The sequence below is a fragment of the Pedobacter sp. PLR genome (assembly GCF_026239675.1).
GTDB lineage: Bacteria > Bacteroidota > Bacteroidia > Sphingobacteriales > Sphingobacteriaceae > Pedobacter.
In genome coordinates, this window is sequence record NZ_JAPIVQ010000009.1 from 57,672 (window position 1) to 173,014 (window position 115,343).

Below are 115,343 nucleotides of genomic sequence, written 5' to 3' on the forward strand. Positions count from 1 at the left end.
AGATAACCTTCAAAACACAAACCCCTGTTAATTTTAAGATTAACAGGGGTTTTGTATTAAAACAACAAAGACTTAGATTTCTCTAAGTCTTTCTGTGATCCCGCTGGGATTCGAACCCAGGACCACTACATTAAAAGTGTAATGCTCTACCAGCTGAGCTACGGAATCAAAGCTTTTTTAGCTTTACTCTAAGCGTTTCCGTTTAAAGTGATGCAAATATAGGATTAGGATGCATATACTGCAAATTAATATCCCATAAATCCTATACTGTACTGATTTTAAGCGAGATTATTTATTTCCGACACAATTTAAGCCCTTTTTTTAAGGTTAGAACCAGCTGTTAATCTCCGGTTCATTCAGTTCTCCTCAAAAATTCGTTTCGCCTGATCGGACTGAAACAAACAGGGCTGTCAATACTATCCTATCGCTGCACAAATATTTTGACAAAGCATTTCCATTAACCTGCTAAAAAACACGTCATGGAAAGCTTTTAACTTAGAATGTCCTCAAAATTTCAAGACGGTTTTCCCGGCAGGTGTACGAGTTTATCTTTTAGAACCTGGTATTCTCTTTCCAGGTACCGGAACGCTTTGGTGGCGATGACTCCCTCCGCATAGTCCATTCTTTTCTTCTCGTAATCCACAGCAACCTGATCAAAACGGGCTTTAATAGCAAAATACTTTGCTTTTTCTGCTATTTCAAGCGGGCTATCCGGAGCACCATTCAGATTCCCTGCATAAGCACTGTCAGAGATTAATTTCTCATTGGAAGATTTAAAGCAGACATATACTTCCATTTGCGCTCCCATCATCCATTCTTTGTCAAGCGGGAGAAAACAGCTTCCATCAGCCCTTTTCGCGGCATTCAGATAGGTACTTGCGCATTTTTTTGTTGGGTGACTGACCAGTACCATCAGGATATCATCAATAGCACCATTTTCTACGATACCGGAATCCCAGCTTAAATTGAGCCCATCTGTACTTTTGCTGACTTTCAGATCCGCTGCCATTTCCAGTGTTCCTTGACTAAGGATCACTTTGGCATAATCGACCTTAATGTTGGGATACTCGCCCGTTAAAGCCTGTTTCTTGTTATAGGAAGTCGCCAGATTGTGTGGATTTTTAAGCGTTCCTTCTGATTCCTGCTTAAAACTGACATTGATAAAATCCTTCATCGGTTTCAGCAGTTCCATCGTTACCGACATCTCCTGGCGATTGGCTTTTTGTTTCAGGCTGGGTTTACCAGGTTTACCGGCACTGCGGCATATCAATTGTCCTCTGGACATGTAAAACACCACATTCCCTATTTTCCCCGTAGGGTGCCCAAAAGGGCCCACTTTGCATGTTGCCATGATATTAATTGGTTAATTCGTCTGAATTGACTAGAACCAAGATACTTACAAACAACAGCATATCCTACAAATCCCCTATAATGATACTAAACTATTTAGTAATCTGTTCGTAACCTAAACCAGCCTCAGCACAGGGTTTTCAGGCAATTTCAGCAAACAAGGCCCTACCAGCTAACAGCCAAAACCCCGGTAAAAATCACAATTCTGAAACCTTATGCTAACGCACATACTCCCTTTACAGAGTAGCCATTTCCTTCATAGTGAAGCTCAGTACTTCTGATAAATATTAAAACACTTTTAGCTGTAAAATATGTTTATCGATAAGCCGGAATCATTTATATTCAGTCAACCTTTTAAATAAACCAAATGAAGTACATTTTTACCTTTATCCTTCTGGGATGCAACCTGATCTATACTGCTGCGCAATCGCAGCAGTATTTGGGATCAAAAACACCCTACAAACCTCTTCAGGAGACTTACACCAGAGTGCCGGCCGGGTATAAACCGGTCTTTCTAAATCACCTGGGTCGTCATGGTGCCAGAAACTTAACTAAAGATGTCGCTAAATCTTTAGCATGGAATCTGATTTTTAAAGCTGACAGCGCTCAGGCTTTAAATCAACGTGGACAACAGCTAAAAGCTGCATTGGTGCTGCTACAGAAAGTAGAGCTCAGGCATCTGGAGTCCATTTCTGAAATCGGGAAACAGGAATTAAAGGAAATCGCAGAACGGATCTACGGCACAGAGCCCTTATTTTTTGCTCCGAACCAGACCATATTGCTGAGTACCACCAGCAAGGAAAGAACAAAACAGAGTGCTGTAGCATTTTTGGATGGCCTCTCAACAGCCACACACGGAAAAATGGCTACTATAAAATGGAACGAAAAGGATGATGTCAATCTCAGGTTTTTTGACTTATCCAGGCCCTATTTATCATTTAAAGCAACAGGTCCATGGCATTCCAGCTATGATCAACTTGCTAAAGCACTTAATCTGGAAGCAATATCTACCCGTATTTTCCATACTTTCTTTAGTGTAGACTACACTAAACGTATCGACTCCAAAGACAAAATCCGCTTTGTAGACGATCTGTATGGCTTTTACACCATCATCCCCGCCATTCATCAGGAGATCATGGAAAATGGGCTCAGCGATAAGGACATCGATCTAAAGACCTTTTTTAAATCCGAAGACTTAGCCGTATTATGCCGGTTAAATGATGCCGATAACTTTCTGAAAAAAGGACCAGGCAGAAATAACAATGGGATTCAGGTGAGCGTTGCAGCCCCTTTATTAGCCGATTTCATTAAGTCTACAGACGCTTTTATCAAATCAAGACCTTACAGGTCGGTACTTCGCTTTGCTCATGCCGAAACAGTTGCCCCTTTTGCAGCCATACTGAACTTAAATGGTGCTTCTACTGCCACAAAAGACATCCTCAGTTTTGACCGCATATGGAAAGCAAAAAACATCATTCCATTCAGCGCAAACATCCAGATGTTGCTTTATCAAAAGCCCGGGAATAATGGCTATCTGATCAAGTTCCTGTTAAATGAAAAGGAAACAGGTATCAGAGGATTAAGCACAAAAACCTTCCCTTACTACCCCTATAAAGAAGTACGTGCGTTTTATTTGAAAAAACTAAAGGCTCTCGGATTGGATTTAAACAGTAATATGGAAGAATACCTGAATCATATTAAATAAATTAACACCTATATTTGATTTCATATTCTAAAACATTTTTAACAAAACACACATGAAAAGATACCTTTTTATACTCTTTTTATTTACCTCCTTTTCAGGATACACACAAACCCTGACCAATTACAAATATGTAGTGGTTCCGGAAAAATTTCCTTTCCTTAAAACGGCGAACCTTTACGGATTAAATGACCTTGCTAAATTTCTTGTCGAACAAAAAGGATTCACACCCTATTTTGACAATGCGGAATTGCCGGCAGAAATTGCAAACAACAAATGTAAAGCGCTAAATCTGGAGGTATTAGAAAGAAAAACCATGTTTACCACTAATCTTACCGTGATATTAAAGGATTGTCAGGGCAATATTCTATTTAAAAGTAAGGAAGGTAAAAGCAGAGAAAAAGAGTATAAAGCCTCTTATAATTTTGCATTAAGAGATGCCTTTACTTCATTGGATACGCTGAATTTTGTGGCCGGCACTACCCCAACTACGATACAAAACCCTCAGCAAACACCTGTAGCCATCGCTCCTGTGAAATCTGAGGTTATTGCTGTTGCCGGTACTTTATATGCACAACCTATCGCTAATGGCTTTCAATTAATCAATACAGAACCTAAAGTGATACTGACCTTATTAACCACTTCTGTACAAGATTATTTCATCGCGAACAACGCAACTGCTCATGGCATTGTTTTCAAAAAAGCTGGAGAATGGCACTTTGAATACTATCAGGGCGATAAACTGGTCACTGAGAAACTACTGATTAAATTTTAATATAACTCAAAAAACCAGCTTTTCATAAGAAATAGTTGGTTTTTCACCTCTACACCCATATTTCTTGCAAAATATAGAGTGTTTACTCTATATTGACAGATTATAGAGTAAACGTTCTATAATTAGTATTTATAGAGTGTTTACTCTATATTTTGCAATTATAGAACAAACACTCTATATTTATAGTTTAATTAAGCCTAACTATGAAAACGCAAGCTGTCATCACCGGAGACATTATCAACTTCACCAAGCTACCTGCAACCAAAAGAAAACAGCTGATTAAGGATACAGACAAGCTACTAAAGACCTGGAGTAAAGCGCAAAAAAATGCAGAAATATTCAGGGGTGATAGTTATCAGGTGCTATTCGAAGAGGTACAGGAGGCCATTACCAAAAGCATACAACTTGTCTGCTGGTTTAAAAAACACTCCGATGAGGTCGCTAAAGTCTATTTAAGCACCCGCATTTCTGTAGGAATTGGTGAAGTCTCTTATCATGGTAAAAATGTTTTAAATTCTGACGGAGAAGCATTTCATCTTTCCGGAAGGAACTTTGACACCATGAAAGATGAAGAATTTCTATCTATTCATACAAACGACGAATTAAAGAATGATGGCATTAAAATAATACTTAACTTCGTAAATAAATATATAGAAAAGTGGACAAAAGGACAGTCTGAGGTAATTTATTTGCTTCTTGAAGGTAAAACACAGCAAGAGATCGCAATGCTCCTCTCGCTCTCTCAGCCCTCAGTCAACAGCAGGCTCAAATCTGCAGGCTGGAAAGAATTTGAACCCTCAATAAAATATATTGCAGACTTAGTAACACAGGAATAATGGAGATAAATTTACTACTCAGATTGATCTTTGCACATTTGCTAACCGATTTTGTGTTTCAACCCAAAAGCTGGGTGACCGATCGGGAGCAAAAGCATGGAAAATCCACTAAGCTTTACCTACACGTATTTATAACCACCATTGTTGCTTATATACTCTCCGGATTATATACCAACTGGTTGATTCCGGTAGTGATTTTCGCCTCTCATTTACTCATTGATTACCTCAAATCAAAGTCGGATAAAGACCGGTTCAGTTATTTTATAATCGACCAAATGGCACACCTGCTGGTCATTCTCCTTCTTTGGCTGTTCATTGAAAACAAATGGACCGCTGTCCAGGCGGCTATAGAACTGCTTAACGGGAGTCCAAAATTCTGGATTGTAGCAGGGGGATACTTATTTGTGACCTTGCCTTTAGGCATCATCATCGGAAAAGCAACCCAAAAATGGCGGGATCAAATCAGCCTGGAGAAAGCGCGGTCAAACTCAGCCTTAGCCGCTTCAGCGCAAGATATCCCTGAAACTGAAAATATAGAAGATCAAACAGAATCAACAATTCAAATCATCAGAAGTACCGAAGAACAGGAACTCGGACTTGCCAATGCTGGTAAATGGATCGGGATTTGCGAAAGGATATTGATCCTTACTTTTGTGATCATGGGTCAGTATACGGCTATTGGCTTCCTGATGACGGCAAAATCCATCCTAAGATTTAGTGAAAAAGAGAACAATACCCAGCTAAAAACAGAATATGTTTTGGTAGGAACGCTGGTTAGTTTTGCCTCCTCCGCAATGATTGGGGTACTCATTCACCTGGCAATAACATAATTTTATCCTCCAAAAGGCAACTAAACCACAGCAAACAACGTTTTTTACTTACTTTTACACAAAAAATTGAGTAATTATGTCTTTTACAGCCTTAGGTTTGTCACCTGCTTTATTAAAAGCACTTGCAGATCAGAATTTCACAGCGCCCACTCCTATTCAACAAACAGCTATTCCAGCTATATTAGATAAAAAAGATGTTTTAGGTATTGCCAAAACCGGTTCAGGAAAAACGGCCAGTTATGTGTTGCCGCTTTTAATGAACTTACAACAAAGTATTGGTGTAAAAAACCGCCATGCAAATGTATTGGTATTGGTGCCGACGCGTGAACTGGCTGAACAGGTAAAAGAAGTATTCAAGACTTTTAGTCCCGCGCTACTTAAGCCTGTTAAAACCTTAGCGGTGTATGGCGGGGTCTCAATTAACCCTCAAATGATGGGGATGCAGGGCGTAAATGTATTGGTGGCTACACCGGGCAGGTTATTGGAATTGGTAGACAACAATGCGGTACACCTGTCTGATATTGAAACCCTGGTATTAGACGAGGCAGATAAGATGCTTAATTTAGGCTTTAAAGAAGAGGTGAACAAAATCTTTGCTTTATTACCGAAAAAGCGCCAAAACTTACTGTTTTCTGCTACGCTAAGTCCTGATATTGAAAACATCAACCAAATCTTGCTACATGATCCTGTGGTGATTAAACTAGAAGCCGGGGAGGATACGTTAGACACGATCAACCAGGTGGCTTATATCGTTTCCGAAGAGAAGAAAGGACCGTTTTTACGTTACCTGATCAATCATCATGAAATGAAACAAGTATTGATATTTACTTCTTCTACACACCAGGCGGATGCTGTGGTAAACAAGCTCCGCAAAAATAACATTGATGCCAAAGCGATCCACAGCAAGAAAAGTCAGGGTTCCAGGACCGAATCATTGTATCTGTTTAAAGCAGGTAAACTGAGAGTATTGGTCGCTACAGATTTAATGGCCAGAGGAATTGACATCAATTTCCTTCCTTTTGTGATCAATTATGAACTGCCAAGATCACCTAAAGATTATGTACACCGTATCGGTAGAACCGGTCGTGCAGAAGCCGCAGGAGATGCAATTTCATTGGTCAGCAAAAATGATTTACACCACTTTGAAGTGATCCAGAAAAAGATGGGTAAAAAGGTAAACTTAATTGACGGCGAAAACATCATCTAATCCTAGATTAAAGAGAAACCCTTGCCATCATACGATGAGCAAGGGTTTCTCTTTATTTAAGCCAGGAAACCTGCTGTTTAGCGTCATGGGCAGCACCGATAATCTCTTTATACAACTCAGGTCTTCTCGCCTGAATATAGCGGTAACCTCCGGCCATTGTCAAGGGCTCCGGATTCAATTCCGCAATCACAAACTCATTGTCTAAAGACCTGCATTCAGTCATCACCTCTCCAAAAGGATCAACAATCATTGAACAACCATTTTTAAGCTGATCATCATCCATCCCGATTGGGTTAGAGAATACGGCATATATGGCATTATCGTAGGCACGGGCAGGCAACCATTTCATCAACCATTCACGGCCTTTCAAACCGTCAAATTCAGCACGTAAAACATCCTGATTACCAACCTTATCCTTCCAAAGATCCGCGTCCACAAAACCTGCACCTGGCCTGGTTGATGGCGTACACATCGTAACATGCGGCATAAAGATAACCTGCGCGCCTAACAGCCGGGTTGCCCTTACGTTTTCAACAATATTATTGTCGTAGCAAATCAGGATGCCACATTTCCAGCCATATAAGTCAAACACAGTAAACTCATTGCCTGGTGTAAGGTGAGGATTGATAAAAGGATGCAGTTTGCGATGCTTAGCGATCAGGCCTGTTTGATCCACACAAACGTAAGCCTTGAACAGGTTGTCGTCTGCATCTTTTTCAAATAAGCCCGCCAGAATAGCTATTTTGTACCTGCCGGCAAGTTCAATTAATTTCTGGACGCTGGGTCCATCAGGAATAAATTCTGCCAGCTCCAACATTTCTGACTTAGAGAGTGGCCTGGCGAAAGTATAACCAGTTATAGAGGACTCATGGAAAGCGATTGCCTCCGCTCCCTTTGCTGCTGCATCCTGAGCCAACTGCTCAATCACAGATAGATTATAGGTTTTATCCCCACTGCGATTTTCAAACTGAGCTGATGCTATTTTGATATTTTTCATTTTTACGGTAGTTTTAATTCAAAAATACAGGCACCCGCTCCCAAAAATTTGTATAAAACCGACAAAAACAAGAAGTAATTGAACATTGCTTAACTGACCGGCATGAGATTGATAGCCAATAGTTGAGCACTCTCTTTGTAATAACCTGGCGTAAGCCCTGTCATTTTCTTGAAATTGTTGTTCAGATGGGCCTGATCGTAATAGCCGGACGCATAAATCAGCTCAGCAATTTTTCCCTGACCGGGTTGTTTTTGAAGGAGTTTTAGTAAATGCTGAAACTTAATTGTATCTGCAAATCTTTTAGGCGAGGTACCTATGTACTCCCGAAAATTCCGTTCCAGTTGTCTTTCTGTTACCGACACTTTTTCCAGGATATCTACTATGGTCAGTATCCCCTGACGCTGATAAATGGTATCCATTGCCATTGCAATCTCAGCACTTAAACCACTTAACCCAATCAGGCGTTTCCATAAGAATTTTTCAATGATACTAATGGTGGTCTCAATTGATAAAGCAGTAAGCACTTGTTCTTCCAGATCACGGGCTTCCTGTCCGAATAAATCTACCAGAGGCAAGGTACAGTCCTTTAACTCATAAGCCGGAATATGGAAATGCGTAAACAAAGAATGAGGCTGTAAAACCACTACAATCATGTTCAGCTCAGCGCTTGCAGCAATTGTATTGTAACGACTGAGCTGCCCGTACACAAAACTCCTCGGTTGCAATTCTGGTATCAAATCCCCTTCCTTCCATTGCAATAACTGGTCTTTCAAATGAAAAACCAAACCTGGATTACCGTCAGAGAACATTCGGTAATACTGCTGTTTGTCAGCCTTCCGGCTCAATACCAGATAGTGTTTAACCAGGCCCTGAAGTGCAGCTTGAGGAGGTATTTGCATATATCTGATAAAGGTATAGATAATAACTGCATTCCGAAAATCCGCATGACCATAAGATCATAGTAACGAAAAACGCCCCAAAAAGTGATGTGCTTTCCGGGGCGTCTTCCTAGAGATCAAGGGTTGTTAGTTCCAGCCTCCACCTAAATCCCTGTAAAAATGAACCACCGCATTCAGTTGTTCCTTCTTAGTTTCAATCAGTTCGAGTTTAGACTCCAATGCGTCTCTTTGCGTCATCAATACCTCAAAATAATTCACTCTGGCGGATTTAAACAAATCATTTGAAACTACGATTGATCTGTTCAGCGCATCTACCTGCTGAGATTTCATACCATAACTCTTTTCCAGATTACTCATTTTTGAAAGCTGGTTAGCAACCTCCAGATAAGCATTTAAAATGCTGCGTTCGTAGTTATACATGGCCTGAAGTTGTCTGGCGTTAGCACTGCTAAACTCCGCTTTGATTGCATTTCTGTTGATCAATGGGCCCGCGATATCTCCTGCAAGGGAATAAAGCAGGGATTCCGGAAACTTCAAAAAGTAGCTTGGTTTAAAGGCCTGCAATCCTATTGCCGCTGAAATATCAAGAGCAGGGTAAAACTCTGCCCGCGCCACTTTAACATCTAGTTTTGCTGCAGAAAGCTCCAATTCCGCTTGTTTAATATCCGGACGATTCGCCAGCAATTGGGAAGGAACCCCGGATTTAACTACCGAAGGAAGCAAATTTAAAAAATCACCTCTATCTCTTTTGATCTCCTGCGGATACCGGCCCAGCAAAAAGTTAATCCTGTTCTCCGTTTCCTTAGTCTTTTGAACCAGGTCGAACTCTAAACTTTTTGAGGTCAACACCTCGGCCTGAAATTTCTGAACAGCCAATTCTGTTGCCCTGGCTGCTTCTTTTTGAACTTTTACAATTTCTAATGCATTCTTCTGCAGTTGAATATTCTGTTTTACAATTTCCAGCTGACTGTCGAGTGCCAGCAATTCATAATAAGAATCTGCAACTTCCGCGATGAGATTGGTCAGGGCAAAATTCCTACCCTCCAGGGAAGACAGGTACCTGCTTAAGGCAGCCTTCTTAGAATTCCGTAATTTCTTCCAGATATCCACCTCCCAATGCGCGTAAGCAGTCAAATTGTAATCCATCAAAGGGTCAGGTACCGCTTTACCCGGAACGATTTCCGTACCAGCATCACCTGCCCCCTGACTCGTATATCTGCCTACCTTCTCTACCCCGGTTGCAGCACGAAAGCCAACAGTTGGCAATAGTGATCCTTTTTTAATACGGATATCATTCCTTGCAATTTCAATTTCCTGCAAAGTGATTTTCAGCTCCTGGTTGTTTTTCAGGGCAGTATCGATCAGATTGATCAGGTTTTGATCCTTAAAAAAAGTCCGCCATGGCATAGCAGCGATACTGCTGCTATCCGCTGGAATACCGTCTTTATCATTTCCAAAAGACTCCGGAACAGCCGTACTTGCCGTATTCGTTGTCAGCGAGGGTACCTTGCAGCTTGAAACTGCAAGGCAAATGCTCAATGCAAGCGTGCATTGAGCTAACTTAAATTTATACATTATGATCAATTTCTTCGGTTAATGGATTTTCTTCTTCATTTTTAACAAGCTTGTGTTTTTCAGCTATGCGGCCGAATATATAATACAAGCCAGGGATGATCAAAACACCGCAAATAGTTCCTAAAAGCATACCGCCGGCAGCAGCAGAGCCAATGGTCCTGTTGCCGATTTTACCCGGCCCGTTGGCAAAAACCAATGGAATCAAACCTGCAATAAAGGCAAACGAAGTCATCAGAATCGGGCGAAACCGGACTGCTGCACCTTCCATTGCCGCTTGAAGTACTGTTGAACCGGCACGGTGTTTCTGCACCGCAAACTCTACAATCAGCACCGCATTCTTGCCCAATAAACCAATCAGCATCACGAAAGCCACCTGCGCGTAAATATTATTCTCTAATCCGCATATTTTCAGCAACAAGAAAGCGCCAAAAATCCCGCATGGTAGCGAAAGAATTACCGTTAAGGGCAAAATGAAACTCTCATACTGTGCCGCAAGGATCAGGTAAACAAAGCCCAGGCAGATCAGAAAGATGTAAATAGCTTCATTGCCCCGAGATACCTCATCTTTTGAAATACCAGCCCAGTCAATACTAAAGCCTCTTGGTAAAGTCTTTTCTGCCACCTCATTGATCACATTAATCGCTGCACCACTGCTATAGCCGGCGGCCGCAGAACCACTGATCTCAGCCGCATTGTACATATTGTGTCTTGTGATTTCGGACAAACCGTAAACCTTTTCCATTCTCATAAAAGCCGAAAATGGCACCATCTCCTCGCGGTTATTTTTCACATACAGTTTCAGGATATCTTCCGGCAATGCCCTATACTGAGGCAATGCCTGCACCATCACCTTGTACTGACGGTCATATTTGATAAAATTGGTTTCGTAATTACTCCCCACCAATGTCGAAAGCGTGTTCATTGCATTCTCAATCGTTACCCCTTTTTGTTGAGCGATGTCATTGTCGACCCGCAACATATACTGAGGGAATGCCGCACTGTAAAAGGTAAATACCGACGATAATTCGGAACGTTTGCTCAACTCTTTCACAAAATTCTTACTTACCGTCTCCATCTTTTTAAAGTCGCCAGAACCGGCCTTATCCAGCAAGCGCAGTTCAAAACCACCGGCGGCACCATATCCAGGCACTGCTGGCGGCTGAAAGAATTCAATTGTAGCCCCGGAAATCCCCTCAGATTTCTCCTCCAGTTCTTTCATGATCTCTTCCACACCGTGTTTGCGTTCGTCCCAGCTTTTCAGGTTGATCAAACAAGTTCCGGAATTGGCACTGGTTCCTTCGGTCAGGATTTCATAGCCTGCCAGGGCTGAGACAGACTGTACACCTTCTACACCCTCTGCGATTTTCTGCAACTTTTCTGCGATCTCATTGGTACGCTCTAATGAAGAACCCGGAGGCGTTTGGATAATAGCATAAAACATTCCCTGATCCTCATTAGGGATAAAACCGGAAGGAAGACTGTTGTTTAATACATATGTTCCGGCACAGAAAGCGATTAAAACCCCAAAGGTAATTACCCTGCGGTTCACAATCGCGCCCAGCACTTTTTGATACTTTCCGGAGAGTTTATCGAAACCATTGTTAAATCCTGCCAGAACCTTATCGAGCGCATTTTGCTTCTTCTGTTTTCCATGATGATTCTTCAACAGGATGGCACAAAGTGCCGGAGTCAGCGTTAATGCCACGATGCCGGATAGAATAATTGCAGTGGCCATGGTGATAGAAAACTGGCGGTAGAAAATTCCCACCGGCCCGGACATGAAAGCAACAGGGATAAATACGGCGGCCATCAGAAAGGTGATCGCAATAATGGCCCCACTGATCTCATGCATCACTTTTTTGGTCGCCTTACGGGCGGATATATGATGTTCCTGCATCTTTGCATGGACTGCTTCAATCACCACAATGGCATCATCTACCACCACACCAATTGCCAAAACCAGGGCAAACAACGTGACGAGGTTAATCGTAATCCCGAAAAACTGCATGAACACAAATGTTCCAATCAGCGATACAGGGACGGCTATAGCCGGAATCAGCGTAGAACGCCAGTCTCCAAGAAACAGGAATACAACCAATCCAACCAGAATAAACGCCTCTATCAGCGTATGAATCACTTTTTCAATAGAAGCATCGAGGAATTTTGAAACGTCATAACTGATCTCATAATCCACTCCTTTAGGAAAAGAAGTTTTCTTAATCTCCTCCATTTTAGCCTTAATATCCTTGATTACCTGACTGGCATTGCTACCATAACTCTGCTTCACCGTAATTGCAGCCGATGGTTTGCCGTTCAGATTCGAATAAATATCGTACATCGAACTTCCAAACTCTATATTGGCTACATCTTTCAAACGAAGAATCTCTCCTTTTGGAGTCGACCGCAAAATGATCTCTCCATAGGCTTCTTTCGTGGTAAACCGTCCGGGATATTTCAATACATACTCAAATGATTGTGACCTTTTTCCGGAACTTTCACCGGTTTTTCCTGGTGAAGCTTCTAAACTTTGTTGATTTAAAGCTTCCAAAACCTCATCCGCTGAGATTTTATAGGCCAGCATCCGGTCTGGCTTTAACCAGATGCGCATGGCATATTCCCGGTTACCAAGGATATCCGCCACACCAACACCATCCACCCTTTTCAATTCTGACAGCACATTAATATCCGCGAAATTAAACAGGAATTTCTGATCCATCTTTGGATCCTTGCTGTACAAGTTGATATACATCAGCATATTTGATTCTTCACGGGTGATTTTCACACCTTCCCGAACCACCAGTGGTGGCAGCTTATTGATTACCGAAGCGACACGATTCTGAATATTAACGGAAGCCTGATTAGGATCCGTTCCCAGGTTAAATATCACCTGAATAGTTGCTTCACCATCATTACCGGCATCGGAAGCCATATATTTCATTCCCGGAACGCCATTGATTGCCCTTTCCAGTGGGATAATGACCGATTTAATCATCAGTTCGCCATTTGCTCCGGGATATTCGGCGGTGATATTCACTTTTGGCGGTGAAATAGAAGGGAATTGTGTAACCGGCAGATGGCTCAATGCCAAAGCACCCAGAAACACGATAATGAGCGATATTACTATAGAAAGGACTGGCCTTTGTATAAACTTATTAAACATTTACTTAATTTTAAATGAGGTACCAAACTGGACTGATCTTGTGATTACTCAAAAGGCTATTATTCCGCTTTTAGTCTCAAATGAGAAATAACGGATTTAGGCTCCAGGTATTTGTACCTGATCTTTTCATCATCCTTAACTTTCTGAACGCCTTCCAAAAGGATTTTGTCTGTTTCAGAAATACCAGTTCCCACCACATACAGGTCAGGCATTTCACTTGCAACCGTAATGTTCCTGGAATGGATAACATCATCTTTTCCAACTACAAACACATACATCTTATCCTGGATTTCGTAAGTCGCTTTCTGTGGAATGATGAGTGCATTACGCAGTGGAACTGTCATTTGGATTTTGCCGGTTTCGCCGTTTCTTAACAGCTTGCTGGCATTTGGAAACCTTGCACGGAAGGCGATATTTCCGGTTTCACTGTTAAACTCACTTTCAATCACCTCCACATTTCCCTTATCCTTCAAGACCTCATTGTTTGCCAGTAAAAGGCTAACTTTCTTGTCGCCACGGTCTTTTGTATTCGTTTGATAAGCTAAATATTCCGGTTCTGAAACATTAAAATAGGCAAACACCTGACTGTTGTCTGAAAGGCTGGTCAGGAGTTCCCCCTCATCAATCAGACTTCCTAATTTCTGAGGAATGCGGTCAATTGTTCCATCAAACGGAGCCTTAATCTCGGTAAATGACAAATGGAGTTTTGCCAGGGAAGCTTCGGCTTTAGCGCCATCAAGTTTAGCCTGAGCCATGGCCTGCTCGTTTTTAGAAACTACATTTTTATCAGCCAGAGTTTTTACATTCTGCAATTCTATCTGTGCCGCTTTAACTTCTGCCTGAGCTTTTAGTAGCTCTGCTTCGTAGAATTTAGGCATGATACGAAACAAGAGTTGCCCGGATTTAACCGACTGTCCCTCATCAACATAGATATTTTGAAGGTATCCTTTTTCTTGTGCTCGAATCTCAATATTTCTAACTGAGCGTATTTGAGAAACATATTCTTTGGTAAACGAGGTGTCAGTCTTTAGCGGGCTTGTAATGGTAAACTGACTTTCTTCTTTTTTTTCTTCTTTTTTAGTGGTGCAACTTGTAAGGTTCAACAAGGCAATAGCGCCCGTAAACACGAGTATTTTCTTCATGATTGTAAATGGAAATTAAGCGAATAAACAGCTGAAACCCAATGATTCCAGAGGAAAGAAAAAGACATCAATTGTCTGAGGCAGGATTATAAAATCCCGTCATAAGCTATGAGGTAAACTCAAATGGAGATTACCATCTGAGTTTACACATTTATGAATTGATGTCGTTTATTGCTCAAATTCTCAGTACCCTTTGTCTGATGTAAATAGGAGACGAATTGCCGGAAAATGGCTGAAAGGTTTTATAATGCTGATGAGAATAATCTGCGGCTAAGCGTGGGTAAAATGTAAGATACCAGGTATCCGGGAGGTAATACTGCTGATGTAAGTGCCTGCATGGAACTTCATCACCACCAAAATGCTCCTCATCCAGGTCCAGATCTGCCTCTTCAATTATGGTTACATCCTGACCTCCACCTGTAAAATTCGCCTGTTCGCTTTTTGCGAGCTTCTGACTGGAAGAAAAGTTAGTACGGTTATGATGCGCTCCTGCATGAAGATAATGCCCTCCGCATAACAGGAAGGTAAACAGGGATACGAAAAATACGACTACTCTCATTTTGGTCGCAAAAGTAATCAAAGTATTGAAAGAAAAAAATCATTAACCCCCGTCCATTGTCATCATTCGTATAAAAGAAAAATAAACAAGCTCAAAATCAGTTTCAGCTCTGCCGGTCAAAACATGGAATTTTTATTTCCATATCCTGTTCCACATTGATCTGGTTCAGGAAATAATGGTCATGAGAAATCACGAGTAAAGTGCCTTTATACTCGTTAATTGCCGCAGTTAAAATTTCTATATTTTGCATATCCAGGTTATTTGTTGGTTCGTCCAGAACAATTAAATCAGGACTTTGATTACCAATAGTTAAAGCGCAAAGGATCAGCCTCATTTTCTCTCCGCCACTCAGCCCTGAACAGGGCTTATCCCAGTGTGATTTAGTAAATAAAAACCGATTAAGCCGAAGCTTTATTTCATGTTCCTGTAATGCACCTGAATTGAACTGCTGTGCCTGCTCGTAAACAGTCAGTGCCGGATCAATTAACGAATAATCCTGATCTACATAAATTGCCTGGAATGTTGCCCGTTCTATGGTACCGGATTGAGCCTGTAAGGACCCTAAAATCATTTTGATCAAAGTGGTTTTACCCGATCCGTTTGGCCCTTTAACCGCCAACCGATCCCCGGTCCGGAGTTGAAAACTTAATCCTTCTTTCCAAAGGGGCCAACCATCATAACCAAAATTAATGTCTTTTGCGCTGACCAGTATTTTTCCGGTATGGAGTGCAGAAGCAGCAAGATCCATTTTCATACGGTCTATACCCGGCACATCTTTACGCAATTGACTCAGCTCCTGAGCTATATTATCCAGTTTTTCGGCCTGTACTCCTTTTAAACGCGAAGTACTCTTCTCGGCATTATTTTTCAGGGTATTCATCATAATCGTTGGTATACCTGCCTTTTCCTGTTTCCGTTTCCCTCTTGCATCCAGTTTATGTTGCCGCGCTAAAGCGGAACGTTCCACCTCCTTAGCCTTGCGTAAGGCCTTTTCTTTACTTCTCAAAGTCTGATCAAATGCGGCACTTTCAATAGCACGCTGTGCAGCATAAAACTCGTAATTACCTCCATAAAAACTGATCCCATCCTGCGCTAGCACTGCCACAACATCTAACAGGTTCAACAATTCCCGGTCATGGCTCACTACCATTAAAGTTTGCCGGCTCGATTTAATCTCCTCATAGAGCAGCATTCTACTCTCCCTATCCAGGTGATTGCTGGGCTCATCCATCAAAACAATTTCCGGCTGATGAATACGGATTCCTGCAAGGAACACCTTTGTTTTTTGTCCACCACTTAAGGTGTTCATTTTTTGAGCTAAATCCAGCCCGTTCAGATTCCAGCAGGCAAATGCCTGCTGACAACGCGCTTCAAAATCCCAGTCGTTGTCCAGTATAGCCAGGTTTTCATCCCTTACCTCGCCGGCTAAAATTTCCTGTAATGCCTTTAACTTGTCTTTAAGGTGAAGTACTTCCGCAATGCTCAGCTCATTATAATCGTCCAGAAGCTGTGGCACGTAATAAGGAATAGAAGCCGCTTTGACCGATCCACTTGCAGGCAATAACTGACCTGATAAGATTTTCAATAAGGTAGATTTTCCAACGCCATTATTGCCTGTTAAAGCAATTTTATCATTGGGGTTCAGGCTAAGATTAAGCCCTGAAAACAGCAAATCCCTGTTGGGATGCTGGTAGGTAATATCATGAAGAGTCAACATAAAATCCTTTCTTTTTATTTGAATAGTAAGGAAACCCTTTTACCGGTTTCAATTATTTTCGGGAAAGAAATAAGATCCTACATGCTGTCTTTATTGATTTGATTACAAGTACAAAGGTAATAATTTCATTTAACTCTCACAGATTTTGAATTAACTCCTCCAGGTTTCATAGGTTTGTGAAATCAATCGCCGTACTTATGGAAAACAAAATATCAGCAGCAGATTTAATCATCAATCAGGATGGCAGTGTTTACCATCTAAATTTATTGCCGGAAGACCTTGCGCAAACCGTTATCACCGTAGGAGATCCTGACCGTGTCTCAGAGATATCAAAACATTTCGACCGTATAGAACTTAAAAAGGGAAAACGTGAATTTATTACGCATACCGGCTATCTGGGGCAGAAAAGAATTACCGTGATCTCCACAGGAATAGGAACAGATAATATCGATATCGTGTTTAATGAATTAGATGCGCTGGCTAATATAGACTTTAAAACGAGAACAGTAAAAAAAGACCTGACCTCTTTGGATATCATCCGTATCGGCACCTCGGGCGCCATCCAGCCGGATTTGCCAATGGGAACCATCCTTGCTTCTTCCTATGGCCTTGGACTGGATGCACTGATGCAGTATTATATCCATGAACTTTCTGTAGACGAACGTCCGATTCTGGAAGCCTTTCATACGCATTGTGCACATATTAAAGGAATTCATCCTTACTTAACCGCTGCTGACGACCACTTATTGAACACCATTGGCGCAGACATGGTACAGGGTATCACCATTACCGCTCCCGGTTTTTATGCGCCTCAAGGCCGGCAAGTACGCGCTAAAAATGCCATTCCTAATTTCATTTCTTTACTAAACAGTTTTCAGCATGGAAAACACCGGATCACGAACCTGGAAATGGAAACTGCCGGGATTTATGCACTGGCCAAAGTATTAGGACATAAAGCCCTTTCAGTAAACGCAATACTAGCCAGCAGAGTTAATTTTGAGTTTAGTAAAACACCAGACAAGGTAGTAGATCAGGCCATTCGAATGGTGCTGGATAAACTCGGTTAATCAACAACTTTTACGGCCAATTGAACTAAAGGATTTTAAAGAATTCCAAACAAAACAGGCCTTCCTATGTTCCATTGATAGATCTAGAACGAATAGTTATGTTTGAATTACTAAAAAATAAAGTAGGAATAATAGCTGCAACATCATTGTTAAGTGCGTACGATACAGAAGAATTAGATGCAGGAAAAAGATTTATTGCCATCCTTGCTGGTGCATATATCTTTCAGAAAGGAATCAGAGCAATTTCAAAACATCCTATAGTAGGGATACAGGAGGCCGTATTGGGTGGAATACTATTATATACCGGCACGGTGGGGATTCATAAAAAGATTGTTAAAAAACCAACAGAACTATCTGATATCAGGAAAAATCAGATTCAGGGGAATGACCCAAGATCATCGGTACCTGCTTTTGTTTAGTTTAGTAGGCCGGAGGACCCGGCCGTACAACCTAAAACTTAGATGACGACATCAGCTTTCTGACTGAACCGACGGAAAGGACTTATTGTCTGGTCAGGTATGAATTTCAATAAAATATTTTATATAAAAAAACGGTTCTGCTAAAATGTTTAAAAAACTTTAGCAGAACCGTGATTTCATGAGGCGGTATCTATATTTACAATCAATTAGTTGTTAATTAGAACCTTTGATACTAAACTTATTTTGCTTGTTTTGTCGGTTTCGATGACATGTAGAAAGTTAATTTACCACCTTTCAAAATATCTGAATGTTTAATCAAATTATTACTAATTAAACTCCCGTTTAGCAATACTTTCTGTACATAAATATTCTTGTCACTTTGGTTGATCGCATCTATCGTAAAGGTATTTCCCCCTTCCAAATGAAGTGTTGCAGATTTCACTGCCGGACTTCCCAAAGAATAATCCGCAGATCCCGGAGATACGGGATAAAATCCAAGTGAAGAAAACATATACCAGGCACTCATCTGACCGCAATCATCATTACCACCTAAACCATCAGGCGTAGGTTTGTATTGCATTTTTAAAATTTTTCTTACCCTTTCCTGAGTCTTCCATGGTTGTCCTGCCCAGTTGTATAAGTAAGCAACATGATGCGCCGGCTCATTTCCATGTACATATCCGCCAATAATCCCTTCTCTGGTAATGTCTTCCGTATCTGCAAAAAACTCATCAGGAAGGTGCATATTGAACAAGCTGTCTATCCTTGCTGCAAACTTCTGCTTCCCTCCCATTTTGGCCATCAACGATTCCGGATCATGAGGCACAAAGAAACTGTAGTTCCAGGTATTCCCTTCAATAAAACCCTGCCCGTGAGTACTCAAAACATCAAATTCCTTTTTGAAAGAACCATCTGCCAGTCTTGGGCGCATAAAACCAATACTTGCATCATATACGTTTTTCCAGTTTCCGGAACGTTTCATAAATTCTTCAAATACGGCCTGATTGTTTAGTTTTTTGGCGATCTGCGCAATACACCAATCATCATAAGCATACTCTAAAGTATTCGAAACTGAAGTTCCACTATCTTCAGCAGGAATAAAGCCCATATCAATATATTTTCCTATCCCTTCATAATTGCGGTGATTGGCAGTTGCTATACAAGCGTCTAATGCTTTTTGAGCATCACCATCATATACACCCTTGATAATCGCGTCAGCCACTACAGAAACGCTGTGGTAGCCACTCATACACCAATTTTCATTGGCATAATGCGACCAGATTGGCAGCATTTTTAACGAACTCTGTTCATAATGAGCCATCATAGACTTTACCATGTCATTGTTCCGTGAAGGCTGGATCAGGTTAAAGAAAGGATGTAAGGCACGATAGGTGTCCCATAGAGAAAAAGTGGTATAATTGGTATAACCATTAGCCTGATGTACATTCTGATCTAAACCTTTATACTGTCCGTTTACATCACCATAAGTAGTTGGATTGATAAAAGCATGATACATGGCGGTGTAAAAATTCACCTTATCGTCTTCAGCAGCGGCGATGTTAATTTTGTTGAGCTCCTTATTCCAACCGGCTTGTGCCTGTGCTTTTACCCCATCAAAATCCCAGCCCGGAACTTCTGCAGTCATGTTTTCTAAAGCATTAGCCTGACTTACCGGCGACAGGGCGAATTTCACTTTAACCTGCTCCTGTTCATCGGTATCAAAATCGAAGTGCATCCGGATTCTTTTTCCTGCAATTTCCGGGAAGTTATTGTTCTGGTCAAATTTTCTCCAGAAACCGCCATACACCTGTTTTTTGTCAAAATTCTTCTGTCCATAGCTTTTAAATGGTTTCGAGAAAGTCATGGCGAAATAAACCGTCCTTGTCCTCGCCCATCCGTTGGTTTGACGATAGCCGGTTAACAAGGTGTCGTTCACAACGCGGACATAAGTCCAGACCGTTTTTTCGTCATAATTATAAATCCCCGACATCAAATCCAGGATAATGTACGACTGGTCAGATTTCGGAAAAGTATACCTATGCATACCTACCCTTTTGCTGGCCGTCAATTCTGCCTCAATCTGGTGGTCGTCTAGCTTCACTTTGTAATATCCGGCTTCTGCCTTTTCATTGGCATGAGAAAAAGAAGAGCGAAATCCACTTCCGGGAACGTCCGCAGTGCCCGGGTTCATTTTTAAAACCCCTTGGGTAGGCATCACCAGAAAATCACCCAAATCGGAATGACCGGTGCCGCTAAAATGGGTATGGCTAAATCCAACAATCGATTTGTCTTCATATTTATAACCTGCACAGTACTTGTATACATCGCCGTTATACTTGCCATTCAGCTCGTATGAAAGGGTATCTGTGTCGGGGCTCAGCTGCACCGAGCCGAAAGGAACTGTGGCACCAGGATAAGTGTGGCCCATTTTCTGGGTGCCAATAATCGGTTTTACATACTTTACCAGGTCCTTTTGTGCCTGCGCAGAAAGGGCTGGAAGCAGTATACAAAACAATAATGCTTTTTTCATTTGTTTAAGTTGAGTTTTTTTATAATGCACTAAGGTATAAATATTTGGCAAAAAATCAGCTCTAATAACGTGCTATAACGTTTAATCTAAACTTTATACTTTTATCCTTTTTACAAGCAACTGACGTCATATATGAGAATGTATGGGTAAAAACCGCTATTTTTGCCCCCAGAATAAATTATAATGAGTAAACTCGGTAGAATATTGGTAGCCATGAGTGGCGGAGTAGATAGTTCAGTAGCAGCAGTGATGTTGCACGAACAAGGATATGAAGTAATCGGATTAACCATGAAGACATGGGACTATGCGACCTCAGGTACCAGCGGTAAGGAAACCGGATGTTGCAGTCTGGACAGCATCAATGATGCGCGTACATTGGCCGTAAATTACGGATTTCCACACTACATATTAGACATCAGGGATGAGTTCGGTGACTATGTAATTGATAACTTCGTTGATGAGTATCTTGCAGGTCGTACCCCTAACCCTTGTGTTTTATGTAACACCCACATCAAATGGGAAGCATTATTGAAACGTGCAAATAAACTGGATTGCGAATTTATTGCAACAGGTCACTATGCAAACGTTAGACAGCACGAAAATGGTCGTCATGTAATTTCTAAAGGATTAGACGAGAATAAAGATCAGTCTTATGTGCTTTGGGGTGTTTCTCAGGAAAACCTTGCACGTACTAAATTCCCATTGGGATCATTCGCAAAAGCGGATATCAGACAAATGGCTTTAGATATGGGACAGGAAGAACTGGCTAAGAAAAGCGAAAGTTATGAGATTTGTTTTGTACCGGATAATGATTACCGTGCTTTCTTAAAGCATAAAGTTGGTGATTTAGAAGGTCGCGTGGCAGGTGGTAACTTCATTACCAGTGATGGTATGGTAGTTGGTCAGCATAAAGGCTATCCATTCTACACCATCGGACAGCGTAAAGGTTTAGGTATCGCTTTTGGTGAGCCAATGTTTGTAACGCAAATCCTTCCGGAAAGCAATACCGTCATGTTAGGTAGAGCAGATGAACTGGAACGTCATGAAGCCCTGGTTAGAAATGTGAACCTGATTAAGTATGAGAATATTTTAGAGCCAATGAATGAAGTGGTTACTAAAATCAGATATAAAGATGCAGGAACCCTAAGTACTATTGTACAGGAAAATGATAAAATCAAAGTAGTATTTGATCATGCTGTTTCCGCAATAGCACCGGGTCAGTCCGCAGTATTCTACGAAGGAAACGACCTTCTTGGAGGCGGTTTCCTTTGTTAATTAGCTTATTAACTATCTAATTGATCTGAAATGGTATAAGGTGCAGCAGTTTTTATACGCTTGCCCTTATATCTTTCAAAATAATAATCCAGTCTACCCAGATTAATCCCTGCAAATCCCACCTGATTAATCGTCGTAATCTTTCCATCCAGATTCAATACATCTTCCGGCTGATCCATAAATGTATGGGTATGTCCGCCGATAATTAAATCTATATTTCTGGTGTTTTTAGCCAATAGCTGATCAGAATCTCTATCTGTATTATATTTATAACCTAAATGTGATAAGCAGATCACTAAATCGCATTTTAGCTCATTTTTAAGAAGACTAGCGGTCTGATTTGCTGTTTTCACCGGATCTAAAAACACGGTATCTCCGTAATTTCTATCCCCAACTAATCCTGCTAATTTAATTCCGATACCGAATACACCGATCTTTATGCCTTGTTTCTTAAAAACCTGATACGGCAAAGTCGATTTGTTTAATAAGGTATTAGAGAAATCATAATTGCTACATAAAACCGGGAAATTGGCATGCGGCAATTGCTTGTGAAATCCTTCAAGGCCATTGTCAAAATCATGGTTACCCATCGTTGCAGCATCATAGTTCATTTCAGACATCAGTTTAATTTCCAGTTCTCCGCCATATTTATTGAAATATGGGGTACCCTGAAAAATATCGCCTGCATCAAAAAGCAAGACGTTGTTTTCTGATGCACGTATCGATTTAATCAATGCGGAACGTCTCGCGGTTCCTCCCAGGCCCTGATATTTTGAGCCATCCATAGGAAAAGGCTCTATCCTGCTATGCACATCATTGGTATGCAGAATGGTCAGTTTTACCAGATCTCCTGCGGCAATGGCATCAAAAGCGTTTAAATTTAATGCGGCAGCTGCTGCGGCAATCCCCCCTGTTTTAAGGAAGTTTCTACGGTTAATCTTTAGTAATTCTTCCATCTAATTTTGGATTTATGGTTTTACCAGCAGCCTGGTTTTCTCTAATATAAGTAATGAGTGCATCGCGCATTCTGATGCCCATAATTTTTTTCTCTATCGGGTTTTTGAAACTCTGGACATTGTCGCCGCCTTCCGCTACATAATCAGAAGTTAAGATTTTGTAGTTTTTAGTCGGGTCTAATGGTTTCCCGTTGATCATCACTTCGGTTGGTTTGTCGTTTACGATTTTCATCCTTAACCCGGCAACCGGTTGTCCGCCAGTTTTTGCGATGTATTCCAACAGATTTTGTACATCTGCCGGACTCAGCACGTAAACCATCATTTCATTCTCAAAAGGCATCACTTCAAAAATGTTCGACAACTTAATATCTCCTTTTGGGAGCGCAACGCGAATCCCACCATTGGTAGAAGGCATCGCGAAATCTATCGTCGGATCATATTTTAGTGCTTCGTGGAACAAAGCATCAGAGAAGAAGTTTCTCAGCAGGTTTTCAGCAACAGGCTTATCGTCTTTTTTATCCAGCTTCTCCATTAACACATCAGCATGTCCGATTACCTCGTTCATCTCCTGATCCATCTTAATTTTATAAGGAAGATAGGTTTTAATCACCGCACTATCTACCGGCTGATTACTGTTCATATTATAGTCCGTCCGGTTGCTTTTTACCAGCATATAATGTGAACTACAGGAAAGCATTAAGGGTATCGCACCTAAAATCAGGTATTTTTTGACTGGATGAATGTGTTTCATATTGATTTGAAAGTACAAAGGTAAAATAAAAAAACACTTACAAATGTTCCTGATTTTTCGCTTCTTTGTGAAATATGATACGCTTTACCTCTGTTTTATTTTCGGCCAGCCTTCTCCTCATACTTGCGATATTAAAGCCTGAAGCCGCTTTCAGTCAGGAGAACCAATTGAACAGAATAAAGCTAGACTGGAGCTCTTACACTCATTTGAAAGACTCAAAACGGCCGTATATTGCCTATACCGCACATCAAACTACACATAGATATCGGGCAACTCAGAAAGGAAACCAGCTTTCGTTGAAATTCATGGTGGGCGTCTCCCTCGACAGGAAGCAGTCTATTGTTGACCTCAGTAGATTATCCGCCCTCGATGAGCAGGCTAAAAAATCCTTACTCAATCATGAGCAAGGACATTCAGATCTGGCCGTGATCTACGGCAGGATTCTTTATAAGAATTTATCTAAAGGTGTGTACAGCATCAAAAACTACCAGCAGGAAGTCAAAAAGATCTATGAGACCACCATGAAAGCGCTGGAGAAAATCCACTTCAGATATGATCTGGAAACTGCACATGGCGAAGAACAGGAATTACAGGATAAATGGGATTTGTATTTTAAGAACGAGTTAAAAGGGTAACATTTTGATGAAATAACGGGTTTATAATCCGGTGATAACCGCCAAAACTTGTTAGAATCGTAATAATTCGGTATTCTTGAGGCTACACAACACAAAAGAAACCAAATCATTTCATCCAACCGAAACCATTTTAAATGAACGCTAAAACGTTAAGTCCAGATTTATTAAAAACCAAAGAACACTTTCACCTCCTCGATGGCTTACGGGGAGTAGCCGCAGTAGCCATTGTCATTTTCCATTTCATGGAAGTGGTGTTTGTCCCTGCAAAGAATTTCATCGGTCATGGCTTCCTGGCCGTCGACTTTTTCTTTTGCTTATCCGGATTTGTCATCGGCTACGCTTATGACGACAGGATCGGTAAAATGGGCATTTTACCCTTTTTAAAAACACGACTGATCAGATTACACCCTTTAGTGATCATGGGATCGGTATTGGGCCTGCTGGCATTTCTCTTTGACCCTTTTAATCTACATGCAGAATTGTATAGTGCAGGCAGAATGACGCTCCTATTTTTAAGCTCTGTTTTCCTGATTCCTTATCCGGTAGTATCAGAAAGGTATTTTAATTTATTCAGCCTCAATGCGCCTGCCTGGTCCCTATTTTGGGAATATGTAGCCAACTTTATTTACGCATTAGCCTTATATAAAGCGACACGCAACGTGTTATTGATCTTAACAATTCTGGCAGCAGCAGCCATTTGCTATATCGGTTATACAAGCGGAAACCTGCTTGGCGGCTGGAGTGGAGAGACCTTCTGGCATGGTGCTGTCCGTATCTCCTACTCGTTTTTAGCAGGATTACTGATCTTCCGTTCTAAATGGATCATCAAATCAAACCTTGGTTTTGTAGGGTTAAGCGTATTACTTATACTAGCTTTCATGATGCCGGATAGCAAATGGAACTGGATCACTGAACCATTTGTAGTATTGATTTATTTCCCTCTATTGATCTGTTTGGGCGCTGGAGCTAAACTACAGGAAGGCCTAAAAAAACTATGCATTTTCTCCGGAAACATTTCCTATCCGCTGTACATGACACATTATATGGTACTATGGATTTTTGCTGGCTATTACTTCGCTCATAAACCAGATACCACCCAATTGTTTTTTATCATTACGATAGGCACCGCTTTACTAGTTGGTTTCGCATATATCGTGATGAAGGTTTACGATATTCCTGTTAGAAGGTATTTAATGTCTAAACTGAAAAAAGCATAGTACCCTACTTTTGTTATACAAAAACGTCCTTAAATCCGGTATTTAGCGGAAGGACGTTTTTTTTATGACTGGTAAATCCCCCATATTTATAACTTAGCCAAAATTTCAACGCTATGCCTGAACCAACTGAACCACAGCACTGGCAATCTTTTAAAGCCGGAAATGCGGATGCTTTCGAGTACCTGTATCGCAGTTATGCTGCTGGTTTATACAACTATGGATCGAAATTCAGTAAAGACAAAGACCTGATTAAAGAGTGTATTCAGGATCTTTTTGTCGGCATCTGGACCAGAAGATCTACGCTTGGAAACCCTGATCACCTCAAAAACTACCTTTATAAATCCTTTCGTCACTTACTTTTCAAAAAAGCTTTTCAGTTGCAGAACTTTGAGGTTTATGAAGAAGAAACCGATAATTACTCTTTTCAAGTCAGCTTAAACGTGGAGGAAGCCATTATTGATGGCGAACATCGCAGCAAGGTAACGGAACAGTTAAATCTGGCTATGTCCAAACTTACGGCCCGACAAAGGGAAGCGGTATTTCTAAGGTTTTATGAGCAGCTGAGTTATGAAGAAATCGCAGAAGTGATGGACATTTCAGTAAAAGCGAGCTATAAAATCATGGCCAGAGCCTTGGGATTCCTGAAAGAAAACCTGTCGAAAGACGATTTAATGCTACTCTCTTTACTGCTTCATTTGAAATTATTAAACTGATTACCAGATTGATAACTATTATTTTAAATTTTTATTCATTCTGGTGGGGTAATATGCTTCATTCTCAGCTAATAGGATCAAAAGCAACAATATGAAGAAACAAATTAGCGCATACGAGACCTATACCTTAGCAGAGCTGATCAATGATCAGGACTTCCTGTTATGGGTCTTGCATCCTGATGAAAAGTCAGACCTCCATTGGCAAAATATCGAAAATGACTATCCTCAGCTCAAAGACCCCATCCATCAGGCAAAAGCGATCGTTCTAACTATGCGTTTCGAAAAGGACGATTTAGAAAAAAAAGAACAGGATGAAATCTGGAATACCATCCAGGCGAAAACGACATTACTTACAACACCAGTCCGCAAACTTTGGTATCGCTATGCTGCTGCGGCAGTATTAGCCGGAGCGTTATTGGGAATTGGTATCCTGTATCAGAATAACCAACCTATCGCCATCAAAACGCCTTATGGTCAATTGAAAACGATCACTTTACCCGATGGCTCTTTAGTGACCTTAAACGCAAATTCTAAGATAAAATATGATAAGGACTGGAATAAAAATGAGATCAGAGAAGTCTGGATCGAAGGTGAAGCCTTCTTAAAAGTGAAGCATTTACATACTTCCGGGAAAATAGCAGACCGCGAACGTTTTGTGGTACACACCGGTGATGTCAATGTAGAAGTATTGGGTACTTCCTTTAACGTGAACGACAGACGCGGACGTACGGAAGTAGCCTTGTTGGAAGGTAAAATCAGCCTGGGCTTAAACGGCGCTACCGGCAAACCGCTGATCCTTTCTCCCGGAGATATTGCAGAATTTGACCATGGCAAACTGATTAAAAAACCGATTAATGTAGCGGAATATGCTTCCTGGAAAGATGGAAGGTTGTATTTCAAAGCTGTTCCTTTAGCTAAGATCTTCAATTATGTGGAAGATATTTATGGGTATAAAGTAGTGGTTGATGACCCGGAGATTCTAAAGAAAACTATCTCAGGATCATTGAGCACACAAAACGAACAGGTTTTATTTAAGGCCCTCGGGATGACTTTAAACCTCAATATTACCCCAAATCAAGATACTAAGGAACTAATGATTACAACCAAATAACGCAAAAAATGAGCAACCTAAAAACCAGTCTGATCAGCTTAACCTGCGTCATGATGTTACATCAGTTCGCAACAGCAAGAGAATTCCAAACCACGGAGAAAGAGATAATCACCAAATCCACCCCAAGACAGGCATCAATCCGAGCCACAGCAAAGCAATCACTAACTAAAACAAAAAAACAAGTCACACCCCAACGGATAACAAAACAAGTCCCACCAGAAAAACAACTACTAACCAAAGTTCTGACCGAATTAGCGACGCAACATAAAATCAACTTCTTATATGAAGAAGTTAACCTGAAACAGAAAACAGTCAATTATAGCGTGGCTGATTACAAGGGTAAACCAATTTCTGAGGTGCTAAATAGTTTATTACTCCCCTTAAACCTATCCTGGTATAAGGTAGATGCCCGGAACTATTCCATATTTATCACACCAAAAAAAGCAGAGGCTTCCGGTAAAGGCAAGGAATTCAGTACGAATCTTCCGGATTCCCTGAAAGTGGAAAAAGTAACCGGCTCCGTATTGGATGAGCAAGGCAAACCTTTAGAATATACTACCGTTACTTTATTGATGGCGCTGGATTCTGCTGTTGTGATCAATGCCTTGACAGATTTAACAGGGGTTTTTACTTTTCCTACAGTTAAAACGGGAACGTATAAAATCAAAGTATCTTCGATGGGGCACCAGGCCTATATTACTAAAGCCTTTCAAGTTGGTGGTGGTGCTCCAGCGGTTACCATAGCACCGATTGCGATGAAGGTTTCCGATAAAACTTTAAAAGAAGTACGGGTTACAGCGACTAAACCCATCGTAGAAACTAAAAGTGACCGCTTTATTTTCAATGTAGAAAACAGTGCGATGGCGGTAGGTAATTCCCTGCAAGTGTTAAAATCTGCCCCTTTTGTACGGGTTTCTGCGGATAATGTACTAAGCCTGCAAGGCAAGAAAACCATGGTACTGATCGACAATAAGCCGGTTCCGGACGCCTCATTGGAGAATATCCTGCTCACCATGCCGGCCGGAAACATCCTTAAAGTGGAACTGATCACTCAGCCTTCCGCTAAATACGACGCTTCTTATGGGGCAGTAATCAACATCATTACCAAGAAAACCCAGGTGGAAGGGGTCACCGGAAACTTACGCCTGGATGGTTCTTCCGGGAATTATGCCACCGGTAGTGCCAATGCCGGAGCCACTTACAAACGTAAAAACCTGACCATTTATGCCAATGCCGGTGTAAATAAAGGCGACAATTATTTCAGTATTGAATCGGAAAGGTTTCAGGACCCTACTGATCCCTCCTATTATTTAACCAATAACTGGACCCGTTTATCTCACAATCTGATGTACACTTTCCAGACTAATATGGAGTTACAGCTGGACAAGAACCAAACTGTGGGGCTTTTTGTGGATGTCAGTGATGTGGAATTTAAAGGCCCATGGACCACGACCAACAGCTTTGGCCGAAAAAATGGTGGGATTGATTCTGTGCTGTTTACAGATGGTGCTTTTAATCAGAAAGGAAATTCTCAGACTTATAACCTGAATTACCATCTGCTTTCTGATTCCGGGAAGAATGAGCTGACTGTCCTCGGGACTTATACCCCATGGCAACGAAATCTCCTGCAGTCCTTCCCTTCTGTAATGTACAATGGAGCCGGAGAAGTGATTAAAAATCCGCCCTTTTACCAGACACGGAACAGGGGAAATATTGATGTTTATATTGCCCAGCTAGACTATACCCATCAGTTTAAAAAGCAATGGTCAGTAGAAACCGGCCTCAAGCACCAACAAACCAACTCTAAAACATTGGTGGTTTATGAAGATTTTGAAAACGGAGAATTAGAGGTAGATCCTGCTTTTTCAAATGACAACAAATTGAAGGAATCAATCTCCGGGATGTATGGGATTTTAACCAAAGACTGGGAAAAAGATAAGCTTCAAATGGGATTGAGAGCTGAAATATCCAGTGTGAATTTTGCTGGTAATTTTAAGCGGGATAAAGTTGATTTTTTCCCAACCTTGTTGTATCAGCATACGATCAATAAGGACCTGAATTTTTCCGGATCTTATAAGAGAATCATTAACAGGCCCCGCTATACGGAAATGGTTCCCTACTCGGTGTTTCTGAATCGGTACAACATTGAACAGGGAAACCCGGAACTGAAACCACAATTCGACAATGTCTATACCTTTACCGCAAACATTAAGAAGTTAAATGTATCGGTTAGCTATACCGACACCAAAGGAATGATTGGCTTATTCCCCTCAAAGCAGGATTACAGCACAAAGATCACCTATTTCAAACGCCAGAATCTGAAGAGAGCATCCAACCTGGCGCTTAATGTATTCTTCCCTTACCGGATCAACGAATGGTGGGAAACCATGAATAGTGGCACACCTATCGGGCGTAACAGTGCGGAAGGTATCGTACTGGAGACAAATCACAAGCTTGCCGCTTTCTACTCTGATTTTAGAACCGCTCATATTTTCAAAATCACGAAGGATTTGAAACTACAAATAGATGGTTATTACTGGACAAAATACACCCAGGATTTAGGCAGTTATCAGGGGAATAAAAACATTGATGCCTCCCTGTTATTAAATCTGTGGAAAGGAAACGGACAGTTTAGATTGGGCGGCAGCGAACTGGTCTTTAAAAGAAATGACTATTTGCTGGAACGTGACTATGGAACTTTTAAATCAGCTGAACGCATTCGTACCGATAGCAGACGACTGCTGGTTGGCTTTACTTACAAGTTCGGAAAATCACGTATTGCGAAACCAGATTCAAAATTAGGTAACGCAGAAGCCTTGAGAAGACTGTAAAAACCAACAAAAAGGTTAAAAAAATCACCGGGACAACAATGCCCCTTTCTAAAGCCATCAGCGTAGTTCTGATGGCTTTTTTGTTTTTCATAGCGATTATGGTTACCGCCATGATGATCATCGATCCTGAGCCTCCATTTTATCGGTGCCTGGCGTCATGCGAACAGTTTTTTGTGGTTGTTTATTTATTCTTGATATAAAATCTCTGTCCTTAATTATTCCCACAAAAAAAGAAAGATATGCTTTGCTTGAAACCAGCAAAACACAGCATATTCTACTTTGCTATTGATATTTTCCCAATAAGAGAACAACACCCTTGATTTACGATTAACAAAATCACTTTATCAATTACGAAAAGATTACTAATTATCAGAAATTTACACAAACGTTTGCGCAGATAATCATTTTACTATTGATTTCAGCTGATTTAGCAGGTATTCTCCCAATTCGGCAGCGCCTCTGTCGTAATTGGAGAGTACAACAATGATATATTCGCTATCAGGAAAAATATAGGTCACCGCATTTACGCCTGGTGCACCGCCACCATGTCCCACTACCTGCTTTTCTGTGGAACCCGATAACTGAAAACCATAACCGTAGCTTTTCCCTAGTTCGTCTTTAAACATTTTGTGCTTTGAGGAATCGGTCAATAGCTTACCCGATAACAATGCGACGCCAAATTTATGGAGATCAGCAACCGTCGAATAACCACCCCCTGCCGGAGAACAAGTAGTAAAAGCCGAATTTGAAACGGCCTCATAGGAGCCATCAATTTTAGGGAGATACCCAACAGCCTGCTTCGTTTTAGTTCCTCCATCCGGATTAGCTTCACCAGGTTCTTTTCCTCCAAAAGTTCGCAAGGCAGAGGCCTCCATACCTGCAACCTTGTAAATATTTTCCTGTACATAATCGAAGTAGTTTTGCCCCGATACCTTTTCAATAATTGCACCCAGCAACAGCATTCCTGAATTACTATAAGCCCAGGATGTTCCCGGTTCAAACTCCAGCTTGTTCACTTTGACATAGGGCTTGTAGTCTTCCAATGTTCGAAACTGAGCAACAGGAGCTTCCAGAAATTTCTCAGTAAAAAAGTCGCCAACACCTGCACTATGGTTCAATAAATGGCTTACTTTGATTTGATCAGCGAGTGCTGCTGGCAACCAGGTACTATCCAAAAACTTAGCTACCGGATCATTCAAATTGAGCTTGCCTTGTTCTACCAGTTGCATAATTCCCACTGCGGTAAACATCTTGTTCATCGAGCCAAGATTGAACTTTGTAGTTAAAGTATTCCTGACTCCCTCCTCTTTTATCGCCGATCCAGTGGCAGATTCATATAAAATGCGGTCTCCTTTAGCTAAAAGAACAGCACCGGAAAAAGCGTCTTTTTGAGCTAAACGCTTTAAAGTCTGGTCTAAATCTGCAACAAGAGCTTCCACATTGCTTACTTTTTTAACCGGATCCTGGCTATAAACAACTCTGCTGTTAAACAGCTTTATTTTTCCCTCCTGATCAAGCTTTAAACTAAACTCAAACTCATTATTTAAATCTTCACTGGCATATTGGTATTCTCCAAAAAACGCATTCGCATTAAAATACAGTCGTTTGTGAAATTTAACACCGCCAGTAGCACGCCAGGCATTTTTTGCACGGAATAGAAAATTATCTTGTATGGCAGATTTGAGTGTTGCTGAAAAATTAGCATTCACAAAGTTTGTCAAAGCTATAAGGGAATTGGAGTTAATGGCCGCCACCAGCTGCTCCGCTTTCTGATCTAACATCGCACTAACCTGAGTACTGGTAAGCGCCGGCATTTTCTCTGGAGCATAGCCAGGAATCTTTGTCCATAGCTCCTGCCCTATTTTTAACGTAGAAATCTCATTATTGCTGTTTTTCAAAAAACTGAGACTATAACTACCTTTAGCGTCCGAAAATCTGGTGTCAGATTGTTGATCCAGCAACATTTCCTTACCATCCCAGTCTTTGATCTGTGTCAGTTTATTGCCTGACACCTTCATTTGAAGGTATAATTCTTTAAGCTCAGGATGCTGGTAATATCCATCCGCATTTTTTAGGATCGGAAAGGAAGGTTTTTCCTGGGCAAAAGTCACAGCACAACTGGCAAACGTTAAAGGAAGGAGCAGAAAAAGAGTGTAGAGCGGCTTTTTATAAATCATATCATTATCTATGGAGTTAATTAGCTAACTTCCTATATGAATATAGCAATTAAAACTAATTCAGGTATTGATATTTCTTCATGAGATCTCTGCTTTCGGATATCCCTAACTCCATCGTTTTAAAAGCACTGAGGATGTAGAGCGCGAAAAGCACTAATAGTATAGATACACCCGCATTGGTCGGATTAAATCCAAAAATGACCTCGCTAGCCGCTACATTGCTTTGGAAGAATAGAATAAAAATGAGCAGGGATCCCATAAACAGGAAATACTGACAAGAGACCTTAAAAGACAGGTACTTGTTCAATTTAACAGGAACATACTTCGCAATCAGTACGGCAATGATTCCGATTCCTGTAAGTCCTATAAATGCAGCAAAGCCCCATTCCTTATTAATCAACTGCTGCGACTGATAAACCAACACCACCGCCAACAACAGCAATAAGATATACTTGTAGCTGAAAAACGAAACGAAGGTCTTCCAGAAAAACCTGTTGTACTTCTGCTTAGGCCATCCAGTATAGCGTCTTCAATAGTAGAAAAACCAAAAACCCCAAAGCTGGTATGCCTGCGGATTCGCTTCCATCTTTTCTTCGGTTGCCGAAGCCAGGTGGTCTATGATTTCCAGCTGCACATCCAGATAAACAAAGCCTTTACACTGGACAAATTGCTTGATTTCTGATAATTGCTCCTGACTGATCTCCATATCAAAACGAAGGTTTAAGGTTCAATAGCAACTGTAGATTCTGAATGAAGTCCCTGGTTTCCTGTAGTTTATTAATCACCTCCTTCTCCCCTTCCCTCGATAATGAATAGTATTTAGAGCCCTTGCAGTCCTTAAAAATGTTTTATATTTTACAGTAAATCGAAACTATAATCCAAAACGGAAGTTCTGTATAAAAGGAATTAACATGAAGACACTAGCTCAAATTGCCATACTAGACGATTATCAAAATGTAGCACTGACTTACGGAGATTGGTCGGAAATAGAGGAACTTGCAGAAATCACTGTTTTTAATGATCATCTAACCGAGACTAATGAGATCATCGACAGACTTAAACCCTACCAGATAATCGCTGTGATGCGGGAACGTACACCGATGACGAGGGAAATCCTTTCCCAATTGCCAAACCTGAAACTTATTATTTCCACGGGGCAGCGAAACGCATCTATCGATATAAAGGCTGCTGAAGAGTTGGGAATTACCATTTCTCCAACAAGATATGAATCTAATGGTGCACCGGAACTGACCTGGGCCTTATTACTGGCATTGGCAAAACACCTGGTCCGGGAGTCTGACAATGTCCGCAAAGGCGGCTGGCAAACAGAAATCGGTGTTGATTTGAAGGGAAAAACCATTGGTATTATTGGTCTGGGGAACATTGGCAGTGCTATTGCCCGCTATGCCAGGGCATTTGAAATGGAAGTTATTGCCTGGAGCGAAAACCTGACCGAAGAAAAAGCGCATGCTCAGGGTGCAAAATTGGTGAGCAAGGAAGAGCTGTTTCGGACTGCTGATTTTGTAACGGTACACTTGATTCTCAGTTCAAGAAGCAGGAATATTATTACCGGAAAAGAGCTGGACCTGATGAAGCCAGGCGCATTCTTTATCAATACTTCCAGAGGTCCATTAGTGGATGAAAAGGCATTGATTGCCGTTTTGAAAAAGAAAAAGATCGCTGCTGCGGGGCTGGATGTATATGATCTGGAACCTTTGCCAGCCCAGCACCCCTTTCGGACGTTACCAAATGTCCTCGCCACACCACATATAGGCTATGTTACAGCAGACACTTATCAAATATTTTATGAGGATATCAAAAGAAACATAGAAGAATGGCTGGGGGAATAATCCCCCTACCTCCGTCGTCCCTTAACAGGAATACAGATTGCAATCAGACAAATAATAAGTACGAAACTAAATTCCATTCCGTTTCTTCCAGGTCCTACTACATACCATCCATCAGGGTAATGAACCAGTACAATTCCGATCAGTAAGATTATAACAAACACCGGAACAACATATTTCAGGAATTTTCCAAATAATATCAATATGGAACCAATGATTTCAAAAGCCATCAATGCCCAGGCCACATAAACACCAAAAGGAGCAAATCCCACCTTATTCAGGTAGAACTCCCCAAAGTCATTTACGGTGTGATTAATAACGCCATGTAAACTATGGGATAAAAAAATCGTTGCAATTGCTACACGAATCAGGAATAGTGGATTGAGGCCGTTAATTGTTTTCATCATTAAATATATATGTTTCCAATCAGCGCAACAAATTTAGGCTCCTTTCTGTTTCTCAGCGAGCAAAATGGCAGACAGGCTGGTCATGGAGAAATTTATTACATTAGTATAAATACTTTAGAAAAAACCTTTTAAACCATGAAAATAAAAGCAATTATTACCGGAGCGACTGGCATGGTTGGAGAAGGTGTACTGTTGACCTGCCTGGAACATCCGGATGTAGCACAGGTTTTAGTGATCAACAGAAAGCCGGGAGGCCTGAGTCATCCGAAATTAAAAGAGGTTATTCATAAAGACTTTTTCAACCTGGAAGCATTGGATCCTCAGCTAACCGGCTACAACGCCTGTTTCTTTTGCCTTGGGATTTCTTCGGTTGGAATAAGTAAAGAAGAATACCAGCACATCACCTACGACCTTACTTTAGCCGCAGGGAAACATCTGGTCAGCTTAAATCCGGAAATGACTTTTTGCTATGTTTCCGGTGCCGGTACCGACAGTACGGAGCAAGGAAAAATTGCCTGGGCAAGGGTTAAAGGGGCGACGGAAAACGCTTTGATGCGACTTTTCAAAAACGCTTATATGTTTCGACCGGGCTTTATGAAAGCATCGCCGGGACAGAAAAACGTTAAAAGCTTTTACAAATACATTTCCTGGATATACCCTATTGGCCGAAAATTTTTCCCTGCCGGATTTTGCACCTTAGCAGAAGTCGGACTGGCGATGATCAATTCCGTAAAAAAGGGATATCCAAAGCAAATCTTAGAAGTGAAAGATATCGTCACATTGTCAAAAGAGTAAACCAGAGGCCTAATTTCTAACAGGTATCAATATGGTGACGTTTTTTATTGGAACAGTAATTGCGCGTTATTTTACGAATCAAACACTAGCTTTGCTGAACTCGGGTAAGGCATTATCGGAAACACCTCAAAGGTTTAAATGCAGTTATTAATTTAAGTAAATTGAAGATTAAGCAATTCTACAAAATAAGCATAGTATTATTGGTCCTGAGCGGCTCCGGCTTAGAATACGGGTATGGACAAACGACATCCGTTAAAGATTCCCTGAATAAGGATAGCGTAAAGAACGCTTACGACATCGGTGATTTAATTCACCAGATCTTCCATCCGGGAAAGCCTCAAAAGCCGGCACAGAAAAAATCAGGTATTACGCCTATGCCTAGTATTGCCTACAACCCTAGTATTGGTGCCCAGATTGGCCTTAAAGCTGTCGCAGGAAAGGTACTTGGCCATGAGCCAAATACGCTGATGTCTATTGCGGCCACCTCGGCTTCTATCACCACTAAAGGAATCATTTACTTTTACCTCAGTCATAATATATATACGCCGGGAAACCGCTGGAATTTCCAGGGAAGTCTGGTTGCCGCGAAAACGGTAATTCCGGATTTCGGATTCGGAATAGGTGCAAATGTAACCGGAACACCGGAAGAAATTATCCTGGCTAATCCTGACCGCAAAGGTTATGTGATTCATGGCGAATATTACAATTTCAGAGAAAAGGTGTACAAACAAGTGATGGATCACCTTTTTGTTGGTGCCGGAGTTTCAATTGACATCAGAAGACAACTAGAGGACAGAGACCATCCGGACAACCTCACTCCTTACCATATTTATAGTAAAGCACGCGGATTTAAAACTGACCATTACCTTTCTAACGGTTTTCTATTTAACCTGCAATACACCACACGCGACCATCAGAACCGTGCCTACAAAGGAATGTATGCCGATGCCGGAGTTCGGGTAAACCAAACCTGGATCGGTAGTACGAAAAATGCTGTACAGGTGACTACGGATTTCCGAAAATACTGGAGCCTTTCGTCCAGGAATCCAGAACACGTGATCGCTTTCTGGAACTGGGGATCGTACCTGATCAGTGGAACACTTCCTTACCTGGAACTACCAGGAACCGGGAAAGACCCGGGTTTCAGGAGTGGCAGAGGCTATACTGTAGGATACTTTAAAGGCACGGATTACTTCTATTCGGAAGTAGAATACCGTTTTCCGATTACCAAAAACAAGTTTTTAAGCGGCGTAACCTTCTTTAACATTCAAACGGCAAATGACGATTCCGGAACTAAGTTGTTTCAGAAATGGCAGCCAGCAGGTGGCGCTGGTCTGCGCATCCTCTTTAACAAAGCAACAAGAACCAATTTATGTGTGGATTATGCTTTTGGTAATTACGGCGCTAAAGGATTATTCCTTGGTTTGAATGAAGCTTTTTAAACTCCTTTTGCGATTAAATCTTCAATAATCAGCCCCTCAAAAACAACTCATTATAGTTTGAAAAAGATCTTCTTCCGGTATAAGAAATAGCAAATCCCCCATTCTGCGGCAAAGGTCACCAGTGCAGCGATGACCAAAAACCAGCTGTGAGTTAAACCAATCAAAGGTTCTATCGGACTGAGTAGCATAATCACATAACCATTGAACCAGTTACGCCCTACGATATCGAAAAACAGGTAAATAAAGATGGAGTTCATCCCGAAAACCTGGAAAAAAAGCAATCCTTTCTGGTGTTTTCGGAGGTCAATCCACCAATAGCATAAGGCCACCATCCAACAACAGAACCCCAGAGAGACCAATACGAAGGAGCTAGTGGCAATGGGTTTAATCATTAAAGTTACTTCGAAAAAGTCCAGTGCATAACCTGTTAGATTCAAAGCCAGTCCAAGCGGTAACAACCAGGATAAAGGACTTTTGAATTGCATAAATAATTTCCCTACAATTACGCCGGAAAGCGTATGCACTGCAGTAGGCAACCAATTGATAAAAACATAGTGATTTTCTTTCTGTTGAAACAACAGAAAATCGATGTAACTGCCAATGTTATGGCCATCTGTATACCCCTCCACATATCCTGGAATATACCAGAAACGATACAGAAACTCCGTTACCAGTAAGATGCCAATTGCAGCCAGCACCTGATATTTGATTTTAAAATCAAATAATAGAAAAGCAATGATGCTGGTAAAAGCAAGTTGGGTTAAAATATCAGTGAAGTCCAATGCGTTTAAGGATAGCCAATCCGGGCTATGGATTCTTTTCATAATTCCCCAGAACAACAATAAGGCACTCCGTTTTAAAATCTTCAAAAAGCGATCATTCCAGGACATCCCCTGCGCCTTTTGCCGGGTTAAGGAATAAGTCATGGCGATACCGGCCATAAACATAAAAGCAGGCTGAATCAGATCCCAGAAATGTATTCCACGCCAGTCGTTATGAAAAAACTGGGTCATTACCGAAGCGGCGAAGCTTCCTTTGCGACATAAATGCTGGATATAAACATAGAGTTCAGTACTTTCCAGCGCTAATAAGACCATGATCAGGCCGCGCATAAAATCAAGAGAAAGCAAACGTTTAGAGGGCGAAATTGTACTGTGGTTCATTTTGTTTAAGCCGTTTAAATTTTGAGAATTACAGGATTCAGGAAGTTTAAAGCAAGGAAAAGGGCTGGATATTATCCAGCCCTTTTCAGTTAAAAGCAAATTAAGGTTTATTAAAGGAAGTTACCACAATTGTCCAGGTCTTTTTTGACCCGTCTGCGGCGGTCACTTCATATTGCTGTGGGACGGTCAGATTGGTTGGATCGCCCAATTTAGGCGTACCTGCCAATGGCTTAATCGTAGCGGCAGTAGAGATATCCATATACAACCAGAGGTTATTTTGAACCACTTTTGCACGTTCAGCAGCATTGAAACTACCACTAACCGCAGGCACGGTGATGGCCAGTTTAAGGGTCGCATTCGGTTCATCCAGCGTTTTTACCACATCTAGTTTTTTAATCACCACAACGGGTTGTCCGCCATATTGGTCAGGTCCGTTATAACGGTATTCCACATATACGTTATCTATATTGGTGCCGCCCCATTCCGGATACTCAGGAAGGCCCTTTTTTAAACAAGAAGTTAGCATCGTAGTTGCAAAGACCAGGCTTAGGCATAGCAGTGTTTTTATATATTTGTTCATAATTTTCATTCTATTAAGAAGTTATAAGATTACCAGCCCGGATTTTGCGGACCGAATTTAGGATTCTGATCAATCAGCGTTTGTGTGATTGGGAAAAGGTATCTTCGGCTATTGTCGAACACACGGATATTATTAGAGGAGAAAAACGAGCCTTGAACCACAGAAAATGACTTTCTATCTTTACTGATGTCCATTATTGTTGGCAGTTGTTCCAGCTCAGGAATCTTATCGCCGGAAGGTTTGCCATAGTTGGCATCACCGCCATAACGTCCCCAACGCAATAAGCTCCAGTAGTAATCGTTTTCCAATACCAGATCGATTCTTCTTTCGCGTTTGTAATCTGTCCAGGCTTCCGCGCTGTTTGCAGCCAGGGAAGCTGGTAATTTACCATGAGTTACTCTCGTTTTATTGAAGGTAGTTATCGCATTTGCCAAATCGCCTTTTAGTAAATAGGCTTCTGCAAGGTTTAAATAAACGCGGCCTAATCTGGTCACTACATAGTGATAATCAGTTGGTGTAGAATTAATATATCTCGGCGTAACGTTCTCATACACACCTTTTTTCCAATACAAATTAGAAAGACTCAGGTAATAACCTACCCCGTCAATTTTAATCCAGCGGTCTGCATTTCCTTTTAAACTTGTGGTGATGGTTTCCCCATAAAATTTGGTTGAATCACTGATGATGGAAGCTGCCCATCTGGCATCGCGACCTTTGTTGGTTAACGTCCAGATGCTTTCTGTACTTCCCGGCCTGATCATCCCTCTTTTGATGGAGGTCTCTCCTGCTGCCTTACGGATGGCTGTAGTTGGAATTACCACCGTTTCATCTACTGCTGCAAGGTATTGAGAAGTTTGGTTCCATGGTAATGCTTTTGTCGGATTTGCCTGATCGATGACCAGATAATCATCAGCCATATTTTGCGTTGGACCATGTTGCACCCAGGCTTCAAACACCGTATTTGTAGCTACAAACAATGGACTTCCCTGATTTTGCTTTACACGGTCGTTGTTCATATTCGGAATCATCAGCTGCATCGGGGTGCTTGATAAGGAAGTATTGGTGGCTTTACGATAAATACCAAACACCGTTTCTGAAGAAAGTGGGCTCTCACTGTTAAACATCGCCCCGTAATTCGTTTCTAGTGCATAACCACCTGAAATTACGATCTGCGCATTGGCGATAATCTTATCCAGCAATGGGTTTGAAGGGCTCACATTTGCCGCTGCCGGGTAATTTTCGTAGGCTAGTGCAGACAGGCATACTTCTGTTAAAAATGCAGCAGCAGTATACTTATTGGCTCTACCGGGGATTTTTGTAATTGGCAAATTGGCTACCGCATCTTCCAGATCTTTGATGATCAACTGGTAGGAAGCGGTTGGACTAGCGGTAGCAGGCAGGAAGAAATCATTTTCCGGCGTTAAAACCTGATCAATCCAAACCACGCGTCCGGTACGACGTGCAACACCATAATAGGACATTGCTCTTAAGAACTTGCCTTCTGCAATCAGCGTTTTTTTATCCGAATCAGAAATACCTGTAGATGCTGCCACTTTGCTAATGATCTGATTGCAACGACGAGCTGTAGACCAGTTGTTGAAATTACCCCCCGAGTTACGCTCTAAACGCTCATTAAAAACTGTAGCCGCACCACTGTAGATGTCGTCAAAGCCTAAAGTATTTAAAGTATAGGGATCAGTTTGCGAACCACTCCCATATTCATTCATCAGCCCATAGGTAGAAAAGATGAAGGTTTCTGCATTTGCTTTGTTGTTCCAGACCGTCTCTTCCGGGATTTTATTAAAAGGTTCGGTATTTAAAACGCTTTTCTTGCAGGAGCTGAACAACACGGTACCCACGATTGCCAGGGATACCATTAATTTTATATTTATTTTCATTGAATATTATATTTTATGGGAGATTAAAAACCTATGTTTAAACCAAAGGAGAAGGTTCGTTGAATTGGGTAATTCTCATTGTTCTGGTCTGATTCCGGATCAATAAAGTAGTCCATACTCTTGGAAGAGGTTAGTAAATTGGTTCCGGAGAAAAACAACTTACAGTTTTTTAATGGCGAATTTTTCAATACCGAGTTCTTGAAATCGTAACCAAACTGCAGGTATTTAAGTCGCAGGAACTTTGATTTTAAGACCCAGAAATCACTACCTGCACCATTGTTACCGCCATTTACACCAGCCGAAGAAACCTGACGCGGGAATAAAGCATCCGTATTATCGGCTCTCCAGTAGTCCTGTTGGAAACCATAAATCAAGATCCCCTGAGCGGAAGTTCCCTGAATAATAGGACCTAAATAACGATCACGGTTACCCGAACCCATCACTACAGCACTCAGGAAGAATCCTTTGTAACCAAAATCCATCGTTACACCGTAATTGATCCGTGGTTTAGTATTGCTCCCGATGTTTCTAAAATCTGAGGCATCAATTTTACCATCCCCATTGTTATCCGCATAGATTAAATCACCAGCCACCACATTGACCGAACTGATCCTTCTGGCGCCCATTAACAGGTCTGCATTATTGCCATAGAAACCTAAATTATTATAGCCTGTTTGCAGAAAACCCTGATCGGTACCGGAAATCCTGGTATATGGATTTTTAAGGGCGTTCTCATCTTCGTTGGTAGTGCGTTCCCAAAGTTCATTGAAATAAGTAAAGTTCAAACCTACTTTATAGCTGAAATCTCTTACTTTATCATCCCATGCCAGGCCAAACTCTGCACCTTCTCTGCGTAAAGCGGCTTCTTTAAAGTTAATCGGCGGTAAGCCAATTCCTAAAGTAGCGGAGAATTTCGGGTCTGCGGTCACATAACCAGTGGTGCGTTTGTAGAAATAATCAACAGAAGCAGTTAAACGGCTATTTAAAGAAGCCAGGTCCAGCCCGATATTGCGCTCTCTATCGCTGTACCAGGAGAAGTTTTTGCTGGCGAGAGATCCCGGTTCAGAAGTACCTTGTACAAGATTACCATTTACGGCCCAGGCATTAGCATTGACCGAATAACCCGGCACATAGGCATATAAATTAGTACCATTACTCACCGCAGATCCGCCCAATTGTCCTACCAATCCAAAAGAGCCACGTATTTTCAGGTAATCCAGGATATGTTTCTCTTTCAGGCTATTCATGAAGTTCTCTTCTGAAACGATATAACCACCAGATACTGAATAAAAAGTTCCCCAACGTCGGTCTTTTGGAAAGGCAGAGTTCCCATCGTAACGAATGGTTCCGTCTACAAAGTATTTAGATTTATAGTTGTAGGACAGTCGACCTACATAACCAGCTCTTGCGGTTTCATACTCAGAGCCAGAACCTTCCTGATCCACCGTTGGCCCTGCATTAAACTGATCGTAAATGATCTGATAGTTTCTTCTGCTGGCAAAAAGAGAATTACTAGTCAGTTTTGACTGCTCATAAACCCCGGTAAAATCAATATTATGGTCACCGAAAGCCTTGTTGTAAGTCACAAATCCCTGTAAGTTGAAGTTGGTACCATCACCTCTGGTACCACTTAAAGAAGGTGCTGCACCAGGGATAGCAACCGTACTGTTGAGCAGATAGCTTGGCGCAGAAACACTCCATAATTTACCAATAGAGTTCCACATGTTATAACTACCAGTAGCTTTCAGGTTCAATCCCGGTAAAAATGGAGCGGCGTAATCTAATCCCAGAATACCATTAAAGATGCGGGAAGAGTTTCTATTGTAACCTGATAATGGCGACAATTCTACCACCGGGTTATCTGTTGTACCGGAATATGGTAAACCAAATTCATTCATCGCCAGATCCTTTGATGCTTTTTGCTGAATATGCTGGTAAATACCTGCATAAGTACCCGCAGTACCAGAATATGGAACCACATTATTCTCTACATAGCCATCTAATCCTGTTGTTACCTTTAAATGGATTTTCTCAAATTCACTCACCGTGTTTAAACGGTAGGTATAACGCTCATTGTAATTGTTATCGGTTTTCAGGTTTGTTCCTTGTTTGAAATAGGATCCGGAAGCATAATAGGTTAATGCTTTAGTGCCTGAGGTTACGGAAAGGTCATGACGTTGCTCTAAAGCATGTTTTTTTAAGGTTAATGCCTGCCAATCTGTATTTGGGTATAAAAATGGCTGCGACTGGTCTTTGTACAAGGCCAATATTGCCTCTGAGATCGGCTGTGTTCTGCCTTCAGCTCTATATACTTCATTAATGGAGCTCAGATTCTCAAAAGAACTTAGTTTTTTAGGGAACAAGGTTGGAGAAGAAAAAATCTGGTTGAAGGAATAATTGATGTCTACCTTTCCATCTTTACCCTTTTTTGTAGTCACCATGATGATTCCGTTAGCACCCTGTTGTCCGTATAATGCGGTAGCACCAACATCTTTCAGTACAGAATAGGATTCTATATCATTTGGATTTAGGTTTTCGAAATCATTCTGACTACGCACCTGGTTATCGATGACATATAAAGGTGTTCCTCCACCACGAATGGAAATGCTACTTTTTGCTCCGGGAGATCCGGCAGCACTGGTCACAATCAATCCGGGTACCCTTCCGGCAACCGCATCATTGATGGACTGTACCGGCAATGGCGCCACTTTTTCCATCGACAAGCTACTTACCGCACTGTTAATTTTCCTTTTAGTGGAGGTTCCGTAACCCACCACCACAACATCATCAAGGATGTTTTTCCTTTCCCCCATCACTACATTTATGGTTTTAGTACCAGCAGTTACTACCCTTTCCTGCGTTTGATAGCCTACCAGGGAGAAAATCAAGACTGAACGTTCCGGTACACTTATCGTGTACTTTCCCTGAGCATCTGTTGAGGTTCCCTTTTTTGTGCCTTTTACCAGGATGGTTACCCCCGGCATGACCAGGCCAGCGCTGTCTTTTACCGAACCGCTGATGACCTGGTCATTGATCGAAGCAAAAGGATTGGAAATGACCACGAGACCTGTGTTGGATATGGAAAACTTCAGGTCGGTTTCCCTGAGTATTTGTTTTAAAACATCAGTCACCAAGCCATCCTTAACGGTTAAATTGATGTTTTTTGAAGTTGGAACAAAGTTAGAACTGTAAACAAAGTGATAATGGCTCTGTTTCTCGATGGCTTTCAATACATTTTCAATACTGCTGCTCTTGACATCAATAGAGACTTTTTCTTGTGAAAACACATTCGCAGAAACATTCAGACAGGTGATCAACACGGTAAAAAAAGCGAGTTTCATCAGCATAATGAGTTTGATGAGCGATCCAGGCCAGGACCGCTGTTTGTGGAAGTAATAAATAATCATATTTTTGGTTTTTGGTTTGCAGGTTTTTGACAGCCGATATTGCGTTGGCAACTGTCATTAGAGTAGATCAGAATGTACTCGGGGCGGTGCTTCAACACCGCCCTTTTTTATTCAGAGATCGTCACGGTTCTATCTTTCATTTCATAGTTAAAATATTGTGCTTTTTGTAAGGATCTTAAAACGTCTATAATGTTTTCGTTATTGAAATTGGCGCGGAAGCGGTAGTTTTTAACGGCTTTGGACTTGAATACGATTTCTATATCATACCATCTTTCCAATATGTCTTTCAGCTCGGCAAAAGTCTGATCGTAGATCTCCAGGCGATTGTTCTTCCAGGCGGTTTCTACAATAATAGTATCGTTTCTTTGGGTATAGTGTTGGATTCGAACGGCCGGGGCGAGTTTTAAATACTTGTCTTTGACGTTTTCCGCCAGCTGTTTTCCGGGATTTAGAAACACAGCCTGTTCGCTTGGTTTTAAGGTGATCCGTTTGGAATCAGGACTAGTGCCCCGCATCGCAATTGAGCCACGGACCAGCGTTGCGATCGCCTTAACATCGCCAGGATAGGCTTTTACATTAAAAGCAGTCCCCAATACATCGAGATTGAAGGCTTGGGTGTGCACTTTAAAGGGCTTGGTTTTGGAATGTGCGACATCAAAATACGCTTCACCCTCCAGGTCAACCTCCCTGGTTGTTTCATTAAAATCTTTGGCTAAAATCAATCTGCTTTCCGCATTTAACCATACGATAGAGCCATCCTGAAGTTGGATCTGTTTCTTTTCCCCGGTTCTGGTCTCAAACACAGTGGTATTTAAAGGCTGATTACTAACCCAGCCTTGCTTTTGGAGGTTAAAAAACAAGATTCCAGCTCCGGCAATAAACAGCACAGCGGCCGCAGCCACCCATGGACCAGAAAACAGCCCTCCGTTTTTGCGTGTCGGATGAATTTCCTGATGCAACCTGTGGTAGATTTCATCATGTATCTTTTCTTTATCCCCGGTATCAGCTGTCCATGCTATCCATTGAAAATCATCCCGATAGTTCTCCAGCAGACGGACTTCTTCAGCATTACACTGGCCGCGCAGATATTGCTCATAAAGTGCGATAAACTCTTTTTCAGACATACGTTTATACTTGGTGTTACCTATATAGTGCCATTTTAATTGTTGCACACACCTACTTTTAGGAAAAAAAATAAAATATACATTAGCAAGGTCCCTGTAAAAAATTCATTACTTTTAAAACGGGATTATTATGTATGACAAAACGGATACCTTCTGATCAGGAGTTATGGGGAGAAATTCAGCAGGAAAACAGTAAAGCTTTCGATTTATTGTTTGAAAGGTATTGGGAAAGACTCTACAGTACTTGTTACAGCTACTTGAAAAACGAAGAAGCCTGCAAGGAGATTGTACATAATATTTTTCTTGACATCTGGCAGAAGCGTGAAACCCTGGAAGTGATTTCTTTTAACAACTACCTGACCTCTGCTGCAAGGTATCAGGTATATAAGGTGATCAGGAAAGAAAAGCGTAACCCCATTCAGCTGATCGAAGATTATGACCAGGTGCCTCACCTGGATTGGGTCCGCAATCAGGGCGAAGAAAAAATGCGGCATGAAGAGATAGGAAGAAACCTGGAAGAAGTCTTAAACACGCTTCCTAAGCGATGCAAAGAGATCTTTGTACTCAGCAGAATCAAAAACCTGAGTAATGAGGAGATTGCCGGACAACTGGGGATTTCCAAACGCAGCGTAGAAAACCAACTTACCCAGGCACTCAAGGTATTGAGACTTGCCTTAAAAGGTGCATTGTATACCTTTATATTTCTCCATTTTCAACAAGCACCTACTCAGACAAACAAACTGAAGTACAACCAAATACACAGCAATCCCTTCCAATAAACGTAAATACCTCCTGCGAAGAAATATATTAAAACTATTTATCTATGTGCAATTTCTGCCACTGCACACAAAGCTTATACCGATGCGATGGTTGATGGTCACAAATCTACCCTTGAACTTATGAAAAATCAGCGAAAAATGGTATCGATGCTGATCTGAAATCTTTCGCGGCAAAAACAGAAATTACGGTACAAAAACACCTGGACATGATTCATGACCGTATGAAATAATAATTGCTAAAAATGGAAACTACGTTTCATGGAATGACCTCAAACATTAGCTTGCATGCAATCCATGAAACGTTTTTTTGTCTCAGATTAAAGCAGCATGGCTCCTTAATTAAGGAGTAGAACCTTCTCTTTTTAGAGCTGACACTATGTCCGGTTTTATTTCTTAACACACTAATATTCAGCACTAAAACACAACAAACATAATTATTTAGATTAGAAGGAATTAGTTCCAGAATACATACAATTAAAGCCGTTGACTAGACTTTCTAACAATCAATTTTGGTTTAATATTCACGGTCTTTTTGATCACTGCATCTGAGTTTTCCATCTCCTGGAAATGAAGATTCCCAATGGTCTTCCCCATTTCTACACTAAACTGATCGATTGTAGTGATAGATGGACTGGTGATTTCTGTAAATGGCTCATTAGAATATCCACAGACCCCTAACTCCTCCGGAATACGGATTCCCTTCGCTGTAGCGGCTTCCAACACCCCTAAAGCAGCAAAATCAGAAGTAGAAGCGAAAATCGCGTCCGGTGGAGATACCATTTCCAGTAACTTAACGGTAGCCAGGGCACCCAGTTCTTTGGTCCAGGCATTCGCATACATCAGCTCTTCTAATACCGGAAACCCCTGATCTTTGAGCGCAGCAATATAGCCTTCCTTCCGCTCTCTGAAAATATGAAGTTCCTGAGGGCCTTCTAAAAGCGCAATCCTACGGTACCCCTGTTCAATTAAATGTTTTGTTGCTTCATAGGCAGCTTTATAGTTGTCATTCACCACTTTAAAGGTCTCCAGTTCTTCGACTACCCGGTCAAACTGAATCAGCTGAATGTTACGGTCTAATACCTGCTGAAGGTGATTTGAACTTCCCTGTTCCGCTGCAATGGAAATCACAATCCCACTCACATGCTGATTCACCAGGGCATTAACACCCTCTACTTCACGAGCATGTAGCTCATTCGACTGGCAGATCACCAGGTTGTAGCCCTTTTTAAAAGTCACCTCTTCCAATCCGGCAATGATGTTTGAAAAGAAATACTGATTGATACGGGGAACAACTACGCCAATTGTGGGATTATTGCCTTTTCGCAGATTTGAAGCCATCGCATTCTGTTGATAATTCATCTCAGCAGCAGTTTTAAGCACCAATGCTTTTGTCTCCGCATTAATTTTATCGCTATTACTCAGCGCTCTGGACACGGAAGATGCCGCTAAATTGAGCTTTTGAGCAATATCATATATAGTTGTTCTTTTCTGAGGCTTCATAATGGGGTGAAATTACAAAAATAATTTAGGCAATCGATTGCAATTGCAAAACTTTCCACTAAATTCGTTTCCTGATAACCAAATATTCATTCCATAAAATCCATTAGCACACCACCATATGTTATTACTGGGAATAGACATTGGAACTTCTTCCATTAAAGTGGCCATCGTAGATGCACAAACGCAGCAAATCATTGTTACCGCGCAGTATCCGGAGGAAGAAGCGACCATCCATGCCCCCCATCCGGGATGGGCTGAACAAGATCCGGAGCTTTGGTGGGCACATGCCCAACAAGCTTTTGCGCTTTGCAAAAAGAAAGCTAATTTCCAGCCACTGGACATTGCTGCGATTGGTATTGCCTATCAAATGCATGGGTTAGTGCTTGTCGACAAAGACCAGCAGCTCCTTAGAAACAGCATTATTTGGTGCGATAGCAGAGCGGTAGCTCTTGGTAACGAAGCATATGATCAATTAGGCCATGACTATTGTCTGAGTCATTTCCTAAATTCCCCGGGCAATTTCACTGCTTCAAAGCTGGCCTGGGTGAAAGAAAACGAACCGGAATGCTATGCTAAAATTGATAAAGTGATGCTTCCCGGTGATTTTATCGCTATGAAACTTTGTTCAAGCGTGACCACTAGTATCTCCGCCCTGTCAGAAGGCGTTTTCTGGGACTTTCAATCAGATACTTTGTCGGACGCCTTGATGGCCCATTACGGCTTTGACCGGGAACTCATCCCCGAAATCAAACCCGTATTCTCAGAACACGGTCAGGTAAGTGCCGCCTCTGCACAGTTACTGGGCTTAAAACCTGGTATTCCGGTGAGTTATAAATCCGGAGATCAGCCCAATAATGCACTCTCGCTGAATGTTTTGGAACCCGGAGAAGTTGCTGCCACCGCAGGCACTTCTGGTGTGATCTATGGCGTAAGTGACCAATTAGCTTACGATCCGCAGTCCAGGGTAAACACTTTTGCCCATGTCAACTATACCGAAAGTGAGAAAAGATTAGGTATTCTACTCTGTATCAACGGAACAGGCAGTATGAACCGCTGGGCTAAAAGTCTGCTGGCGCAGGGCAGTTCTTACAACGACATCAATACCGCAGCAAAGAAAATCGCAATTGGTGCAGAGGGATTACGAATATTACCATTTGGAAATGGTGCAGAACGAATGCTCAACAATAAGATTGTAGGTGGTCATTTAGAAAATATTGATTTCAACCTGCACAGTACCCCTCATATCTTCAGGGCGGTACAGGAAGGAATTGCCTTTGCTTTTCGCTATGGACTGGACATTATGCGCGGTAATGGACTTCAACCTAAGGTGATCAGGGCCGGAAAAGCGAATCTTTTTCTCAGTAATCTGTTCCTCGAGGCATTTGTGAACAGCACAGGCGTTCCCGTAGAACTTTATGACAATGATGGTAGTGTTGGCGCTGCTTTAGGTGCCGGTATCGGAGCCGGAACGTATCGTAATTCCGCAGCCGCTTTTAGCAATATCAAGCCGGTTCAACTGGTAGAACCAAACGCTGGTCTCAACTATGAACCGGTATATCAGGACTGGCTACAAATATTAAAGTCAAAGATTAATTAAAAATACATAATATATTAGTTTACAATAACTAAAGACAAAACAAAAACACACAAAACCATCCCTCTAACCAGGGTAAAATCAACCCGTAAAAAATAAAGATTAACCTAATAATAGAACCACAATGACAACAGTAACCACAGGAGAAAAGGAATTTTTTAAAGGAATCGGACAAGTAAAATTCGAAGGATTAAACTCAGACAACCCATTGGCATTTCGCTGGTACGACGAAAATAGAATCATTGCAGGAAAGACGATGAAAGAACACCTGCGTTTTGCCTGCGCCTACTGGCATTCTTTTGTAGCCACAGGCGGAGACCCATTCGGGGAACCAACCATCATCCATCCATGGAATGAAAAAACAGATGCCGTAGAACGCGCAAAAGATAAAATGGATGCAGCTTTTGAGTTCATCACCAAAATGAACCTGCCTTATTACTGCTTTCATGATGTAGATCTGATCGATTACACGAATGATATTCATGAAAATGAAAGACGTTTACAAGCAATTGTAGACTATGCAAAACAAAAACAAGCCGCCAGTGGCGTAAAATTACTTTGGGGAACGGCCAACCTTTTCTCTCATCGCCGTTACATGAATGGTGCCGCTACCAACCCTGATTTCCATGTATTAGCACATGGTGCAGCACAGGTGAAATCGGCTTTAGATGCCACAATAGCCCTTGGCGGCGAAAATTATGTATTCTGGGGAGGTCGTGAAGGCTATATGAGCTTGCTGAACACCAATATGAAACGTGAACAGGAACACATGGCTAAATTCTTGCACTCGGCTAAAGATTACGCCCGAAAACAAGGCTTTAAAGGAACGTTCTTTATTGAACCTAAACCCTGCGAACCTTCTAAACATCAATACGATTATGATTCAGCAACAGTGAGCAATTTCCTTCGCCAATACGGTTTAATGGATGATTTTAAACTGAATATTGAAGTGAACCATGCCACACTTGCCGGTCATACTTTCCAACATGAGCTACAGGTAGCTGCCGACGCAGGTTTACTGGGCTCTATGGATGCCAACAGAGGTGATTATCAGAATGGCTGGGATACCGATCAGTTCCCAAACAACATCAATGAGCTTACAGAAGCGATGTTAATCGTACTTGAAGCCAATGGATTGCAAGGCGGAGGAATCAATTTCGACGCAAAAATCAGAAGAAACTCTACCGATCCTGCGGACCTGTTTCATGCACATATCGGAGGAATGGACACTTTTGCAAGAGCATTAGTTACCGCAGATCAGGTCCTTCAAAACTCGGATTACCTGAAAATCAGAAGCAACCGTTACGCTTCATTTGACCAGGGGGCCGGAAAAGATTTTGAAAATGGTAAACTGAACCTGGAAGACCTGCGCAACTATGCTATTGAAAAAGGAGAACCTAAAACGATAAGCGGCCAACAGGAGCTATTGGAAAACATCATTAACAGATTCATTTAAAACCAAATAACCCAACCCATATGAACTCATTGAGTACGTACGACTATGTCGTTTTTCTGGTTTATTTTCTGATTGTTTCGGTTTATGGCTGGTCGGTTTATAAGAAGAAGCAAGCCCATAAAGAGAATTCAAAAGACTTCTTTCTGGCGAAAGACTCGCTAACCTGGTGGGCAATTGGAGCTTCTCTAATCGCTTCAAATATCTCAGCCGAGCAATTTATCGGAATGAGTGGCTCCGGCTTCACTATGGGCCTTGCAATCGCTACGTATGAATGGATGGCTGCTGCAACCCTCATTATTGTTGCTGTGTTTTTCATTCCGGTGTATCTGAAAAACAAAATTTACACCATGCCTCAATTTCTTGGGCAACGTTACAACAGCACAGTTGCCATGATTATGGCGGTATTCTGGTTGTTGTTATATGTAGTGGTAAACCTGACCTCGATCCTTTACCTGGGTGCATTGGCCATCAACAGCATTTCCGGCATCAATACCACGGCCTGTATGTATGTGCTTGCCGTGTTTGCCATCATCATCACCCTTGGGGGTATGAAAGTAATCGGATACACAGATGTGATTCAGGTTTTCTTTTTAATCTTAGGTGGTCTGGCCACTACTTATCTGGCCCTGGAACTGGTAGCCACTCATTTTGGTACCTCTGGTGTGTTAAACGGACTGGCGATGGTGAAAGAAAAAGCCTCAGATCATTTCCATATGGTTTTCAAACAGGAAAATCCGCATTATATGGATCTACCCGGTTTAACCGTGTTGATTGGTGGAATGTGGATTGTGAATCTGAACTACTGGGGTTGCAATCAATACATCACGCAAAGGGCTTTGGGTGCTGATTTGAAAACCGCCAGATCGGGTTTACTATTCGCCGCTTTCCTGAAATTACTGATGCCGATTATCGTGGTATTGCCAGGTATTGCCGCTTATGTGCTTTACAAGGAAGGTTATGGTAATTTCCATACAGCGATGATGAAAAACGGTGAATTGAACGCGGATTCTGCTTACCCGGTATTGCTCAACCTGCTTCCTGCCGGACTAAAAGGACTTTCATTCGCCGCATTAACCGCAGCAATTGTGGCCTCTCTGGCTGGTAAAGCAAATAGTATTGCCACTATCTTCACACTGGATATCTACAAAAAAGTGATTAGTAAAGACGCCAATGAACATAAACAAGTGGTGGTGGGCAGAATCACGGTCGTGGTAGCGATGTTACTGGCTATTGTTATTGCACCACAATTGGGAATTGACAAAAAAGGTGGCTTCCAGTTTATTCAGGAGTACACCGGCTTCGTTTCGCCTGGTATTTTCGCGATGTTCTTGCTTGGCTTTTTCTGGAAAAGGACCACTTCTAATGCCGCATTGTTCGCTACAATCGGAGGATTTCTATTGTCTGTAGGGTTTAAAGCCCTGCCTAACTTCTGTAATCTGGAAGGATTGAGCAGTTGGGGATTCTCTAAATTAGCCGTACAAAAAGATGGTAGTATGATTTATGAAATTCCTTTTCTGGACAGAATGGGCTTTGTTTTTATCATCTGCGTTATTGCGATGGTCATCATCAGCTTATTTGAAAATAGAAAAGGCGTAAATCCTAAAGGATTAGATGTAGACCGCGGAATGTTTAAAACCAATGCAGGTTTTACCGCAGGAGCACTGATCATTATCGGAATCATCATTGCCCTCTACAGTATTTTCTGGTAGATTTTAAGACGTTCTCCTAACCGGGATATTTCGATAAGACTTTTCTTTTCGGAGTATCCCGGTTTTTTATTTTGTATGATCTTCATCCGGTAAGGCTAGCTGCCGCCATGGAGTTCCTGTTTTTCGAAAACATTATAGTTCGAATCCGTGTTAACCCTTGAACCGGATTCTTTTAAAGGAAAACTGATTTAGATTCTATCTTTCGTTTCTTTTCTAAGATTATCCGTATTTTGGAATAAATCTACTCAATGAATTCTCTATTTACCCCGATGCTTTTATCAACCTTATTTCGCTTTTTTCTGGCGAAATCCTCCACAAAATTAAGACCTGCTGCGCTTGTTTTATTTTTACTCCTATGCTGCAATAATCTTACGCTCTTTGCTCAGGAACAGCAAACGACCTCAGAAGTTGCCAGGCAAAATATGCCAAAAGAAGAAAAGCCAGATGGGCTGATCATAGAAAAAGGGCTAAGATTCAATATTCTTACCTTTTCACTGAGCAGCCGGAACGCCGTAAATGACAATAACCTTTTTGTCAATTATCTTGATCAAAAGAAAAACAGCTGGTCTGTCCGTGCTGATGGAGGTTATATTATAAAAAAGAACCTCGGTGTTGGTTTGGGCTTATCCTACGGACAATCAAAAGACAACAATCTGATTAAGAACAGTGATGGGAACTTAACCAGTAACAAAAGCTTTTCGAATAACTATGGCGTTAGACCTTTCATCAAGAATTTCATCCCTCTGGATCGTAAAAACAGGTTTTACATTGTCAATCAAACTGAAATCCAATTGTTATTCGACCGTTCTATCAAAGAAAGTGTTGTTGATGAAATCCTGACCCGAACCTATACTTCAAAAGATACTTACGGGGTTGGATTAAGACCGGGATTGATGATCTTTATTGTGAAAAACTTCGCATTTGAGACTACTGTCGACATTTTTGGTATCAACACGACTATTGAACGTGGGCATGCTACCGGAAAACCGGATTCCAGGGTAACCACTACGGATATGAACTTTAAAATCAACATCCTGAAAATCGGTTTCGGTTTTTCTACTTATTTCTAATTGGTTTTTCTACTTATTACTAAACGAACATGTTAAATTATAGATCCCTCCTTTTTGTATTTGCCGGAACACTGTTACTGTCTTCAGGATGCGTAAAGGAGACGTATTTTGGAAAATCTGCGTTCAAGAAAATTCTTTATTTCACCGTTTCAAATGAAACTGGTACTACTTCTATTAACCAGGACAGTTTAATTATCCGCCTTAATGTGGATGCGAAGGCTGATCTGACGAAGTTGTTTGCAGATTCGGTCCAGCTTTCCACCTATGCGCAATTGAGTCCGGGTGTTCGCGTTCCTCAGGATTTCAGTAAACCAGTTCGGTATACGGTAATTGCAGAAGATGGCAGTCAGGCGGTTTATACCGTGTTAGTGACTAAACAATCTGCAAATCCACAGCTCAGTAATTCTAATTTCAACGACTGGTATACTCCAAACGGGAAGAACTATAAACAACCTGGATTGGATGCAAACACAGAATGGGCGACTGGAAATGACGGCGTAGTAAGTCTTTCTTCTGCCAATACCACTCCTGTTGAAATTGCTCCGGGTGATCTCGCCGCTAAAATGGTCACCAAAGATCTGGGTGTTTTAGCGCAGTTAACCGGTCAGCGTATGGGTGCTGGAACTTTATTTACTGGCACATTTAAGCTGGATTTAGCTAATCCCTTAAATTCCGCAAAATTTGGTATTGCTTACACCTCAAGACCGAAAAGTTTTACGGTAAGCTATAAATATGCTCCGGGTACGGTTTATAAAAACGGATCAGGTCAGGTTTTGAATAGGCCGGACAGCTGTGATATTTACCTGTTACTGGAAAACAGAAACGGACAAGTAGTTAAAAGAGCTGCTACCGCCTGGTTCAGATCTCCGGATACGGTTAATGACCTGACGAAAATCACCATTCCATTGGTTTATGGCACTTTACCGGCTGGCAGTCCAGGCTATCAGCTTCCTGCTAACGGTTTATTTGCTGATGCTAATGAGGCCATCACACACCTCAGTATTATATTCTCTTCGAGCGCTTCCGGAGCGAAATATGAAGGTGGGGTAAATAGCACATTGGAAGTCGATAACCTGGTGCTGAATTATTAAGTAATTCTAAACACATGCGGGTCGCTAATGAGAAAACCCCTCAATTTCCATAAGGAACCTGAGGGGTTTTCTCATTAATGGTTTGCCTGATCAATTCCCGGCTTTAACAGCAGAAATCATTAAAAATATTGGCCTTTTGTTTTCAGCTTCCATTTCCGGATAAGCGGCTACCGTTTCTTCAGAAGGCTTTGGCTCGGATACCTGTTGAATCACAAATCCCGCAGCAATTAAGGCATTGAAGGTGTTTTCCAGGGTTCTATGATATTTTACCACGGTATGCCCCAAAAAGCTGGTATGTCTGATCCCCTGCTCCTGATACTGGTCTACCGGCCAATGCAGGATCTCTCCTTTTTCATTTCTTATCCAATCCTGTTCGGCTCTTGCGGTAAATATAGGGTGCTCCTGAGAAAAAATAAAGCTTCCTCCGGGTTTGAGACAATAGTTGATCTTTTGAAGGCTGGATTGAAAGTCTTTCACATAGTGAAAAGCCAAAGAGCTGATAACCACATCAAATTCTTCTTTTGAAAAGTCGATATCTTCAATTGCCTGCTGCAGGTATTTAATCTGAAGACCTTCGGATTTCTCTTTCGCTATTTTCAGCATCTTCTCTGAGAGGTCAACACCTACTACCTGATCAGCACCCTGTTCTTTGGCATAAATGCAATGCCAACCGAAGCCGCAGCCCAGGTCAAGCAGATTTTTACCTTTGAAATCGGGCAGCATTTTTTGCAATACATGCCATTCTCCGGCAGCATTTAGTCCCCCAACAGAACGTGGCATTTGTCCGTAATTATCAAAGAAATCAGGATCATCATATTTATTCTCTCTCATTGGTGTTTTTCGTTAATAGTGTTTTCAATTACCAGCCAATCCCATAATCTTCGCCATGATTACTGGAACCACCCCAAAGGCTGCCATGTTTCCAATCGAAATAAATCGCATTAATCGGGCCACTGGTCCGCGCGCCAAAGCTCAATATGTAGCCCATTTTTTGAAGCGCCTCACGTGTAGCAGATGGTGTGTTATTATTGAGTAAGATTTGTCCCGGCTTAGGCATCCGGTCTTCGGTTTTTGTTCCCCCTAAAGATAGCCAAAGTTGGTTGGTATTAATATTTGCCGCTTCGGAGGCTTGTTGTACGTTCATTCCAAACTCTGTTACGTTCAGGAAAAACTGTAACAGATTCTGATCCTGGGTATCTCCGCCCTGTACGGCAGAGGCCAAAAAGGGCTTTCCGTCTTTTAGCGCCATGGAAGGTGATAAAGTAACGCGTGGTCTTTTCCCCGGAGCAACCACATTAAAAGGGTTCAATGTGCTGTCCAACACAAAACTTTGCATCCGCTGACTCATCCCAATCCCTGTTTCACCAGCAATACAAGCCGGAAGCCATCCACCACTTGGCGTAACGGACACGACCCAACCTTCCTTATCTGCGGCTTCGATAGAAGTCGTTCCCAACAACAACCGCTCCTGATAAAGCTCATCCGGAGAAGTATTTAATTTTCCAAGGTCGTGTTTTGGTGCAAAATTCCGTTTAGTAGTATCTAATTCATAGCCTCGTTTTTGCAGGAGCTTTAGGTAAGGATTAGTTTTCCCTTCGTATGGATATGGATTTCCTGGTCCGATGTTCGGGTCATTTTTAACAAATTGAATAAGTTTGGCGCGTTCTTTTGCATAATCCTTACTGAGTAAACCTTTAATCGGCCCAGCTGGCTTTGTAGCAGGATCTCCGTAATAAAAATCACGGTCGGCAAAGGAGAGATTCATCGCCTGATACAGGGTGTGGATGTATTTTGGACTGTTGTAACCCATTGCTTTCAGGTCAAAGTTCTCCAGAATATTTAAAGCCTGTAGCATCACAGGGCCTTGCGTCCATTGTTGCAATTTGTAAACATCGATGCCTTTATAGTTAACCTGTAGCGGTTCCTCTTCCAGCGGTTTCCATTTGGCCAGGTCTTCCATAGTGATTAATCCGCCTTGCTCTTTGGCACCACGAACAAACTCTTTCGCGATATCACCTTTATAAAAACGGTCATACGCCGCCATTAATGCTTCTTTTCTGGTTTTTCCTTGTTTCAACGCTTTACTTTCCGCTTCCACCATTTTCGTTAAAGTGGCCAGGAGGTCTTTTTGGACAAAGATCTCCCCTGCTTCCGGCGCTTCTCTTTTCTCTCCGGGATGCGTTAGAAACACTTTTTTACTATATGGCCATTTATTGATATGTTCTTTACCTTTTTCGATGCTGTTCGCTGCCTGAGCTTCGATCGGATAACCAGCTGCCATTTCCATCGCCGGTGCCAATACTTCTTTTAAGCTTAGTTTCCCAAAATTGACCAGCATATAGATTAAGCCGCCCGGTGTACCGGGTGTTGTTGCAGCCAGAGGTCCATATTCAGGTGGGAAATTATAACCCTTACTTTTAAAGAACTCTACCGTAGCCCCTGTTGGCGCTACACCCATCGCATTAATTGCGATTACTTTTTTCGTCTTCGGATTATAGATCAGCGCTTGCGTTTCCCCTCCCCAGCTCAGCGTATCCCACATGGTGCAGGTAGCTGCCAACATCGCGCAAGCAGCATCAACCGCATTTCCTCCCTTTTGAAAAGTCATTGCGCCAGCTGTAGCGGCTAAAGGTTTACCCGTAATCGCCATCCAATTGCGACCATACAATACCGGTTTTTGGGTTTGTTGCGCCGACACTGGCAATATAGCTACCGCGGAAAGACAGAGGACAGAAAATAAATGTTTCATATAAGTTGGGATCAGGCTTTAAAACTACTTATTTTCAAAAGCTACTCAAAGGACTATATAAATGAAGGTGTCACAATGTGGCTACCTGCATTGAACTAACGCTGCGTTTTCGATCGTTTAATATATGGGCGGCCTATGAGAATGCCATTGATACGCTTAAGTATCCATAGCATCAGCTGTACTTACTTCGGCAAGTCTGTTTTTTCTTTCTTTCGCTTTTCTCAGGAAGCGCAAAAGCAACAAACCAATCATAATGGTAATAAATCCCTGGATCATGACGGTATCCGGTGTACCTATTAATTGAGAAAGACTCCCAACCAGTAAACCTCCTAAAGGCTGCATACCAAAGAAGGCCATCGCGTAAAAGCTAATGACTCTTCCACGCATGGCCGGGTCTACAGTAGTCTGGATAAGTGTATTACTAATGGTAATTTGCGACATCATCCCAAAACCTGATATGGCGGCAAAAACAAGGGCGATGGGGTAAAAAGTGGTATGAGAGAACAACACCAGTCCGACACCAAAAATAAGGGTATTAATGGCCAGGATTTTTCTTAAGTTTCTTCCGGTTTTTAGGGAAGCAAGGAAAATCGCTCCACAGAAGGCGCCCAGTCCGATTACGCTGTCAATCACTCCGAAAGTGGAGGCTGTACCTTTAAAGATATCTTTGGCATAAACCGGAATCAGTGTGCTAAATGGTAAGACCAACAAACTCATCAGTGCCAGCATAATCAGCACAAATGAAATGGAAGGCGTTCTTCTGATATATTGGAAGCCCTCTTTAAGTTCTCCAAATATGTTCTTGGTATGTGGAACGATGTTGAATTTTGGCAACCTCATCATCAATAAAGAACCGATCACCGCGATAAAACTAACAGCATTGAGACCAAAGCATACGTCTTCTCCAAATTTCTCCAGCGCTAAACCGGCAATCCCCGGACCAATCAGTCTGGAAAGGTTAACCATGGAGGAATTTAAGGCAAGAGCATTGGGTAAATCCGACTTATCCTCTACCATTTCATAGACCAATGATTGTCTGGCAGGCACATCAAAAGCGTTGATTAAGCCCAGCAATGCACTCAAAGCAATGATCTCCCAGACAGAATAATCCTTAAAAAAGATTAACATAGTGAGGAGTACCGCCTGGATCATGGAAGCCACCTGCGTGATCAGCAATAATTTATATCTATTGTATCTGTCTGCCGCCACACCGCCAATAAAAGAAAACACAAAAGAAGGAAAGAGACTGGCAAAAAGCGTCAGTCCCAGCATGAAATTAGAATGTGTTTTTTCGTAAATCACCCAGCTAACCGCAGTCTTTTGCATCCATGTCCCAATTAGAGATATAGACTGTCCTGTAAAATACAATCTGTAGTTACGGCTTTTAAACGCATTAAAGGTGCTAATATTCATAATTCTGCAGGGACCGCTGGATCGAAAATGGTCTAATCGGACAAGGTTAAAAGGAGGACAGAAATTGAGCCAAAAACCGATTAGTTAACTGATAAAAAAGAGAGCCCCTTTTGAAGGAATCAAAAGGGGCTCAACTTTTCTATTGTATAATGGATTGTTTTATTCTTTATTCTTCGATTTCTAAGGGCTCATTATCCAATCCGATCACTTTATAGGTGACTTTATTACCGTCTATTAGTTTTTCATAATAAACGCCATCCGGACTTACATAATATGTTGCTCCTTTGATCAGTATTTCTCTGGAATCCTCAGGCAGTTGATCTACAATATCCCCAATCTGAGCAGCAGGATTCACATACACTGTTTTTCCATCGGTATTCAAAACACCATCTTTACCAGCTACTACGTAGACCTGTTTTCCGTCTGCATTTTGAGCAGTTGAATAATAAACACCTTTACTTTCGTAATAGGTCTGTCCATTGATCACTACTTCTTTTGCATCCGTAGGAAGCGTAGGAACTTCTGCACCTACTGGTGGTACAACCACTTTATATTCTTTTTCGTATTGTTTGTAAAACAATCCATCAGAGAAATAAAAACGGTCAGAACCATAGTAAACCGGGTAATAACCAAAAGGCAAGACGTTTATACTTAAGCCAATATACGGCCTGTAATAGTTGTAATAACTATAGTGAGGTCTGTAATATGGCCTGTAATGAGGCCTATAACCTGGTCTGTAATTCGGCCTGTAGTTTGGACGGTAATTACTTCCAGGTCTGTTTGGTCTGTAATTTGGCCTGTAGTTATTATTTGGTTTGTTGCCAACAGATGGCCTGTCAGCTATTGATGGTCTGTTATTTATTGAAGGCCTATCACCTGCTGACGGTCTGTTTCCTGTTGAAGGCGTACCTATAGATGGTCTGTTACCAGTGGAAGGTGTGCCTACTGAAGGCCTGTTGCCTGTAGAAGGTGCGCCAACGGAAGGTCTGGTAGAAGGCCTGTTTATTGATGGTCTGGAACCACCAGTTGAGGGTCTGCTGACTGATGGTCTGCCACCGCCTCCACCACCTGACGGCCGCTCGCCTCTTTGGGCAGAAACATCTGTTGCTGTGATTCCGCTTGTTAATAAAACGGCTCCTGCAACGACGAACGATTTAAACCATGAACTTTTCATATATTTTCAATTTTTAACAGTTGGACTAAATAACCGTAAAAAGGATTATTCCAACTACAAAGAAACGAAAAAGCTGACCTACAAATGATAAAACTGCTTTATTTTTAGTATTTTGAAGCTATCACAACCTTTTATCATAGAACCTCTTAGCCATGCCGATCCTTTGGAAATATTTTAAAGAACAAAAATGGTGGGTGCTTTTAGCGCTTTTCCTTGCGGCGATTGCACAGTTACTAAGTCTTACTGACCCCATTATTTTTGGAAAGATCATAGACGAATATGCCGGAAACCCTGGTAACAAAAGTCAGGATGAATTGGTAAAAGGGGTTTTGTACTGGCTGAGTATTGCAGTAGCAGTTGCGATTGCGGCAAGAGTTGCGAAAGCTTTTCAGGAGTATTATACCCGGCTGGCCGTACAACAGTTTGGGATGCAGATCTTCAATGACGGCATCCGGCAGACCTTACGCCTCTCCTTCCAGGAATTTGAGGAAAGTCATAGCGGCGAAACCTTGTCTATTCTTCAAAAAGTGAAGACCGATACCGAGCGTTTTGTCAATTCTTTCATTAATATTCTCTTTTCTTCATTTGTGGGTATGGGCTTTCTAATTTGGTATTCCATTACCAAGAACTGGATGCTGGTACCGGTATTTGTTGTCGGGATTCTGGTACTGGGCTCGCTCACCGGATTATTGAGTAAGAAAATCAAAATGGTACAGCGTTCTATCAATAGAGAAACCAATAAGATGGCGGGTGTGATTACCGAATCACTTAGAAATATAGAGCTGGTGAAAAGTCTGGGGCTAACCTTTCCTGAAATCCGCAGGTTAAAATTACAGACCAAAAAGATCTACGATCTGGAAATGACGAAAACCAGACGGGTTCGGACACTTTCCTTCTTACAGGGGACCACGCTCAATGTGCTCAAACAATCAATTCTGTTCATTTTGCTCTGGCTGATCTTTCGCAATAAGTTGAGCACCGGTGAGCTGATTACCATGCAATTCATTTCGACTTCTATTTTCGGCCCTTTACAAGATCTTGGCAGTATCATTCTCAGCTATCGGGAAGTTGAAGCTTCCGTTCATAGTTTTGATCAATTGATGCGTAAACCGGTAGAGCGCAAACCGGATTCGCCCAGACAAACTGGCCCTTTGCAAAACCTTTCTTTTGATCAGGTCGTTTTTCGTCATAAAACGGCGCAGACGAATGCGATTGACGACATTTCTTTTCATGTCAATACCGGAGAAACGATTGCCTTTGTTGGCCCTTCCGGATCTGGCAAATCTACGCTGGTTAAACTATTGGTGGGCTTATACAGACCAGTTTCCGGAGCCATCCTGTTTAACAATATCCCCTCAACAGAGATCCGTTACAATGAACTCCGGCGACAAATCGGCTTTGTCACACAGGATACCCAACTTTTTGCGGGTACCATTAAAGAGAACCTTTTGTTTGTCAAAGGAGATGCGACAGAAGAAGAGTTGCTATTGGCGCTGGATAAAGCCTCCTGCACGAACCTCCTGGCAAAATCTGAAAAAGGAATGGATACCTTACTGGGAGAAGGCGGATTGAAACTCTCCGGAGGAGAAAAGCAAAGAATTTCTATTGCACGGGCGTTATTGAGAAACCCAAGGTTACTCATTTTCGACGAGGCCACTTCCGCCCTGGATTCCTTAACCGAGGAAGAGATTACGTCTACCATACGCGACCTTTCCATGAGCAGGGAACGGATTACCGTGGTCATTGCCCATCGCTTGTCGACTATTATGCATGCCGATGTGATCTATGTTCTGGAGAAAGGAAAGATCTCTGAGGCGGGTTCTCATGCCGAACTGCTGGAGCAGAAAGGATTATATTATGCCATGTGGCGACAACAAGTTGGGGAAAGAAAGTGATATTTTTCTATTTTTGTCCATGATACACGCCAATTTACTGCTGATCCTCGCCTTGTTCTTTGCAATGGCACTCCTTTATTTATTAAGTCAACGATGGAAAATCTCCTATCCTATTTTCCTCGTTATCGGAGGATTGGGTATCAGTTTTATCCCTGGAATTCCTGCAATAAGTATTGACCCTGATATTGTATTCCTTATATTTTTGCCGCCACTGTTGTTTGAAGCCGCATGGTATACTTCATGGAACGATTTCTGGAAATGGAAAAGATCCATCTTATTGTTAGGTTTTGGATTGGTGCTGATCACTTCCCTGGCCATCGCTTACTTTTCCGTTAGCATCATTCCCGGCTTTACACTTGCCTTAGGCTTTTTATTAGGAGGCATCATCTCTCCTCCGGATGCAGTAGCAGCCACTTCTGTATTAAAGGGTGTGAATATGCCAAAAAGAGGTTTAACCATGTTAGAAGGTGAAAGTCTGGTCAACGATGCGGCCTCCCTAACCGTATTCAGATTTGCCCTCGCTTCTATCCTGACTGGCCAGTTTGTTTTTCAAAAAGCGGCAACAGACTTTCTTGTGCTGGCCGTAATGGGTGTATTTGTAGGTCTTGCCATCGCGCACGTATTGTATCTTGTGCTGAGGTATTGGGCAAAATCATCGAGCATCACCACTCCAATCACTTTAATCGCACCTTATCTGATGTATATTGTAGCGGAGGAATTCCACTGGTCAGGCGTATTAGCCGTAGTTAGTGGTGGTTTGTTTCTCTCTTTCCGCTCCAACGATTTCCTGAATTATCATACGAGAATACAAACCAAGGAAGTATGGGCAACTGTAGGTTTTCTTTTGAACGGTTTTGTTTTCATTCTGATCGGTTTGGAATTACCGGTAATTGTAGCAGCATTAGATGGCTACTCGATTAAAGAAGCTATCCATTATGGATTGATCATCAGTGGAATTGTGATCGTTGCCAGGATCATTCTGGTCTATGTGGTTACTTACCTACCTAGACTCCTGAGTCCCAAAATCCGCAAATCGGAGAAAAGCCCGGGATTAAAACTTCCATTTATCATTGGTTGGGCAGGAATGCGTGGGGTTGTTTCTTTGGCTTCCGCTTTAGCGATTCCTTTAACTTTAGACAATGGCGAGGCTTTTCCTCATCGAAACCTGATCTTGTTTATCACTTTCATCGTGATTTTGGTGACATTGGTATTTCAGGGGCTTACCCTTCCTATCTTCCTCAGGTTATTAAAAGTGGAGGAGACCGATGATCATGTTCCTTTTGAACAACAAAAAGAAGCAATCAGATTACAGCTGGCAAAAGAATCTGTCACCTTCCTGAACAGTAAGTACAATCAGGAAATGAAAGAATTTGAGACTATTGCGAGAATCAAGGAACAACTGGAACGCAGTATCAATGCGACGGAACAGACTTTGACCGAGCAAAGAGAACAGGTCGCTTCTGTAAGAAAACTATACGGTAAAATCATGCTGGATTTGATCACGATGAGAAGAATTGAGCTGAATAAATTACGCGCAACAAAGCAGTATGATGATGAGGTAATCCGTGACCTGGAAAGCAGCCTGGATTTAGAAGAAGCTCGTTTGTATAAACAGTAAACTCCGGTTTTATAAATATTCAGTAATAAGGGTTGTCTTGTATAAGGATCAACCCTTATTTTGTATCAGGAATTTCCATTTCCAACCTCGTTTTAAGAATGCGCATACTGTTGCCAGTGTTAATCTGGCTGTGTTGACAACAATCCTTCCGCCTGGATTATTGTTTAGACTACGAAGATCTATCAAAAGAAAACACAAAGAACCTGCGAATGGTATTGAAATCCTGGCTTTAGTTTTCGCTTTACAGTGGATAGCAGTACTTATCTATTGGGGAATGATGCCCATGCTTTTATGGAATTAAGCGCATAATAAGTTTGGCAGAAACAGCGTTATCATTCGTGCCAGCTGCCAAAAGGGGGGCTAATTAAGACAAATAGACCTAAAAACAGGGCTTTTTATAGGAAAGCAAACATCAGTTACATTCAAATTGTTTAAATTAATTTCATTTTATCAAGCCGCTAAATTTTAGTTTGACAATCAATGATTTATACGCAATGCGTAGGTTAAAAGCGACATTTATTCGTAACATTTTAGCTACTTTATCTTGAGTTTTACCCGAAAAACAAAGAGTTTGGCATCATTTTTACAGGTTACCAGATGTAAACAATATTCAAAATTATGAAAAAGATATTTTCAGTAGCGGCATTAGCGATTTTATTATCTGCATGTTCAAATAATGCCAAAGAAGAAGCGATGATCAAACAACAAGCGATTGTTGCTGTAAAAGATAGTCTGAGATTGGATAGTTTCAAAAGAGCTGACGCAGTTGAAAAAGAAAGAATTGCTCAGGTAAAAGAGGAAGAAATCAAAACTGCACGTATAAGAGAAGAAAAAAGAACACTTCTTTTAGCTGAGCGTAATGATGCTGCCGAAAGAAGGTCTAATTCTTCGTCATCTTCATCTAATACAGTAGCTACCCCTGCTAAGAAAAAAGGATGGAGCCAGGCTGCTAAAGGTGCCGCAATTGGTGCTGGTGCCGGAGCTATCGGTGGTATTCTGGTAGACAAAAACAATGCTAGAGGTGCCATTATCGGTGGTGTTGTTGGTGCAGGAACCGGATATGTGATTGGTAGAGGTCAGGATAGAAAATCAGGTAGAGTACAGCCTAAAAACTAATACTTAACCATTAAGGATATAAGAATTACCAGGTTGTACTTAGGTAATCTGAAAAAGGAAGGTCGCGTAAGCTCCCTTCCTTTTTTTGTTGGTGTTTAGCTAAACTATAGCGCTAATTCCCGTATCTCATTCTTTAACAGCCGTCCAACTCCGACAAAGCAATTTCAAGAAGCATCAGTTTTTGATCAATTCGCATGGCATCTTCCAACATCCAGGATGCAGAAAGTCCGGACCAGGCAATGATCCATTGTAAAAGTCGTTTAGGATCCAGGTTCGCCGCTTTAGAAACTACCTTTACTTGCTGAGCCAATCGACCCTGTTGAATAGCAATAGTCATTTCAGGATTACAAAACAGATTGGCATAATCAAATCCACGTTCTCCATAAAGCGCTTTCGGATCTATAGCCAGCCAACCTAAATCACCTCCATCTAATATATTTCCATGATGAATATCTCCATGTAAAACCACCTCATCTATTGGATCTTTTAAAAGGAACCTGGCGATCTCAGCACATTGGCTAAAAACTCCACCAAGTTGATCACCGGCAAAAAAAAGAGATTTAAACCATTCTGGTAAAGGAATGAGGGCTAACGTTGGTAAAACTACTGCCTCGTGTAGCTTAGCTACAACCCCACAAATGATCCTGCTGGCTTCATCATCTGCACCATCCAACACCATTTTCCCTAAAGAACGCTGGCCAGATGCTCTTTCCATCAGTAAGGCATCCCTGGAATGTTGTAAAACCCTTACCGCGCCATTCCCAGCCCAATGTACCATCAAAAAGGAAGCCCGACGTTCTTCCTCCGCTATTGGGATTTTGAGCATTGCGGGAATCCCCTCATAAAGTACAGGTTGCAACAAACTGGAATTTGTCGAAAAAGCGTCCCCATCCTCTTGCAAATTCCAGCTTTGCCGATAATAATCAAGCTGAACTTTGCCTGAGGATAATTCATTGCTGTTTCTAGTCATCTTGCGTTGTTCTATTCATGTATTCCCTACCTATGCAGGAAACAATTCTGCTTTGCTCTAATGCTATTGTGTCCGTTAATTTTTCATATTACGACATCTGGCTGCAATAAAACTATTTTTTAGCCAGTGATTTGATCACCGCCATTACATCTTCTTCACCAAAGCCTTCTTGTTGTGCCTGCTGAAAACTATTGAATAAAGGATCAATTAACGGAGCCTCTAAACCTGCTTCTTTAGCCAGTCTAAGATCTTTAACCAGATGTTTCAATGCGAAAGCAGCAGGATATTCCTCATTTAAGATCGATGGTGTTTTAAGTTTTGTGATGCCATTTCCACAGGCGCCTTCATTAATAATGGTCAGCATATCACTTTTGCTAACTCCATTTTTTTCGGCAAAAAGTACCGTTTCTGCAAGTCCCTGTAAGTTTAGTCCCAGCAGATAATTGATGGCCAGTTTAGCAGAACTGCCTACTCCTGCCCCTCCAACATGGATAGACAGCTTTCCTAAAGCTTCAAAAGCAGGTTTTGCTTTTTCGTAGGCTTTGGTAGCTCCACCAACAAGGATGATCAACGTACCATCTTGTGCAGGCTTTACACTGCCGGATACCGGTGCTTCCAGAAAATCTATGCCAGCCTTTTCGCAGGCTTCAGACAAATATCTCGAAGTATCCGGTGAAACCGTACTCATATCAATGATCATTTTACCTTCAGCAGCTTTGGTTAATAAACCTTGATCTCCTTCAAAAACTGCTTTCACTGCCTGGTCATCGGCCAACATCGTAAAGACGATATCGCAGGTTTCCAGTAATGATTGCGGATTTAAAGCATTTGTAGCGCCATTGGCGATCAATTCTTCTTCTTTTTGTTTGGTACGGTTAAAAACGACCACTTCAAACCCAGCCTTTAGTAAATTCTTTACCATTGGGGTGCCCATATTTCCAAGACCTATCCAGCCTAATTTCAATCTATTCATGAGGTATGCTTGCTATAATTCAATGGCCTAAATTAAGCAATTCAGCGATGCTGCCCAACATCATAAGCAAAGACATCTTATTTATCAGCCTGGCCATAAATGATAAAAAGGAATTACAACGATTTTTAAGTAAAACAAAATTCGATTACGCTACCGTTCCAGGGCAGGAAGCGTATATGCGCGATCAGCTTAATGTAGAGGCTTATCCTACCCATTTCCTGATTAACAAAGAAGGAAAGCTAGTATATAGCTCAGAAGAGGTTGAGCAGATCGCGAGGCGATTAGAAAAAGAAATTGCTTTTAGTAATGGATTAAAATAACAAATAGCGCCTTTTCATGTTTAAAGACGCTATTTGTTGTTGAGTTCTATTTTTGATTATAATCAAAATTCACCATCCATTGAATACCAAATTTATCAGTCAGCATTCCAAAATAGGCTCCCCAAAAAGCTTTTTCTAATGGCATCACTACATTCGCTCCCGGAGAAAGCCCGGCAAAAAGACGCTCAGCTTCCGCTTCGCTATCTGCATTGATGCTAATCGAAAAATTATCTCCTACATTGAGCTTCTGACCCATCGCCGGAAGTACATCAGTACCCATCAGGACGTTTCCACTGCCAATCGGAAACGCAATGTGCATGATCTTTTCTTTATCTTCTGCAGACATATTATCTCCGTGAGGAGTGTCTTTAAAACGCTGAATCATCGCAAACTCTCCGCCGAACACAGATTTATAAAAGTTGAATGCTTCTTCCGTATTTCCAAGGAAGTTTAAATAAGGATTAATGGTGGCCATGGTTATGTTTTTAGGGTTTTATTAGTGCTGGTTAAATACAGCACCTAATATATTCAGTTAATTCTACAATTCAAATTTAAACGTTTCAGAGGTTCGCATCGATGCTGTACCGGACAATAACAGGGGGTAATTACGACAAAATTTTTCGTTGCCCCTATTATCAGTAAAATGTAATATCCTGAAAAAAGCTTCTCATTATTAGTCTCTCAGTTTTAAAGTTGTATTTTTGATGCAACTTTAAAAAACCACTATGCTTAGTACAACAGAAATAGGCTTGATCAAGGCCACAGTCCCAATTTTAAGAGAACACGGTTTATTATTAACGCAACATTTTTATAAAAGAATGTTCCAACATAACCCGGAATTAAGGAATACCTTCAACATGGGGAATCAGCAAAACGGAACGCAGCAAACTGCATTGGCACTTGCCGTTCTTGCTTATGCGGAGAATATTGAAAATCCAGGCGTACTCCTACCCGTGCTTCAGAGAATCGGTGACAAACATACCAGTTTACAAATCACCGCTGAACAATACGATATCGTAGGAAAACACTTACTGGCTTCCATCGGGGAAGTTCTTGGTGATGCAGCAACACCTGATTTGATTACCGCCTGGGCTAAAGCCTATGCTCAACTGGCCGACTTAATGATCAATCTTGAAAAATCAATATACCTACAAAAAGCGGCTGCCAAAGGCGCATGGACAGGCTGGAGAAAATTCATTATTGATAAAAAAGTACCTGAATCTGATGAAATTACCTCCTTTTATTTACGTCCGGAAGATGGATTAGAAGTAACGGAACATCAACCAGGTCAATATTTAAGCATTAAAGTATTTGTGACTGCCTTAGGAATTTACCAGCCTCGTCAGTATAGCATCTCTTCTGCACCAAATTCTGCCTATTACCGCATTTCAGTAAAAAGAGAACCTGGTAATGAGCAGAAAGAAAGTGGAACGGTCTCTAACTACCTACATGATCAGCTTGAGGAAGGTGCTGTAATTGAAGCAACTACTCCTGCCGGAGATTTTGTATTGAACACCACGCAAACTACGCCATTAGTGCTTTTAAGCGGCGGTGTAGGCCAAACACCATTCGTTTCTATTCTGGATTTCCTGACTAAATCAGATCAGCAGCGCCAGGTGAAATGGGCACATGCTTGTCGCTCGGAAAGCGTTCATGCCTTCCGCGAACAGATCAATGCATGGCAGGCAGAACACGATTGGTTTGAACATATTGTTTTCTATGAAAACATGGAACCTGCTTCAAAGGAGAGTCCGTTGTCAAAAGATAGTCGCGCAGGGCGATTGGATGTTGCTGAAATCAGCGAAATGCTCCTGATACCGGAAGCAGAATACTATCTTTGCGGCCCCAAACCTTTTATTGAAAAAACAATGAACGACCTGTCTGCTTTAGGCGTAGATCGTAAGAAGTTATTCTTTGAAGAATTTGGCCCACAAACGATTCAAATGAATTAATTGCTATAAAATGAAACTGAACCAATTTACCGATTATGGATTGAGAATCCTGATGTATATGAGTTGCAAGCCAGCACACCTGCCGGCAACGACCATTACTGAGCTGGCAGACCAGTTCGGAATCTCCAGAAATCACCTGGTTAAAGTGGTTCAGTTTCTTTCCAATCAAAACATTATTGATGCCCAAAGAGGCAGAGGAGGCGGTTTACGCCTGTTCGACTCGGCGGAAACGTACAGGATTGGCAAGCTGGTTCGCCTGCTGGAACAAGATGAAGAACTGATCAATTGCGAAAGCCCGCTGTGTATCCTTGCCGGAAACTGCGGACTAAAAGGTATATTGAATGGGGCTCAAAATGCGTTGTACCAATACCTGGATCAATATACCCTGGTTGATATCAGCAAACCTTCGGTCAGCAAAACACTGCAAGCCCTATTCAATAATCCCCCTGATCAAAAGATATAATCAGTATTGGCTTAATTTCTAACTAACTTAACTTCCAGTCAGGACGCTCAAAATGGCAGGTGTAACCATAAGGCACCTTTTGCAAATAATCCTGATGATCCACTTCTGCAATCCAGAAATCAGTTTCAGGAACAATTTCCGTTACAAATTTCCCCGGCCATTTGCCAGAAGCTTCCAGTTCTGCGATTAAAGCTTTTGCCGTTTCCTGCTGTACTTCATCCACAAAAAAGATTGCTGAACGGTAAGAGGTACCGATATCGTTTCCTTGTCTGTTTTTGGTTGTAGGATCGTGAATCTGAAAGAAATACTCCAAAAGACCACGGTATGTTAATATAGTCGGATCAAATACAATCTCTATTCCTTCGGCATGCGTTCCATGATTTTGGTAAGTTGCATTGGGAACATCGCCTCCGGTATATCCTACTACCGTAGAAATCACACCTGGCTGGTGGCGAAACAATTCTTCTACACCCCAAAAGCAACCGCCTGCGAGAATGGCTTTTTCAGTATTCATATAGTTTTCTTTTTAATGGGATAAAGGTATCAAATTTTTCAGCCACCCGATTCAACCATTGTTAACCTTCTATCATTTTTGAACGATTAGTTGTTAAGATAATTCTTTCTAAATACATTTATAAGCTTTCGTGATTTTTTAACGCTAACAGCTCTGTACAAGGAGCGACATATTAGAACCTATGCTTAACATTTATACTGCCACAGCAAATGATTTCCAGGTGATCCAGAAGATCGCCAATCGAACATGGCCAGCTACATTTGGTGCCATCTTATCCCCTCAGCAGATCAGCTATATGCTTGAAATGATGTACAGCACAGCTGCTTTAACAGAACAGGTAGCTCAAAAAGGCCATCATTTCTTACTGGTAAAGGATGCAACGAATTACTTAGGATATGCCTCTTATGAACTGAACTATAAAGGTTTACCGAAAACAAAAATCCACAAAATCTATTTACTTCCTGAAGCTCAGGGCAAAGGTGTTGGTAAATTACTGATGAAAACCATCTCAGAAATTGCCAAAGACAACAAGAATACCGCCTTGTCCCTGAACGTAAACCGCGACAATTCAGCATTCCAGTTTTACAAAAACATAGGCTTTGAACTAGTCGGAGAAGAGAATATCGACATTGGCGATGGCTTCTTAATGGAAGATTATATCATGGAAAAACAATTAGCATAACCCCCTATCCCTTTTGGAATATTTCAAAAAACTCCTTGAGTTATTAAAGATTGAACGCGAAGAAGACTTAAGGTCTTACTTAAAATTAACAGAATCTTCTTCTGTAACTACCCGTAGAGCAAACGGATTATCCTGGTATCCAATAGCCATCAGAGGTTCAGAAATGAGCCGTGGTGATTATTTAACTGTAGAGGTAGAACGCACTACGCATCAGGACCTTTCGCACCAGCTTCGCTTTGGCGCTTCGGCGGTATTGTTCTCGAATCATGACCCTAAAGATCGTGTGGAAGGCACCATTACCCATCAAAGTGGCAACCGCTTAAAGATCACTTTAAAGACGGACGAATTGCCGGACTGGACCCGTGACGGCAAGCTGGGTATAGATGTATTGTTCGACAATAACAGCTATGATGAAATGCAAAATGCCCTGAAACAGGCTTCTTCGGGATTAGAAAAATCAGAAGACAGCCGGTTGATCAGAATACTGACCGGTCAGGCCAGTCCCACTTTTTCTAATCAGGCACCTCATTATACCATTCCAAAATTAAATCCCGTACAACAACAGGCAGTAGATAAGATTCTTGCTGCACAGGAACTGGCCATTGTTCATGGTCCTCCCGGAACAGGAAAGACAACTACCCTGGTACAGGCTATAAAAGCATTAATCAAACAAGATCACCAACAGATCCTTGTTGTAGCGCCCAGCAATACCGCTGTAGACTTACTTACAGAAAAGCTGGATGAAGAAGGTTTAAACGTATTGCGTGTTGGAAATCCGGCAAGGGTATCAGAAAAACTATTGTCCTTAACATTAGATGGAAAGCTGTCGGAGCACGACAGTATGAAACAAATCCGCGCATTAAAGAAACAGGCCAATGAGTATAAAAATATGGCCCATAAATACAAGCGGAATTTCGGCCGTGCGGAAAAAGAACAGCGCAAAGCACTCTTTGATGAGGCACATAAAATCATGAAGGAAGTGGGCAATACCGAGCAATACATGATCGATGATCTGCTTGGTAAAGCGCAGGTGGTGACCGCTACACTCGTTGGCGCCAACCATTATACCATTCGTGGACTTAAATTCCATACCGTAGTAATTGATGAAGCCGGACAAGCTTTAGAGCCTGCCTGCTGGATTCCTATCCTGAAAGCACAGAAAGTCATCTTTGCCGGTGACCATTGTCAGCTATCTCCAACGATAAAGTCCAACGAAGCCGCAAGAGCTGGCCTAAGCACTACTTTATTAGAGAAAACTACCGCTTTACACCCGGAAGCAGTGACGCTTTTAGAAGAGCAATACCGAATGAATGAAACCATCATGAGTTATTCATCTAAGGTGTTTTATGAAAACAAATTGAAAGCACATGATTCTGTGGCGAAACACGTGTTGTTTTTAGAAGAAGCGCCATTGGCATTTGTAGATACAGCGGGTTGTGGCTTTGAAGAGAAATCTGAAGGCACCAGCACCACTAATCCGGAGGAAGCGGCCTTCTTGTTCAAGCACCTTACGCAACTCGTTACCACACTCGGCAGTCATTATACACCAGAGCATTTCCCTACCATCGCAGTGATCTCGCCTTATAAACAGCAGATTTTACTAATGAAGGAATTGATGCTGCATTCGCCGGAACTGATGGTCTATGCAGACAAAATTACGGTGAATACTATTGATAGTTTTCAGGGACAAGAACGCGATATGGTCTATATCAGCATGACCAGAAGTAATAATGAAGGCAGTATCGGCTTCCTCTCGGATATCCGAAGGATGAATGTAGCCATGACCAGAGCCCGAAAAAAACTCGTGGTTATCGGCGACAGTGCGACCTTATCCCGCCTTCCATTTTACGCAGATTTCATCGGCTATGCCGAAGAAGTTAATGCTTACCAAAGCGCATGGGAGTTTGCAGATCTTTAATCTGCAAACTTCTTCATCGTACCATTTTCACGTAGACGGCCATACCAGGAGAATGCCTCTTCTAACAGATGAGGTGTTTGTCCGCCGCGCACACAGGCCCTTTCATAATAATCCAGCAACTCTGCGCTGTAATCCGGATGGGCACAGTTTTCTATCACCACTTTAGCACGTTGTCTGGGCGCCAAACCCCGTAAATCTGCCAATCCCTGCTCCGTTACAATCACATCCACATCATGCTCCGTATGGTCAACATGGGAAACCATAGGAACAATCCGTGAGATGGTATCTGCTTTGGCAGAAGATTGCGTCACAAAAATACTCAGGTAAGCATTACGGGCGAAATCGCCGGAGCCCCCTATTCCATTCATCATATTCGTTCCGGCCACATGGGTGGAGTTCACGTTACCATAGATGTCACATTCCAATGCCGTGTTGATGGTAATGATCCCAAGGCGACGAATCACCTCTCCGGCATTGCTGATTTCCTGCGGACGCAGGACTATCTTGTCCTTATATTGTTCAAAATTATTGAATATCTTTTCATAGTATTCTTCTGAAACCGTGATCGATGATCCGGAAGCAAAAGTCATTTTCCCGGAGTCCAGTAAGTCGAAGGTACTGTCTTGCAAAACTTCAGAATACATGGTCAGGTTTTCAAAGTCGCCATCCATAAATCCATGAAGTACTGCATTGGCTACCTTGCCAATACCCGCTTGTAAGGGAAGTAATGATTTAGTCAGATTTCCTTTCTCTACCTCTGCTGAAAAGAAGCGCACAAGATGTTTGGCGATTGCTTTAGTTGCCTCATCCGGAGGAGCAATTTCCGCCGGACTATCGGTTTTATTGGTGATCACCACTCCTACAATCTTTTTAGGATCTATGTAAATAGAAGCACGACCTACACGATCTGCAACTGATACAATCGGGATCTCGCAACGGTTCGGATACTCTCCCGCAGAAAAGATATCATGCAAGCCGCAAACAGAAAAAGGAACGGCCATATTGACCTCAATAATGACCTGATCTGCCAGTGCAGCAAAAGAGGCCGAATTGCCTACAGATGTGGTCGGTATGATACTTCCGTCGGCTTCAATCCGCGTTGCTTCCAACACTGCAATATCAATTTCAGGAAAATGATTTGATTTCAAAAGCGTTACTGTTTCCCCCAAATGCTGGTCGATAAACAAGACTTCTCCTTTGTTAATTGCCTTTCGCAAAATAGGATCTACCTGGAAAGGAAAGCGTAAAGAAAGCGCATCTGCTTCGGCCAAAGCCCCATCGGTACCATGCCCCAGAGAAGCACCCGTCATTAATGTGATTTTAAGGGGCTCTGTCTTTGCGCGTTCTGCAAGTGCAGCTAATACGGCTTTACTGTCGCCGGCCTTGGTGAATCCACTGGAAGCCACCACCATCTTATCTTTAAAGAGCTGTGCGGCCTCTTCTGAGGTCATTATTCTGGAAATTAATTCCTCCCTCAGTATTCTATCTGCGTACATACATTTGGTTTAAAACACAAATCTATCCGCAATAATCAGCCAAAAGGTATCCTTTCCGGCCAATTGCATATCTTATTATGCCAGCATAGTATCTAAGCCCAGCACCCCTTTCATTTTCACATATTCCGATGGCCTAACCCCCAGTGTTTTATAAAAAGTAGTGCTGAAAGTAGGAATGCTGTTGTAACCGACCATCGAGGCAACTTCCTTCACCGACATCTTATCCTCCAACAACAGCTGTACCGCAAGCATCATTCTTTGAATGGTGAGGTATTGGATAAACGACATGCCTACATCCCCTTGAAAAAGACGGGAAAGACTTCTTTCACTCAGGCCAAATTTGGTTGCTAATGCAGGGAAAACGATGGCCTCCGATAAGTTTTCTCCCATAAAGTTAATGACTGAAGCCAGTCGTTTGTCCTTCGCATAAGGGAGTGCTAAAGGCAATTTATACAAACTCACCTCTGGTAAAATTGCCTTTAAGGCCAATGCAAAGCGATAAGAACTTTTGTCGGTCTGGTCGATATCTCCACTCCATCGGTTGCTGAATATGATCATTTGCAACAATAAATCATTGACCGGATAAATGCCTTTTTGTGCATAAAATGGGTTTTCATCGGCCTCCACCGGAAAATAAAGGTTCCTCATGGTTACATCGGCAGAACTTGGATGAATGCTGTGCACTACTCCTGGCGGAATCCACATATAGTGCCTCGCAGGCAAGAAATACGTCTTTTGCGCTGTGCTCACATGAACCACTCCACCTTCTGTGTACAGAAACTGTCCTTTAAGGTGCTGATGAGCCGAAATATCCTGTTCTCCCATGAGGTCATGCATGCAATAGATGGTTTCCGGTGCTTTATCAACCTCTGTTAAATAGTAATCTTTATGAATATTAGCCATGGCGGAAATGAATAAACATTTGACCAGCAAAGATAATCAAGCCAAGGGAAATGATTGCAACTTTGTAATGAAAATTCTACACAATGAAAAAGCTCCCCCTTATTGCAAGGGAATCATTTAGTGCCTTGAGAAATCAACAGAGAAGCTTTCTCGGCACCCTACTATTAACAGGAACCATCATCATCCCTGTTAAAGCACAACAGCAACAAGTTTTAACTCTGCCACAAGCCCTCATTATGGCCGCCGAACACAACAAAGTGGTTCATAAATCCAGGGTACAACAGGAAATTGCGAAAGAGGAAATTAGAGAAAAAGAAGAAATGAGGCTTCCTGATGTCAATTTCCACGCTTCTTATGCCAGAATCACTGACCTGACAGAGTACAAACATGGCTTGACCGACAAAATGGTCACTGCTACGATACCGGAACAGGCAGATCTGACCTCCTCCGCAATAATGCCCCTCTACACTGGCGGACAGCTTAAATACAGTATCAGGAAAGCCAGGCAGGAACATGAAATCAGCGCACTGAACGTCCGGAAGACGGTAAACGACATACAGATTGAAGTGGTAGCCACTTATCTGGGCGTGTTTAAGCTGATGGAATTACAGAAACTGATTCTGGAAAACATTAAGGAAGAAGAAGGCCGTTTAAAAGAAGTCAGGGCCTTTAAAGCACATGGAACGGTAACAGGCAATGAGGTGCTCAGGGCAGAATTGCAGTTGTCAGATATGCAACTGCGCCTTTTATCTAACAAAAGAAACATCGCTATTGGCCTGCACGACTTACAAACCTTATTGGAATTACCTGAAGAACAAGTTTTGAAACTGGACACCAATTCTTTAATCAACAGCACGCTGCAACTTATGCCTTATGCTAATTACCTGCAATCTGGTTTCCGAAAAGAAGAAATGGCTATCGCCGAAAAGCAGGAAGAGATTTCTGAGACGGACCATCGCCTTGCGAAAAGTAACTACTATCCAAAGCTTTCTATATTTAGCTCCTACGGTTATAACTACCCTAATTACCTATTCTTTCCGCCACATGATAACGGCTATACCTTTGGTAAAATCGGTATAGAAGCCAATTTCAGTTTGTCGAATCTGTACAAGAACAAAAGCAAAATGAAGCTGGCAGATAAAAGAATTGAAGAAGAAAAGACAAATACTGAAATTCTGAAAAACCAGATCAGCGATGAGGTTTTCAAACAATACACCAGGTACCAGGAGATAATGGATCAGCTACCGGTTACGGAGAAAGCAAAAAGACAAGCTACTGAAAACTACAGGATCATCAAGCTGAAATACCTGAATCAGCTGGCACTGGTTACCGATATGCTGGACGCAGACAATGCGCTATTCCAGGCAAAATACAATGTCGTATCCACACGGATTGATGCTTTAATGAAACACTACGAATTGCGTTACGCAGCAGGACAACTATAAATCAGCACCTTACCTTTACAATGAATACATCAAAAGCGCCTGCACCGCATGGCCCCTTCCACACATTATTTACTATTCTCGCCGGCTTAATTGCGGCGGGAGGCCTGATCATGGGCATCTGGTTTTTCATCTTTTACAACAACAATGAGGAGACTAATGATGCTCAGATTGATCAATATGTGACCCCTGTAGTGACCCGGATTACCGGTTACGTGCAGGAAGTAAAATACACAGAAAACCAGTTTGTACATAAGGGTGACACCTTAATCGTCATCGACAACAGAGAATACCAGGCCCATCTGGACATGGCTTTATCCGAAATTGAAAACGCAAAAGAGCATGTTGGCGTGTTGCAAAGAAACGTAGCGACCACCAGAAGTAATACAGCGGTACAGCAATCTCAGCTGGATGCGGCAAAGTCACAGGTCTGGAAAGCGGAGGAAGAATATAAGCGTTATGCTGCCCTTTTAAAAGAAGATGCCGCTACGAAACAGCAGCTGGAAACGATGAAGGCCAATTACGACTCCGCCAAAGCGCATTATGAAGAAATCTTACATACTTTACAATCCACCGCTTTGAGCACTTCGGAAGCTTCATCCCGCGTACCGGTAGCAGAAACAGTAATCGTTGGAAAGAAGGCGGCAGTAGACAATGCGGCCTTATACCTCTCCTATACCATTTTAACCGCACCTTATGATGGCTGGGTGGGTAAGAAAACTATTCAACCCGGACAATTGGTTAAAGAAGGACAAACCCTGGTTTCTGTGGTGAGTCAGGAGAAATGGATTACGGCGAATTATAAGGAAACTCAGGTTGGACAGCTGGTAATCGGGCAGCCAATTACTTTTAAAGCAGATGCCAGTGGCGATCAGGTCTTTAATGGGGTTGTAGAATCCTTCTCTCCGGCAAGTGGCGCAAGGTTTTCTATGCTTCCTCCGGATAATTCGACCGGGAATTTTGTCAAGATTGAACAGCGCATTCCCGTGCGGATTAGACTGACAGGCTCCCCAAAAGACACTGAATTTTTACGAGCAGGGATGAATGTGGTCGTTGTTGCTAACCATCAGAAATAACAGCCATGGCCAGCCAAACTGTATTTAAGCCCTGGATGCCTGATTGGGCAGTAAAAGCCGTGCTCATCTTTTGTATGCTACATTCCATGGTGTTATTAGGACTGTACACCTCCAATATGACTTACTCCGCCAGTTTTCTGGACGTCGAGGTCGAGGATTTGCAATATGCGATGAGCATCACTTATGGCACTTTTCTGGCCACTATACTGATTGAAAGCAGGATTTTCAAGTTCTTTCCCACCCGAAATTACTTCATGACCATCTATTTTCTGGCCGCCCTCACCTTTATCATTTCCGCATATACACATGATTATGTATTGTTTATCATTTTAAGGATGGTTGAAGGCGTGCTAATGGCCTTACCCTGGATTCCTTTGAGGCTGTTGCTGCTCACAAGATTTAAGTCTAAAAATGCCATTATTGTGGTCTTTTCCCTGACTTATGGCACTTTACTGATCGCCTCCCCTTTTATCATGAACATTGTGGTCTGGTTGCTGGAAAATTACGATTGGAAATACATGGCCTATGGCTCTGCATTTTTCCAGTTTCTTTGTGTAGCATTGGTGTTGATCACTTTTAACGGACATCGTTTTCATAAGAAAACCCCACTTTACCAGGTCGACTGGGCAAGTTTTGTATTGGTACATACCGCAATTCTTTGTGGGGCATTTGTATTGGTCTATGGTGAAAAGAAGTATTGGTTCCAATCAGCTGAGATCATCCTTGCCACCGCCATTACAGCGGTTAGTTCGGGTTTATTCCTGGTGAGACAGCTGTTGGTGAAGCGCCCTTGCTTCGATTTAAAGGTTTTCCGCTATGCCAACCTCCGCACAGGTTTGGTCTTATTTGTACTCTTTTATATTTCCAGAGCGAGTCTAAATATCTGCCACAGTACGATGAGTAAGGTTTGGAACTGGGAACCGGTCAGGGTAGCAAATATTCAATATTTCAACGCGCTGGGTGACCTTATCGGGATTTTTATTGCGGCAATCCTGCTTTCCCGTGCTGTGGCGACCAGGTATATTTTCATTCTTGGATTTAGTTTGATGGCGATTTACCATTTATGGTTCACTTTTCTCTTTGTCCCTGATGTGTCTTTGCAGGATATTATCTTTCCTTACGTCCTTCAGGGCGTCGCTGTGGGCGTTTTATTTGTTCCACTGGTGCTTTTTACAGTCTCCTCTGTTCCGGCGCAGCTTGCCCCTTTTTCCGGCACCGTGGGCGTGACTGGTAGATTCTGGGGCAGCACGATTGGCTTTTGTCTGATGCAAAATGCGCAGGTATTTTTGGAACAGAAACATTATAGCAAATTCAGGGAAATAATCGTTCCGGAACGTCCGGAGATTCAGGAACAGCTGGGTAACTTTGTTCAGAAGTTTCAAAGCAAAGGCTTTAGTCTGGATGAGGCTAGTAAACTGGCCCTGCAGCAGGTTACAGGAAACCTGAGGAAACAGGGTGTTTTGTTGTCTAATATGGAGATTTTTACCGGAATTGGTTTGGGATTGATTGTTTTGGTGGTGTTGCTCATTTTTAATCGTCACATGAGACAGACTTTCGATATATTTAAAAACAGGATTTGGGGCAGTTAGCGATGTTTTTTAGAAGATTTGCCAGGAAAGATTACTTGACAGGGCATTTATTCCTTTGTTTTGAGGGTTGACTTAAAATAAATATCAAAATAATTATCCTATTCTAAAAATCAGAAACATTTGATTACTAAAGCGATACAGCTGAATAAATGTAAGGAAACAGGAATTTGTTAAAAATTAACACAACTTTTTTCCAAATTAATTAGCAACTTAATTTTATTTTTCTACCTTTGCAATCCCAAAACAAGGGAACTTAAATGATTCCGTAGCTCAGCTGGTAGAGCATTACACTTTTAATGTAGTGGTCCTGGGTTCGAATCCCAGCGGGATCACCAGAAATAGCAACAAAACGCTTAAAAGCCTGCAAATCAATTGATTGCAGGCTTTTTGTTTTTATCCAAAACTACAATTTATTCAATAAATCACATATAAAATTGAGTGATTCGGTGAGTAAATTGAAATTCCCCAGACTCACCGAATAAACACACAACATTCTGACACACAGAAAGTTCACTCATCAAACGACTTGACATCCATTAACTGCAAGGCTACTTTTGTTTAACCTTTATGTATCTTTCTCCAATCCGTACCTATCTCCGGAAATATTTCGTAGTGAGACTTTCCGATCAGCTGTATATTCTCAAGGGCATAAAAGCTGATCCATTTATCAGGTACCGAGGAAACTGTAATGATATTTTTTAACAATTGAAGATTATCCATTTAGGATTGCAAGTGATGCTTTGAATTTAATGATCTGAGGTACGCAAATTTTTTGGTTGTATTTTGTCTGCTATATCTGTTCCATTAGAGAAATGTTGTCCAGTTAAGTATAAGCCAAACCAATCTTATCCAGCTCCATTTTTACAGCGCTTATACACCGATTACTGATCATGTAAGATGTAATACCATTGAGATTACATTTTTACAGCGAAACATTGCAGAAGGAGTGGAAAAAAGGAAAAAGAAGGAGTGATGACCACAATCAATTAAACCCTTGATCACAATCATGTATTTGAGAATAGCTTTTACACATCTTTGAGCATAAATAATAATGATATGGAAACGCTAATAGATTCGACATTGTCCGCTGAGTTTCAGGAACTATATCTTGAAAACAAGGAATGGTTATCAGATATTCTTTTTCTGGAAGATGAAATGCGGTTTTTCAAAAAACTTTTCGATCGGGTACTTTCTGGTACGATCGAAAGAGAAAACCTTCAGCAAACAGAGATGATCAGTGCAAAGCTGAATTTGATATTAGAACGACGAAAACAACTGAAAACTGTTTTGGAAAGCCGTAAAACTCAAATTGAACAGCTATTGGCAGGAAGTGCTGTAACGATTGGGATCGAATTCATTGAGCAGGATGCTGCCATCATAGCCGGGATCAGATCATTAATGGCTGATGAAAAGTTGCTCAGGGACAAACTGTTTATGCTTGCTGAACAACAAAAATGTAATGTGGGGCCTATTGTAGCTGCCAAACGTCTGAAGGTTCAGCGTTATCCCATTTTTTAGGCTGTTTAATTAATGAATACTAGCTAATGCGGTGGTTGGCCAAACTGTGCTGTAAATGAATAACCAGTAGACCGCATAAAAGGGATCACAAAATCATCCTGTTCAGGCATTCCGTTAATTCCAATATATGCAACCTGATTAGTGCTAAATTTCTTAATAACAGATTCCAGATGCGGGAATTCTGCCCTGCATGGCCCACATCCCGGAAACCATAAAGTAAGCAAGATTACTTTTTCTTTAAGGTCTTCCAGGGATATTTTACTCCCGGATTCGTAAGTTTGAAATGAAAAATTAGTGGTTGGTTCAGCATTAGCATGCCGCATTGCCCCTATTTCCTGATCAACCAGTATACTGTCCTTGCCTAATTTTGTCGCATATTTAAGCATAGCAGTTCTTAATCTATCGGAAGGTTTTTTACTATAATTTACAGCAATACTGTCATAAGCAGACTCAGTATTTCTTAACAGATCCGCAACCTAAGATTTAAGCAATAATAAACTTTCCTGCGCATAAATATAACTATCACTAAAGCCATTATTCAGTCTGATACCGTTAAGCACTACCAATGCTTTCCCGTACTTTCGTTAATGGCAAAACCGAAATTGCAGTAAGCTCACCAAAACGAGCAAAAGCTGATTTTGCTCTTAGAAAACCAGGATCCTCCATCCAACAATGGTCTTCTTTTTTTAAAAGCAATTCTGCGATAAGGTGCATCGCCTGACTAGAGCCATTAACCAACACAATCTGATCTGCAGTACAGCTGATGGAACGATTAGTCCTCAGGTAATCTGTCAGCGGCCTCCCTTAAAGGAAGAAAGCCTTGGGCACTATCGTAGCCCAAATGGAGTTTGTGAATATTGCGATACACATTAGCAGCAATCTTTGCCCATATCTGAAATGGAAAATCAGGTAGAGAAGGTATGGAGGGCTGAAAAGGCAACATCACTTCCTGCCCAATATAGTTTAAAACAAATTTAGCATGCAAAGGGATTTTGGCAGTTTCAACCAGTTGATAATCGAAAAACCAGCACTTAAAGCCCATGGAACAAACTATGAGCTTTTTTATTTCAACTTGCCAACATAATTGAGTAACTGGATAATAAAGGTTATTCAAATACTCCTTTGATTTGCTTATTTCATATCACAAAAAAAACACATGAATTCAAAAATTATTCTCTTTATCATTTCCTTGTTTTACACCACTAATTTATGGGCACAAAACAACCAGGTAATTATTATCGAAACCCAAAACACCAGCTTGGTTTTTAGTGGGGAAATTAATGGAAAACTATATCAGCGCTACCTAGGCAAATCATTACCAAAAGCTAATTATGCCAAACTAAGGAACATAAATGATGCCTATATAGGAGCCGGAATGGAAGATGTTTTTGAGCCAGCAATTCGTGTTGTTCACGCAGATGGAAATCCATCCTTAGACTTAAGGTTTAACAACCATAAACGTTGGACAAAAAGTAGATAGAGTTCATGTAATAGATAACGCTAATGAAAACATCAAATTAATGATTACAGAAGCTGGAGATAACATTTTAGATGTTGCGAAACGAGATGTTTTCATGTAAAGTATTAAAAAAATAAAACTTCAAACATAATTCAACAACAAAATGAGAAAAAAAACAATTATACCACTGTTTATTGGCTGCCTTGTAATTGTAGGCATTTCATTCTCCTTTATGAACAAACATAAGAATGATGTTACTCCATTTAAACCCGATGCCGATAACGCTGGACTAAAGTTGCCAGTTGGTTTTGGAGCAAATAAAGTTGCAGACAATTTGGGTAAAGCACGCCATATAGTGATTACCAAAGATGGTAGCATATATATTAAACTAATGAAAGTAGTAGATGGAAAAGGTATTTTGTTTCTTCAGGATAAGGATAAAGATGGAAAATATGAAGTTCAGACTGCTTTTTGCAATTACGGTGGAACAGGTATTACCATTAAGAATGGCTATCTATATGCCTCATCCGATAAAGAAGTATTTCGTTATAAATTAGATGAAAACGAACAAGTAATTGATCCTGCAAACCCAGAGAAAATCATTACTGGATTATTAGCTGGCAGGCAACATCAAACCAAATCTATTTTATTAGATCATGAAGATAACATCTATGTAAACATTGGTGCCCCTACTAATTCTTGTCAAGAAAATGATAGAGGATTGGAGTCTAAAGGCAAAGTTGGTTGTCCCATTTTAGATTCGGCCGGCGGAATATGGCAATTTAAGGCTAATAAGCTAAATCAATCTTATGCTGACGGCTTAAGATATGCTACAGGAATTAGAAACGTAATGGGCTTAGATTGGAATACACAAAATAATACACTTTATGTAATGCAACATGGTCGAGACAATTTAAACTCTTCATGGCCCAAGCTTTTTAACACAAAACAATCTGCCGAAATTCCGGCTGAAGCTATGTATATGATTAAAAAAGGAGATAATGCAGGTTGGCCGTATGTTTATTATGATACTTATCAGAATAAAAATATCCTTGCCCCAGAATATGGCGGAGATGGAAAAAAAGAAGGCAGTAAAGAATTTATCAATCCTATAGTGGCATTTCCAGCACACATGGCACCAAATGCCTTATTATTTTATACAGGTAATATGTTTCCTGAAAGATATAAACAAGGTGCATTTGTTGCTTTTCATGGCTCATGGAATAGAGCACCAGAAAAACAGGCTGGTTATTTTGTTGCTTTTGTTCCATTTAAAGATGGAAAACCAGCTGGCGAATGGGAAGTATTTGCTGATGGTTTCTCTGGTTTAAATGAGGTAATGGTGCCAAGAGAGGCATTACATAGACCTTGTGGTTTAGCCCAAGGACCAGATGGCTCATTATATGTTACAGATGATGTTAAAGGAACTGTTTATAGAATTGGATATAATATTAATAAATAAATTAAATGAAGAAAATAATATGTGCTGCCATTTTAATAATTGGATTTTTATCAAATTCAAATGCACAAATCAAAAAAAAGAATATAGTAGCTAAAACCCCTACAAACCAATTGGCAAAAGGAAAAATATTGTATGCCAAACATTGTGTAGTTTGCCATCAGGCTGATGGTGGCGGAGTAATGGGTTTAAACCCACCATTAATTAAAACCGATTATGTTTTAGGCGACCAAAAAAGATTGATCAATATAATATTAAAAGGCCTGGATAAAGAAATTGAAATTGATGGCGAAACTTACGCAAACCCTATGCCTGGACTAAGCCACCTAAGCGATCAGGAAGTAGCAGATGTTTTAAGTTATATCCGTAACAATTTCGGGAATAAGGCCAGTTTAATTAGTCCTGCTCAAGTTAAAGTGATCAGGGCTTCGAAGACTAAATAAATCTCGGAAATAACTAAAAAAGGCTGCCCCGGAAAGGAGGTCACTGAAAAAGCCCTTTAGGTTTTAGAGGTCATAAAAGGAGTAGAAAAACTAACGTTTTCTACTCCTTTTATTTTATCTTAAAGTGTCATTAGAACTACTTATTAATTTGATTTAGCGTCACTTGCAAACGCTAGTTGTTTTTTAATTGAAGGAGCATTATTCTTGTCAACAATAATACTTTTACTATTGGCACCTTCAACTCTTACTAAAGCTTGTGCCTCAGCCTTTACAGCGATAGCATTAACATTAGCTCCAATTACATTTTCCAGGCGGATAATTGCTTCAGCACCTTTTGTTTCTGGCAAATTCCAATTGCTAATGGTAATATCTTTACCATCTTCACAAACTAAAGCAGGGCGTACATCATTACTGCCTAAATTAAATTTCACATTAATCAATTTAAGGCCTTTTACATGACGAGCCCAAACTCCATAAGCTGGTATTTTTGGACCAAAGGTTTTAATTTCTGGATATTGATCTATTGCTTCAGGAACTACCACACGTGCGTCTTCTATATTACCTCCGCCAGCAAGGGTAATTTCTATATTTTCTAAGGTTAAATTGGTAATATCATGGCCAGGTACACCTGTAATTAACACACCAGATGGTGGGGTTAATTGTGCTGCATCAGCGGCTTTGGCTTTCACGTTTCTAATCACTACATTTTCAAAAGTTCCTGTGGCTTGTTTGGTTTCTGTATCCTTACGAAAAACACTTAATCTTGAACCTAACCTAAACAACATAGGCGTACGTACTTCATCCATTGTTATATCTGAAATAAGTATATTTCTGAGGTAAGCACCATCAACGGTTAACAATTTAATACCTCCGTTTTTGGTATCATAAATATGGCAATTGGTAATCTTAATATTTTCAAAGGGTGCCATAGATTCTGTACCCATCTTTATACCGGCTTGACTACTTTTTAACCTTAAACCAGACACTTCAATATCTTTACAAGCCATTTTACTTGATGTAGTTTTAAATACCAATGCATCATCTCCACTTACCACATCACAATCTTTAATGCGTACTTGTTGGCATCCGTCAATTCCAATCCCATCATTATGTGCAACGCCTACGCTTTGAATTTTTACATTTTCAATTACAATCTGTTTACTTTGAAAATAATGTGAGGTCCAGGCACCTGCATATTTTAAAGTCACTCCTTTTACAGTTACACCAGTACACCTTACAATTCGTACTAAAAATGGTCTTAATCCCCATCTTTGTCCTTCCGGGCGAGTATCTGTTAATATGTGTTTTGCTTTTATTGCAGAACCTTGTCCGTCTATTGTCCCTTTACCTTCAATGCCTATATTTTTTGCATCAACAGCAACGAGTAAGGCCCAACCAACATCTATCCCTAAACCTTCAGTAAATGGATCTAAATTTTGATAATCTTTTAAATCTATACTACCCAATAAAACTGCATCTTTCTGTAAATAGAGGATAACATTATCTTTCATGGCTATGGTACCTGATAAAAATTTACCCGCAGGGATGATTACCCTACCACCTCCATTTTTATGACAAGCATCAATAGCTTTTTGGATAGCTTGCGAATTTAAAGTAGTCCCATCACCAATTGCCCCATATTTAGTGATGTCAAAATCTACTGCCTTTGCATGGCTCAGAATGAATAGAAAAAACAATAATGTACTTAATTTTTTCATACAATTTACCTTTAAAAGAAAAGTATTAAACCGATTGGTCGTTTATATTTGATAATGCAACTACGTGATAATTAGTTAAGTTTTACCCAATTGAATTGTCCTTTTATTCAACAATATTGGCATCAAAAAGTGCGATCTGAACTTTTTAATGTACCTCTAATTGAAATTGGATTTAAGTACCCTACCATAACCATAAAGTGTGGCTGTTTGGCAAGTGGTTTATATATCATATGTATTATTCATTTAAAAATGTTTCAAATGCTTGAGGCAATAAATAAAATTAATTGAGTTTTAATAATGCTTTAGGATTTTTACCCTGCACATCATCATCGTAAAATATTTTATCTATTTTAATTTGAGATGCATTTTTTAAACCAATCACCGTAGGGTTATCCATCGGTTTTACCATTTTCAATTCCGAAAGCTCTGCACCAATTACATCATCTAAAAACATCACATAACGACTGTCCCTTTTCTCGTAATTAAATAAGCTTTTTTTAACCGTTAAGCCCATTACATGCCTGGCCCATAAACCATAAGAAGGCTGCACTTTTAAATTAGAGACATTATACTGCCCAACACCCAATTCTGGAGATACTTGTAAAGTATCAGCAACTACATTTCCCCCTTTCACTAAAACGTGTACATCTGTAAAGGATACATTTTTGATATAACCCGTATGTTTACCATTAGGGAGTTTAAAATCTAGTCCGCCTACTACTTCTGAACTATCAGGCAGCTTATAACCCGCTATGATCGGACTAGCTTTACGTTGTTTACCATCATAAGGCTTCCAACGGATATTTGCGTCGCCATAAGAACTTCCACCATAAACCTCCGCTATATCAACTCCGTTAATTATAATATTTTCTACCAAGCCAATGTTCACATTCTTAACCAGCAGTTCATCATGTTTTACTCCATTATCAGTAAAGGCATATTTACCTACTTCGGCACCTAAAATCCGACCCCGGTTAGAGATAGAGATAAAAAATGGTGTTGTAGAACGAAACATTTTAGACCTGGAGTGAAGAGATCCGGTGTGCCCACAATTAAGATGGATATTTTTAATGTGCGCTCCATCATTGGTCGAGATAGAGAAACCTGCTTTATTTGCTCCCAGAACATAAATATTGTCTACACAGATATCCATGATATCATCAGCAGTTTCTGACCCAATTTGAAATAAATTACAATTGGTATCGCCTATAATGTTGCGCACTTTATAATTATGTGCAGGTCTTGTAAAACCCAATGAACAATCTGAACCTGGTTTAACAATATCATCAGAGCTTACCTTACAATAAATATTGGTAACAGTAACTTCATTGCAGGCCATAAAATCGTAAATATCACGAACATTGGAAGTGCTGTTTTTTCCAAAATAGGTATTGTGAACATTGATTGAATCAGAACCAGTTGCCAACAACGCAAAATGCCCTGCCCTATCAATATTCAGCATGTTTTCTACGTTAAAATCCTTTGTACCATCCTTAGCGATATAATAAGGTTCATCTTTAATTGGATCATACCATAGGTCGTTAGCTTTAGCCAGACCTCCTATTTCTATATTGGTGCAAAGTTTTAATGTAAACATTTTATCGGCTCTATTATCGGCTGCATTGTTCATTACATTGTCGCCATTTACTAAATTGCCATCACCTGTAATTCTACCATTTCCAATAATTTTAATATTATCCAGGCGTTCGCCAAAAAACATAGTGTTTCTAAAATAATGATGACCTACATCTTGTTTAGTCAGGTAATTTTCTGGATCGGCATAAGGGCCAATGGCAGTTGGGGATAAGCCTGAGCGATATTTTTTATCACTAAACCAAGTAGTTTCAGGTGCATCAGCCCCTTTTACAGCTTTTATGGTAGCTTCCTTATCTATAAACAAGTAAACATTGCTTTGCAAATGAACCGTTTTAACTAAATATGTTCCTTTGCTAAACCACAGCGTGCCTCCCCCAATCTTATTCAAATAAGCTATTGCTTCATCAATTTTTTGAGTATCATCTAATTGATCATCTGCATTGACCCCAAACTTTTTAATAGCTAATTTTCCGGTATAAAATTGAGCCTGATTAGAAAACCCTTGGTGCTCGCCATCTTTTACCAATAACCTAAAACTATACAGTAGATCAGGCTTTAGGTTAATCACTTTTGCCGTTCCCTTTTTAGCATCGATAACTGCAGCAATAGTAGACCAGGTTTTGCCTTCATTTATAGATGATTGTAATTGTATGTTTTTAGTATCGCTAATTAACGACCATTTAAAGCTTGTTGAAGTATATGTTTGTTGAGATTCTTGATAGGCTAAGCTACGATTAACCACACGTTCAAAATCTGCAATGGTTTTGGTTACTTTTAAAACCGCTGTTTCATTTCCTGTTCCAGCGCTACTTAAAACATTTGGTTGAGCGGTTGTGTAAATAGCTTTAAAAGTAAGGTTCCCACTATCTTTTAACCTTACTCCATTTATGTTGATAATTAAGTCGGCTCCGTTTGCAGGTCTAAAATCTAAATGTTTAAGAGTGATCAGCGCTGTGCCATCTGCAGATTTAGAAAGAACTACATTTCCAACCTTTGTATATGAATAACGTGAGCCCACCCTACCAATTGACTGACTTGACAATTCGCTTAGCTTTACAAAACCTCTGCCTATCACGTTAATACTTGTGTTTTCTAATGCAGGCTCAATTCCTTTCGGTAAAAACAATTGAACAGTTGCATCTGGACTTCTTATTCCCGCTGTGTAGGAAATGGTGATGGTTTTAGTAGTCTGTTGAGTAATTTGAGATTGCGTTAAGCTCAACTTTCCACCTAAAGCCCCTGCTCTTAGTAAAATTGAATACTTTTTTGTGGTGTTTCCATCTTGTGCCGTAACCTTTAATACATCTCCTTCCTGCACAAGACCAGCACTTTTAACAGTTCCATCCTTAGATATAACCTGATAATGCTGCCTTGAACCATCAGCCGATTTAATTTCACTGATCAGTTCACTAACTGTTGCTTGTGTAGCAACCAAACCTTTATCCTCTGGTGTATCTACCGTAAAGTGATACGTGCTTCCTGTAACCAACACAATTTGATTGGTGTTGATTTGAGCAATGTGTATATTCTTAATGCCATAACCAATAGTAGTACTTGAACTAAGCGGAATAGCAAAAGTGTTATAGGTAATTAGTTGTGCAATGAAGAGAATAGCTACTATCAGTTTATTCATTTTAAAAATTCTTAATCTGTGAAAGATAGGGTATCACCAGGTACAAAAATTAGCATTTTAGTAAATGAAATTAACATCTGGTTTTTACATAAAAAAAACCTTCAGAGGAATCAATTGTTAAATTATACGAAGGTTTTTTATTAGGGCTGATGGCTTTAAGACTCTTATCTTAAACAAAGTCCAGTACTAACAAGTACTGGTTCATCTATAAAATTTGCATTTCTGTAAAACCTCAGCCATAATGTTAATATTTCCCTCAGCATCATAAGTTTTCCAGGTGTTTGAGATAGGCCAGCCATCATCGTCGTAGTTCCCTTTAGCTGCTATAAGATCCCCGGTGTAATAAAAGGTCCACTCTCCAGTCCTTTTACTCATCTTATTCAATTTGCCTGAGCTGTATACCGTGCCGTCTTCGCGAAATTGCCTGTTTTCCCCGACTCTTTGGTGTAATTGATTTCAGATTCAAGTTGCCCATTTTGATGGTAGGTTTTCCAGTTGCCTTGCTTATTCCCGTTTACCAGCTCCCCTGTTTCCTTTAATGACTTTCCATCAGGCCAGTACTTTTTATGGTTTTGGGCAAGGCTTGAGAATGAAAAAACAACGGTTAAAATCAGTAAAATTAATGTACCTTTTAAAGAAAGGATTGTGGTATGTTTCATGCCTATACTTTGATGTGAAAATATGGGAAATCATTATTATTTGAAATGTATTTCCTTATGGTCATTGATAAGTAATCCCTTCCTTCAGTGCCTCCTCAGCCCTGAAATTTTGTGATTTAATGTAAAAAAGAGGCATGGGAGGAGTAAAAAGGAAAAGATCTGTTGTCAAAATGGAATTTTATTGACACGCAGCATAACCAGAGCACGGCGACGTGCCCGGGCTTTTTTATTTGTCCAACTTTTTTTTATCCGCTCCAATATGGCTTTGTCGTGCTTTGATAACTTACCTGATAGCGCGGTATTCAATAAAGTTAAACCAACAGCATAATCCAGGTATTCACCTAACATATCACTTAGCTTATCCAATTCATGGGTATCCGCTTTACCAGCGATGGGAAGATAGTTTTGAACAGTAGCATGAAATGATTTCAGACTATACGTTACATCTTTCAAGTGTTTTTTTAAAGAATGTAATTCAGCATCCTGGATTTTTGTTGTTACCAATCTATCTATGGTTTTGTTTTTTTTGTGAATAAACTTTCCCAATGTTTCTTTTGATATCCGATCAGGTGCTTTCTTTTTTAGATGTGTTATACTTTTTTGAAAATGAAAATTTCTTATAGCCTTAAACAGGCTATACTTCGCTCCTGCTATTTGTGGTAATACTTTGCGTGGATAGCGCTCTGCTTTATTAAAAAACGGGACGATGTTGTGATCATAGATTTGCAAATCCCGGACTCTGCCTGCATACTTATAGATCTTCTTTAATTTTGAATGGACCTGCAGCTTTTTTTTTATTGAGGGCTCCTGTCCGGCTAGACGCAGAAAAGCTCTTAGTTTCTTGACTCCAACTCGTAACTGGTGTATAGCTTCTTCGTCTCCAACAGATAGAATAATTGCAGCATACTTTTCAATATCCGTCATCCTTTTTTCCAGGTACTGTTTTATCTTCTTCTTTTTCATAAAATTAAGAATGCTATTTTTACGGATGCCAGAGAAAACAGTTTTAAGCAACAAGAATCATGCTCATGATCTTTTTCCAGAATATTAAAGCAGACTATTATACCTATGGGCACAAAAAACAGGCTTTGATTTGGTCCATAGCCATAATGCCAGGCGCCGTTTTAGCAAGAGCAATTGTGGGTGCATATTTAATGTTCCAACACACAGTTTCCTTTTCGCACAAGACAATAAGTCAGCCAGTGATTAAAGTCGTATTATTTAATAACGACCTCCATAAAACACTTCTGTTTATCACTTGTTAAAATAGTAAGCAAAAAAAAAGTCCTTTATTTTATTGAAAATAAAATAGAATCTACTGATTATTCAAAGGCAACCCCAATGCAAATCTTCATTCATGAGTAGACCACTTTTAAAATAACAAAACTGATGATGAATAAAATAAATCAGATTCATAAAAACAGAAACTACACAAATGCCTTCCACGGTCATAAAACATTTCAACTACAACGCTGAAAAGTGCATTCTATACATCACATTTGTATCAGGTCTTACTTATGCCTACACATCAGTTCCTTTGAATATTGTAACTATGTTTAAAATGGCAGGATCAAAAGGCAGATACTTTAATCATTTTATTAAAGGCCATTATGCATATAAAAAAATACACAACAAGTCAACTTCATAAGAGCCCGGGGCAGAGTTAAATTTCTAGACCTGCACTTTAAAATTTCTGGAAGGCAATATAAGAAACAGAAGAACATTTCTCTTTTTTCATCATACACCCTCCCCGTTTATACGTCTGAACCGTTCTTCAAGAGCACGACGCCAGTCTTGAATTGCCTCCTCAAGCGTATTTCCACTCCCAAAAATACCAGTTTCGCGATCTGGTCCCGACAGACAACAGAAAGTACTGCCGACCAAATACATAGTAGGCTTTAACTTTTGTACAGTCTGGTCGTACTTGTTATAATCAATTTCTATTTTAGTATTGGGGTTTATCGAATCAGTTGTCATCGCCTTATGATTAAAATTTATTATGAAGTAAATCTCACTGAAAATGTTGCAAATGCAGACCTAAGTAATCTGCTAAATCTTAACGGGCTAATCTTAAACGATAGCTTTCAATCTCTCTTAATGCCTCCAGAATACCTGTGCGCTGGCGCTGCAATAATACAATATGATCTAAATGAGAGCCATAATCTTCCAACACTTTATCATATTTCGCAATTGCTGCTTTTTCCCCGGTCTCTATTGCTCCCAAAATAGCTGCATCGTCTTTGCTACTTAACGCTTGTTTGATGTCGATCCAGGTACGATGTAAAGCACCTAAAATTCCACCTTGATCATTTTCTGAATCCCCTCCATGTTGAGCGATATGTTCCAGGAGTTCTATAGCGAAATCTCCCCGCTGAACTGAATATTTTAGAAATAATGCTTTCAACTCACCGCTGTCCGTAACCTCACTGGCAGAAGCATAACCTTCTTTTCCATCATTTACAATGTCCACCAATCCTTTCAGGTCGTTGATGATTTCTTGGTTTGTTTCCATAGTATATCATTTTTTGTAAAATAATACTTCGAAATTGAGGTTGATAATCCGATTTCTTCCAGAGAGGTGTTCCTGGAAATGAACTTACAGATCTTCCAGGTTGTCCTCATCATCGTCGTCATCCAATAACTCAAGGTCTTCTATTTCCTCTTGTGGAGTAATTGGCCCGTCCGAGTTTAGTGGTTCGTCATCTTCGTCATCGTCATCTGAAACATTTTCAGCTAAATCATTCTGATTGTCATCATCAAAATCATCATCTTCGCGCTCATTTACCTCTTCAGGTATAGGGTGATTATTATAATTGTTCTCCTCTAATGGCTTTTGTTCAGCCCTTTTGTCTGGATCTATGCCATAAGTCAGGTCATCCCTATCTTGATCCTCATACTGATTTTGTGATTCAGGACCTACTGCCTGCTCAGGATTTTGATCGTCTGGATTTTGATTTTGAGTTTCCATATTAGTTGTTATTTAATGAAAATTAAACTTAAGAAAGAGAAACGTCAAAAGGATATAGTCAATAATTAACAGTCTCATATACACATTGTTTCGAATCAAAAAAAAATACCATTTCGGCAAAAAAACATATACAGATCGCCCGCGTAAAAGATAAATTAAACGCTGTGATAAGAACAAACTCCATAAAACTGGAAAAAAAGGATAATTTATGAAAAAAAAATAAAACCATTGCCCGGATAAATTGTTGAACATTTTATCTGATTTACTTATAGGTCGAGTGGCTGAGTGGTTAGGCAGGGATCAGCAAAGTCTCTTACGCGGTTCGAATCCGATCTCGATCTCTCTTAAAGAACTAAAAAAATATGAACTTTAAAAAATCGATCTCCTCTGTTTCACAGAAATTATTGCACACTTAGAAGTCTGATATTACTAAGAAAGCTGCATAATAGTTTAAGATTGTAAGCTAACATTATTGAAAAAGCAGTAAGAATTGATTATTTAAATCCATGACATATGGCAAAGTATTCAAAAAAAGCTTCAGAGAAAGTAGAAGCCACTGTGCATGAAATGAAAGAGGGAAAATTAAGATCAGGAAGCGGGGGAAAAGTTACTTCCAGAAAACAAGCAATAGCGATAGGTCTATCTGAAGCTCGAAAAGCAGGAGCAAAAGTCCCAAAAAAGAAATCCTGATAATTACGTGTCCAATTTGTTTCTCAAATAATCAATAAAAACAACCATGAAAAGCAATAGACCTGAGGGCCAACGCCTAAAATACCATAAATGAAACCCTATCAAAGTTTAATTTGGATTTTATCGATGATTGGTTTTAGTTCATCATCAAATGTCATCAGGGAAGAAGAAACCTATTCAGGATTAATTCTTGAAAAGTCACAAATACTGCCTTCTGCCTTTGGGGTAAAAGCAGTATTATTCAATCCGGAGGGAACAAAACTATATGCACTCAACCTGGAAGGTGGCAGCATTTATGAATTCAGCCAATCAGAAAAAACAATCAGTAAAAAGATCATATTCCAGCAGACGAAGGCTCAGGGCCTGGATTACAGGACACATCGAACCATTTCCTCTTTTGCAGAAAAGCCCGTAGAAGGCTGCTTTAGTCATAAAATTTTATGGGTTTCCTTTCATAATGCGGGGGGCATCATGCCAATTTCCACTGATTTTTTGCCGTTGAGTAACACGGATAAAAACCTCTCCTATACAAAAGCGGTGGTTATTGATCTGATTAACCAACGTAAAGACACAATTTCACTCCCGCTCATTAAAACCGGAAAAACACCAAAAGTAATTGCAAAAACTGCTGACCAGAACAATTTACTTGTCAGCAACTGGAGTTCCAACACCATTTCGTTATTGAAACTAAATGATACACTGGCGCCATATGGAAAAAAAATAGCCAGTTTTAACATGCCATCTACACCAAGGGGCATTGCTATTGATGACAAAAACAATAGATCTTACATCACGATAATGGGTGGGAATAAGATCATAGTCATCAACAACAAGACATGGAAAGTGGAAAGATCTTTTATTGTCCCGGCAAATCCAAGACATATTTTAGCAGGTAACGACAGTCGTTTATTTGTTTCTTTTAATGCCAGCGCAAAAATCGCTTGTATAGATGCCAGGACAGGTGAAATTTTATTTATCGCAAAAACCGGTTTACAACCCAGAACCATAGTACTGTCTGAAAATCAGAAATTTCTTTTTGTCACCTGTTACGGAGGAAATTCAGTAGACATTTTTAAGATAACATCCAGGGCTTTTACCCGGATTTACACGCTCAGCTGTACCGGCAAACCTGTTGGGATAGCTATTTATGAGAATGAAGATAAGCTCGAAGCCTGGGTGGGAAATTATATAGCTGGTAATCTGAAGGTGTTTACCTTCAAAAAAGTCTACTAGTCTTCTTCTATTATTCCTGCATCATTTATAGTTAATTTACCAAATTGAACTTTCCATAATTGCCTTCATCTCAGGTCTGCCGGAATCATCATCCCCACTCTGTTCCTTTTGCTTCAGTAATTCAACTTTCATACCGGCGATCCGCTGTTTATACTCCGGATCATTAATCACATTGTGTAACTCCTTTGGATCTTTCAAAAGGTCATAAAACTCCCATGCAGGTGCAGTTGCTATTTTCGAAGCATCTTTCATTCCAAGGCCTTGTCCGTAGTAAAAAATCAATTTATAACGTTGGTCTCTGATCCCAAAATGAGCCGGTCTGTCTTTACTATGCTCCCAATAACGGTAGTACATGGATTTGCGCCAGGATTTAGGGCTTCTACCTTTTAAATTATCCCTAAAGCTCTCTCCCTGTATGAAATCAGGTTTTTTAATCCCTGCATAATCTGCGAAAAGCGCTGCAAAATCTATATTTAAAACGATATCATTTAAACGGGTTCCCCCTTTAATTTCTTTAGGATAACAGATCACAAAAGGCATTCTTGATGATTCCTCATACATCATTCTTTTATCAAAAAAACCATGTTCTCCCAGGAAGTAACCCTGATCTGAGGTATAAATCACAATCGTATTTTCTGCTAAGCCATTACTTTTCAGATAGTCCAGCAGCCGACCGATATTGTCATCAATTGCAGCGGCACACCTCAGGTAATCTTTAACAAACTTCTGATAGATTTTTTTACGAGCCTGAACGCTATCTAAACCATTGATGGTAAAGGGCATTCCAGGATAAGTAGTCCAATACCCTTGAGGGTTCTTCTGATATTGTTCCCAACGGCGTTCCAGATCTTCTAAATCCTGTCCTTTAAAGCTTCGGCCATTAGTTTCCGGACCAAAATCGAGTATAGATACCGGCTCAGGAATCGTTACCCCCGAATATAAATCGTTGTACCTTTCCGGATATTCCCATGGCTCATGAGTAGCTTTGAAATGAGTCATCATAAAGAATGGTTTATTTTTATCCCTTTGCTTCAACCAATCGATGGAGTAGTCTGTAACCAGATCTGTGTTATATCCTTTATGCACCACACCAGCCTTTTGCCCATCATCCTTCCAATCCTTTTCCGTCTTAAATGTAGGGTTGAAATACACCCCCTGATCGTCCATGACCATGAAATGATCAAAGCCTGCTGGCTGCTTCTTTAAGTGCCACTTGCCAATTAATGCGGTTTGATAACCGTTTCCCTGCAATACCTTTGCAATATTTGGATGATCCGGATTTAAAGCATCGCCCAGCGTATAAACGTTGTTTTTCTGACTATACTGCCCGGTCATGATCGTCGCCCTACTTGGTACACATATAGCATTCGTACAAAAAGCATTGTTTAAAACGGCACCCTCAGCCGCCAACCTTTTTATGTTTTTATTGACTACATAATCTTTCAACACACCGCCATAAATCCCCCAGGATTGAGAGGTATGGTCATCTGCCATAATGAAAATAATATTAGGCTTTACAGCCGGTTTACTATCTTTTTTTTGAGCGAACAAAGAGCATGAGGCAAGAAAAAAAGTGGCAAGCAGGAAGTCTTTTTTAAACAATTTCATATATCTCATTTCTCTTTCAATGGGGTATTGAGCTTAGATTCTATAATATCTAAGATCACATTCTCTTTGATCACATACAAATACAGCCTGTAATTCATAGGATTTTCAGGAATGACTACCTTAACGCTTTCTCCCTTCCCAACCTCAGACATTGATACTGGTTTGTTAAATCTATCTAATTTTGCCAACTTCCATTCAAATGTTAAGTTTTGTGGCAAAGCACTCGCAAGTACCCACTGGTTATCCTTTTTAACAATCACATGATAAGTAAGCTGATGTCCGGGGAAAGTCCCCAATGCTGGTTTCAGGATCTTAACAGATGGCTTATTTGCTGGTAAAGGCCCCTTGTTCCAGGCATAAAAAAGCTGACTGAATGCAAGTTTCTTTCTTCCCTCTGTGTCTTTTATTCCATCAAGCGTTACCCGATCCGTTTTTCTCTCGTCCTGCCAGTTCGCTATAAATGTCCCCACCCTGGTATCATTTAAGCTATTGTAAGACGGAAGCGGGATCTCACTATAAAACCAGGGTACTTCCAGATTCTTAACTAAAACAGGCTCTGTCACCTTAGGGCCAACTACAAGTCCATACAGGTCAATTTCAGGGATCACCTTACTATATCTTTCTATTGTTGAATTCGTGTTCTCTGAAACTTCAATATCAACGGTAACGGGTCTTTTAGGATCTATTTTTTTGATATTGACAATCAGTTTTCTAAGCCAAAACAGGTAGGCATCCTGCTGATATACTAGTTCAGGTTTATAGTAATAAAGGTCCAGTTTCTGGAACACGGCATTTCCGATATTCCAGGATTTAATACTTTCTTCATCTTTTAAATCAGTTACAGAGGCCAGTATTTTATCACTTAATAAATCGAGTCCTTTAATGTCAGACTGAAAGTTAAGTTCATCAGAGACCCAATAGCCATAATGGATATTCATCCCTGTTTTCTTAGCGAGCCTCAATAGGTTACTATCGTAAATATCCGGACCATACCGCTTAATGGTATTTACCCCAATCTGTTTCATCTCCTCAAAATCAGCAACCATATCACGCATCGTAACCGTTTGATAGTTTTTTTTCCAATCTTGTCCCCTGTTATAGTTTACTCCTTTTATGGCTGCAAATAGATCCAGGTCTTTTGTCCGGGAGGAATCAGCTATCGTCTTACTGAAAGTGCCTGTTAATAACAGCGGTGTTTTAGCAATAACCGGGTGATCCAGACCTTTATGGTTTTCTTTCAATAATCGCCTCATTTCCTCAGGTTGCTGTATCCTCCAGTTCAATACCATCTCCAAACCGCCTTTCGGTACATTTTTATCATAACCAGAATCAAAGAACAGGAAGCCCTTGATTTCAGGATACTTATTTTTTGATTTGAAAGCTTGCTGAAACCACTCCTGCTGTCGGCCAGCAGAAACCAGTGAACCCATTTCAGCCAACATGACCGGCAGTCCGGAACGGAAAATCGGATTTTGATGAAAATACTTATATAAATCCTCCATCGACTGCCAACCCGAAGCGGAATACGGCTTGCCATAATTCAGGTTTGTTACCCCTATCCAATCTACATATTGCATTCCAGGAAAATAAGCATCAACGGTTTCTGGTTTCCATGGATTCCAAACCCAAATCACATTGTAAACGGCATTTTTTGAAAAATACTGATGTATATATTTCCATGCAGTTCTATACTCATCAGGTGTATTATCTCCTGATGGAGACCAGGGATAAGATGGATTGTCCATTTCATGGGCAAAGCGTAGATAAACGGGTCTGTTTAGTGCTTTAATCTGATCCGAAAACTTTTTAAGATAGCCATCATAATCACCATTCAGGACCCTCCTGAAGACCTTAAGGTCCTTTTTATCTTTCCCGTTGATCTCATTTTTAGCGAACAAATTTTGCCAGGGCTCCCAGGTCACCATAGGAATCGAACCGTTATTATAAATTGAATCAACAGTCCTTTGGGGAAGGTAACATTGCGATTCATCTCCCCATGGGATATAAATTGACACCAGGTCGAATTTTGTGTTAAATGCCCGTTGAAGTTGCTTAACCTTTTTTAAGGTGGAAATTCCATTCCCACTCTCCGGGGCAAATACGCCGGTTAGAAAATAATTCATCTTATGATTTAAAACAGGTAAACCTTCTTTAGTTTCAGCATCAGAATTGGCAAAATAAAGCACTGAAAAACAAAGTATCATGGTAATTATCAAAGCCGTACTTCTCACTCCGGCATAGATGCGTCTCCTCAAATACCAAAATTTGATTTTCACTTCCTTTAGCTTATCCATGAACCCATTTACAGAAGAATGGCCAGCCTTATATGCTCTAAATTGCTGCTGCCTGCTGGCGATGATGTTAAAACACATAATCAAACTGTTCAAACCTGCAAAACCAGCCATAATAATATTGTATGGATTCCAGTCATAATACAATCCATAAACAATCGCAATCAGGGACAAAGCAAGCACCACCAGATTCGGGACATTTAATGGCCAGTTATTAGCTTCATTACCATCCTTTGGTGTTGGGACATAAGGCACTTTTTTTCCAATGATGGTATAAACCAACCCCAGGATAAAGATCCACCAGGTACCGATCATCAGTAGTCCACCAACCACATGAAAGCCCCGCTCCTCATCTTCCATCACCCATTTTTGCACAAAGTGACGGATCAAAAGGGTCATGGTTACCAGGGGTAATACCGTAATTCCAAAAGTAGTAATGCTCATTTTAATCGGACTCACATCAAAAAACAAAGAAACAATGGGTATGAGGAAGTTGATTAAGTAAATCACTCCAGAGAAATAATGCAATGGGATGACTGCATAATGTAACTTTTGCTGCCAGGTAAATCCTTTAAAAAGTTTTGGATAGGCCGTAACCAGCAGGTCAAAAACTCCTCTGGACCATTTTAACTGCTGCTTATAATAGGCGGATAAAGTAGATGGAACCAAGCCTCTGGCTAACACAAGTGGCACATATACCGACTTCCATCCTTTGGAATGAAGTTGCATCGCCGTATGCATATCTTCAGCGAGGCCCGCTGCATGACCGCCAATGGATTCAAGAGCCGCACGTCTGAACGTACAATTGGCGCCAATGGCAAGCACAGTTCCATACTTGTTCATCGTCATCATCATCGGTCCATAAAACTGATAAGTTTGTTGCGCTGCGCCTTTAGCGATTAGATTTTCATCATTATTATAATAGGATTGTACAATTTGAACGAAGCCAACCTCAGGGTTGTTGAAGTGTGTGACGATAGGGTCCAGAAAGTTCGGCAGAGGGACATGATCAGGGTCTAAGACCAAACAAAGCTCTCCCGATGATAAACTCAAAGCATTGTTAATATTTCCAGCTTTTGCATTTATTTTCTTTGTCCGCGTAATATGGTGAACGCCTAGTTCTTCACAAAAATTCTTGAGGTAGGGATCATTTGCCTCATCGCATAAATAGGTTTCATGAGGATAGGTAATCGCTTTAATAGCAATTAGCGTTTCCTCAATCATTTCATAAGGCTCACCAGCACAAAATGTAGTAAAAACATCAACCGTATAGACCTTAGTGGACTCCGGTGTTTTAGGGATAGTAATAAAAAAATAATGAATCCATTCATGAACCGCTTTAAGACTCATAAATATAAATGTCGTCAACAACATCCAGTACAGTGGTAGAGATCCGACAATAGCCGGGTTCATCATGTTGTTTAGAAAATAACCAATACAGATTAATCCGATGGTAATCATCAATCTGAGCGTAAAGCGCTCTTTCTTTGTCGGGGGCGATGGAACCTGAACTACTTTCATTTATCCGTTACAACATAAAAAGGTGTATTACAGGTATCGAAGTTACCATTGTAATCATAAACTGTAGCAAAAACCCGATAGGGTCCTTCTACTTCAGGCACAACAAAATTGTTTTCCAAAAATTGATCTGTTTTAATTTCCTGAGCTATAGGCCGTAGCTTTTTATCATTGTGAAGGTTGTTTTTTTTATACCAATCTTCCCGATACAGCTCCCATTTTACATACTTAATTTTGTCCTTATTTAACATTAATACCTTCGCAGAAAGGGACTGTCCCGGCGATAAAAGAATATTATCTTTTGCACCCTTGCCATCTAAAAGCATGTATTTTACCCGGGGGAAAGGATAGTCAAGGTGTTTACCTGTCCAGATATACTTCATGGCATCAACAACCTGAGGTTTCCCGTCCTGTTCATCGAACATACTAAACCAGGTCTGGGTACCCTCCTGTTTATTGCCCCAGAAAAAGGCAAATGCGCCTAAAAACCCAGTGCTTTCTGTTGGCATGTGTTCTTTATAACGGTCCTGATACTGCTCTGCCTTTTTATTGCCGGTATCCTCGATATAAGCACCCCATGCCGTTTGCGCTGTTCCCTCCCAGGGACCATCAACGCCCCATTCTGTAATCATAAATGGTCCATTCCAAAACCAGGAAACGCTTTTAAGGTCATCCCTCAGGTAGGTAATTCTACCAAAAATATTAAAAGAGATCAGGTCAATATTACATCGAGTGATCAGGTTGAAAATGTACTTTTTATTGAAATTTAAAACCGTTGTGGTGATGGGATGATCGGGATCATCCTGATGTATCATCTCAGTGAGCTTATTAAAAGCTTTATAAAAGTTATTGTAAGATGGTTTAAAAGGAAAATCGAGTTCATTACCAACACACCACATCAATACTGAAGGATGGTTTTTATACTTGTTAACAATAGATTTAAATTTTTCGTACTGTACCTCAGTTTTTGCAGCATCATCATAGAAAGATTTATAATCACTATTGAAAATTGGCAGGCCAATGATTACGGCTATCTGGTTCGCTTTTGCACTATCTAAAATAGTAGCCAATCGGGTCGTATCCCAAACCCGGATTGTATTTCCACCCATTTCTTTTAAGGTACTAAAATGGCTAATGCCAGCTGCACCTTTTATATCATAAGGCTTCCCATCTCTAAACAAGGTATACTTAGCTTCAACTTTTCTAATCTGTACTTTCTTTGAAGTAGTATCTTTTGGATTAGCACAGCCCGCTAAAGATAAAATAATTAATAGATTTAGAGCCCAGGGTTTAATTAACGGACGTTTTTTATCTAACATTGACATACTTAATAACTCATTCTTATTAAAGATAAACAAAAAACGTCAGCTACATAACTTCTTTTGCTGGCGTTAACCTTTTCCGTATCTATTCTATCTAACACCAAAGCTTTTGGGGGGGTACATTGTACAAAACCCTTTTTTAACTCCTGAGTCATTAGTTTTACAACGGCGATATAAGTCTTTATGTTTTGGGTGGATAATGCAATTGGATTTGAACTACAAGCAAACAGCCCTTCAGAATACCTGAAGGGCTGTTTGCTCCTTTTAATTAATTTTAACACTCAAACCTTTTATCGTTTGCCAGCCTTCCTTATCGGTCAGCCTAATCATAAAATGATAATCCCCGGGATCAACATCTACAGGAACCTCAATCTCTGCATTTACCTGATATGATTTTAGTCCGGCAGGAATAATGATATTCTTAATCAGCAAAAATGGTTTTACCGCTTGTTTAACTGGCGACATCTCGCACTCCACCAACTCAGTACTGTGGGTATGATGGTCAAAATTATGATGAATATCAACGTTTAGCGACCCCAATTGTCCGTTATCACTCAGCAAAGCCTTAAACAGGAACTTCTCTCCTCTTTTGACTACACTGCATTGCTTAGGAAATGCATCGGGAAAGTCCATATTAATCTCCGGATAAATGGTATCAATAGGTTCTGCCTTATCCTTACTACAATTGCTAAAAAAAACCGCCAGCAATAAACAGCTGACTAATAAACTTTTGTTCTTCATTTTACTTATAATCTAAGGTGACCGGTATAACCTTATAAGCAGTTCTATTATAGGTCGTATTTTTATAAACTATAACCAGATTATACTTGCCAGACTCCCAGGCTTTTCCAGCATTGATAGCGTTTGGCGTTGGCTCATTACCATCTTGATCAGCTCCGATGACAATCTTTTCACCGCCATACACACCATTCACCTGTTTTAAAGTGCTGATTTTTGAAGCCGCCGGAAGGTCCTTATGTTCCACCCTGGAAATCACAACTGCTTTATTTAAATCAAGATTATCAATAGATTCAGGGTGATAATCAGCACTTTTCTTAATCAGTAACGTGTATAGAATTCCGTCACCTTTAATCTCGCTAACCTGTGCATGAGCAGTTAGTTCATCCCCTTTTTTGAAGATCAATTCTTTTTCTACCCAGGTCTCCATGTAGTAAATCAGTGTACCATTGCGCGAAATCATATCACGACCAATTTTAGGGTCCACCGGCATATTTGCAGGATCGGTAATGGTTATTTCTTCCTTAATTTCAAGCTTCGTACCATTTTCATCTAATACTATAAAGAAGAAATCATATTTCCCCTCCGGCGCCTCTGCTGGCATGGTAAAGTGCTTATGCACATTGGTATTTTTAACGCCAATGTATTCTTTCCAGTCGAACTCCAGCTTCCAGGTTGCGGTATACGTTTCGCCGGTTTTCTGCAAGATCCTCAGCTGAACTGCCTTTATTTTGCTTGCTGCGGTTACCTCTGCATTAAAATGGAAATCTCTTCCCTTAAGCGCCTGCTTGTTGTTGGCTGTACCAATTTCTATGTTTTCAGCCTTTGGCACTGCGAGTTCTACCACCTGCTCGTCCTTTTTACATGCAGAGAAAGCAGCCATAAAAATCAGCAGAATGGACATGATTTTTGGAATTCTCATACTTAATAGTGTGTTTGTTTTTAACATTTTGTTTGTGTTTATATATTTAAATTATTAATGATTTGATGGGATATTAAAAGGAACTTTTAAAGAGATGATGAGATTACGACCCGCTTCCGGAAGACCAATCAGCCGATAAAAACTGGTATGATTCAGGTAGCGGGTGTTCATCAGGTTTTGTGCCTGTAAGCTGATCAACACCGGTTGTTTTTGAAAACAGACTGCTGTGCCTACCTGTAGATTTATCAAACTGTAGCCCGGTGTTTTCTTTTCTGGCGGCACGATGTTATCCTGTTTTGCAGTAAGCCGGTAGTCAATTGAAAACCATGACTTTTGAAAACGCTCAGTAAATGCCGGCGACCAGGTCAGGTTGAACAAGGCCGAAGCCGGAGGAGAAAACGGAAGCGTATAGCCTCTCTTATCGCCGGAAAGCTGTTTTGCTTGTAAATATTCTCCTAAGAATGCTGTGCTCAGACTTTTCAACAGCTTAATTTTCAATTCTACCTCTCCTCCATACCGGAGTACTTTGCTTTGGGCATACTGAAAAATCTGATTCCCGGCACCCTGGTAATAATCATGTCCGGAGGTAGGATTTAAGTAGATGTAATTCGGGAAATAATTGTAAAATGGGCTGACCAGAACGGACCAGTTGTCGGCCGTCCAACCCAGACTCAAATCTGCCTGATAAGATTGCTCAGGATCAAGATCCGGATCTCCTTTTTCATAACTGAAATAATGGTAATTAACCCCATTTGCGCCAAGCTCCTTTGCTATTGGCATCCGGAAACTCTTCCCCAGATTGGCCTTCAATAAAAACTGCCCGGGATTGTAATTCAGTCCGACGGACCAAACCAGACTATTAAAGGACCTGCTCAAATCCTCCGACCTAACCAGTTTTTCCTGAACTACCTTACCAGCAACAGCGCGCTCAGAATTAAACCAATCGGTGTATTTAACCAGGCGGATGTGGCTTATATCATACCTTAAAGCACCATGCAAGATTAGATTTTCGTTTACCCGATATTTATCATACGCAAAAACCCCGGCCATCACCTGCTTAAAAGAAGGCACTAAAAAAGTCCAGCCATTGATGTTATTGTGCTGGAATTCTGAATTGAGCCCTGCGCTGATCTGGTGTCTTCCAACAAAGAATTGATCGCTGAGGTGGAGACTATAAACCTGTTTATCAAACTCCCGCTCCAGGTTTGGAGCTACAGACAGGGTATCAGGATATACAGGAGGCATATAGCCATGGTTTACATATTGGCTAAACTCTTGCCGGAAGTTGCGTTGATAACCCAGATCCAGCGCTATTTTATGTGTATTAACCTGGTATTCAGTACGATTGATGAGCTTGAAATGATTCACTTCCTGAGCGGGCATCAAAATATCCCTGCTGGAGGCATCATGCATTTTTGTATCCACATTTCTAGGCTCCAAACCATGTGCATTAGCAAAAAAGCCACTTTTGCTATAGACATTACTCAGGTAAAACACAGATTTAAAACCTTTCCCGACATAACCGCTGCTAAAATGTATCGCTGTTTCCCTTCCTGCCGTATTGCGCAATTGTCTATCATGCAGTTTTACGGCATAGTCATAGACAAAAATGGTGTCGGCAGGTACCCGATAATCTCCATAATTCTGATAAGTTAAGCGCGTATCAAAAAACCAATGTTCCTTCCGACCGTAAAAATTAACAGAACTACCGTACAGATTATTGTTGCTTTTGGCCAGCAGGTTTACCGACCCTCCCATTGAATTTACAGCTGGTATTGGCTGAGGTTTAACATTGATCACCCCGGCAATCGCGTCCGGGCCATACATAAATGAAGCTGCACCTTTGATCAGTTCTACTTCGCCGGCAGCAAACTGATCTATTTCCAGACCATGATCAGCACCCCATTGCTGCCCCTCATGTTTCAGTCCCTGATCAACCACCAATACCCGGTTAAATCCTAGTCCACGGATAAGCGGTTTCGACTGCCCCGAACCAATCCCAATGGTTTTAATACCGGGCAAACGTTCCAGAGATTGCATTAAACTTCCCCCCAGGTTGCGTTGTATAAAATCAGACCCAACAATTTCTACATTTAAAGACTCCTCTTTTTTACGCAGTTGCGATCTCCGGTCTTTAATCACCACCTCCTTAAGCTGTTTAACCGTGTCTTTTCTTAAAGACAATTTTGTAGTATCCTGAACAGGATGGTTGCGCTGCCCGAAAACAAGACCGTTAATAAATAAAAGGCAAAAAAATAGCGTATAGAATTTCATCATTCGGCTGGAAATGCTGGAAACAATAAGGACGGGCAGAACATTGCGCGCCAATTAAAAGGCCGCAGAAATTCATCCTCCTGGTTAAGAAATAATTAGATAAAACGGTTCCGCTCAAAAGGCGTCCGGGAAATTAAAGGCTATGGGGAGGCCCTTTATTGGTAAAACCCTGAATGGTGACTTTAGAAAACCCGGTCAGCATATAGCTTGTCGTGGTAACTACCCGGGCAAAAACCGGGGGCAGCACGAACAGATCATTTGAAAATATTTGCTTGCTCTGGATATGGAGGTAATAGTCGCAAACCGAACATTTATCTAAAAGCTGTAATTGCTCCTCTTCCCCGTGTTGCTCCTGATGAGTTCCATAAGGAGCCGTATGCGTATGTAAAACCTGAGCCGCAGAAATAAATACAAACAACAAGACCAGCAGAAAGGAAATTCCCTGCTTTAATTTTATCTGTATTTGTTTTCTGCTTCCTCTCACAACTGCAGCAAAGTTGCATTAATAATCTATAACAAACAAGATAAATGCAACAAAGTTGCTAAACAACTAATAAAGATTGACTTTGATGCCTGTAGGATTAGCTGTCTACCGTAACCACGCAAAACATAAAACCCTGCAAATCAAAATGAAATGCCTTCAAAAAGCCAGACACTTTTTGAAGGCAGTCCAGAAGAACTGCAGGACTTTACATCAGTTTCTTTGACTAATTACAGCGCAACCGAAATTTAACCTTTACTGAACTCCACTGCAGCTTCATCGATAAAGCCCGCTACTTCTACTGGCATAGAGGCTAATGAGGCATGGCTTGCTGCCAGGGTAATTATCTTTTTTGCACCAATTCTTGACGACATCCATTCTTGATTCTCAGGCGCAATCATCCTGTCTTCACTGGAGATTTGGTAATACGATGGCTTGTATTTCCAGGCAGGGTCAGTTATGCTTTGGCCAAAAGTACTTGCCAGCGGTGCCTTTTGTATAATCCCCAACACCAGTCCTTCCATTGGGCTCAAATCCTGACAGAAACTTTCATGATATAACGCTGGTTTAACCCACAAATACCCATCACTATCTGGTGTAAGGTTTGGCGCTGCAACTGGCAGGTGCTTTTGAGTAATTCCACCAGGGCTTTCGCCTGTATCCGGTGCAAATGCAGCAATATATACTAAACCGATCACATTCGGTTGATTGCCAACCTCCGTAATCACGGCACCACCGTAAGAATGACCAACCAGTAAGACCGGACCATCCTGCTGCGCAATCATCTTCCGGGTACGCTCCACATCATCGGCCAGAGCCGTGAGCGGCATTTCAACAGCACGAATCACTTCATACCCTTTGTTTACAAGCTCAACAATAACTTTACTCCAATGCGCGGCCCCACCCCAAAAACCATGCACAAGGATGATACTTAATTTTGTTTTCATAATTGATTGTTTTTAAATTAAAGGATTATTGCTATCAGCTGTTAGAAATCATTCCCTTCGCTGTTTAAAGCAAAGCATTTGCTCTTGTACAAACCAACACCTTACCCGCAAAATTGTTCTGGCAAACACAAGATTTTCGACACAGCGCAATTATCACACAGACTATCTAATCTAAGTACAGCTGGCAAGATATATTCGATGGAATATGCTCAGAACAAAATAGAATATCAGCGCAGAGATCATGCGATTATTCAATAAACTGAATCACTTATTTCTAAAACTCCGCTTTACTGACCTCTTCCGTTTCCGTATCAAAAATTAAGATTCCTTCCTTCTGATCGTCAAGTTGTCCTGCTAAACGTCCCTCCTTTGTCCAGACCGCGCTTCGTCCAGCGCTTTGAAAATTGTCGCAATGACCAACACAGTTAGACATTAATACTGGCATCGAAAACTGCTTTGCAATTGCAGGATAATGCAGCATTGCTTTGTCAATTCCATTTTGCGATTTGGCGACACTCGCTACATAAATTTCAGCGCCAAGTCGATGAGCATGAACTGAATGTTCAGGAACTAAGCTTTCATAACAGATTGCCGGTGCAATTTTCTGGTTGTTAATCCTTAAAATGAGTTGTTGCTCCCCATTTACAAAGTATGGAAATTCATCAGGGTGTAGCTGTTGCTTTGAATAGATCTGTCGGGGGCTGTTGGGCTGAAAAATCACCATACTGATATGTATGCCTTTGGTTGCTTTTGCTTTTGTCGGCATACCTAATCCGATAGTGATATGATTGTGGTCAGCAAGTTTCTGGAAGTCATCCAATTGTTTGTCCTCCGGGTGAGTTGCCAGCACATGGGCGAGCTCAGGTTCATAACCAGTGAGCGACAGTACAGGGAAAAATATGGCCTTCGTCTGGTGTGAAACAGCAAGCTCAATCCACTTTTTATGTCCGGCAATATTTGCAGAAATATCACCTTTAACCGCTCTTGTTTGTGCTACTGAAATCTTCATAAAGAAAAGGAATTCTTATCCGGGCAAAACAAAGACAATTTAATTGCTTTTCCAAAGTTAAAAAAGGAAGATGATGATAAAAGAGCCGGATCTCATTCAACAATCAGTGCTTTTACCCTTTTAATGGGCCATAGCGTTGATAAAACAGTCAAAGCCGCTGCAACCAAACCGATCGCCAGTGAGATTAAAGTACCATTGAACCCATAGCCTTTTGGTACATTCAGGTGTATCAATACCATCACCAATACATTTACAGAGAAAGAAAGCGCCCCATTAATGCCAGCCATCCTGAACATAAACTTGTTTTTTGCTAAATCCCCAGGCAACAAAAAACCTGCTTTCCCTTCCTCAGACAAAACAATTGTCTTTTTTAAAATATCATAGGTGATGATAAAAGGCAGAAACAGTGCCATGGGCAATAAGAATCGCGCCACACAATACTCGCCCTGAAATAAAAACACCGGACCTAAATCTCTCAAAGTAAGGTAAGGAATCAGGGTATTGAAAAATATATTAGGGAGGATATAATACAGGAGTCTCTTTTGAATAAACTTCCTGAATACGATATTGTCCGATTTTTTAACCTTAAGCATAAGCTACCATCACTTCAGTCAACAACAATTCTAACGCATGATCTCTAATCTCTTCCGCTTCTTTTTTACTCAAAAAAGCATCATTGGAGAAAAAGCTGAAATCCATCCTCCCCTTAAAAGTACTGACCACTAAAGTGTTCGCATTGCGCCATGGAAAGCCTACTGTAGGACTGTAAAGTGTCTCTACTTCAAAAGAATTGTAGTTTTCGGCAATTCCCAGACGACCCATATTAGAAAGCGTCAGGTCATGTGCACCATCGGTACTGCGCAGGTATTTAACCATCTTCTGCACTGAGCCATGAAAATATTCGCTCATCACCAACAGCTCATGAACCTTCATGGCCCCGATCTTAGTAGTCAATTCTTCCTTTAGGGTTTTCGCTTTAACCTGGAAACCTTGCTCTTTTGAGAGTGACAATTCCGCAATTGGGGCAAAGGCAAACATGGTATCTTCCCTGATCTCTGTCACGAACTTTCTCACGTCAACCGGACAAATAACCTTCCCATGCGCTTTAGTTCCTCTTACCGCTTTAAAAGCTTCCAGAAAGGCCACGCACAAAGCAGCATGCAAAGTAACGCCACCAGCCTTACACCCTAAAACCAAAGCTTTAGTTTCCTCCGCTTCCAGCTTCCAGTGCAGCATATATCCCGATCCTGCCGGATGTTTGTTAGTCGTAGATTTGAGCAGAAAAAACAACTTTGCAACAATAGAAAACAGCTTTGCTTTAACCACCTTAGCCCTTGTACTTGAAAACGTTTCCGCCAATAGCTCTTCAATAGAGTTAAATGGCAGATAAGGGACCAGCGACTTCTCCGGATGGTCTAACAGCATCAGCATCTCCGACATCAGTGCAACGAAAGTAGTCCCGTCACAAATACAATGCGGACAAACCAGCAGCAGTTCAGAAACCTCCGCTCCTTTTAACCAGACCACTCTTGCCATGGGCAGGTTTACCTCATCAAACAGCTTTCGCCATTCAACTTCCGATTCCTCCATCCACTGTCCATCATCCCTTCTTTCCAAAACCCTGACAGGAATTGCTTTCATATCCGTAATCAATTCGAAATAAGGCACACCGGCCTTATCTTCCTTCAAATTACTACGTAATAAAGGGTGTTTTTGCTGGATTTTACCAAGGGCAACAGCCAGGTTTTCCGAAGAAAACTCACCCTTTATTTTCACTGCAAAAACACAGTTTAAAGGCGTCGACTCATCTACATACATGATTCTTTCCCCTATGATCAGCTTTCTTTTCATAACTTTTCTTTTAAGCTCATGAGGCAATTTTTTTGCTAATGATTTCCATTATTTTCGATTGAATGGCGAGGCCTTCTTCGTAGGGAATGAAGCCTTCGCTCGCGATGAAAGTAAAGTCCATTTGTCCGCGGTAAGTGGAAGTAACCAGAGTGGTCGTATTGCCTAAAGGGCCAATTACAGAAGGACTAAAGATCGTTTCCAGTTCAAAATTTTGATATTGATGTGGGATGTTTACTTTTCCCAGATTGGAGAACATGCAATCATTGCCGGACTTTCCATACTTTAAAAAGTTCGTGAACTTATCCATCGAAGCATGTGATTCTTCCATCATCATGATGTTCTCATAAGCATCCAGCTTTGCCGTTTTCTTATTGATATCATCCTGCATCTTCCTTGCATTGCTGAAGAAGTCCAGCTCCAGATCTGCCGAAACAACGAACATTAAGCCAAAAGCGAAAATATTGTCCCTTTTTATCCTTGGGGCAAACCTCCGGATATCCACCGGACAGGAGATTTTATTGTGAAAGTTCTCTTTTCTTACGGCTTTAAAAGCTGCTAACACCGCTGCACAAAGCACCGTGTTTACCGTTACCTGCTCTGCTTTACACTTGATCATCAGCTGATCGCTCCATTCTTTTTGTAGCTTCCAGTGGATCATATAGTCCTTTTTGCGTTCTACCAGCTTTTTCTTTACCGGAATCAGCCAGAGGGCAAAAGTGGCCACACTGCCAATCAGCTTCGCTTTCACCCGCTTTTTCCTGTCCTTCAGGACTTCCGCAGGAATAATATCATTGACGTCAAGGATAGGATCTTCCTTTCCGATATCTACAGATCCATCGTCGAGTAGCATTAGAAATTCCGACAGGATTGCCATAGCAGACCCTCCGTCACAAAGGCAATGGTGGATCACCAGGATCAATTCCGAAGCTTCCGCTCCTTTGATCCATACCAACCTCATCAAAGGACCTTTTCGGGTATCAAAAACCGTAGCCCATTCCTGAGTAGTTTGCGTTTTCCAATCCGCATTACTTAATCGTTCTGTGATGCGAACAGGAATAGACAATCCTTCTTTAACCACAAACCAGGGCATCCCTTGTTCATCATCTTCAACAGCTGCGTTTAATAAAGGATGCTTCTCCTGAAGTTTTTTCAAGGCATGGTGTATACTTTCCTCAGGAAAAACACCTTTAATCTTTACCGGGATCAGGGCATTAAAAGGTGCTTCACCGTTTCCGTGAAGCATCCTTTCTGCAAATAAAAGTTTTCTTTTCATGGCCATTCCTTAGTTTACAACAGCCATTACCTGTTCAGCAGCGGCAAATTCTTCCAGCAACTGAACTGCTTTATCATTTCCTCCGGCAGCAAGAAAAGTATCCTTAATCCTTAATGCAGCATTTCTATATTGAGGATTTTCAAGGAGCTCAAATATGGCTTTCTTTAAATCTTCAATTCTTAGTCTTTTATAGCGGATTTTAAGACCACAACCGGCGTTTTCAATCAGCTTTGCGGTATGAAAATGGTCGTAAGCAATAGGTGTGATCAACATCGGCAAGCCGTTAATGAAAGTATCATTCACCGTATTAAAACCCCCGTGACAAATCACCACATCCATCTTAGGCATCAACTCCGCCTGAGGCACAAAACCACTCACAATAAAGTTATCCGGCCATTTTTCAAAGATATCAGGGCTAGTTGCCGCCACAATCGTTAATGGCGCATCGGCAAAAGCATCAATCAACTTCTGGAAAAATGCCGCTCTGATGTCGACCAGCAAGGTCCCCAGAGAAACAAAAACCTTAGGTGTGGTTGCTTTTTCCAGTCGCTCCCAATCAAAAGCCACATTATTTGGTCTTCCTTTTACCGGTCCAACAAATTTCATGTGTGGCATTGGGTCTTGTAAACCAGCAAATTCAAGCGAAGTAAACACCAGGTTCATCTTACGGGAATGGATCACAATATCGTCTCCATAAACCCCGAATTCCTGCTGTAATCCTTTGACTAAATTCTCCTGCCATTCGAATATTTTAGGGGCAGAATTGGCGGTATCGCCCATTACATCCGGCGGTACCGGCGTGGTAGTTACACAAGGAATCCCCTTAATATGCGCACATAAAGCACCTGCAAAAGTGATACAATCGTTCACAATCACATCTGGTTGCCAGGTATCTACAAAATTCCCTAAGCCCTTCATCATGATACGGGCAATAGGGACATAGGTTTCTTCCAGTGCCAGTTTCATCACTTCAGGACCTGAACAGGCAGGCCCGTCATCCTGACGTTTCAATATCTTTTGCAGCTCTTCCTGATATTCGACAAGGTCTGCTTCAGGGTAAATATATTCACCTCCTTCCGGAACATGAGTAGCGGCAAGTGGCGTGATGCCCAGCCATTTCACCTCATGACCTTTGGCAATTAAGCTGGCGCCAATACTTAGCGTCGGACTGATATGACCAAAAAACGGGGGTACGACAAATAAAAACTTTGACATAATTTCTTCTTTAATTATTTGATACTAATTATGGATACCACACTCAATTCTTCCAACAGGTCTGCGGCGGTTTCTGTACCTCCGGCCTCACGGAACGAGTCGCCAATCAGCATTGCTGCCTCCTTATAGCTCATATTGTTTAAAATTTCTTCTACTGATTCTTTCAGGTGTTTTGCTTTAAAACGGTTAAAGTTTAAGCGCAATCCAGCCCCAACACGCACTACTCTACCGGCCACGTGCGACTGGTCATAGGCGATCGGTACCACCACCATCGGCAGTCCTGCAGTTAAGGTTTCGCAGACGGTATTGTGTCCACCGTGACAAACCACTCCATCCAGATGAGGCAGCAGATCCAACTGTGGTACATTGCGCTGAACGATGAAGTTCTCCGGCCATCCGGCAAACAAATCAGGGTCTGAAACTACTACAACCGTCATTTCTGCTCCTCCAAAGGCTTCGATCACCTTTGTGAAAAAGCTCTTCTTATGCTCATGATCGAACGTAGTCCCGATACTCACCAATAACTTTGGCTTTCCATTCCCCTGTTCCAGCTTGTCCCAATCAAATGAGGTCTTTTCTGCTCTTTTATGGATCACAGGTCCTACAAACCGATATTGTTCCGGCAGGGTCATCTCTCCAAAGAACGATCTGGAGGTCAATACCATAGTCAGGAGCTCAGAACAGGCAATAGAATCTTCTCTTTTGATTCCAAATTCCTTTTGCAGGGCGATGATCTGATTGACCTCCCATTCATGGATTTTTGGCAGTTCATCCATCACTTTGATGGCCGCAGGTGCAGTTACGGTAGTGGTATACGGAATGCCTTTATTTGTGGCTGCAATAGCACCGGCAAACATCTGATGGTCAGTAATCACGAGATCCGGCTTAAACTGATCCAGCAAATCCAGAATCCCTTCATAACTGTGTCTGTTCAATGGAATCAGGACCTCCTCATACAGAAACTTGATGCTATCGATCCCGTAAACGATCTTTTTGGTGATGATGTCCAGGTATTTTTCACTCTCCTGCTTTTGTTCATCATTTTCAGCGTACTCAATGAGCAACAGCTGCCCCCCTTTTGGAAGTCTGGCTTCCAGCGAGCGGTCTAAACTAATCCAGGCCACCTCATGTCCGCGTTGCAACAAAACAGCGCCAATGCTTAGTGTCGGGTTAATATGTCCCGTTAAAGGTGGAACTATAAATACAAATCTTGCCATAGGGCGATTTCTTTAATTCTTAAAAAATGTTTCCATTAGGTTTCCAATGCTTACAGGTTGCTGGATAGGCACATTATGGTCGCCATCCACCTCCAACATCTCAACTTTTTTAATCCTGTTTTTCAACCACTTACCTGCACTCAGACAATTAGATTCTTTACCATACAAGAGCAACGCTTCCTGTGGAATTGCAGCGATTTCTGCCGCAGTAAAGAAGTCTCTTTCCTTAATCATGTCGCTCTTTATCGTGGTTTCATGGAAGAGATATTCGTACATGCGGTGGTTGCGTTCCATCTGTCGTTTACCCATTTTCACCTTTGTAGTATCGGTGAAATTGGTCACGTAATGTTCCAGAAATTCTCTGCTATAGTCATCAATGATGTCCCTCGTTTTGTCGTCGCCCGGATCCGGTGCTTCAATAATAGCCAGCTTTTTCACCCTTTCAGGGAAACGTGCCGCCATCTTTAAAGCGATCAGTCCGCCGAAGCTATAACCCGCCAGATGAACTGATTTCAGGTTTAACTGATCCAGCAAATCAGACAAGTCGTCCGTCATACTTTCTAAATCATAACCACCTGATGTTCTTTCACTTAAACCATGACTCTTCAAATCATACATCACCACATGAAAGTGCTTCGCCAGGATTGGCGCGATGTTAAAATAGTAGACAGAGAGGTTGCTAAACATGCCATGAACCAGCACCAGCGTTTCCGCTGCTGCTGTATTCAATTCCTGAATGTGTACTCCCCGTTTTTTTACGGTGATTACTGGCATTCTTCGATATAGTTTACGATTGTTCCCAGGTTCAGGTTGATCAATTGATCAAGATCCATATTCGAAAGCCATCCTGTAAAATCAATCTGCTCTCCGAAATGTGTCTTTATCTTCTCTGAAAAAGACACGATTTCTATGCTATCCATTTCCAGGTCTTTGGTGAAAGAACTTTCCATGGTAATGTCCATTTCTTCAACAAACTCTTCTCCAATCACTTCTGTGATAAATTGTGTCATCAGGTCAAAGATTTCGTTGCTGTTTAGTTTCGTAGTTGAGATTATAGTGTCCATCCGATTATATAGTTGTTGTGTTTAATAGTTTTTATGATGATTTCATTGATTCTTAATTCTTCGCCGTTGATTTCTTCAATCGCATAGGCTTTTGGATTCCCTTGCAGGCCTTTCCCAAGGTATTTGCCATAAGCTTCTTTGGCTACCCAGAAGCGGGTCGACCATTCGGCTTTGTCTTTATCTGCTAGTAATTGCATTTCCGGATCGCTGAAAACCATACTGTAGAATCCTTCCGTCCGCTCCTCAATACGCTCAATATCGATGCCTACAGGGCGATCATAACGGGCCACACCTACTGCATCCGTCCCTTTATGGGCAATGGAAATATGGATTCCGGCCGTCATATCGCCATGCAAATAAGGTTTGCGGACTTCGTCCGATCTGATCTCAAATGCAATGGGATAGCAAGCCTCGTTTTTCGTCTGGTTTAGCAGGTTTCTAACCGCGTCTTTTACTGCCACCCGGCTGATCATCCATTCTTTCCTTTTGTTCGGTAATAAAGAGTTGTGGTGTTTCTTTTCGTCCTGATTGAAATAACGTTTCAAAATAAAATCCCAGGAAACGACACGGCTATAGGCGTTATGGAACATGAAAATCCCCGGCGCCACCTCTTCCGACAAGCGGTTGTGGAGTGGCGACATCGATACGCGCCATAGCGCTTCGTCGATCTCCAGGCGCCTGTTTTGCCAACCAGTTAGGATTGCCCAGATTTTATGGTCTCTTTTCATGACGATATCTGCGGATGCAAATTCATCAGTCAGTTCAGTCAGCACGCAGGTACATTCAAAAGTTCCCTGCTGATCACTCATCTCCCCGAAAAACTCTATATCCTGTATTTTCACAGGGAAAGCAATCCTGTCCTTGGTCAGATAAAGCTGTAGCCAAAGGCCAAAAAGTTGTCCGGCGTTATCTAGTAAAGAACCTTTACCCGTACTGCCTTCGATGAGGCCAACAATACCCTTTTCCCCTACTTTAATCAGTTTTCTGATGCCCTGATACCCTGGTCCGTGGAACATATGTTCCTCATAAATCTGAGTTTCCGTACGGTCGGTATTTAAAGATTTACCGACATCAAAAGTCCGTTCCAGTGCTGTTTTCAGCTCCTTACTGAGCATTACTTCTGCATTTGCAAAACGCTCTAAGTTGAGGTACACCAAATGATCTGATTTCCATTCGCCGGTTACCGTTTCCCTGAAGGGTTTTGAAACATTCATCCATTGGAACACTTTAATGTTCATTAACCGATGTACATAAGTCCCCGGTAACTGCGCTGCAGCAATCTCACCGAACATTTCAAAAATCATGGTCATCGGAATTACCGGGTCCATATCCTCTACACAATGCCATCCTTTTGGCTGTCTCAATAAAGAGTGGTCTATCAGGTAAGGACAATTTTCCAGGGTAACATCCAGCGTTTTAGAAAAAGGAAGTTTTCCCTTTGCGATTCCGGCAGATGCCAGGTCAATTTCTTTGATCCCCGGGTAAGAGTCCGCACTTAAGGTCGTAGATGGACTTGCGACAAACCCGGATTGCGTTCTGTTCTGGAAAAAATGGAGCATTTCTGACTGGATTCCAATCATTTCTTCTACGTTTTCCTGAAAAGCTCTCATCAGTGGATGCGCCTGATCTTCCAATACATCAACTTTAGGTAAACTGTTTTTTGGCGTAATGGCCAGGTTTT

98 protein-coding genes and 3 tRNA genes (2 of these 101 cut by a window edge) are annotated in these 115,343 nt (G+C 41.1%); 43 read left to right on the forward strand and 58 right to left on the reverse strand.

The genetic code is table 11. The features are described 5' to 3' along the window. Nucleotides 1–6, forward strand: the 3' portion of a protein-coding gene (locus OQX61_RS20670) for an alpha/beta hydrolase (protein ID WP_265843713.1). Its footprint begins 828 nt before the window's first position; the window shows 6 of its 834 coding nt (coding positions 829–834); its start codon lies beyond the left edge, outside the window; the stop codon is at nt 4–6. A gap of 89 nt (nt 7–95) precedes the next feature. Here the strand turns inward: OQX61_RS20670 and OQX61_RS20675 are convergent. Beyond that, a tRNA-Lys gene (locus OQX61_RS20675) sits at nt 96–168 on the reverse strand. Nucleotides 169–514: 346 nt separating this feature from the next. Beyond that, the gene (locus OQX61_RS20680; protein WP_265843714.1) at nt 515–1,351 is read right to left on the reverse strand and encodes a DUF6266 family protein; all 837 of its coding nucleotides are present in this window, start codon (nt 1,349–1,351) and stop codon (nt 515–517) included. A gap of 366 nt (nt 1,352–1,717) precedes the next feature. On the opposite strand from OQX61_RS20680, the gene OQX61_RS20685 reads away from it, so the two are divergent. From OQX61_RS20685 to OQX61_RS20705, 5 genes are all read left to right on the forward strand, one after another. Beyond that, nucleotides 1,718–3,055, forward strand: coding sequence for a histidine phosphatase family protein (locus tag OQX61_RS20685; protein ID WP_265843715.1), 1,338 nt, complete (start codon nt 1,718–1,720; stop codon nt 3,053–3,055). Nucleotides 3,056–3,107: 52 nt separating this feature from the next. Further along, the gene (locus OQX61_RS20690; protein ID WP_265843716.1) at nt 3,108–3,827 is read left to right on the forward strand and encodes a hypothetical protein; all 720 of its coding nucleotides are present in this window, start codon (nt 3,108–3,110) and stop codon (nt 3,825–3,827) included. A gap of 203 nt (nt 3,828–4,030) precedes the next feature. Further along, nucleotides 4,031–4,663 carry a hypothetical protein gene (locus OQX61_RS20695; protein ID WP_265843717.1) on the forward strand — a complete coding sequence of 211 codons (633 nt, stop codon included), beginning with the start codon at nt 4,031–4,033 and terminating at the stop codon, nt 4,661–4,663. Further along, complete coding sequence (locus OQX61_RS20700) at nt 4,663–5,493, forward strand: DUF3307 domain-containing protein (protein ID WP_265843718.1); 831 nt, start codon at nt 4,663–4,665, stop codon at nt 5,491–5,493. The genes OQX61_RS20695 and OQX61_RS20700 overlap by 1 nt, the downstream gene beginning before the upstream one ends. A 76-nt stretch (nt 5,494–5,569) precedes the next feature. After that, entirely contained in the window at nt 5,570–6,700 is a 1,131-nt protein-coding gene (locus OQX61_RS20705; protein ID WP_265843719.1) for a DEAD/DEAH box helicase, read from the forward strand. 52 nt (nt 6,701–6,752) lie between these two features. Here the strand turns inward: OQX61_RS20705 and OQX61_RS20710 are convergent, their stop codons facing one another. The 7 genes from OQX61_RS20710 to OQX61_RS20740 all read right to left on the reverse strand — a co-directional run bounded on the left by OQX61_RS20710 (nt 6,753) and on the right by OQX61_RS20740 (nt 16,749). Then, the gene (locus OQX61_RS20710) at nt 6,753–7,697 is read right to left on the reverse strand and encodes a nitrilase family protein (protein WP_265843720.1); all 945 of its coding nucleotides are present in this window, start codon (nt 7,695–7,697) and stop codon (nt 6,753–6,755) included. 89 nt (nt 7,698–7,786) lie between these two features. Continuing rightward, nucleotides 7,787–8,596: a helix-turn-helix domain-containing protein gene (locus OQX61_RS20715; RefSeq protein ID WP_265843721.1), complete on the reverse strand. Its 810-nt coding sequence runs from the start codon at nt 8,594–8,596 to the stop codon at nt 7,787–7,789. 126 nt (nt 8,597–8,722) lie between these two features. After that, complete coding sequence (locus tag OQX61_RS20720) at nt 8,723–10,171, reverse strand: TolC family protein (RefSeq protein ID WP_265843722.1); 1,449 nt, start codon at nt 10,169–10,171, stop codon at nt 8,723–8,725. Further along, a complete protein-coding gene (locus OQX61_RS20725; RefSeq protein ID WP_265843723.1) occupies nt 10,164–13,331 on the reverse strand; it encodes an efflux RND transporter permease subunit in 3,168 nt (1,055 codons plus the stop codon). The genes OQX61_RS20720 and OQX61_RS20725 overlap by 8 nt, the downstream gene beginning before the upstream one ends. Nucleotides 13,332–13,390: 59 nt before the next feature. Then, a complete protein-coding gene (locus tag OQX61_RS20730) occupies nt 13,391–14,473 on the reverse strand; it encodes an efflux RND transporter periplasmic adaptor subunit (RefSeq protein ID WP_265843724.1) in 1,083 nt (360 codons plus the stop codon). A gap of 175 nt (nt 14,474–14,648) precedes the next feature. Then, on the reverse strand, nt 14,649–15,032 hold the full coding sequence (locus OQX61_RS20735; RefSeq protein WP_265843725.1) for a hypothetical protein: 384 nt from the start codon (nt 15,030–15,032) through the stop codon (nt 14,649–14,651). Nucleotides 15,033–15,135: 103 nt separating this feature from the next. Next, a complete protein-coding gene (locus OQX61_RS20740) occupies nt 15,136–16,749 on the reverse strand; it encodes an ABC-F family ATP-binding cassette domain-containing protein (RefSeq protein WP_265843726.1) in 1,614 nt (537 codons plus the stop codon). 197 nt (nt 16,750–16,946) lie between these two features. On the opposite strand from OQX61_RS20740, the gene OQX61_RS20745 reads away from it, so the two are divergent. Together OQX61_RS20745 and OQX61_RS20750 are read left to right on the forward strand one after the other, a co-directional pair. After that, nucleotides 16,947–17,816: a nucleoside phosphorylase gene (locus tag OQX61_RS20745; protein WP_265843727.1), complete on the forward strand. Its 870-nt coding sequence runs from the start codon at nt 16,947–16,949 to the stop codon at nt 17,814–17,816. Between the two features lie 98 nt (nt 17,817–17,914). After that, nucleotides 17,915–18,235: a hypothetical protein gene (locus tag OQX61_RS20750; protein WP_265843728.1), complete on the forward strand. Its 321-nt coding sequence runs from the start codon at nt 17,915–17,917 to the stop codon at nt 18,233–18,235. Between the two features lie 238 nt (nt 18,236–18,473). Here OQX61_RS20750 and OQX61_RS20755 read toward each other — a convergent pair whose 3' ends face one another. Further along, nucleotides 18,474–20,765: a GH92 family glycosyl hydrolase gene (locus OQX61_RS20755; RefSeq protein ID WP_265843729.1), complete on the reverse strand. Its 2,292-nt coding sequence runs from the start codon at nt 20,763–20,765 to the stop codon at nt 18,474–18,476. Between the two features lie 183 nt (nt 20,766–20,948). Between OQX61_RS20755 and mnmA the strand changes: the two genes are divergently transcribed. Continuing rightward, nucleotides 20,949–22,040 (forward strand): tRNA 2-thiouridine(34) synthase MnmA, encoded by a 1,092-nt coding sequence (gene mnmA, locus OQX61_RS20760; protein WP_265843730.1) that lies wholly within the window; start codon nt 20,949–20,951, stop codon nt 22,038–22,040. 8 nt (nt 22,041–22,048) lie between these two features. Here mnmA and OQX61_RS20765 read toward each other — a convergent pair whose 3' ends face one another. Beyond that, entirely contained in the window at nt 22,049–22,996 is a 948-nt protein-coding gene (locus tag OQX61_RS20765) for a metallophosphatase (RefSeq protein ID WP_265843731.1), read from the reverse strand. Then, complete coding sequence (locus OQX61_RS20770) at nt 22,974–23,747, reverse strand: 5'-nucleotidase C-terminal domain-containing protein (RefSeq protein ID WP_265843732.1); 774 nt, start codon at nt 23,745–23,747, stop codon at nt 22,974–22,976. Before OQX61_RS20770 ends, OQX61_RS20765 begins: the two co-directional genes overlap by 23 nt. A 74-nt stretch (nt 23,748–23,821) precedes the next feature. Here OQX61_RS20770 and OQX61_RS20775 point away from each other — a divergent pair, with 74 nt between their 5' ends. The 5 genes from OQX61_RS20775 to OQX61_RS20795 all read left to right on the forward strand — a co-directional run bounded on the left by OQX61_RS20775 (nt 23,822) and on the right by OQX61_RS20795 (nt 30,254). Beyond that, nucleotides 23,822–24,382 carry a DUF922 domain-containing protein gene (locus tag OQX61_RS20775; RefSeq protein WP_265843733.1) on the forward strand — a complete coding sequence of 187 codons (561 nt, stop codon included), beginning with the start codon at nt 23,822–23,824 and terminating at the stop codon, nt 24,380–24,382. Between the two features lie 134 nt (nt 24,383–24,516). Beyond that, nucleotides 24,517–25,599 carry an acyltransferase gene (locus OQX61_RS20780; protein WP_265843734.1) on the forward strand — a complete coding sequence of 361 codons (1,083 nt, stop codon included), beginning with the start codon at nt 24,517–24,519 and terminating at the stop codon, nt 25,597–25,599. A 113-nt stretch (nt 25,600–25,712) separates the two neighbouring features. Further along, nucleotides 25,713–26,312 (forward strand): sigma-70 family RNA polymerase sigma factor, encoded by a 600-nt coding sequence (locus OQX61_RS20785; RefSeq protein WP_265843735.1) that lies wholly within the window; start codon nt 25,713–25,715, stop codon nt 26,310–26,312. A gap of 91 nt (nt 26,313–26,403) precedes the next feature. Further along, nucleotides 26,404–27,423: a FecR domain-containing protein gene (locus tag OQX61_RS20790; protein WP_265843736.1), complete on the forward strand. Its 1,020-nt coding sequence runs from the start codon at nt 26,404–26,406 to the stop codon at nt 27,421–27,423. An 8-nt stretch (nt 27,424–27,431) separates the two neighbouring features. Further along, nucleotides 27,432–30,254: an outer membrane beta-barrel protein gene (locus tag OQX61_RS20795; RefSeq protein ID WP_265843737.1), complete on the forward strand. Its 2,823-nt coding sequence runs from the start codon at nt 27,432–27,434 to the stop codon at nt 30,252–30,254. Nucleotides 30,255–30,655: 401 nt separating this feature from the next. On the opposite strand, the gene OQX61_RS20800 is transcribed toward OQX61_RS20795, so the two are convergent. The 3 genes from OQX61_RS20800 to OQX61_RS20810 form a co-directional block, all read right to left on the reverse strand. Then, nucleotides 30,656–32,431 carry a serine hydrolase domain-containing protein gene (locus OQX61_RS20800; RefSeq protein WP_265843738.1) on the reverse strand — a complete coding sequence of 592 codons (1,776 nt, stop codon included), beginning with the start codon at nt 32,429–32,431 and terminating at the stop codon, nt 30,656–30,658. Nucleotides 32,432–32,486: 55 nt separating this feature from the next. Then, nucleotides 32,487–32,873, reverse strand: a complete 387-nt coding sequence (locus tag OQX61_RS20805; protein WP_265843739.1) for a hypothetical protein — start codon at nt 32,871–32,873, stop codon at nt 32,487–32,489. An 87-nt stretch (nt 32,874–32,960) separates the two neighbouring features. Next, nucleotides 32,961–33,137: a hypothetical protein gene (locus tag OQX61_RS20810; RefSeq protein WP_265843740.1), complete on the reverse strand. Its 177-nt coding sequence runs from the start codon at nt 33,135–33,137 to the stop codon at nt 32,961–32,963. Between the two features lie 205 nt (nt 33,138–33,342). Here OQX61_RS20810 and OQX61_RS20815 point away from each other — a divergent pair, with 205 nt between their 5' ends. Continuing rightward, on the forward strand, nt 33,343–34,281 hold the full coding sequence (locus OQX61_RS20815) for a D-2-hydroxyacid dehydrogenase family protein (RefSeq protein ID WP_265843741.1): 939 nt from the start codon (nt 33,343–33,345) through the stop codon (nt 34,279–34,281). Nucleotides 34,282–34,286: 5 nt separating this feature from the next. Here OQX61_RS20815 and OQX61_RS20820 read toward each other — a convergent pair whose 3' ends face one another. After that, nucleotides 34,287–34,685, reverse strand: coding sequence for a DoxX family protein (locus OQX61_RS20820; RefSeq protein ID WP_265843742.1), 399 nt, complete (start codon nt 34,683–34,685; stop codon nt 34,287–34,289). Between the two features lie 135 nt (nt 34,686–34,820). Here OQX61_RS20820 and OQX61_RS20825 point away from each other — a divergent pair, with 135 nt between their 5' ends. Beyond that, nucleotides 34,821–35,480, forward strand: coding sequence for an epimerase (locus tag OQX61_RS20825; protein ID WP_265843743.1), 660 nt, complete (start codon nt 34,821–34,823; stop codon nt 35,478–35,480). 161 nt (nt 35,481–35,641) lie between these two features. After that, the gene (locus tag OQX61_RS20830) at nt 35,642–36,922 is read left to right on the forward strand and encodes a BamA/TamA family outer membrane protein (RefSeq protein ID WP_265843744.1); all 1,281 of its coding nucleotides are present in this window, start codon (nt 35,642–35,644) and stop codon (nt 36,920–36,922) included. 50 nt (nt 36,923–36,972) lie between these two features. On the opposite strand, the gene OQX61_RS20835 is transcribed toward OQX61_RS20830, so the two are convergent. The 5 genes from OQX61_RS20835 to OQX61_RS20855 form a co-directional block, all read right to left on the reverse strand. Beyond that, nucleotides 36,973–38,085, reverse strand: coding sequence for a DUF5009 domain-containing protein (locus OQX61_RS20835; protein ID WP_265843745.1), 1,113 nt, complete (start codon nt 38,083–38,085; stop codon nt 36,973–36,975). A gap of 100 nt (nt 38,086–38,185) precedes the next feature. Next, nucleotides 38,186–38,665: a hypothetical protein gene (locus OQX61_RS20840; protein WP_265843746.1), complete on the reverse strand. Its 480-nt coding sequence runs from the start codon at nt 38,663–38,665 to the stop codon at nt 38,186–38,188. 29 nt (nt 38,666–38,694) lie between these two features. Continuing rightward, nucleotides 38,695–40,563, reverse strand: coding sequence for a RagB/SusD family nutrient uptake outer membrane protein (locus OQX61_RS20845; protein ID WP_265843747.1), 1,869 nt, complete (start codon nt 40,561–40,563; stop codon nt 38,695–38,697). A gap of 23 nt (nt 40,564–40,586) precedes the next feature. Continuing rightward, nucleotides 40,587–43,904 carry a TonB-dependent receptor gene (locus tag OQX61_RS20850; protein ID WP_265843748.1) on the reverse strand — a complete coding sequence of 1,106 codons (3,318 nt, stop codon included), beginning with the start codon at nt 43,902–43,904 and terminating at the stop codon, nt 40,587–40,589. Between the two features lie 173 nt (nt 43,905–44,077). Continuing rightward, complete coding sequence (locus OQX61_RS20855) at nt 44,078–45,142, reverse strand: FecR family protein (RefSeq protein ID WP_265843749.1); 1,065 nt, start codon at nt 45,140–45,142, stop codon at nt 44,078–44,080. 86 nt (nt 45,143–45,228) lie between these two features. Here OQX61_RS20855 and OQX61_RS20860 point away from each other — a divergent pair, with 86 nt between their 5' ends. Beyond that, the gene (locus OQX61_RS20860; protein ID WP_265843750.1) at nt 45,229–45,873 is read left to right on the forward strand and encodes an RNA polymerase sigma-70 factor; all 645 of its coding nucleotides are present in this window, start codon (nt 45,229–45,231) and stop codon (nt 45,871–45,873) included. Between the two features lie 474 nt (nt 45,874–46,347). Here the strand turns inward: OQX61_RS20860 and OQX61_RS20865 are convergent, their stop codons facing one another. Continuing rightward, a complete protein-coding gene (locus OQX61_RS20865; protein WP_265843751.1) occupies nt 46,348–47,373 on the reverse strand; it encodes a LacI family DNA-binding transcriptional regulator in 1,026 nt (341 codons plus the stop codon). A 118-nt stretch (nt 47,374–47,491) separates the two neighbouring features. Here OQX61_RS20865 and OQX61_RS20870 point away from each other — a divergent pair, with 118 nt between their 5' ends. The 5 genes from OQX61_RS20870 to OQX61_RS20890 all read left to right on the forward strand — a co-directional run bounded on the left by OQX61_RS20870 (nt 47,492) and on the right by OQX61_RS20890 (nt 54,293). Next, entirely contained in the window at nt 47,492–48,970 is a 1,479-nt protein-coding gene (locus OQX61_RS20870) for an FGGY family carbohydrate kinase (RefSeq protein WP_265843752.1), read from the forward strand. Between the two features lie 121 nt (nt 48,971–49,091). Further along, on the forward strand, nt 49,092–50,423 hold the full coding sequence (gene xylA, locus OQX61_RS20875) for a xylose isomerase (RefSeq protein WP_265843753.1): 1,332 nt from the start codon (nt 49,092–49,094) through the stop codon (nt 50,421–50,423). A gap of 20 nt (nt 50,424–50,443) precedes the next feature. Beyond that, a complete protein-coding gene (locus OQX61_RS20880; protein ID WP_265843754.1) occupies nt 50,444–52,132 on the forward strand; it encodes a sodium/solute symporter in 1,689 nt (562 codons plus the stop codon). A 248-nt stretch (nt 52,133–52,380) separates the two neighbouring features. After that, nucleotides 52,381–53,202 carry a hypothetical protein gene (locus OQX61_RS20885; RefSeq protein WP_265843755.1) on the forward strand — a complete coding sequence of 274 codons (822 nt, stop codon included), beginning with the start codon at nt 52,381–52,383 and terminating at the stop codon, nt 53,200–53,202. Nucleotides 53,203–53,231: 29 nt separating this feature from the next. Next, nucleotides 53,232–54,293, forward strand: coding sequence for a PCMD domain-containing protein (locus OQX61_RS20890; RefSeq protein WP_265843756.1), 1,062 nt, complete (start codon nt 53,232–53,234; stop codon nt 54,291–54,293). 90 nt (nt 54,294–54,383) lie between these two features. Here OQX61_RS20890 and OQX61_RS20895 read toward each other — a convergent pair whose 3' ends face one another. The 4 genes from OQX61_RS20895 to OQX61_RS20910 form a co-directional block, all read right to left on the reverse strand. Then, a complete protein-coding gene (locus OQX61_RS20895; RefSeq protein WP_265843757.1) occupies nt 54,384–55,124 on the reverse strand; it encodes a class I SAM-dependent methyltransferase in 741 nt (246 codons plus the stop codon). 28 nt (nt 55,125–55,152) lie between these two features. Further along, nucleotides 55,153–57,042 (reverse strand): gamma-glutamyltransferase, encoded by a 1,890-nt coding sequence (locus tag OQX61_RS20900; protein WP_265843758.1) that lies wholly within the window; start codon nt 57,040–57,042, stop codon nt 55,153–55,155. 156 nt (nt 57,043–57,198) lie between these two features. Next, on the reverse strand, nt 57,199–58,455 hold the full coding sequence (locus tag OQX61_RS20905) for an MFS transporter (protein ID WP_265843759.1): 1,257 nt from the start codon (nt 58,453–58,455) through the stop codon (nt 57,199–57,201). Between the two features lie 166 nt (nt 58,456–58,621). Then, the gene (locus tag OQX61_RS20910; protein WP_265843760.1) at nt 58,622–59,629 is read right to left on the reverse strand and encodes a DUF6515 family protein; all 1,008 of its coding nucleotides are present in this window, start codon (nt 59,627–59,629) and stop codon (nt 58,622–58,624) included. Between the two features lie 152 nt (nt 59,630–59,781). On the opposite strand from OQX61_RS20910, the gene OQX61_RS20915 reads away from it, so the two are divergent. The 3 genes from OQX61_RS20915 (at nt 59,782) to OQX61_RS20925 (ending at nt 64,258) form a co-directional block, all read left to right on the forward strand. Beyond that, on the forward strand, nt 59,782–61,524 hold the full coding sequence (locus OQX61_RS20915; RefSeq protein ID WP_265843761.1) for an ABC transporter ATP-binding protein: 1,743 nt from the start codon (nt 59,782–59,784) through the stop codon (nt 61,522–61,524). Nucleotides 61,525–61,543: 19 nt separating this feature from the next. Further along, the gene (locus OQX61_RS20920; protein ID WP_265843762.1) at nt 61,544–63,142 is read left to right on the forward strand and encodes a Na+/H+ antiporter; all 1,599 of its coding nucleotides are present in this window, start codon (nt 61,544–61,546) and stop codon (nt 63,140–63,142) included. A 618-nt stretch (nt 63,143–63,760) separates the two neighbouring features. Beyond that, entirely contained in the window at nt 63,761–64,258 is a 498-nt protein-coding gene (locus tag OQX61_RS20925; protein ID WP_265843763.1) for a YMGG-like glycine zipper-containing protein, read from the forward strand. A 133-nt stretch (nt 64,259–64,391) separates the two neighbouring features. On the opposite strand, the gene OQX61_RS20930 is transcribed toward OQX61_RS20925, so the two are convergent. Beyond that, on the reverse strand, nt 64,392–65,228 hold the full coding sequence (locus tag OQX61_RS20930; RefSeq protein WP_265843764.1) for an aminoglycoside phosphotransferase family protein: 837 nt from the start codon (nt 65,226–65,228) through the stop codon (nt 64,392–64,394). 112 nt (nt 65,229–65,340) lie between these two features. Further along, nucleotides 65,341–66,201 (reverse strand): NAD(P)-dependent oxidoreductase, encoded by an 861-nt coding sequence (locus OQX61_RS20935; RefSeq protein ID WP_265843765.1) that lies wholly within the window; start codon nt 66,199–66,201, stop codon nt 65,341–65,343. A gap of 5 nt (nt 66,202–66,206) precedes the next feature. Between OQX61_RS20935 and OQX61_RS20940 the strand changes: the two genes are divergently transcribed. Then, a complete protein-coding gene (locus tag OQX61_RS20940) occupies nt 66,207–66,521 on the forward strand; it encodes a hypothetical protein (protein ID WP_265843766.1) in 315 nt (104 codons plus the stop codon). Nucleotides 66,522–66,567: 46 nt separating this feature from the next. Here OQX61_RS20940 and OQX61_RS20945 read toward each other — a convergent pair whose 3' ends face one another. After that, nucleotides 66,568–66,996: a VOC family protein gene (locus tag OQX61_RS20945; protein WP_265843767.1), complete on the reverse strand. Its 429-nt coding sequence runs from the start codon at nt 66,994–66,996 to the stop codon at nt 66,568–66,570. A gap of 250 nt (nt 66,997–67,246) precedes the next feature. Here OQX61_RS20945 and hmpA point away from each other — a divergent pair, with 250 nt between their 5' ends. Both hmpA and OQX61_RS20955 read left to right on the forward strand, forming a co-directional pair. Next, complete coding sequence (gene hmpA / locus OQX61_RS20950) at nt 67,247–68,473, forward strand: NO-inducible flavohemoprotein (protein WP_265843768.1); 1,227 nt, start codon at nt 67,247–67,249, stop codon at nt 68,471–68,473. Nucleotides 68,474–68,483: 10 nt separating this feature from the next. After that, entirely contained in the window at nt 68,484–68,936 is a 453-nt protein-coding gene (locus tag OQX61_RS20955) for an Rrf2 family transcriptional regulator (protein ID WP_265843769.1), read from the forward strand. Between the two features lie 22 nt (nt 68,937–68,958). On the opposite strand, the gene msrA is transcribed toward OQX61_RS20955, so the two are convergent. Then, entirely contained in the window at nt 68,959–69,450 is a 492-nt protein-coding gene (msrA, locus tag OQX61_RS20960; protein ID WP_265843770.1) for a peptide-methionine (S)-S-oxide reductase MsrA, read from the reverse strand. A gap of 181 nt (nt 69,451–69,631) precedes the next feature. On the opposite strand from msrA, the gene OQX61_RS20965 reads away from it, so the two are divergent. Continuing rightward, nucleotides 69,632–70,132 carry a GNAT family N-acetyltransferase gene (locus OQX61_RS20965; RefSeq protein WP_265843771.1) on the forward strand — a complete coding sequence of 167 codons (501 nt, stop codon included), beginning with the start codon at nt 69,632–69,634 and terminating at the stop codon, nt 70,130–70,132. Between the two features lie 13 nt (nt 70,133–70,145). Next, nucleotides 70,146–72,050, forward strand: a complete 1,905-nt coding sequence (locus tag OQX61_RS20970) for an AAA domain-containing protein (protein ID WP_265843772.1) — start codon at nt 70,146–70,148, stop codon at nt 72,048–72,050. Here OQX61_RS20970 and OQX61_RS20975 read toward each other — a convergent pair. Both OQX61_RS20975 and OQX61_RS20980 read right to left on the reverse strand, forming a co-directional pair. Beyond that, on the reverse strand, nt 72,047–73,546 hold the full coding sequence (locus OQX61_RS20975) for an acetyl-CoA hydrolase/transferase family protein (RefSeq protein ID WP_265843773.1): 1,500 nt from the start codon (nt 73,544–73,546) through the stop codon (nt 72,047–72,049). The genes OQX61_RS20970 and OQX61_RS20975 overlap by 4 nt on opposite strands. A gap of 75 nt (nt 73,547–73,621) precedes the next feature. Then, on the reverse strand, nt 73,622–74,449 hold the full coding sequence (locus OQX61_RS20980) for a helix-turn-helix transcriptional regulator (protein ID WP_265843774.1): 828 nt from the start codon (nt 74,447–74,449) through the stop codon (nt 73,622–73,624). An 83-nt stretch (nt 74,450–74,532) separates the two neighbouring features. Between OQX61_RS20980 and OQX61_RS20985 the strand changes: the two genes are divergently transcribed. The 5 genes from OQX61_RS20985 to OQX61_RS21005 all read left to right on the forward strand — a co-directional run bounded on the left by OQX61_RS20985 (nt 74,533) and on the right by OQX61_RS21005 (nt 80,074). After that, nucleotides 74,533–75,894: a TolC family protein gene (locus OQX61_RS20985; RefSeq protein ID WP_265843775.1), complete on the forward strand. Its 1,362-nt coding sequence runs from the start codon at nt 74,533–74,535 to the stop codon at nt 75,892–75,894. Between the two features lie 20 nt (nt 75,895–75,914). Next, nucleotides 75,915–76,967, forward strand: a complete 1,053-nt coding sequence (locus OQX61_RS20990; RefSeq protein ID WP_265843776.1) for an HlyD family secretion protein — start codon at nt 75,915–75,917, stop codon at nt 76,965–76,967. A gap of 5 nt (nt 76,968–76,972) precedes the next feature. Next, nucleotides 76,973–78,556: an MFS transporter gene (locus OQX61_RS20995; RefSeq protein WP_265843777.1), complete on the forward strand. Its 1,584-nt coding sequence runs from the start codon at nt 76,973–76,975 to the stop codon at nt 78,554–78,556. Nucleotides 78,557–78,815: 259 nt separating this feature from the next. Further along, nucleotides 78,816–78,891 (forward strand) — tRNA-Lys (locus OQX61_RS21000). 721 nt (nt 78,892–79,612) lie between these two features. After that, on the forward strand, nt 79,613–80,074 hold the full coding sequence (locus tag OQX61_RS21005; RefSeq protein ID WP_265843778.1) for a hypothetical protein: 462 nt from the start codon (nt 79,613–79,615) through the stop codon (nt 80,072–80,074). A gap of 23 nt (nt 80,075–80,097) precedes the next feature. Here the strand turns inward: OQX61_RS21005 and OQX61_RS21010 are convergent, their stop codons facing one another. Together OQX61_RS21010 and OQX61_RS21015 are read right to left on the reverse strand one after the other, a co-directional pair. Continuing rightward, nucleotides 80,098–80,460, reverse strand: coding sequence for a TlpA disulfide reductase family protein (locus tag OQX61_RS21010; protein WP_265843779.1), 363 nt, complete (start codon nt 80,458–80,460; stop codon nt 80,098–80,100). A gap of 386 nt (nt 80,461–80,846) precedes the next feature. Beyond that, complete coding sequence (locus OQX61_RS21015; RefSeq protein WP_265843780.1) at nt 80,847–81,188, reverse strand: hypothetical protein; 342 nt, start codon at nt 81,186–81,188, stop codon at nt 80,847–80,849. 42 nt (nt 81,189–81,230) lie between these two features. Here OQX61_RS21015 and OQX61_RS21020 point away from each other — a divergent pair, with 42 nt between their 5' ends. From OQX61_RS21020 to OQX61_RS21030, 3 genes are all read left to right on the forward strand, one after another. Further along, nucleotides 81,231–81,554 (forward strand): hypothetical protein, encoded by a 324-nt coding sequence (locus OQX61_RS21020; protein WP_265843781.1) that lies wholly within the window; start codon nt 81,231–81,233, stop codon nt 81,552–81,554. Between the two features lie 142 nt (nt 81,555–81,696). Next, entirely contained in the window at nt 81,697–82,995 is a 1,299-nt protein-coding gene (locus tag OQX61_RS21025) for a PQQ-dependent sugar dehydrogenase (protein WP_265843782.1), read from the forward strand. 5 nt (nt 82,996–83,000) lie between these two features. Beyond that, nucleotides 83,001–83,435 carry a cytochrome c gene (locus tag OQX61_RS21030; RefSeq protein ID WP_265843783.1) on the forward strand — a complete coding sequence of 145 codons (435 nt, stop codon included), beginning with the start codon at nt 83,001–83,003 and terminating at the stop codon, nt 83,433–83,435. A gap of 143 nt (nt 83,436–83,578) precedes the next feature. On the opposite strand, the gene OQX61_RS21035 is transcribed toward OQX61_RS21030, so the two are convergent. The 5 genes from OQX61_RS21035 to OQX61_RS21055 all read right to left on the reverse strand — a co-directional run bounded on the left by OQX61_RS21035 (nt 83,579) and on the right by OQX61_RS21055 (nt 90,004). After that, nucleotides 83,579–85,153: a glycosyl hydrolase family 28 protein gene (locus tag OQX61_RS21035; protein WP_265843784.1), complete on the reverse strand. Its 1,575-nt coding sequence runs from the start codon at nt 85,151–85,153 to the stop codon at nt 83,579–83,581. A gap of 280 nt (nt 85,154–85,433) precedes the next feature. Continuing rightward, nucleotides 85,434–88,382, reverse strand: a complete 2,949-nt coding sequence (locus tag OQX61_RS21040) for a glycosyl hydrolase family 28-related protein (protein ID WP_265843785.1) — start codon at nt 88,380–88,382, stop codon at nt 85,434–85,436. 201 nt (nt 88,383–88,583) lie between these two features. Continuing rightward, nucleotides 88,584–88,757, reverse strand: coding sequence for a hypothetical protein (locus OQX61_RS21045; protein ID WP_265843786.1), 174 nt, complete (start codon nt 88,755–88,757; stop codon nt 88,584–88,586). 5 nt (nt 88,758–88,762) lie between these two features. Further along, on the reverse strand, nt 88,763–89,041 hold the full coding sequence (locus tag OQX61_RS21050) for a hypothetical protein (RefSeq protein WP_265843787.1): 279 nt from the start codon (nt 89,039–89,041) through the stop codon (nt 88,763–88,765). A gap of 165 nt (nt 89,042–89,206) precedes the next feature. Further along, nucleotides 89,207–90,004, reverse strand: coding sequence for a CHAD domain-containing protein (locus tag OQX61_RS21055; protein WP_265843788.1), 798 nt, complete (start codon nt 90,002–90,004; stop codon nt 89,207–89,209). Between the two features lie 472 nt (nt 90,005–90,476). Between OQX61_RS21055 and OQX61_RS24360 the strand changes: the two genes are divergently transcribed. Continuing rightward, the gene (locus OQX61_RS24360; RefSeq protein WP_265843789.1) at nt 90,477–90,689 is read left to right on the forward strand and encodes a KTSC domain-containing protein; all 213 of its coding nucleotides are present in this window, start codon (nt 90,477–90,479) and stop codon (nt 90,687–90,689) included. A 408-nt stretch (nt 90,690–91,097) separates the two neighbouring features. Here OQX61_RS24360 and OQX61_RS21065 read toward each other — a convergent pair whose 3' ends face one another. Continuing rightward, nucleotides 91,098–91,553 carry a PA2169 family four-helix-bundle protein gene (locus tag OQX61_RS21065; protein WP_265843790.1) on the reverse strand — a complete coding sequence of 152 codons (456 nt, stop codon included), beginning with the start codon at nt 91,551–91,553 and terminating at the stop codon, nt 91,098–91,100. Between the two features lie 84 nt (nt 91,554–91,637). Continuing rightward, a complete protein-coding gene (locus OQX61_RS21070) occupies nt 91,638–92,009 on the reverse strand; it encodes a hypothetical protein (RefSeq protein WP_265843791.1) in 372 nt (123 codons plus the stop codon). 271 nt (nt 92,010–92,280) lie between these two features. Between OQX61_RS21070 and OQX61_RS21075 the strand changes: the two genes are divergently transcribed. The 3 genes from OQX61_RS21075 to OQX61_RS21085 all read left to right on the forward strand — a co-directional run bounded on the left by OQX61_RS21075 (nt 92,281) and on the right by OQX61_RS21085 (nt 93,932). Then, nucleotides 92,281–92,350, forward strand: a tRNA-Cys gene (locus tag OQX61_RS21075). A gap of 172 nt (nt 92,351–92,522) precedes the next feature. Continuing rightward, on the forward strand, nt 92,523–92,699 hold the full coding sequence (locus OQX61_RS21080; RefSeq protein WP_265843792.1) for a DUF6496 domain-containing protein: 177 nt from the start codon (nt 92,523–92,525) through the stop codon (nt 92,697–92,699). A 90-nt stretch (nt 92,700–92,789) separates the two neighbouring features. Beyond that, nucleotides 92,790–93,932, forward strand: a complete 1,143-nt coding sequence (locus OQX61_RS21085) for a YncE family protein (protein ID WP_265843793.1) — start codon at nt 92,790–92,792, stop codon at nt 93,930–93,932. A 36-nt stretch (nt 93,933–93,968) separates the two neighbouring features. Here OQX61_RS21085 and OQX61_RS21090 read toward each other — a convergent pair whose 3' ends face one another. The 17 genes from OQX61_RS21090 to OQX61_RS21170 form a co-directional block, all read right to left on the reverse strand. Further along, the gene (locus OQX61_RS21090; protein ID WP_265843794.1) at nt 93,969–95,540 is read right to left on the reverse strand and encodes a sulfatase; all 1,572 of its coding nucleotides are present in this window, start codon (nt 95,538–95,540) and stop codon (nt 93,969–93,971) included. Nucleotides 95,541–95,545: 5 nt separating this feature from the next. Further along, nucleotides 95,546–99,352, reverse strand: a complete 3,807-nt coding sequence (locus tag OQX61_RS21095; protein ID WP_265843795.1) for a glycosyltransferase family 2 protein — start codon at nt 99,350–99,352, stop codon at nt 95,546–95,548. After that, nucleotides 99,349–100,668, reverse strand: coding sequence for a glycoside hydrolase family 2 TIM barrel-domain containing protein (locus OQX61_RS21100; RefSeq protein ID WP_265843796.1), 1,320 nt, complete (start codon nt 100,666–100,668; stop codon nt 99,349–99,351). Before OQX61_RS21100 ends, OQX61_RS21095 begins: the two co-directional genes overlap by 4 nt. Before the next feature lie 267 nt (nt 100,669–100,935). Continuing rightward, entirely contained in the window at nt 100,936–101,412 is a 477-nt protein-coding gene (locus OQX61_RS21105; protein ID WP_265843797.1) for a DUF4625 domain-containing protein, read from the reverse strand. 1 nt (nt 101,413) lies between these two features. Next, complete coding sequence (locus OQX61_RS21110; protein WP_265843799.1) at nt 101,414–102,331, reverse strand: DUF4625 domain-containing protein; 918 nt, start codon at nt 102,329–102,331, stop codon at nt 101,414–101,416. A gap of 54 nt (nt 102,332–102,385) precedes the next feature. Next, nucleotides 102,386–104,608 carry a TonB-dependent receptor gene (locus tag OQX61_RS21115; protein ID WP_265843800.1) on the reverse strand — a complete coding sequence of 741 codons (2,223 nt, stop codon included), beginning with the start codon at nt 104,606–104,608 and terminating at the stop codon, nt 102,386–102,388. Between the two features lie 130 nt (nt 104,609–104,738). Beyond that, complete coding sequence (locus tag OQX61_RS21120) at nt 104,739–105,089, reverse strand: hypothetical protein (protein ID WP_265843801.1); 351 nt, start codon at nt 105,087–105,089, stop codon at nt 104,739–104,741. A gap of 245 nt (nt 105,090–105,334) precedes the next feature. Next, nucleotides 105,335–106,033: an alpha/beta hydrolase gene (locus tag OQX61_RS21125; protein ID WP_265843802.1), complete on the reverse strand. Its 699-nt coding sequence runs from the start codon at nt 106,031–106,033 to the stop codon at nt 105,335–105,337. Between the two features lie 274 nt (nt 106,034–106,307). Further along, complete coding sequence (locus tag OQX61_RS21130) at nt 106,308–107,042, reverse strand: carbon-nitrogen hydrolase family protein (RefSeq protein WP_265843803.1); 735 nt, start codon at nt 107,040–107,042, stop codon at nt 106,308–106,310. A gap of 92 nt (nt 107,043–107,134) precedes the next feature. After that, nucleotides 107,135–107,635, reverse strand: coding sequence for a hypothetical protein (locus tag OQX61_RS21135; protein ID WP_265843804.1), 501 nt, complete (start codon nt 107,633–107,635; stop codon nt 107,135–107,137). Further along, complete coding sequence (locus tag OQX61_RS21140) at nt 107,628–108,893, reverse strand: hypothetical protein (RefSeq protein ID WP_265843805.1); 1,266 nt, start codon at nt 108,891–108,893, stop codon at nt 107,628–107,630. The genes OQX61_RS21135 and OQX61_RS21140 overlap by 8 nt, the downstream gene beginning before the upstream one ends. Nucleotides 108,894–108,909: 16 nt before the next feature. Then, the gene (locus OQX61_RS21145) at nt 108,910–110,166 is read right to left on the reverse strand and encodes a condensation domain-containing protein (protein WP_265843806.1); all 1,257 of its coding nucleotides are present in this window, start codon (nt 110,164–110,166) and stop codon (nt 108,910–108,912) included. 9 nt (nt 110,167–110,175) lie between these two features. Beyond that, on the reverse strand, nt 110,176–111,381 hold the full coding sequence (locus OQX61_RS21150) for a nucleotide disphospho-sugar-binding domain-containing protein (RefSeq protein WP_265843807.1): 1,206 nt from the start codon (nt 111,379–111,381) through the stop codon (nt 110,176–110,178). Nucleotides 111,382–111,395: 14 nt separating this feature from the next. Then, nucleotides 111,396–112,598, reverse strand: coding sequence for a nucleotide disphospho-sugar-binding domain-containing protein (locus tag OQX61_RS21155; RefSeq protein ID WP_265843808.1), 1,203 nt, complete (start codon nt 112,596–112,598; stop codon nt 111,396–111,398). A 12-nt stretch (nt 112,599–112,610) separates the two neighbouring features. Beyond that, the gene (locus OQX61_RS21160) at nt 112,611–113,372 is read right to left on the reverse strand and encodes an alpha/beta hydrolase (protein WP_265843809.1); all 762 of its coding nucleotides are present in this window, start codon (nt 113,370–113,372) and stop codon (nt 112,611–112,613) included. Next, on the reverse strand, nt 113,363–113,662 hold the full coding sequence (locus OQX61_RS21165) for an acyl carrier protein (RefSeq protein WP_265843810.1): 300 nt from the start codon (nt 113,660–113,662) through the stop codon (nt 113,363–113,365). Before OQX61_RS21165 ends, OQX61_RS21160 begins: the two co-directional genes overlap by 10 nt. Beyond that, nucleotides 113,650–115,343 carry the 3' end of a beta-ketoacyl synthase N-terminal-like domain-containing protein gene (locus OQX61_RS21170; protein ID WP_265843811.1) on the reverse strand. 2,635 nt of this gene lie beyond the right edge of the window, so the window shows 1,694 of its 4,329 coding nt (coding positions 2,636–4,329); its start codon lies beyond the right edge, outside the window; its stop codon occupies nt 113,650–113,652. Before OQX61_RS21170 ends, OQX61_RS21165 begins: the two co-directional genes overlap by 13 nt.

Coding starts and splice junctions, on each gene's coding strand:
- OQX61_RS20680 (WP_265843714.1), bottom strand. CDS start 1,351: ATGGCAACATGCAAAGTGGGCCCTTTTGGGCACCCTACGGGGAAAATA.
- OQX61_RS20685 (WP_265843715.1), top strand. CDS start 1,718: ATGAAGTACATTTTTACCTTTATCCTTCTGGGATGCAACCTGATCTAT.
- OQX61_RS20690 (WP_265843716.1), top strand. CDS start 3,108: ATGAAAAGATACCTTTTTATACTCTTTTTATTTACCTCCTTTTCAGGA.
- OQX61_RS20695 (WP_265843717.1), top strand. CDS start 4,031: ATGAAAACGCAAGCTGTCATCACCGGAGACATTATCAACTTCACCAAG.
- OQX61_RS20700 (WP_265843718.1), top strand. CDS start 4,663: ATGGAGATAAATTTACTACTCAGATTGATCTTTGCACATTTGCTAACC.
- OQX61_RS20705 (WP_265843719.1), top strand. CDS start 5,570: ATGTCTTTTACAGCCTTAGGTTTGTCACCTGCTTTATTAAAAGCACTT.
- OQX61_RS20710 (WP_265843720.1), bottom strand. CDS start 7,697: ATGAAAAATATCAAAATAGCATCAGCTCAGTTTGAAAATCGCAGTGGG.
- OQX61_RS20715 (WP_265843721.1), bottom strand. CDS start 8,596: ATGCAAATACCTCCTCAAGCTGCACTTCAGGGCCTGGTTAAACACTAT.
- OQX61_RS20720 (WP_265843722.1), bottom strand. CDS start 10,171: ATGTATAAATTTAAGTTAGCTCAATGCACGCTTGCATTGAGCATTTGC.
- OQX61_RS20725 (WP_265843723.1), bottom strand. CDS start 13,331: ATGTTTAATAAGTTTATACAAAGGCCAGTCCTTTCTATAGTAATATCG.
- OQX61_RS20730 (WP_265843724.1), bottom strand. CDS start 14,473: ATGAAGAAAATACTCGTGTTTACGGGCGCTATTGCCTTGTTGAACCTT.
- OQX61_RS20735 (WP_265843725.1), bottom strand. CDS start 15,032: ATGAGAGTAGTCGTATTTTTCGTATCCCTGTTTACCTTCCTGTTATGC.
- OQX61_RS20740 (WP_265843726.1), bottom strand. CDS start 16,749: ATGTTGACTCTTCATGATATTACCTACCAGCATCCCAACAGGGATTTG.
- OQX61_RS20745 (WP_265843727.1), top strand. CDS start 16,947: ATGGAAAACAAAATATCAGCAGCAGATTTAATCATCAATCAGGATGGC.
- OQX61_RS20750 (WP_265843728.1), top strand. CDS start 17,915: ATGTTTGAATTACTAAAAAATAAAGTAGGAATAATAGCTGCAACATCA.
- OQX61_RS20755 (WP_265843729.1), bottom strand. CDS start 20,765: ATGAAAAAAGCATTATTGTTTTGTATACTGCTTCCAGCCCTTTCTGCG.
- mnmA (WP_265843730.1), top strand. CDS start 20,949: ATGAGTAAACTCGGTAGAATATTGGTAGCCATGAGTGGCGGAGTAGAT.
- OQX61_RS20765 (WP_265843731.1), bottom strand. CDS start 22,996: ATGGAAGAATTACTAAAGATTAACCGTAGAAACTTCCTTAAAACAGGG.
- OQX61_RS20770 (WP_265843732.1), bottom strand. CDS start 23,747: ATGAAACACATTCATCCAGTCAAAAAATACCTGATTTTAGGTGCGATA.
- OQX61_RS20775 (WP_265843733.1), top strand. CDS start 23,822: ATGATACGCTTTACCTCTGTTTTATTTTCGGCCAGCCTTCTCCTCATA.
- OQX61_RS20780 (WP_265843734.1), top strand. CDS start 24,517: ATGAACGCTAAAACGTTAAGTCCAGATTTATTAAAAACCAAAGAACAC.
- OQX61_RS20785 (WP_265843735.1), top strand. CDS start 25,713: ATGCCTGAACCAACTGAACCACAGCACTGGCAATCTTTTAAAGCCGGA.
- OQX61_RS20790 (WP_265843736.1), top strand. CDS start 26,404: ATGAAGAAACAAATTAGCGCATACGAGACCTATACCTTAGCAGAGCTG.
- OQX61_RS20795 (WP_265843737.1), top strand. CDS start 27,432: ATGAGCAACCTAAAAACCAGTCTGATCAGCTTAACCTGCGTCATGATG.
- OQX61_RS20800 (WP_265843738.1), bottom strand. CDS start 32,431: ATGATTTATAAAAAGCCGCTCTACACTCTTTTTCTGCTCCTTCCTTTA.
- OQX61_RS20810 (WP_265843740.1), bottom strand. CDS start 33,137: ATGGAGATCAGTCAGGAGCAATTATCAGAAATCAAGCAATTTGTCCAG.
- OQX61_RS20815 (WP_265843741.1), top strand. CDS start 33,343: ATGAAGACACTAGCTCAAATTGCCATACTAGACGATTATCAAAATGTA.
- OQX61_RS20820 (WP_265843742.1), bottom strand. CDS start 34,685: ATGATGAAAACAATTAACGGCCTCAATCCACTATTCCTGATTCGTGTA.
- OQX61_RS20825 (WP_265843743.1), top strand. CDS start 34,821: ATGAAAATAAAAGCAATTATTACCGGAGCGACTGGCATGGTTGGAGAA.
- OQX61_RS20835 (WP_265843745.1), bottom strand. CDS start 38,085: ATGAACCACAGTACAATTTCGCCCTCTAAACGTTTGCTTTCTCTTGAT.
- OQX61_RS20840 (WP_265843746.1), bottom strand. CDS start 38,665: ATGAACAAATATATAAAAACACTGCTATGCCTAAGCCTGGTCTTTGCA.
- OQX61_RS20845 (WP_265843747.1), bottom strand. CDS start 40,563: ATGAAAATAAATATAAAATTAATGGTATCCCTGGCAATCGTGGGTACC.
- OQX61_RS20850 (WP_265843748.1), bottom strand. CDS start 43,904: ATGAAACTCGCTTTTTTTACCGTGTTGATCACCTGTCTGAATGTTTCT.
- OQX61_RS20860 (WP_265843750.1), top strand. CDS start 45,229: ATGACAAAACGGATACCTTCTGATCAGGAGTTATGGGGAGAAATTCAG.
- OQX61_RS20865 (WP_265843751.1), bottom strand. CDS start 47,373: ATGAAGCCTCAGAAAAGAACAACTATATATGATATTGCTCAAAAGCTC.
- OQX61_RS20870 (WP_265843752.1), top strand. CDS start 47,492: ATGTTATTACTGGGAATAGACATTGGAACTTCTTCCATTAAAGTGGCC.
- xylA (WP_265843753.1), top strand. CDS start 49,092: ATGACAACAGTAACCACAGGAGAAAAGGAATTTTTTAAAGGAATCGGA.
- OQX61_RS20880 (WP_265843754.1), top strand. CDS start 50,444: ATGAACTCATTGAGTACGTACGACTATGTCGTTTTTCTGGTTTATTTT.
- OQX61_RS20885 (WP_265843755.1), top strand. CDS start 52,381: ATGAATTCTCTATTTACCCCGATGCTTTTATCAACCTTATTTCGCTTT.
- OQX61_RS20890 (WP_265843756.1), top strand. CDS start 53,232: ATGTTAAATTATAGATCCCTCCTTTTTGTATTTGCCGGAACACTGTTA.
- OQX61_RS20895 (WP_265843757.1), bottom strand. CDS start 55,124: ATGAGAGAGAATAAATATGATGATCCTGATTTCTTTGATAATTACGGA.
- OQX61_RS20900 (WP_265843758.1), bottom strand. CDS start 57,042: ATGAAACATTTATTTTCTGTCCTCTGTCTTTCCGCGGTAGCTATATTG.
- OQX61_RS20905 (WP_265843759.1), bottom strand. CDS start 58,455: ATGAATATTAGCACCTTTAATGCGTTTAAAAGCCGTAACTACAGATTG.
- OQX61_RS20910 (WP_265843760.1), bottom strand. CDS start 59,629: ATGAAAAGTTCATGGTTTAAATCGTTCGTCGTTGCAGGAGCCGTTTTA.
- OQX61_RS20915 (WP_265843761.1), top strand. CDS start 59,782: ATGCCGATCCTTTGGAAATATTTTAAAGAACAAAAATGGTGGGTGCTT.
- OQX61_RS20920 (WP_265843762.1), top strand. CDS start 61,544: ATGATACACGCCAATTTACTGCTGATCCTCGCCTTGTTCTTTGCAATG.
- OQX61_RS20925 (WP_265843763.1), top strand. CDS start 63,761: ATGAAAAAGATATTTTCAGTAGCGGCATTAGCGATTTTATTATCTGCA.
- OQX61_RS20930 (WP_265843764.1), bottom strand. CDS start 65,228: ATGACTAGAAACAGCAATGAATTATCCTCAGGCAAAGTTCAGCTTGAT.
- OQX61_RS20935 (WP_265843765.1), bottom strand. CDS start 66,201: ATGAATAGATTGAAATTAGGCTGGATAGGTCTTGGAAATATGGGCACC.
- OQX61_RS20940 (WP_265843766.1), top strand. CDS start 66,207: ATGCTTGCTATAATTCAATGGCCTAAATTAAGCAATTCAGCGATGCTG.
- OQX61_RS20945 (WP_265843767.1), bottom strand. CDS start 66,996: ATGGCCACCATTAATCCTTATTTAAACTTCCTTGGAAATACGGAAGAA.
- hmpA (WP_265843768.1), top strand. CDS start 67,247: ATGCTTAGTACAACAGAAATAGGCTTGATCAAGGCCACAGTCCCAATT.
- OQX61_RS20955 (WP_265843769.1), top strand. CDS start 68,484: ATGAAACTGAACCAATTTACCGATTATGGATTGAGAATCCTGATGTAT.
- msrA (WP_265843770.1), bottom strand. CDS start 69,450: ATGAATACTGAAAAAGCCATTCTCGCAGGCGGTTGCTTTTGGGGTGTA.
- OQX61_RS20965 (WP_265843771.1), top strand. CDS start 69,632: ATGCTTAACATTTATACTGCCACAGCAAATGATTTCCAGGTGATCCAG.
- OQX61_RS20975 (WP_265843773.1), bottom strand. CDS start 73,546: ATGTACGCAGATAGAATACTGAGGGAGGAATTAATTTCCAGAATAATG.
- OQX61_RS20980 (WP_265843774.1), bottom strand. CDS start 74,449: ATGGCTAATATTCATAAAGATTACTATTTAACAGAGGTTGATAAAGCA.
- OQX61_RS20985 (WP_265843775.1), top strand. CDS start 74,533: ATGAAAAAGCTCCCCCTTATTGCAAGGGAATCATTTAGTGCCTTGAGA.
- OQX61_RS20990 (WP_265843776.1), top strand. CDS start 75,915: ATGAATACATCAAAAGCGCCTGCACCGCATGGCCCCTTCCACACATTA.
- OQX61_RS20995 (WP_265843777.1), top strand. CDS start 76,973: ATGGCCAGCCAAACTGTATTTAAGCCCTGGATGCCTGATTGGGCAGTA.
- OQX61_RS21005 (WP_265843778.1), top strand. CDS start 79,613: ATGGAAACGCTAATAGATTCGACATTGTCCGCTGAGTTTCAGGAACTA.
- OQX61_RS21010 (WP_265843779.1), bottom strand. CDS start 80,460: ATGCTTAAATATGCGACAAAATTAGGCAAGGACAGTATACTGGTTGAT.
- OQX61_RS21020 (WP_265843781.1), top strand. CDS start 81,231: ATGAATTCAAAAATTATTCTCTTTATCATTTCCTTGTTTTACACCACT.
- OQX61_RS21025 (WP_265843782.1), top strand. CDS start 81,697: ATGAGAAAAAAAACAATTATACCACTGTTTATTGGCTGCCTTGTAATT.
- OQX61_RS21030 (WP_265843783.1), top strand. CDS start 83,001: ATGAAGAAAATAATATGTGCTGCCATTTTAATAATTGGATTTTTATCA.
- OQX61_RS21035 (WP_265843784.1), bottom strand. CDS start 85,153: ATGAAAAAATTAAGTACATTATTGTTTTTTCTATTCATTCTGAGCCAT.
- OQX61_RS21040 (WP_265843785.1), bottom strand. CDS start 88,382: ATGAATAAACTGATAGTAGCTATTCTCTTCATTGCACAACTAATTACC.
- OQX61_RS21045 (WP_265843786.1), bottom strand. CDS start 88,757: ATGAGTAAAAGGACTGGAGAGTGGACCTTTTATTACACCGGGGATCTT.
- OQX61_RS21050 (WP_265843787.1), bottom strand. CDS start 89,041: ATGAAACATACCACAATCCTTTCTTTAAAAGGTACATTAATTTTACTG.
- OQX61_RS21055 (WP_265843788.1), bottom strand. CDS start 90,004: ATGAAAAAGAAGAAGATAAAACAGTACCTGGAAAAAAGGATGACGGAT.
- OQX61_RS24360 (WP_265843789.1), top strand. CDS start 90,477: ATGCCTTCCACGGTCATAAAACATTTCAACTACAACGCTGAAAAGTGC.
- OQX61_RS21065 (WP_265843790.1), bottom strand. CDS start 91,553: ATGGAAACAAACCAAGAAATCATCAACGACCTGAAAGGATTGGTGGAC.
- OQX61_RS21070 (WP_265843791.1), bottom strand. CDS start 92,009: ATGGAAACTCAAAATCAAAATCCAGACGATCAAAATCCTGAGCAGGCA.
- OQX61_RS21080 (WP_265843792.1), top strand. CDS start 92,523: ATGGCAAAGTATTCAAAAAAAGCTTCAGAGAAAGTAGAAGCCACTGTG.
- OQX61_RS21085 (WP_265843793.1), top strand. CDS start 92,790: ATGAAACCCTATCAAAGTTTAATTTGGATTTTATCGATGATTGGTTTT.
- OQX61_RS21090 (WP_265843794.1), bottom strand. CDS start 95,540: ATGAAATTGTTTAAAAAAGACTTCCTGCTTGCCACTTTTTTTCTTGCC.
- OQX61_RS21095 (WP_265843795.1), bottom strand. CDS start 99,352: ATGAAAGTAGTTCAGGTTCCATCGCCCCCGACAAAGAAAGAGCGCTTT.
- OQX61_RS21100 (WP_265843796.1), bottom strand. CDS start 100,668: ATGTTAGATAAAAAACGTCCGTTAATTAAACCCTGGGCTCTAAATCTA.
- OQX61_RS21105 (WP_265843797.1), bottom strand. CDS start 101,412: ATGAAGAACAAAAGTTTATTAGTCAGCTGTTTATTGCTGGCGGTTTTT.
- OQX61_RS21110 (WP_265843799.1), bottom strand. CDS start 102,331: ATGAGAATTCCAAAAATCATGTCCATTCTGCTGATTTTTATGGCTGCT.
- OQX61_RS21115 (WP_265843800.1), bottom strand. CDS start 104,608: ATGATGAAATTCTATACGCTATTTTTTTGCCTTTTATTTATTAACGGT.
- OQX61_RS21125 (WP_265843802.1), bottom strand. CDS start 106,033: ATGAAAACAAAATTAAGTATCATCCTTGTGCATGGTTTTTGGGGTGGG.
- OQX61_RS21130 (WP_265843803.1), bottom strand. CDS start 107,042: ATGAAGATTTCAGTAGCACAAACAAGAGCGGTTAAAGGTGATATTTCT.
- OQX61_RS21135 (WP_265843804.1), bottom strand. CDS start 107,635: ATGCTTAAGGTTAAAAAATCGGACAATATCGTATTCAGGAAGTTTATT.
- OQX61_RS21140 (WP_265843805.1), bottom strand. CDS start 108,893: ATGAAAAGAAAGCTGATCATAGGGGAAAGAATCATGTATGTAGATGAG.
- OQX61_RS21145 (WP_265843806.1), bottom strand. CDS start 110,166: ATGAAAAGAAAACTTTTATTTGCAGAAAGGATGCTTCACGGAAACGGT.
- OQX61_RS21150 (WP_265843807.1), bottom strand. CDS start 111,381: ATGTCAAAGTTTTTATTTGTCGTACCCCCGTTTTTTGGTCATATCAGT.
- OQX61_RS21155 (WP_265843808.1), bottom strand. CDS start 112,598: ATGGCAAGATTTGTATTTATAGTTCCACCTTTAACGGGACATATTAAC.
- OQX61_RS21160 (WP_265843809.1), bottom strand. CDS start 113,372: ATGCCAGTAATCACCGTAAAAAAACGGGGAGTACACATTCAGGAATTG.
- OQX61_RS21165 (WP_265843810.1), bottom strand. CDS start 113,662: ATGGACACTATAATCTCAACTACGAAACTAAACAGCAACGAAATCTTT.